Origin of the sequence: Asticcacaulis sp. (assembly GCF_047605585.1) — a bacterium.
Lineage (GTDB): Bacteria > Pseudomonadota > Alphaproteobacteria > Caulobacterales > Caulobacteraceae > Asticcacaulis.
Genome location: NZ_JASGFK010000001.1, coordinates 512,135 through 627,477 on the forward strand (window position 1 = coordinate 512,135; position 115,343 = coordinate 627,477).

Consider the following 115,343-nt stretch of genomic DNA (forward strand, 5'->3'; position numbering starts at 1 on the left):
GATTGAGGCGCACATGGATGGCGACGCGGCCAGTATCAGCCTCGGTCACCATATAGAGTTCGTCGGCACGGCCGTCGCCATCAAAATCGCCGCTGCGCGAGAGGTTCTGGTCGGCGCGGTTGAGGGTATTGAGGTCCGGCATCAGTGTCGCCGCGCCTGCCAGGGATGAGATCATGGCGCCGCCCGTCATCATCACAGCCAGCACGCTTCCCAGAATAACCGATCTCATACGCATTTCCGCACCTTGTCTTATATGGCCGATGGGACGGCTGTCCGTTTTCGGTACAGTTCCGTTCCTCTTGCGGGAGAGTCTCGCAAGGCCAATGCCAGACATGCCATGCGGATGCACGGCTGGCAATTATTTTTTGTTAACTATTTAGGTGATTGAAAGACCGGCAAAAACCCGTCTGCTTCGTCATTGTCAAAAGGCGCAGCGCTCAGGGGCTCGGCGGCGGCGGATAGCCAGAACGGATCAGGGACCCGGTCATCCGTACGTTTATCCGCATGCAGAAGGGCGACAAGGGCCTGCGGGCCGAGACTCAACAATACCATGGGAAGCGACTCCATCAATGAGATTGAGAATAGATCGCATTTTAATATTGGCAAGGGGAATATGAGTCACGTTTTGGTGTGGGCCGCGGGAAGGCGCTCCCCTCACCCGCCGGCCATTACCCGCCCGGATGAAGCCCCGGGGCTTCCTGGCCGGTACGGGCGACATATTCGCTGTAGCCGCCCTCATAGCGATGCACGCCTTCCGGCGTCAGTTCCAGCACGCGGTTCGACAGCGCCGCCAGGAAATGGCGGTCGTGCGAGACAAACAGCATGGTGCCCTCGAAATCGGCCAGGGCCGCCACCAGCATCTCCTTGGTGGTCATGTCGAGGTGGTTGGTCGGTTCGTCGAGCACCAGCAGGTTGGGCGGATCGAACAGCATCTTGGCCATGACCAGGCGCGCCTTTTCACCACCGGAAAGCACGCGGCAGGGCTTTTCGACGTCGTCGCCGGAGAAACCGAAACAGCCGGCCAGGGTACGCAGGGCGCCCTGCCCCGCCTGCGGGAATGAGCCATCCAGCGACTCGAAGATCGTTTCCTCACCATCGAGCAGATCCATCGAGTGCTGGGCGAAATAGCCCATCTTCACGCTGGCGCCAACGCTGACCGTGCCCTGGTCGGGTTTCGTATCGCCCGCCACAAGCTTGAGCAGGGTGGACTTGCCGGCGCCGTTGGCGCCGAGGATGCACCAGCGCTCCTTGCGCCGCACCAGGAAATCCAGCCCGGAATAGATCGACTGGCTGCCATAGCTTTTATGGACATTGCGCAGGTTCAGCACATCGTCACCCGAACGCGGCGGCGAGCGGAATTCGAACTGGATCGACTGGCGGCGGCGCGGCGCCTCGACCTTCTCGATCTTGTCGAGCTTCTTGACCCGGCTCTGCACCTGGGCGGCATGGCTGGCACGCGCCTTGAAACGCTCGATGAACTTGATTTCCTTCGCCAGCATGGCCTGCTGGCGCTCATACTGCGCCTGGCGCTGGGCCTCGGTGAGCGCGCGCTGCTGTTCGTAGAAATCGAGATCGCCCGAATAGGTAATGAGCGCGCCGCCGTCGATTTCCACCACCTTGCCGATGATGCGGTTCATGAAGGCGCGGTCGTGCGAGGTCATCAGCAGGGCGCCGTCGTAATTCTTGAGGAAGGCCTCCAGCCAGATCAGGCTTTCGAGATCGAGGTGGTTGGAGGGTTCATCGAGCAGCATGCCATCAGGGCGCATCAGCAGGATACGGGCCAGGGCCACGCGCATCTTCCAGCCGCCGGAGAGCAGGCCGACATCGCCATCCATACGTTCCTGGCTGAAGCTCAGGCCCGCCAACACCTCGCGCGCCCGGGCTTCCACGGAATAGCCGTCCAGCTCCTCGAAACGCGCCTGCACGTCGCCATAACGCTCGATGATGGCGTCAAACGCTTCCGCCTGATCCGGATCGGCCATGGCGGCTTCCAGTTCGGCCATTTCGGCGGCCAGCGCGCTGACGGGGCCCACGCCATCCATCACCGCCGCCACGGCGCTCTGGCCGGACATCTCGCCGACCTCCTGGCTGAAATAGCCGATCGTCAGGCCGGGATCGATGCCCACTAGTCCGTCATCCGGCTGTTCCTGGCCGGTGATCATGCGGAAAAGCGTCGTCTTGCCCGCGCCGTTCGGCCCGACCAGCCCGACCTTCTCCCCCTTCTGAATGGACATCGACGCATCGATGAACAGGATCTGGTGGCCATTCTGCTTGCTGATATTGTCTAGGCGGATCATGCGGGTCTTGAACTGACTGAATAAGGGAACGCGCCGCTCAGGCGGCATCCGGCAGGCTCTACAGGTCCGCAGGCCTCAAGGGAAGGGCGTATTTCGTGTAAAGCGCCTGGTATGAAGCCTATGGCTTCAGCTTGATCACCCCGATCACCGCCGGGCCGGGGGTATCGGATTTGGCGTTGCCGCGGTCGTCGAGGTTGCTCCACTGGCTGTCGGCGACAAAGACGAAGTCATCGCCATTGACCACGCCCTGGGTGGGCTGGGCCAGACTCTTGGGGGCGCGCAGCAGAATTTCAACCTGATCGACCTGGGTCCAGTCGGCGGACATATGCAGGCGCAGGATGCGGTTGGGCTTCAGGCCATTCTGCACGGCAATCAGATCATTGCCATAGCGGCTCAGCGAGGTAATGCCGAGCAGATTGCCTTCCGCTGGCGGCAGCAGCCGCGCCATGGCGCCGCTGGTCAGGTCGACGCGGTAAAGGCCAGAGGTGAAATCGGTCACCATCAGCACCGTGGCGTCGGCGTTTTCGGCCAGGCCTTGCGGGTTATCCATATAGCCTTCGGGAATCAGGGTCTCCAGCGTCTGGCCGTAATCGGTCAGGCGCAGCACCTCGCCATGCGCCGTATCGGTGACGTAGAGATCATCCTTACCCAGCAGCAGGTGGCCGAATTCGCGATCGGGCTTGGCCGGATCGGTTACCGCCGCCAGCACCTTGCCGTCCGCCGCACTGAAGGAGACGATCTTGGAAGCGATCGGCTTGGCCGGATCGTAGCCGGCGGTCAGGCGGCTGTGCACCGTGGCGGCATAGAGGGTGCCATCGCGCAGGCCCAGACCGTAGGCCGCGACTCCCGGCCGGAAATTGATGACATCGGTCGCGCCCTGGGGGGACAGTGCGATGACCTTGCCGTCATGAATGCTGGTCAGGTAAAGCTGCTGCTGGTCCGGCACAAAGGCCATGCCCTCGACGATATTGAAGCCGTTGAGCCCCGCCAGCCCCTCCATGCTGCCAATGGTCGTCTGGTTGAGCTGAAGCTGGTTTTCCAGATCCGAGTCCCAGATGGTGTTGAACTCGGTATTCTGGGTGAGATCGAGCACATTGCCGCGCTTCAGATAATCCAGCAGGGCCGCTTTCGCCTCGGTCTTGCGCCGCTCTTTCAGGAAGACCTGGGCGCGCAGCAGCGGAATGGACGGCGAATCCGGCAATATGGCCTGCGCCTTGGCGAAATCGTCCATGGCCGTGGCCGTGTCGCCCTTATCGAGCGCCGTCATGCCATCGCCACGAAGGCTGCGGAACTGGCCGAGATCGGACGCGGGATCGACCGTCTGGGCCTGAGCCGACGCGGTGAAGGAAAGGGCAAGGGCAGCGAGGATCAGGCGTTTCATTTGGCGGCGGCCACCTTGGGCGTATCTGTTTTCGTCATGTCGATAACCAGACTGATCGGCGCGGCGGTCGTCTGGCGCACGCTGCGCATGATGATGCGGCTCTCGACGCCGGACACCAGATCCGAGGCCAGCAGCTTGTCGCGCAGGAAGTCGTCATAGGCGTGCATGTCACGCGTCATGACCCGCAGCATGTAATCCTCGTGGCCGGTAACCGTCTGGCAGCTGACGACCTCCGGCCAGTTTTCCAGCCGCGCCTCGAAGGCCTCCAGATTGGCGCGCGACGGCAGGGAGAGCTTGACCGAGACATAGACCTCAAAGGCCAGGCCCAGCTTTTCGGCATCGAGCACGGTGACGCGCTTGCGGATGATGCCCAGGTCTTCCAGCCGCTTGATGCGCCGCCAGCAGGGCGACGGCGACAGGCCGACGCGCTCGGCCAGGTCTGCGACCGACAGAGACGCATCTTCCTGAATCAACTCCAGGATGCGAGCATCGAGTTCATCAATCAGATCGGACAAAATTTACCCCCAAAACGCGGCAATAACCGGGACTTGCCTAACCTTGAGCAAAATTATGGCAAATTTCTACCCTTAAAAGCGACAAAAGGCCTCAGACGAGACGATTTCCATGTTTTCCGGCAGCCAAATAACGAAAATGGTGGCATGGGGCTGCAATTCGGACGAAAACCTGTACCATAACAGCGGCTGCCTCTCGCGGATGACTCTTTGATGCGTGTACTGAATATCATGCTGGCCCAGGTGCGTGGCGGTGTCGAAACCATGTCCCTGCGTTATCATGAGGCCATGCGCGCGGCCGGCATCGAGGTCTTGAGTCTCGGCCACAGCGACGGGGTTCTGGCGCATCAGTTGCCGGCGGCGGAGTTCCGCCCGGTTAATGCCTTCATCAATCACGACCCCTTCGCCGCCTGGGCTCTTCGCCGCATCGCGCGCGACTTCCGGCCGGACATCGTACTGACCCATGGCAACCGCGCCACCGGCATCGCCCTCCTGCCCTTCCTGGGCACGGCGCGGAAGACGGTGCAGGTGGTGCACAATTTCCGCCACAAGGGTCAGCTCAGCCGCCTGCGCGCGGCGATCTGCGTCTCGGCTTCGGTGCATGACAGCGTGGCGGCGGCGCATCCGAAAATGCCGCTCTTTACCGTCGCCAATTTCGGCCCGCTGAATGTGCGCCCGGTCAAGCCGGCCCCCACCGACACGCCGGTGCTGGGCACACTCGGGCGCCTGCATGTCAACAAGGGGATCGATGTCATGGTGCGCGCCATGGCAATCCTGAAGGCGCAGGACGTGACGGCAAGGCTGAAGATCGCCGGCGACGGTCCGGAAATGCCGCACCTGACGCGGCTGATCATCGATGAGGGCGTCTCCGATCGCGTCACCTTCGCCGGCTGGATCGACGAGCCAACGGATTACCTGCACGGGCTCGACCTGTTCGTGCTGCCGTCACGCGTCGAACCGTTCGGGCTGGTGGTGGCCGAAAGCATGGCGGCGGGGGCACCGGTGGTGGCGACCGATATCGACGGCCCTCAGGAGATTTTGCAGCATGGCGCGCTGGGACAGCTGTGCGCGGCGGAAGACCCGCAGGCGCTGGCGGCCGCTATCCGCGCGGCGCTGGGTGACTGGTCCGCCACGCTGGACAAGGCCCGCGAGGCGCAAGCCTACGTCTTGTCACAGTTCAGCCTGGAAGCCGGCCAGACACGGCTCGTGGCGACGCTCAAACAAATTGCGGAAAATCATCTTCTTAAGTCTTGAACCCACCCCGCTTATTGGCTATAGGCCCTCCCTCCGGGAGCGTGAGCCATCCGCTCTCATACGGAAATGGCATGGTTGGGTAGCTCAGATGGTTAGAGCGGTGGATTCATAACCCACAGGTCGGCGGTTCGATCCCGCCTCCAACCACCACTTCTTCCTTATAGACAAAGACTGATTTCAGTTCCGGTGCAGCGCGTGGCGTAACCGGCGGTATTTGCGTGACTATTCTCGACCGGCAAACCAATCCACAAACCTGAGTCTCGACGCTGTACGGCCGACCAGGCATAAAAAACCGGCGTCTCTGCCGGGCCAGTTTAAGCTGTGCGTTTGCCTAGGCGCGTCATGTCCAGCCATATTGGGCGGCTTGATCTTCCCACCGCAGAGGCAAGTCCTCGACCTTGGTTAGATGGCGGACCATCAATCCATCCGGTTGTCGCCCCTGGATAATGTCTTCGACAATACACACGGATGTCGCCCCAACGGCCTTAAACGCCTACCAAGGGATAGTGGATACACTAGCTGCGGCAGTCAAATCTGATCCGGATGCCAAAGTGGACATAACAATGGGTGGAGAGACTAACACTTATTCAGCGAAGGATGCATTGTCGGTATTGGTAGGGGCAAAAGTCTCCATAATCGATCCTAAAAATGGAGACGAGTCCAATTTCCAAAGGGCTCGCGCTGACCCAGATGTAATGAGTTCAGGGCAAGGTGACATAGGCATCTTCTCTCGTGCAACGACCTCGACATTAGGAGGATTAACAGCGGATTCAGCGGCCAGGTATGGTATAAAAAATTTCGACAATTTATTTGGAGATAACCTTCGCACAACCTTTGTTCATAAAGCTTTCCATTTAATTGGAGATGGAAACCTTGGAAGGGTGGCTGGTTTCCCCAACAATCATAGTTCTCCGTATGATGACACCGCAAAAAGATTAAGAGACATAAGATGAAAACGTTACTGCTTTTGTTTGCATTAATATTATCATTAACTTCGAGCGCGTTCGCAGAAGGTAAGCGTTTTTATTATAAGGATTTTAGCGGTGAAGAGAGTCTTGTATTTGATTATCAAGATCATATTATGTTTAGATCTGATAAATATTTCTCTAATCCTGGAGTAGACTATATAGGAAGCGATCTAAATGATTGCAGTACCCTTGAATTTTTGTGTGTGTCGTTTTCAGGAATGACCATAGCCGTTCCATCGGATGGAAATATTCAAAATAATTGGTCATGTAATGATACGGCATTTACAGTGCTTTATGAGCGTATGATTGATATGCATGTGCAAAAATTTATAAAATCTGAGAACTCAAAAGGGATCGCGTTTTTTTCTTACTCGCAGGAATTCGGGATCGACTCTATCTCCATGTACTTCGATAAAACCTCCTACAAGGCGAAAACATTCTTTGCAGTGAACGGCTATGGCTTGCTATCGAATGAAGGTTTCTCGGGCCGCAAATGACCTAGTGTCGGATATGCGTTTAATAAAGGGCGGCCCCGAGGGCACAGGGTTATATGGGAGGTTCAGGTCCATCCGTACTGAGCCGCCTGATCCTCCCATGGTAGAGGCCTGTCCCCGACCCTGGTCAGGTGACTGACCAGCAAGCCATCCGGCTGCCTGCCCTGGATGTCACGTCACCGGAAAACATCCAACGCAACAGATAGCTATATAAAAATCATACAGGCGCTCCCCACAACTATACATCGCCTATATGCCGATGCGCCTAAGCCCCTGATACTGACAGGAGGTTTTCATGAGCATCATCTATGTTCTGGTCGGCGGGGTTTTCTTCGTCATCTGCAAGGCGTTCGTCGACTATTGCGACACGCTGAAAGGCGACGGCCAATGACCGCGCTCTATATCATCGCCGGTCTCGTGACCGCCGCCATAGCGGGCTATCTCGTCACCGCCCTGATCAAGCCCGAACTCTTTCCGTAAATCCGAGACACGCACATGTCCTATGCACTCACGGGCAATGGCTGGCTGCAGCTTGCCCTCTATCTCGTGGCGCTCGTCGCCCTGGCCTGGCCGCTGGGCCTCTATATGGCCAAAATTCTCACGGCCGAGCGCCTGTTCCTGGCGCCGGTCGAAAACGCTATTTATGGCGCCCTTGGCATCAAGCCGAACGAAGACATGGGCTGGAAGGCCTATGCCACAACGGTCATCGTCTTTTCCTTCGGCGGCTTCCTGCTGCTCTACCTGCTCCTGCTGTTCCAGAGCCATCTGGGGCTCAATCCGCAGGGCATGGCAGACCTGTCGCCCGATCTCGCCTTCAATACCTCCGTCAGCTTCATCACCAATACCAACTGGCAATCCTATGCCGGTGAAAGCACGCTGAGCTATGCCAGCCAGATGATCGGCCTGACCGTGCAGAACTTCCTGTCGGCCGCCGTCGGCATCGCCGTCATGGCGGCCCTGATCCGCGGACTGTCCAGGCAATCCGCGAAGGGCATCGGCAATTTCTGGGTCGATCTGGTCCGCAGCACGCTCTATGTCCTGCTGCCTCTGTCGCTGATCTGGGCGGTGCTGCTGGGCGCGCAGGGCGTAATCCAGACCCTGAACGGCTACGTCACCGGCCATACTCTGGAAGGCGCCAATCAGACCCTGGCCATGGGCCCGGTGGCTTCGCAGGAAGCCATCAAAATGCTCGGCACCAATGGCGGTGGCTTTTTCAACGCCAATTCTGCCCATCCGTTCGAGAACCCAACGCCGTTCAGCAACTTCCTCGAAGTCCTGGCCATCCTGCTGATCCCGGCGGCCTGCTGCTTCACCTTTGGCCGGATGATCGGCGATCGCCGTCAGGGTGTCGCCGTGTTGGCGGCCATGACTCTGGTTTTCGTGCCGCTGACGCTATTTTGCGTTTCGGCCGAACAGGGCGGCAATCCGCATTTCGCCGCTCTGGGTGTCGATCAACTGGCATCAGGCACGCAGGCTGGCGGGAACATGGAGGGCAAGGAAACGCGCTTCGGCATCGTCAATTCCGCTCTGTGGGCCACCGCCACCACAGCGGCTTCCAACGGCTCCGTCAACGCCATGCATGACAGCTTCACCCCGCTTGGCGGCGCAGTCCCCATGTTGCTGATGAAGTTCGGCGAGGTCATCTACGGCGGCGCCGGTTCCGGTCTTTATGGCATGCTGGTCTTCGTCATCATCACCGTATTTATCGCCGGCCTGATGGTGGGACGCACACCGGAATATCTTGGCAAGAAGATCCAGGCCTTCGAGATCAAGATGGCCTCCATCGCCATTCTTGCCCCATGCGCCTTCGTGCTGATCGGCACGGCGGTGGCGGTGCTCACGCCGTGGGGCCAGGCCGGGCTCTATAATCCCGGCGCGCAGGGCTTTTCCGAAGCGCTCTATGCCTTTACCTCAGCGGCCAACAACAATGGCTCGGCCTTTGCCGGTCTCTCTGCCAACACGCCCTTCTATAATACAGCCCTCGGCATCTGCATGCTGTTCGGACGCTTCTTCGTCCTGCTGCCGGTCCTGGCGATTGCCGGATCACTGGCCGCCAAGAAGGCCGTGCCCGCCTCCGCCGGCACCCTGCCCACCCATACCCCGCTGTTCATCGCGGTCCTGATCGGCGTCATTTTGCTGGTCGGCGTCCTGACCTACCTGCCGGCACTGGCGCTGGGTCCCATCGTTGAACATCTTTTAATGCGCTCATAGGCCGCGCAGGCTCGCCGCATCAGCGGCGGCGGGCCTCGCCCTTGCCATGGCGAAGCGCCATGGAGAAATGATCAAAGGCTAATCCCATGTCCTCTGTAGCTAAAAAATCCGGCCTGTTCGAAGGCGCCGACCTCGGCTCCGTGCTCGGGCAAACGATACAGCGCCTCAATCCGGCCTATCAGGTGCGCAATCCGGTGATGTTCGTCGTCTTTATCGGCTCGATCGTCACCACCCTGATCTTCGCTATCATGCTGGTGGCCCCCAAAAGCGTGATCGGCGGCGGCCAGCCCTTATGGTTCATCGGCCTGATTACCTTCTGGCTGTGGTTCACCCTGCTTTTCGCCAATTTCGCCGAGGCCATCGCCGAGGGCAAGGGCAAGGCGCAGGCCGACAGCCTTCGCTCCGCCCGCAAGGACGTATCGGCGAAGAAACTCGACAAGTCCGGCCAGGTCGCGATCGTTGCCGCCAATGCCCTGCGCAAGGGTGATCTGGTGCTGATCGAGGCCGGCGATGTCGTGCCCGCCGATGGCCAGGTCATCGAAGGGATTGCCTCGGTCGATGAAAGCGCCGTCACCGGCGAAAGCGCGCCTGTGATCCGGGAATCCGGCGGCGACCGCGATGCCGTCACCGGCGGCACGCGCGTCCTCTCAGACCAGATAAAGGTGCGCGTCACCTCCGATCCCGGCGAAAGCTTCCTCGACCGCATGATCGGCCTGGTGGAATCCGCCAAACGCCAGAAGACGCCCAACGAGATCGCCCTGTCGATCCTGCTGGCCGCCATGACCCTGATCTTCCTGCTCGCCTGCGCCACCCTCCTGCCGTTCTCGCTGTTTTCCGTGGCGCGCGCCGGATCGGGTTCGGTCATCACCATCGTGGTGCTGATCGCCTTGCTGGTCTGCCTGATCCCGACCACCATAGGCGGGCTTTTATCCGCCATCGGCATTTCGGGCATGCAGCGCCTGATCCGCGCCAATGTCATCGCCACTTCGGGCCGCGCGGTCGAGGCCGCCGGCGACGTTAATGTCCTGCTGCTCGACAAAACCGGCACCATCACTTTCGGTAATCGTCAGGCGGTCGAATTCTTCCCGGCACCGGGTGTCACCGCCCAGCAACTGGCCGAGGCCGCCGAACTGGCCTCCCTGGCTGACGAGACCCCCGAAGGTCGCTCGATCGTGACCCTGGCCCGCACGCAGTTCGGTTTGCCTGAGCGCACGGCAGATGACGTGGTGGCGACCTTCATCCCCTTCAGCGCCGAACAGCGCCTGTCCGGCATCGTCGTCAATGAGCGCCACATCATGAAGGGCGCCGGCGACGCCATTGCCGCGCTGGTCGCTCTGAAGGGGGGGGCGGTGGCGGCCGAAGTGACAGCACAGATCGACGATATCGCGCGCAAGGGCGGGACACCGCTGACCGTTGCCGAGGGTTCACAGGTGCTGGGCGTCGTCTACCTCAAGGACATCGTCAAGCCAGGCATCAAGGCCCGTCTGGCCGATCTGCGCAAGATGGGCATCAAGTCGGTAATGATCACCGGTGACAATCCGCTGACCGCCGCCGCCATTGCCTCGGAAGCCGGGGTCGACGACTTTGTGGCGCAGGCGACACCGGAGACCAAGCTGAAATACATCCGGCAGATGCAGGCCGGCGGCGAGATGGTCGCCATGGTCGGTGACGGCACCAACGATGCCCCGGCGCTGGCGCAATCCGACGTGGCCGTGGCCATGAATTCCGGTACTCAGGCGGCCAAGGAAGCCGGCAATATGGTCGATCTCGACTCAGACCCGACCAAGCTGATCGAGATCGTCGAGATCGGCAAGCAGCTCCTGATGACGCGCGGGGCGCTGACCACCTTCAGCATCTCCAACGACCTGGCCAAGTATTTCGCCATCATCCCGGCGGCCTTCGCCACCACCTATCCGGCGCTGGGCATGCTCAACATCATGCACCTGGCCTCGCCGCAGAGCGCCATACTGGCGGCGGTGATCTTCAATGCTTTGATCATCATCGCGCTCGTGCCTCTGGCCCTGAAGGGCGTCAAATACCGTGCGGCCAGGGCGCAGAGCCTGCTGACACGCAATGTGCTGATCTATGGCCTGGGCGGAGTCATCACCCCGTTTATCGGCATCAAGCTGATCGATATGGGACTGGCGGCGGTTGGGCTGGCTTAAATCAAGGAACGCGAACATGACCAATCTCTTCAAACAGGCGCAGGCCACTATTGTCAGCCTGCTCTTCTTTACCCTTCTGCTCGGCGGCCTCTATCCGGTGCTGACCCTGGCCATCGTCCAGACCGCCTTTCACGCCAGGGCCGAAGGCAGCCTGATCCATGACACCAAAGGCCAGGTCATCGGCTCCCGCCTGATCGGCCAGACTTTCAGCCAGCCGCAATATCTCTGGGGCCGGCTCTCGGCCACGGGGCCGGCGCCTTACAATGCGGGTGCGTCTTCCGGTTCCAATCTCGGCGTCAATAATCCGGCGCTGATGGACGCGGTGAAAGGTCGTATCGACGCCCTGAACAGCGCCAGACCTGTGCCGGTCGATCTGGTGACGGCTTCGGCTTCCGGCCTCGATCCGGAGATCAGTCCCGCCGCCGCGGCCTACCAGGTGCCGCGCATCGCCACCGCCCGCCATGTCGCTGAAGCCACCGTCACCGAAGCCATCGCCCGTTCGACCAAAGGCCGCACCTTCGGAATCCTCGGCGAACCCCGCGTCAATGTGCTAGAGGTCAATCTGCGACTGGATGGCCAACTGAAGTGAATACCCGACCCGACCCTGACAAGCTCCTGGCCCTCGTCACCGCTGACGAGGGCCAACAGGCGCGCGGTGCCTTGAAGATCTTCTTCGGGGCCTCGGCCGGCGTCGGCAAGACCTACACCATGCTCTCCGAGGCCCGGCGGCTGGCAGCGGAGGGCCGTGACGTGCTGATCGGCGTCATCGAGCACCATGGCCGCAGCGAGACCAAAGCCCTGACCGAAGGACTGAATGTCCTGCCTCTGCTGGAGATCGATCATCGCGGCGTCAAGGTGCGCGAATTCGATCTCGATGTGGCGCTGGCCCGCCGGCCGGCCCTGATCCTGATGGATGAGTTCGCCCACACCAACGCGCCCGGCTCGCGCCACCCCAAGCGCTGGCAGGATATCGAGGAACTGCTCGATAACGGCATCGACGTCTATACCACGCTTAATGTCCAGCATCTGGAAAGCGTCAACGATCAGGTGGCGCGCCTCACAGGGGTCTGGGTGAAGGAAACCGTGCCGGACAGCGTGTTCGATGAGGCCACCGATATCGCCCTGATCGATATCCCGTCCGACGAACTGCTGAAGCGCCTGGCCGATGGCAAGGTCTATGTCGCCGAAGGGGCCAACACCCGCGCCGCCGAGAATTTCTTCAAAAAAACCAATCTTGGGCATTTGCGCGAGCTGGCCCTGCGCCGCACCGCCGAGCGCGTCGATGCCCAGAACGACCAGTTGAGCGCCGCCCTGGGTCAGGGCGAGGCCGCCCTGTCGGAAAAAGTGCTGGTGCTGGTCGGCCCCGACAGTTTTTCCGCCCGCCTGATCCGCCATACCCGCCGCATGGCCGGCCGCGCCAAGGCCCCCTGGACGGCACTTTACCTGCAAACCGATCGCCACGAACTGCTCGACCAGAAGGCCCGGCTGCGCGTCGAGCACAATCTGCGCCTGGCGGAGCGCATGGGCGCACAGGTGGTGCGGCTGAACGGCACCCATGCCGCCACCGCCATCATCAGTTACGCCACCGCGAACGGCTTTACCCGCGTGGTGGTTGGCAACCGCAAGGCGCCGGTCTGGCGGCGCTGGGGCAAGTCCTTGTCGCAAAAGCTGATCGAGCGTGGCGATGGCCTGGAGATCACCACCCTCAGCGCCGATCATACGGCGAGCGAGCCGGCCGATCCCTCCCGTCCGCGCCTCACAGCCCCCCTGGTCGTGCCGTGGCTGGACTATCTCTATGCCGCCCTGATCGTCGCCGGCGTCACGGGACTCGGCTATCCCCTGCGCGGCATCACCGATCCGGACAACCTGGCCCTGTTGTACCTGACAGGGGTGGTCGTGGTCGCGGCGCGCTTCGGCATTGCCCCGGCCCTGCTGGCCTCGGTGCTCAGCATTCCCGCCTTCAATTTCTTCTTCACCGAGCCCTACTACACGTTCAACTTCTACGACGTTCACTACTACTTCACCTTCGGCTTCATGCTGGCGACCTCGGTTATCGTCGGCTCGCTGACGGCGCGTTTGTCGCTGCACGCCCGAATGGCGCGCAAGAGCGAACAGGAAACGCGCCTGCTTTATGACCTGACGCGTGGCCTCTCCTCGGTGCGTGGCTATGCCGCCATGGCCGAGGTGACCGCCCGCCATCTGGCGCCGGCGCTTAATGCCGAGGTGCGGCTGTGGGTGAGCGAGGACAAGACGCTCACCGCCTATCCCGAAAGCGAGATCGATATCCGCGAAACCGGTGCGGTGCAGTGGGTAACGGCCAATGCCCAGATCGCAGGCCGCGGCACCGATACCCTGCCTTCGGCGCGCGGCCTTTACCTGCCCCTGCTGGCGGAAAACCAGACCCTGGGCGTGCTGGGCCTGACGCCGCAGGATGACCGCGCGTTTACCGGCGCCGATATCCTCGTTTTCGAGACCATAGCCAGCCTGATCGCCAGCGCTTTGCAACGCGCCCAGCGCGCCGACGAGGCCGAGACATCGCGCATCGAAAGCGAGAACGAAAAGCTGCGCAATGTCCTGCTGGCCTCGCTGTCGCACGACCTGCGCACGCCGCTGACCGTGATGAACAACAGCGTCTCGACCCTGCTGAAACAGCGCAAGAAGCTGCCGCGTGAGGCGGTCGATGAACTGACCGGCCTGTGGGGCCAGATGCAGCGTTTGCAGAAGTTCGTCACCAACCTGCTCAAGATGGCGGCGATCACCTCGGGCCAGCTCAAGCTCAATTTCGAGCCCTACATGATCCAGGAAATCATCGGTGCGGCCATCGCTCGAGTCGAGCCACAGAAGGAAAACCGGCAGATCCGCACGCAGGTCAATGGCCGTATTCCCATGGTGACGATCGATGGCGCCCTGATCGAACAGGTGCTGCTGAACCTGCTGGAAAACGCCTTTACCCACACCGCGCCGAACGGCGTGATCATGATCTCGGTCGAGAACGACGCCGATCGCGTGCGCGTGCGGGTCTCCGATGACGGCGACGGCCTGAAAGCCGGCGAGGAGGACCAGATATTCGAGAAATTTCATACCCGCCAGGCGGAAAAATCAGACCGCAGCCACTCCGGCACCGGTCTGGGCCTGGCCATCTGCCGCGGCATCATCCAGGCCCATGGCGGCCTGATCTATGCCAAGAATAATCCCGCGGGCGGGGCCAGTTTCATCTTTACCCTGCCTGTGGCAAAGGATCAGTCATGACCGCTACGATCCTGATTATCGAAGACGAGACCGAAATCCGCCGCTTCCTGCGCGCCACCCTGAACGCCAACGGCTTTACGTCGCTGGAAGCCGAAACGGCGCAGGAAGGGCTGCAAAAGCTGATTGCGCAGCGGCCGGACGTCATCATCCTCGATCTTGGCCTGCCGGACAGGGATGGTCAGGACTTTATACGCGACGTCCGTGAATGGTCGCAGGTGCCGGTCATCGTCGTTTCCGCCCGCGAACAGGAAGCCGACAAGGTGCTGGCCCTGGAAAACGGCGCCGATGACTACCTGACCAAACCCTTCGCCGCCGGCGAGCTGCTGGCGCGCATCAAGGTGGCGCTGCGCCACGCCCGGCGGCTGGAAAACGGCGGCGGCCATACCTATGACTACGATGGTTTGAGTATCGATCTGTCCGCGCGGCGCGTGTCGCTCGATGGCGACGAGGTCCGCCTGACCCCGATCGAATACAAGCTGCTGAGCGTGCTGGCGAAGAATGCCGGCAAGGTGCTGACCCATGCCTATCTGCTGAAGGAGGTCTGGGGCCGCCACTCCACCGAGCAGAACCACTATCTGCGCATCCATACCCAGCATCTGCGCGAAAAGCTGAACGACGATCCGCTTTCCCCGCGCTTCATCATCACCGAACCCGGTATCGGCTATCGCATGAAGAGCGGATAAGGCATCCTAATCGCCCGTCACGGCCCGTAACGCCTCTTCGGCGCCGGTGTCCTTGAGCGATACGCCTGTCACCTGGCGGTGGTGCGCCTCGGTGAGCAGCCAGGCCAGTTTCCTGACCGCCTCGTCATAGCCAAGGCCATGGGGCGGCCGGATATTGGACAGGCAGTTCCGCTCGCTGTCGAGACGCCCGACGCGCGGTGCCCAGGTAATGTAGGCGCCCAGACTATCGTCCGCGCTCAGGCCCGGCCGCTCGCCGATCAGGATGACACAGAGCTGCGCCCCCAGGCACTCGGCGATCTCGTCGCCCAGGGCCACGCGTGACTCATGCGCGATAACCAGCGGCGCGATACGCCAGCCGCCGAGGTGCGCGATCAGGTCAAGCGCCACGGGTGCGCCGTGCCGCAGCACCGCCGTGGCCGACAAGCCGTCGGCAATGACAATGGCGAGATCGAAACCCTCGCCACGCCGGGCCAGCAGCGCCTCCCGGGAAGTCGGTTCGAGCCGGCGTCCCAGATCGGGCCGTTTGAGGAAGGTCGCCCGGTCGGACGCCTGGCTGCGTACACTGAGCGTATCCGGCGGCAAAAGCCCGAGAAGGTCCGCTTCCGGCAAGGGCCGGTGCACGGCGTCCCGCGCCCTCGCGTGCGCCATCTGGAAATCGAGCAAGGGCCGGGTCGGCAGGCCGGCGCCGCTCAGCCCCAGGTCCAGGCGCGCCGTCGTCGCGGCCCGCAGCCGGCGAACCAGATCGGGCGTGCGCCCGCCTCCGCTCATCGCAGCACTGGCAGGGCGAACCTGTCCACGGCTTGCGTAAGCCCGATGGGCCGGACCTGGCCCTGATCATCGAGCAGGCCGACCTCGGAGAGCCAGGCCTCGAACTCGGGCGCCGGCTTCAGGCCCAGCGCCTTGCGGATGTAGAGCGCATCCTGAAAACTGGTGGACTGGTAGTTGAGCATGATGTCATCGGCGCCCGGCACCCCCATGACAAAATTGACCCCGGCCATGCCCAGCAGGCTCAAGAGCACATCCATGTCGTCCTGGTCCGCCTCAGCATGGTTGGTGTAGCAGATGTCCGCCCCCATCGGCAGGCCCATCAGCTTGGCGCAGAAGTGATCCTCCAGTCCGGCGCGGATGATCTGCTTGCCATCGTAGAGATATTCCGGCCCGATGAACCCCACCACCGAATTGACGAGCAGCGGACTGAAGGCGCGCGCCACGGCATAGGCGCGGACCTCCATGGTCTGCTGATCCACGCCGTGATGCGCCTCCGCCGACAGGGCCGAGCCCTGCCCTGTTTCGAAATACATCAGGTCATGGCCGAGCGTGCCGCGATTGAGCGAAAGGGCGGCTTCCCAGCCTTCGCGCAGCAGCGACAGCGAGATGCCGAAGCCGGTATTGGCCGCCTCGCTGCCGGCGATGGACTGGAACAGGAGATCGAGCGGCGCTCCGGCTTCAATGGCCGCGATACTGTTGGTGACATGGGTCAGCACGCAGCCCTGGGTCGGTATGCCCCAGCCCAGGCGCAGGTCTTCGAGCAGGTGCAGAAGCTCGACCGCGCGGGGCACACTGTCGGTCGCCGGATTGATGCCGATGACCGCATCGCCGCTGCCCATCAGCAGGCCATCCAGGATCGAGGCCGCAATACCAAGCGGATCGTCCGTCGGGTGATTGGGCTGGAGCCGCGTGGACAACCGGCCACTGAGCCCCAGCGTGTTGCGAAAGCGCGTGATGACGCGAATCTTCTGTGCGACCGCGATCAGATCCTGATTGCGCATCAGCTTCGAGACGGCGGCAACCATTTCGGGCGTCAGACCGGGCGACAGCCGCGTCATCGTCGCCGGGTCTGCCTCATCGGATAGAAGCCAGTCGCGAAACCCGCCGACGGTCAGGTGGGAGACCGCGGCGAAGGCGGCGGCATCCAGAATCAGACGCGTGACCTCGTCCTGTTCATAGGGAATGACGGCCTCATCGAGAAACGCCCTGAGCGGCAGATCGGCCAGCACATGGCGGGCGGCCACGCGCGTGGCGGCGTCAGACGCCGCAATGCCCGCCAGTTCATCCCCGGACTTGGGGGAAGAAGCCGACGCCAGCAGCGTTTTCAGGTCGTCGAAGCAGTAGCGTGTTCCGAAGAGATCGATAGTCCCCATGACCGGCCCCTTTCCCGTTCACACCTGCCTGGAATAGCTATGCCTACACCTCATTCCGTTGCCGGGTAAAGGGAGGTATCCGCCATCTTCACCTCGCTGGCCCGCGATTGCGGCAGGGTTTTCAGGAAATAGGCGCCCGCACCGACCAGGATGACAAGGCCCAGGCCGGCAACCGTCCAGGTGCACATCATCAGGAAGGAGGCCCATTTCAGCGTCAGGCCGCCGAAGTTCTTGAACAGCAGCAGCGCCACCGAACCGAGATAACCGCTGGCATCGGCGACATAGATCAGGAAACCGGCCGTCCCGGCCAGACGGCTGGCGGCGATGAAGCGGTCGAACAGCAGGGCATTGAACGGCGTATAGGCCAGGTACAGCCCGCCACCGAGCAGGATCATCCACCACACCGGCCCCAGCATATGGGCCTGGAAGGCGAAGGTCGCGGCGCCCGCCAGCACCAGGCCGATACCGACCATGACGAGATTGGCGATGAAGGCAAGCCGGTTATCCCTGAACAGGCTGAGCAGGCACATGGCGGCCAGCACCACGATGCCGACCGGCAGTTCGGAGGCGGTGAATATCTCGGCATTGTCCCTGAAGCCGAGATCGGCCCAGACTTCGGTGGCGAAGTTGTCGCGGAAGTCGCGCAAGGCGGTCAGGCCGATATAGATGACGATCAGGGCGATCAGGCCGGGCGCATAGGCCGCGAAGGTCGCCTTGCGGGCGGCCTTGTTCATCGGCATGCGCACCACGCGGGCGGCCTCGTCTTCCGGCGACGGCGGCGGCAGCTGCGACAGGCCGAGCACGCAGATCAGAAGCAGGGGCGCGAAGATCAGGCCGGTAACGGCAGGCATCCAGAACTCGTTGGCGTAGTGCTCCAGCATGACCCACTTGCCGACCGACTTGACCACGCCCGACGAAACGATGAAGCTGGCGCACAGGATGGAGCCGAGGATTTCCGAGACGCGACGGCCTTCGAGAAAGCCGAACACCAGCCCCCAGATCAGGCCGAGCGACAGGCCGTTGAAGAACAGGCAGGCAATATTGTACGGCGCGGGCACGGCGGCGAAAGCCACCAGCATGAGCTCGGCAAAACCGATCAGCACCAGTATGGCCATAGCGCGATACCGGCCAGGCAGCTCGGATATGACCTTGACGCCGATAACCTTGGAGAGCGCGTAGCCAAAGACCTGGAAGATCACCAGCGCGATCTTGTAGTCGATGATGAAACCGGCCACGTCGGCGAAACTGGCGACCGCAAAGGGCTTGCGATAGGCGTACATGGCGAAATAGGCGCCAAAGGCCATCACCCCGCCATAGAGGGCGAAGACGATGGGCGGGGCCTTGGCGAGCCAGGCAGTGAAACCGGTCAGTCTGGCGTCGGCAGGCGGGGGAGCGTCGGTCTTACTCATCATGGGCCTCAGATACGGATTTCGGAAGGGCGAGTGCCGGGCAGGATGCCGGCGGCGATGCGGGCTTCGAGGTCCGGCAGCAGGGCCGCGATATCGGCGACACTGTTGACCACGTAATCGGCGCCGGCCGCGCTCAGGGCCTCGGCTGACGCGGTTACACGGGTTTTGCGATCCTCTGATGACAGGGCGGTGAATTCGGCGAGGTCGAGCCCGGTGCCATTGCCGCTGGCGGCCACGCCGATGGTCCATGTCCCGGCCTCGCGGCCTTCGCGGATGCCGACCGTGGCGTCATCGACCTTGACGCAGGCGCGGGCGGGCCAGACACCGAGCTCGACCATGGCCTTCCAGGTCATCAGCGGCGACGGGCGGCCTTCGGCGGTTTCACCGGCGCAGACCACGAGATCGGGGCTGTAGCCCTGCGCGGCGGCCGCCGGCAGGATGCCCGACATCATTTCGCGGCTGTAGCCGGTGCCGGAACCGATGCGCACACCTTGGGCCCGCAGGCTTTTCACCAGATCGGCAGCACCGGGAATCAGCACGGCGCATTCGGTGGCGGCGCGTTCCATCAGCGGGCCGATGGCGTCGAACAGGCGGTCGATATCGGCAGGACCAGAGTCGTGCCCCTTGACCGCGCGCCATTGCGACTGCATCGGCTCGCGGCCGAGGATGGCGGTGATATGGGCGCGCTTGGCCATGCCCATGTCGGCACGCGCTTCGGCCAGGCTCAGGTCGATGCCCTCAAGCGCAAAGACCGATTGCAGGGCGCGCACGGGCGCCAGGCTGCCGAAATCGACCATGGTGCCGGCCCAGTCGAAGATGAAGGCCTTGATGGGACAGGTCATGCATGATCTCCGAAGCTCTGGAAGGTGCGTTCGGCGATGCCGAAAGAAGTGGAAGCGCCCGCGCCGCAGGTGACGATAACGAGGCGGACATCGGGCAGGGGCTGATCGATCAGGAACAGCCGGTCGGGCGCCGTGGCATAGGTGCCGCTCCAGCGTTCGGTGACCTGTGGGGCCGCACCGAGCACGGCGCGGTATTCATCGAGGATCAGCCGGTCGACGGCCTCGGAGGTGAAGGGCTCCGGCGCATCGCCATAGTGATGGCTGTCACCGACGACCAGCGAGCCGTCGGCGCTCTGCACCACGATCAGGTGAACGCCATTGGCCAGCTGCGCCGCGTGTTCGGCCTCCAGACGTTTTTTCAGCGCAACGGCCTCGGGCAGGTCGGCATAGCCGAGATAGCGGATCAGGCTGAGATCGGACATGACCGCGCCGGGTAGTCGGAAACCGGGATCGGCCAGGCGCAGCATCTGCAACTGGCAGCGCGAAATAGCGTGGGCCTGGATACGGCCGGCGAACAGGCCGCTCAGATCGTCACCGGGGCAGACGACAATGCGCTCGGCGCGGACCTCGCCCATGGAGGTGTGCAGCCGGCCTGTCTCGATGCCGGTGACCGTGACACCGTAATGCAGATCGGCGCGCGTGCCGAGCCACTGACTGAGTTTGGGAATGGCGGTGCGCGACTCGACGCGGATATCCAGGGGCGAATGCAGGACAACGCGCTGACCATTAGCCAGGAAGGGGACGGCATCGCCCTTCAGCAGGCGGCAATCCGCGCCCATTTCGGTATAGAGAAAGGCCCGCAGCACCGCCTCGGATTCCGGGTAACGCGCGCTGACATAAAGGCCGCGGTGCTCGATGGCGATACCGGCGTCCTCGGCGGCATCGAGCCACAGATTGCGCGTCCGCCGGGCCAGGGCGTGGAAATCGCCACGCTGCTGGCCGGTGACGGTCACAAACCCGAAATTGCGGATCGAGGCGCCGGTGGCGCGGGCGTGGCGCTCGAACAGGGCGACCCGCAGACCGGCCTTAACGGCGGTCCAGGCATGGGCCAGACCGATGATCCCGCCCCCGACAATGGCAATATCGCAGGCGGGCACCATCAGACGACCATGGCGCCGATGCCGGGATCGGTGCGACTGGCGCGGCCGGTTTCGATATGGCCGGCATAACGGCGCAGCCACGAGTCATTGCCGACGACCGTGAGGGTCAGGTCGTACCAGTGATCGGAAGCGGCGAGATCGAGGCGCACGGTCTGCACGCCATTGGCCGGCAGGGTCAGGGTCTGGCTGGCCTGGCTGTAGCGCGGATCGCTGACAAGGCTGACTTCCACCGGAGCGGCGCCGGTATTCTGCAGGGCCAGGCTCAGTTCTCCTGCCCTGGCATTCTCGCTGACCACGACCATGACCGGATCCGGCATCAGTTTGTCGTCATCGCGCAGGCGTCCGGCGAAGTGACGATAGAAGCCGTTAGGCCCGTGAACAGCCAGATCGTAGACCTCGCGGTCCTTGTGGTTCCAGTGACCGGCCGCATAGGTCTGGCCGGCATCGAGCGTATAGCGCCACGGCCCCGCCAGATTGTAGGCCGCATAGTCGTGAATGGTGAAGACCGCCGCCTTGCTGCCCGTATTGCCGAGGTCGATCAGCAGGTCGCGCTTCACCTGGCGCACATTGGCATTGAGGGCGTAGGGCAAGGGCCGGGCCGGACGCTGTTGAGCCGACTGGCCGCCAGGCCCCTGCATCTGCGGTATCTTCAGCGAGGGCTGCGCGGCGGCATGAGCCAGGCGCGCCTTGTAGTCATCGGTCGAGGGCAGGTTCAGGCGCGACAGGTCGGCATTCGGGGTCTGGAAATCGAAGGCCGAGGTCAGGTCGCCGCTGACGGCGCGGCGCCAGTCGCTGATATTGGTTTCCTTCACGCCAAAGCGCCTTTCGAGGAACTTGAGGGTCGAGATGTGGTCGAAGACTTCGGAGCAGACATAGCCGCCACGGCTCCACGGCGAGACGACGATCGCCGGCACGCGGATGCCCAGGCCGAGAGGCTGGCGCCCTTTGGCCAGAGGGCTCGGATGCAGGTTGTAATCCTTGAACTCGCCGTCCGTATTCACGCCTGACCAGCCCTCCGTCTCATCGGCGGGGGGAGAAGGCGGCAGCATATGATCGAACAGACCGCCGGCCTCATCGTAATTGATGATGAAGACGGTCTTGGCGAAGACCTCGGGATGATCGGTCAGGGCCTCGATCATCTTGGCGCAGACATTTTCCCCATCGGCGGGCGTATAGCTCGGATGCTCGGACAGCGCCGCCGCCGTAACGACCCAGCTCACCTGCGGCAGCTTGCCCGAGGCGAGATCGGCGCGGAAGGCCTCGACCAGTTGCTGGCCATCCGAGCGCGTGCGGTCGGGTCCGGTCTTGTGCTCGGAGACCCAGGACCGGCCGCGCTTGTAGAGGTTGGACGCCTTGTCGCACGGGCGGAAGCTGGCGAAGCAATGCAGGATGTTGTCGCCGAAATTATCGTATTCCTGATAGACCTTCCAGCTGACCCCCGCCTTTTCCAGCCGCTCGGCATAGGTGGTCCAGGTATGGGGCTCCATCGGGCGATCCTCATCCATGTTCGCCGACGGCGTCTCGTCCTCGCCGTAATTGTCCATTCTGGGATCGCCGCCGACCTTGCCGCCGCCATTGCAGCCCGTCCACAGATGCAGGCGGTTGGGATAGGTCTGGGTAAGGGTCGAGCAGTGATAGGCGTCCAGTATGGTGAAATTGCTGGCGAGCGCATGATAATAGGGCAGGTCGGAGGCCCGGTAGTAGGTCATGCGGTTATGCAGTTGCCGCGAGACGCCCCACTGGTCGAAATGCCCGCCATTGACGATCACGACCGCCTGCTCGTGACCCTGGTCGCCGCCGCCGACGACATAGGCATTCTGCGATTTGGAGTCCGCCCAGTAGGGCATGACATAGCCATCCGGATGCTCATCGCTCGGCTGGCGCCAAGCGCTGTGGCCATTGCGCAGGCGTAAAGGGCGTGGATCGCCCTGCCCGCGCACGCCGGCAAAGGTGCCGAAATAATGATCGAAGGCGCGGTTTTCCTGCATGAAGATGACGACGTGCTCGACATCCATAATCGTGCCGGTCTTGTTGTTGGCCGGGGTCGCCATGGCCTTCTGCAGCGAGGCCAGGGTGGCTGTCCCCAGGCCGGCGGCCGCCATCTGCAGCCACTGGCGGCGATTGGCGCCGGAAGGAGGAGAAGACGTCCTGGTCATGCAAAGGCCCCGCGTTGGAAAATCAATTCTGGTATATACCAGAGAACAGAGACTGAGTTTTAATTTTTTATGACAATTGCGATTGCGACGATTTGTCGTTTGTCCTCGCCGAGTCAATTTGGTATATACCAGATAAATTGTCCTTGCCGAGAAAAAATTGATGTCCGCATTCGAACCTGCCCTGTCATCAGACACCGTCGCCCACATCCTGCATCTTTATGCCACACGCGGTGACGATCACTACGGAGAGGATGTCAGCCAGCGCGAACATGCCGAGCAGTGCGCCTATCATGCGCATATGGACGGTGCGGGTGACAATCTGATTATAGCGGCCCTGCTCCACGATATCGGCCACCTGCTGCACAAGTTCGGCGAGGACGCCGCCGACCGCGGCATCGACACCAAGCACGAACGTATCGGCTCGGGCTGGCTGGCGCGCCATCTGCCGCCGTCGGTCACCGAACCGATTGCCCTGCACGTATCAGCCAAGCGTTATCTGGCGACCGTCAATCCGGAATATCTGGAAGGGCTCAGCGCCGCCTCGCTGCAAAGCTTCATCCTGCAGGGCGGGATCATGGATGCGGAAGAAATCGCGGAATTCCAGGCGCATCCGGCACACCAGGCGGCACTTGACCTGCGTCGTTACGACGAAATGGGCAAGATAATCGGCGCCGACATGCCGACCTTTGCCAGCTATGAGCCGATGATTCGCGCATTGATGGTAACAGGGGCTAGGTAAGTCCCGGCGAGTCGCGTATGCAGGGAGGCTGCCTGCTTCCGAAAGCTTACTCATGACTGCCAAGAAATCACTCGACCGGCCCGGCTGGTGGATGGACCTGCCCGACAGCGCCGAAAGCCGGCACTATCTGGGGGTTCGCGACAGCATTGCCGCGCACATCCAGAGCGGTGACCTGGCTCCCAATGCCTGTCTGCCTTCCGAGCGCCAGCTTCAGACCGGCACCGGCGCGGCCCGCGGCACTGTGCGCGCGGCCCTGTTCCAGCTGGAGGCGGAAGGCCTGATCTATCGCAAGGAGCGCAGCGGCTGGTATGTCTCGCCGGCGCCGATCGTCTACGATCCGACACGCTGGGAAGGCTTCATGTCGTACGTCACGGCACAGAAGCGATCGCCGCGCACGGAACTGCTGAGTGCCCGCGAAGTGGCGGCCACGGCCGAGCAGGCGGTGGTTTTCGGCGTCAAGCCCGGCGCTATACTCTATGAACTGCGCCGCCGACGCCATATCGACGAGCGCGCTGTGCTGGTCGAGAGCATACTGGTCGATCCGCGCATGGCGCCGAAGCTGCTGGACCACGATCTCGAAGGCTCGCTGACCCAGGTGCTGCGTCATCAGTATAATATAGATGTGGCGCGCAACCGCATCGAAATGCAGCCCTGCGCCCTGACCCAGGAAGCCGCCCTCGCCCTGCGCGTCAAATCAGGCCTGCCGGGCCTGCTGGTCACCCGCATCAGCGAGGATGCCCAGGGCCGCGTGGTCGAATACGATCAGGAATACTGGCGTCATGATGCGCTGAAGATCAGCGTCGATATACACGTCCGCTGATAGTGCAGGCTATACTGGAAACCCGTTAGCCATTTAAAATTGCAGAGCGGATGCAAAACCACCCAAACGGGCGAAATGGCGGCATAATCCCATATTTGAGTGACATTTTTGTGTAGCTCTTTCAATATTTGAATAAAATTTGCGCAGTGCAATAAAACTGGTTTACTCCAGATTTATTTTGATACATCTCTTTATTGCTTCGTATTAACAATTATGGGCTGGGCGAAACCTGCTTTCGAAACTTCCGATGTGTGTCGGAGGACGCGAACCCTTGCGTCCGCCCGACAGGCGTCATGAGGCGGAAAGTTGGCGTCCGCACGGAGGGGGCTCCTGCCGTGCACCTGCGACAGGAAGCATCGCATTCCAGGCCTGTTGGACACGATTGGAGAATGACATGTTTTCCCAGCTCTCGCTGACTCCCCGGCGCTCCGCCGATTTCCGCAACCGCATCCTGATGGGTGTGGGCCTCAGCGCCCTGTGCGCCCTGGTCCCCGCCCTGGCTTTCGCCCAGGACACCACTCAAACCACAGCCGCCACCCCGGCGCCCGCGACAGATAGCCCGCAAGAGGTGGTTGTTACCGGCTACCGCAAGTCGCTGACCGCCGCGCGCAGCATCAAGAAGAACTCGGACATCCAGAAGGACGTGATCGTCGCCGAAGACATGGCGAAGTTCCCGGAACTGAACCTGGCTGAGTCCCTCCAGCGCCTGCCGGGCGTTCAGATCACCCGCGAAGCCGGCGAAGGCCGCCGCATCTCGCTGCGCGGTCTGGGCCCGGATTTCAGCCGCGTCCAGCTCAACGGCATGGAAGTGCTGGGCAATGTCGACTCCGCCCAGGACAGCCGCGGCCAGCGCACGCGCGACCGCGCTTTCGACTTCAACATCTTTGCTTCGGAACTGTTCTCGCGCGTGGAAGTCGAAAAGACCTACCAGGCCGCGCAGAACGAAGGCGGCATGGCCGGCACGGTCGGCCTGTTCACCGGCAAGCCGTTCGATTACGGCCCCGGCTCGAAGGCGGCCCTGGTAGGCAAGCTGGGCACCAACCAGTACACCAAGGATACGCAGTCGCGCATCGCCGGCCTCTACAGCTATAACTGGGACAACAAGTTCGGCGCGCTGTTCTCGATCGCCTACGCCAAGCGCGAAACAACCGAGCAAGGGCACAACACCTATAACTACTCCGAAATGAGTGCGGAGGATGCCCAGCAACTGGTCGCTGACGGCCTGGACATCTCCAATCTGAGCGCCGAAAAGCAGGCCCAGTTCCTGGCCGGCGGTCTCTATTTCGCCGACGGCAACCGCATCTCTTCGTGGAACGCCAAGATGGAGCGCCTCGGCATCACCGGCGCCCTGCAGTGGCAACCGACCGAAAACCTGCTGCTGACGCTCGATATGCTGCACGGCGAGGTCACCACCCATCGCGATGAATACCACCTCGCCACGCGTCCGATCGAAGGCCTGGGGTCTACCACCCTGAGCACGGCTGCCGGCAGCGCCTGGCCGACGTCTTTCCAGTCATCGGCCGTACTCAATGACTTCGAGGCCGATGACAGCGGATATGTCACCTACACCGATGTCAGCAATGTCACCATGGGCAGCGAGCATCGCCGCGAACTGAACGAAAACCGCTTCAACCAGATCGCGCTGAGCCTGAAGTGGAACCTTTCCGACCGCCTGCTGGTCGACGGCCATATCGGCTACGAGAAGTCGACCTACGAGACGCCCTACGACGACAAGATCTATATGCGCGCCCAGGGCAACCTGATCGCCGATTACGGCAGCGACGGCCAGTCCGCCTCGTTCTCTTATCCGGACTGGGACCCGACCGATGCCTCTACCTATGCCCTGGACAACGTCTATTATCGCGCCTTCCACAATTCGTCGGAACTGAAGGAAGCCGTGCTGAACGCCAAGTACAAGGCGAACGACGCCTGGACCCTGCGCGCTGGCGTGGCTTACCACAAGTTCACCCAGGACGGTGCTAATTACTTCTATGACGGCGGCGTCAACGGCACGACGCAAGAAATGCGCGGCGACAGCGTCGAGGGTGTCAGCTCCGTTTTCAGCAACGAATTCGGTTCATGGCTGGTCGGCGATTACGACAAAATCTTCGCCAAGTATGATGAATACCATCGCCTCGAAGCCAAGGCCGATGGCACGGGCGGCACGATCCAGGATATCGAAAACGTCTACACGACCTCGGAAGAGACCGTTTCCGGTTACGTTCAGGGCGACTGGGACAGCCAGGTTTTCGGCAAGCGCTTCCGCGGCAATCTCGGTCTGCGCGCCTACGACACCAAGACCACCAGCACTGGCTGGATTCAGGGTGACTCTTACGCCTATCTCGGCACCACGGACGTGAAGGGCCACTATTCAGGTGTGCTGCCGACCCTGAACACGGTCCTGGAAATAACGCCGGACCTGCTGGTGCGTTTCTCCGCTACGCAGAACCTGAACCGTCCGGGCCTGAGCTCGATGGCGGCTGAAGGCACCGCAACCGAGGATGAAGACACCGGCGAAATCTCGGTCTATCGTGGTAACCCTGACCTGAAGCCTTACAAGGACAACACCCTGGACCTCGCGGTCGAGTACTATTTCGGCAAGGTGGGTCTGCTTTCGGCGGGCGTGTTCCAGAAGGACATCACCAACTTCATCACTACGGAAACCCTGTATGATGTGCCCTTCAGCGAGACCGGGGTGCCGGCGAGCACGATCGATGGCGCCACAGCCGACACGATCGTCCACGAGTTCTCGACGCCGGTCAATATCGCCGGCCATACCAAGCTGAACGGCATGGAACTGGCGGCGCAAAGCCAGCTGTCCTTCCTGCCGGCGCCCTTCGACAACTTCGGCGTGGTTGCCAACTACACCTATGTCGATGCGCCCTCGATCACCGGTATTTCGAAGAACAGCTATAACGCCACGTTGTACTATGAGACCCCGAAATGGGGCGCCCGTGCCTCCATGAGCCATCGCAGCAAATGGTTCAGCTCGTACAGCGACGACGTCATGAGCGCCGGTACGCAAGGCTATCAGGCCTCCACCTATGTGGATGCCGCGGCCTTCTATAACCTCAGTCCAAAGCTCCAGATCACCCTGGATGCGATCAACCTGACCAACCAAAAGGACACGCAATTCTGGGGTCAGAATGAATACCTCTATAATCAGAACCAGAGCGGCACGACCTACATGGTTGGGCTCAGCTACAAGTTCTGATAACGATACCTGAAAGACCGGGCGCTCCCCTCTCCGCCGAGGCGGGAGCGCCTATCCCTTAGAAGATCATGATCGTTTCCCACCACCACCGCTTCATCTTCGCCGCAGTGCCCAAGACCGGTACCCATGCCGTGCGCCAGGCCTTGCGCGAGCACCTGGACGATGCGGATGTCGAGCAGGTGGGCCTGTTCGTCAACAAGCGTTTCCCGTGGGCGGACCTGGCGGCGATCCAGCATGGACATCTGTCACTGTCGCAGATACGTCCCTATCTCGGTGACGAGGCCTTCAACCGCTATTTCAAGTTCGCTTTCGTACGCAATCCCTTCGACCGCTTCGTTTCCTACTGCGCCTTTGTGCTGCGCGGCGGTGATGACTTCCAGAAGTGGCCGCGCGAGGCGATGTACCATTTCCTGTTCCGCGATCCGCCGGAACGCCACATCCTCTTCCAGCCGCAGGCATCCCTGCTGACCGACACGGATGGCCGGACCCTGCTGACCGACCGCATCGGCCGCGTCGAGGAGATGCAGGGTTCATATGACGCGATCTGCGCGCAGATCGGCATTGCCTCCCGCCCGCTCGACCGCGTCAATGGCAGCCAGCGCGGCGACTATCGCCAATATTACGACCAGGCCCTGATCAATGGCATAAGCGCGCGCTACGCCCAGGACCTGGAGCTGTTCGGCTACAGTTTTGAAGGCCTGAAATGACCCCTCTCCCGCTCACCGCCAATCCGCGCAAGACTTCGGGTGTCCGGCACCTGGGGGCGGTCGAAATCACCGCGCTGCTGGCAGCCGTGCGGGCGATACCCGAGGCGGTCTGGGCGGCCGAAAACGCCACCAAACCCAACCGGTTTGGCGTGCTGGACGAGACGCGACATATCGTTTTCCGTTTTGCCGACAGTCCGCGTGACTGGCGCTATTCGCATGACCGCCCTGCCTGGCCGCAATGGCGGGCATTGCTGGAACCGGTGCTTGCCCACGCCGTTGGTGACTATGGCTATGCGCGCGGCGTCTTTCCGCGCGTAATGCTGGCGCGGATGCCGCCGGGTACGTCGATCCTGCCGCATATCGATGACCAGCCGGCGGCGAAATGGCCGCACAAGATTCACATACCGCTCACCACCAATCCTCACGTGGTCTGCTTCTTCGGCAATGAAGACCGTCACTTCCCGGTCGGCGAGGCGATCGAGGTAAATAATCTCGGCCCGCACTGGGTGTGTAATAATGGCGAAACCGACCGCATCCACCTGATCTTCGAATATTATGACGCCGACCAGCCGGACCCGGCCTGGCTGGCGCCATTGCTGGCCGGTGCCCCGCGATGAACGCCTCCGCCCCGCTCCAGGACCGCGACGCCTTGTTGCAGGTCGCCATAAGGCTAAGGGAAGGGCAGCATGTCCGCGAAGCGCTGGCGGCGCTCTCGAATCTGGACGCGCATTATCCTGGTTACAGCCGTCTTCATCAGGAACGCGGCCACTGCCACATCCTGCTGGGCGACGGGCCATCGGCCGTGAGTGCGCTTGAGACGGCGGTACGCCTCAATCCGACCTTGCCCGCAAGCTGGGGCATGCTGGAGCAGCTCTATCTCAGGCGGGGTGACACGGCACAGGCGGCCACGGCCGCCAGGCATCTGGCGGCGCTGAAGCAGCTGCCACCGGAAGTGGTGATGGCCAACAGCCTTTACGTCGATGGCGCTCTGGGGCCGGCAGAAGACATCATTCGTCACTATCTGCGCAAGGATGGCGACAATGTCGGCGCCCTGCGTTTACTGGCGCGCCTCCGTGACGCGCGCGGCGCGCCGGCCGAGGCCGAGGCCCTGCTGGAATCGGTGCTCGCCCAGGCGCCAGATTATCACGAGGCCCGCCTCGACTATGCAGTGCTTCTTCTGCAGCAGCAAAAACACCTGCCGGCGCGGCAGCAGGCCGAGCATCTGCTGGCCTACGATCCGGACAACCGCGAGTATCTCAAACAATATGGCGCGGCCTGTATCGGCCTGGGCGATTACGAACCGCTGATCGATCTGTACGAAAAGCTGCTGCATGCGCCGGGGCTACCCGACGCCGAAGCCGCCGACCTGCGTCTGTGGCGGGCCGCCGCCCTGAAGATCACCGGCCGGCAGGCCGAAGCCATTGCCGATTATCGCGCCTCGGTCAGCGTCCAGCCCGATCAGGGCGTGGCCTGGTTCGGCCTGGCCAACCTCAAGACCTGGCGCTTCACAGACGAAGACATCGCGCGCATGACAGCGGCGGCGGTCCAACCCGACCTGCCGGACATGGACCGCGTCTATCTCAACTTCGCCCTGGGCAAGGCGCTGGAGGACCGCGCCGATTACCCGGCCTCATGGACCTTTTACAGCCAGGGCAATGCGCTGCGGAACCAGACCTCGCGCTACCGCCCGGAGATTGCCGAGGCCTGCGCCGGCCGGCTGAAGTCGGTCTTCACATCCGAATTTTTCGCCGAACGCACCGGCTGGGGCGTGGACGATCCGGCGCCGATCTTCGTCCTCGGCCTGCCACGCTCCGGCTCGACCCTGATCGAGCAGATACTGGCTTCGCATTCCCAGGTCGAGGGCACGCAGGAGCTGACCGTCATCGGCCGCTATGTCAGTGAGTTGTGCGGCCAGGACCCGGATTGCGGCCTGCCGCTCAACCCGGACATCCTGCGGCAACTGACCGCCGATGACGCCCGCCGGCTGGGCGAGCGCTTCCTGACCGATACCCGCACCTATCGCCGTCTCGGGCGGCCGTTCTTCATCGACAAGATGCCGAACAATTTCTGGCATATCGGCCTGATCCGGCTGATCCTGCCGCAAGCAACACTCATCGACGTGCGGCGCGAACCCATGGCCAGCGGTTTCAGCAATTTCAAGCAGCTGTTCGGGACCATCAACCAGGAATTCAGCTACGATCTCGAACACCTCGCGCGCCACTACCGCACCTATCTCGACCTGATGCGCCACTGGGACACGGTCCTGACGGGCCGCCTGCTGAGGGTGCATTATGAAGATGTGGTCGATGACCTCGAAGGCCATGTGCGGCGCCTGCTGACACATTGCGGCCTGCCGTTCGAGCCGGCCTGCCTGACGTTTCACGAGACAAAACGCAGTGTACGCACGCCCAGTTCCGAACAGGTGCGCCAGCCGATCAACCGCGAGGGACTGGCGCAATGGCAGAACTATGCGCCCTGGCTTGCCCCCTTGCGCCACGCGCTGGGCGATGCCCTGACGACCTACCGGGACTGAAGATGAAGCTGTCGCAACCCTTTTTCCAGCTCCCGGTCCTGTTCGATGTCGCGCGCCTGCAGGCCGAGGTCGCGGCCTTGCCGGGCGGGGCCTGGGTGTCACACCCGGACGGCGTGCCAGGCAACAGCGCGACCCGGCTGATCAGCGCCGGCGGCGCGGAGACCGATTCCGTCCATGGCCAGATGCGGCCGACCAACTGGCTGGAAACCATGCCCTATCTGCGCCAGGTCCTGGCCGGCTTCGGCGTGGTTTGGAGCCGGTCGCGGCTGATGCGTCTGGCGCCCGGCGCCGACGTGCCCGAACATGCCGATATCAACTACCACTGGCATACGCGTGTACGGGTGCATATTCCGGTTTTCACGACGCCTGATGTGCGCTTTCACTGCGATGGCCAGTCCGTTCACATGGCTGCAGGCGAGGCCTGGATTTTCGACAACTGGCGCCGCCATCATGTGGAGAACCGCGCCGATGCCGATCGTATCCATCTGGTGGCCGACACGACTGGCACGGCCGGTTTCTGGCAGTTCGCCACCGGCCCGACGCCGCCGCGCGATCAGTGGCGGACCATGCCGTATAATCCGGCCGGCAATCCCCGTTTGTTGACCGAGACAAACCAGCAGTCGCCGGTCATGCCCGCCGCCGAAGTGCAGTGGCTGATCGACGATCTGCGCACGGAACTGACAGTCACTACGAACAGCGAAGACGCCCGGATGCGCGCCGTCCGTTTCGCCAGACTGCTGGAAAGCTTTGTGCAGGACTGGCGCCAACTGTGCGCCCTGCACGGCACGGCTGGACACGGCCGGGCGGAATTTCTGCGCCTGGTCGAGGCCGTACAGTCCGCCGCCCGGTCGTTCGGCGACGGGCTTGTCATGCGCACCAACCAGGCCAGTGCCTGCCTGGTGCTGGAAAAGCGCGTCCTGCAGCATCTGGTCGCGCCGGAACAACCAACGGATAACGCATAAGGACCGATCATGAACCGCCTTCATCCGACACCCAATCGTCGCAAGGTCATTGCCGGCGCTTCGGCCCTGGTAGCGGCGGCGGCGATCAACGATGCCTATGCCGGTGCGGCGCCCGCGCGATCCCTGCTGATCGTGGGCGACTGGGGCCGCGACACCGCCCCGCATCAGCGCGAGGTCGCCAGCCAGATGGACCGGGCGGCGGCGGAGCGCGCCTGCGTGGGCGTCATCTCGGTCGGCGACAACTTCTATGAAGACGGCATCCAATCGGTCGACGATCCGAAATGGCGCACCTCGTTCGAGGAGATCTATACCGGCGCCAGCCTCCGCCCCCTGCCCTGGTATGTCGCCCTGGGCAATCATGACTATGGAGGCGCACCACAGGCCCAGGTGGATTACACCAGGCGCAGCGATCGCTGGCACATGCCGTCGCGCTTCTTCAAGGTATCCGGTGCAGAAATGGGATTGCCGGAGATCGACCTCTTCGTCATCGACACCAATCCGCTGATCGACCATTACGCCGAGGGCGACGATCCTCAGGCCATTAATGTCCGCAGCCAGGACAGTCAGGCGCAACTGGCCTGGCTCGACCGGGAACTCGCGGCCTCCACAGCGAAATATAAGCTCGTCGCCGGGCATCATACCATCTTTTCGGGCGGCAGCCTGCATGGCGATACGCCCGACATGATCGCCAAGGTGCTGCCGCTCCTGAAGCGCCATGGCGTCACGGCCTATATCAACGGCCACGACCACGATCTGCAGCACATCGCCCGTGACGACCTGCATTTTGTCTGCTCGGGCGCGGGTTCGGAATCGCGGCCCGTCGCTGCCATCGAAGGGACGCGGTTCTGTCTGGCACGCGCCGGTTTCGCCATACTGTCCGTTGGCGCGGATGGTCTGGACGTGGAGTACCGCGACTACGCCGGGGCAACATTGTATCGATCCGCGCTGGCGGTCGCCTGACGGCCCCTGTCGGGCTCAGGCTTTCAGACCGAAGCGCGGCAGACATGCGCCGAGGCGGTGCCGGACAGCCTCTGTTGAGGCACCAGCGAAACGCTGCTCAGGTCCGCGCCATCCCTCGGCAGGCGAATGATCATCTTGTTGGCCGGGTGCGACCAGCGCGACGCGTCCACGTCAAAACGATCCACCTTGCCGTCCGCATAGGTCAGCGACAGATGATAGAGCCGCGGGTCCGGCGAGGTCAGGTCGACCACGACATTGACGTTCCCGCCTATCCGCGTCGCATCGGCCTTTGCGACGGTCATGACGGTTGTCTGGCCCAGCTTTATGGCGGCAGGCTGTCCCTTCAGCAGGGCGGCGTTTCCGCAGTCGCCATCGGCCGCCCCCAGGATCATCGGAAACTTATCGACCTCTTCGAGGTTATGATACTGCATTTCCCAGATCAGGTATTTGGGCTTGGCCTGGGCATAGTCCCCCGACAGCATCCACGACAGTATGGCCGACGAAAAGCCGCCGCCGCCGATGGCGTAGTTCGCCACATCGGCATGCAGGGCCTGCTCCAGGAAGCCGCTGAAATTACCGATCAGGACCGTCGAGAAACTGGTGCCGACCAGCGCGATATCGACACTCTTGTCGCTCAGCAGGCCGCCAGAATCCTCCGACAGGGCGGAGGTAACGAAGTTACGGTGCAGGATGGGCTTGTAGGCCACCTTGCAGATGCGCGAAGCTTCCTGCCGGAAGGAGTCGAGCTGCGGCGTGCCGGCGGCATTGCGCGTCGTTTTGAAATCGGTGCGCGACACTACCGAGTAGGCCGGCTGGCGCATCATGTCACGCTGGACGGCGACGGCGGTGACAAAGGCACCGAAGGGCGCCCAGTGGATATCTGCCGGCAGGTAGAAATCCTTCGACTCGCCGTCGAGATAGACGCCAGGGTCCTTCATGGTGGCCATCACGTCCGGCACGATCAGGCCCGCATCGCGCAGGCGCTGCAACGAGGTCTGGTAGCTGGCGAGCGCCACATCGGGCGAATACCCCTTCGCCTCCGGGGCAGAGGGATCGATAAAATCGCGCATCAGGACGCTGCGTGGCGGCGCCAGCACCAGGACCAGCCGGGTATTGGATTTCGCCAGCTGCTTTTTCAGCGCGACGAAATTGGCGACCAGCGCCCCGGAGACGGGAGACCGCGCCTTGAAATCGACCTTGCCGCGAAACATCCAGTCACCCCGGCCGCGTACCAGCGGGAACAGGCTTTCGTCGGAATAGTTGCCCGAGACCGCCAGCTTCGCGCAGTCCCATGCGGGTTGAGTGGTCGGCGACATTGTCTGTAGCGGCGAGAGGCGCGTCGTCGGCAGGGCGGGCGTGGCAGCGGTCAAGGCCCACAGGCCGGCCATCAGCCCATGGCTTAAGCGCCGCAGCGGGAGAAACGGTTTTCTCATGTGACAACCTCCAGGGGCGTGGCGCGCCTGGGCAGGCAGGCGGCGATGAGGGCGGCCAGGCTGTAGACGAACAGCAGCAGAAGGAGTGAGACGAACTGCATGGGCTGGGCGCTGACACGATCGAGCATCAGTTCGAACCACAGGACCAGAACGGCCAGGGAGAGCAGCACCAGCATGCCTGTCACCCGGTAGGACCTGAGCAGCGTGGCCCAGCCGCCGAACAGGATCGCCACCAGCATCAGGTAGAGCCCGAAGCCGAGCCAGCCATTGTAATCGGCCAGACGCTTGCCGACGCGATCCACCGACCGTGCAATAACGGCATCGGCATTCTGGGTCAGGAAGACTGCGCCATCGGTGAACTGGGCAACGACATATTGCAGGGCCGCCACGCCGCCCAGATGGCGGTTCAGCACATTGGCAAAGGCCAGGAGCAGGGTCACCACACAGGCAGCGATGACAAAGGCCAGCGCGTTCTCGCCCAGCTCACGCCATTTCAATCCGCGCACCGACAGACCAAAGGTCAGGGACAGCAGAACCGACAGGGTCAGGGCGGACTCATGCGCCATCAGGGCGGACAAAGCGCCGAGCGCGGCCGATATGGCAGGTAATACCCAGGCCACCCGCCGGGGCGTCAACAGGGCGGCGGCGACCGACAATGGCCACAACCAGGCGGCCAGCCCAAGGGTCAGGGTCAGGGCGGCGAACCCGGCGGCGACAAGGCTGGCCGCTGTCATCAGCGCGACCGCCGCCGGGGTCATCTGCCGATGTCGGTGAAGCAGGAAAACTGTTCCGGCCCAGATCAGCAGGACGACCAGCGGCTGCACGATCAGCCAGGCCTGCATCGGCGCAATGACCAGGGCCAGCCGTGACGTGGCGCGCAGCAGGACGGGATTATCGCCCAGGGGACGGCTGCCGACATTCTGGGGCGCGCTGCCATAGCTCAGGTCGCGCACCACCTGGCAGGTGCCCAGCACGCCATCGGCATCCTTGGGCACCTGGGGCGCGAACAGGTAGCGGTCGAATTTCTGGTCCTTCAGCACCAGCGTGCCGGCAATCTCGCAATCCGGCCTGAAGCGGCCGAGCTTTTCCCAGGCGCGATGGGCGGCCTCATCGGCCAGCAGGGTACCGCTGGCAAAGGCGGCCTTCAGCCGGGGCGCCGGATTGACGAAGCTGGCGCCCGCCAGGATGACGAGGCTGATGGCCAGCAGGCCGATCGCCACCAGCGGGCTGAGGACCAGGGGGTGACGCCAGGTGGGGGTGGAGTGCGCGGTCATGAGGTGGCCTTTATGGCTGTAACGGCAATTATGGCGGGCGGGGGCAGACTCTGCTCCGGCATCTGCGGCTTCGCCGGCATCGCCTTGGGCGGCACGGGTTTCGGCGCTGGCATCAGTTGGTTGAGCATGGCGGCGGCCGGCTTGAACTTGCGGTCTTTCGACTTCTGGAAATAGGCGATAGCCTCGCCGCGGTTCGCCGACCCGCCGCGGCCTTCGAGCAGGTACATGCCGAACCAGTATTCCGCTTCCGGATCTCCGGCCTCGGCGCCTTTTTGCAGCCAGACGCGCGCATCGGGCAGGGACTTGGGCACGCCCTCCCCGGTCTCGTAGCAATAGGACAGCAGGATCATGGCTTCCGTACTGCCCAGGCCGGCGGCGCGGCGATAGAGACTGGCGGCCTGGACCGGATTCTGGGCCACGCCGAAGCCGGTGGCGAAACTGCGCGCCATTTCCACCGTGCCTGACAGGTTGCCGGCCTGATCGGCCTGCTGGAAGAAGGTGAAGGCGCGCGCCGGATCGATGCCCACCCCGGCGCCGCTGGCATAGGCGCGGCCGAGATCGACATAGGCGTCGGTTTCGCCGCGCAGTGCCGCCTCGCGCAGCCAGCGGACGGCATTCTGCGGCGCGTCCGGCTCCTGCAGGGTGAAGTAAAGCGCGCCCAGCTTACGCATGGCATGGGCATCGCCCTGCCTTACCGCCGCTTCCAGGAAGGCCTTGGCCCTCAGCCGGTCCTGGGCCACCACCTCGCCCGTGGCATAGGCATCGGCCATGATCAGGGACAGGCTGGTCGAACTGGCGCCCGCCTCCAGCGCGCCGGAGGCCCAGTGGAAGGCTTCGCCCTCATTGCGCGCCACGATGTCATCGCCCTGACTGTAGCGCTTCGCCAGTTCGGCGCGCGCCCCGCTGCGGCCGCTGTTCGCAGCCTGCACCAGATAGGTCACGGCCAGGGGGCGGTCCGGCGTCACACCGTGCTGGCCCTTGTTGTAGAGATTATAGAGCAGCCAGGCCGCCCCGTCGTTTCCGGACCTGGCAGAAAGTGTCAGCAGATTGAGCGCCTCGGGATCGGCCGGTGCGGTCGGCGACTGGCGATCGAGCAGGGTGTCCGCCAGTTCATACTGGGCCGGCGCAAAGCCGGTGGCGGCGGCCTTGCGGAAATAGAATTCCGCCTTTGCCCGGTCCACCGGTGTGCCGCGCCCCAGTTTGAAATCGCGACCGAGTTCGGTGAAGGCGCCGGGGGTACGGCTCTGGGCGGCGGCCTCCATGGCCAGCTTGTGCGCCTGGATGACCGAGGCGGGGGTGCCTTGCTGGCGCAGCAGGTCGATCTGCCGCAAACGGGCAGAATTGCTGTTGAGGGCCACGGCCCGGCTGTACCACTGGCTGGCGGCCTTGAGATTGCCGGCCACCCCGCGTCCGTCACGATAGGCGTCGCCCACCTTGACCATGGCCTCCACATCGCCCTCCTTCGTTTCGCGCAAAAGGTTGGTGAACCGGCGGGAACGGATGTCCTGGATCAGGTATTCGCTCTTGGCGGGCAGGGTCCGGTTTTCCAGCAGGGCCAGCAGTTCGTCCGAGGCCCGCGCATTGCTTTCCGAGGACTTGACCAGCCGTCGCAGGATATCGAGCTTGTCGGCATCCGGCCGTTTCGTCAGCTGTTCGGCCAGGATCAGATTGGCGCGCTTGTTGCCGTTCAGGGCCGCCGCCTGGATATTCACGCCCGCTTCATCCGGCGAACGCGCCAGATCCGGGTGGGCCGTCAACAGCTCGGCCAGGGCCAGCCGGGCCCGATCGCCATAGACAGGATCGCCCGTGACCGCCCGCAGCATCTGCGCGGCCCGGACGCCGGCCTGACCATCCGGTGACAGCTCCGGCGCCTTGACCAGCAGACGCGCCTGGTAATAGTCGGCCGCCGCCTTATGGAGCGGGCGCAGGGCCTGCAGCTGCGACCAGGCGGCCGTCCAGCGGCTTTGCTGCGCGGCCTGGTTGGACACGGCCACCACCGCCTGGATACGTGCCTGCGGGCGCTGCTGCCAGGCCAGCAGGCCGGCACCGCCCGCCACCACGGCGCCGGTGAGGGCCAGGGAAAAGGGAAGCCAGCGGGATCGAACGAGCCTGACCATGATGCCTATTCCTCTTCCTCTGCGGTATCAATGTCGGGCGTATCGCCGGTTTCCTGGTCCACGTCGGCCACGCCGGTACACATGGCGGCCGCCTTGCCGGAAGCCGCCGGCAAGGCCTCGACCAGACCGCTCATGAAACCATTGGCGGTAAAGCGGCAGACCTTCGCTGTGGCGATCACCGGACAGGACGAACGGACCACGACGCCGTCATCCTGCAGGCGGCGCACCTCACGGCCCAGCGGTTCGAGATCGCCCTGCAGGATCTTGCGGTTGGAGCCGATGAACTGGTTGCCCTTCAGCGCCAGGGCGCCGAAGCCATTGGCGGTGATGCCCGCGCCATTGTGCTTGTCGATGCTGTTTTCGATGATAGAGACCGAAACGAACTTGGCGTAGGGATCCTTCTTGACGTCACGCGTCGGGAAGCCCGGCACCTCCTTGGGATCGCCGATATAGACATTGATCCCGGCGCGGTCGGCGGTCTTCAGCTGGTTGCGGAACAGGCCGATATCGGTGCTGTTGCGCACCTTGATACCATCGCCGTGATTGCCGATGGCGGTGTTGGCGGCCATGATGTTGCACGGACTTTCATAGACGGCCAGGCCTTCCTGGCCATTGCCCCACACCCGATTGGCATAGACGACATTGCCGGCGGAGATGCGGTCGAGCATGACCCCGGTGCCATGGTTGCCGAAGACGATATTGCCGACGATCCACGAGTCGTCGACCTCGCGCGAGCCGATGATGCCGTGCTTTTTCTGGGCGCCATAGCTGGTATTGTAGGCGATCAGCAGGCGCTGCGAATAGTCGTGCGGGTCGACGCCATAGATGACGTTATTGCGGTACTCGTTGCCGATCAGGGCCACATCGTTGGCCGCATTGGTGAAGAAGCCGAAATACTGGTTCTCGAAGGTGTTCTCCACCACCGTCCCGGTCGGCCGGTTCAGGGCGCCGGGCCGGGCGCGCTGCACCAGGATCGGTCCCTGCGAATAGGAGAAGCCATAGCCCTTGGCGCCGCTGAAGCCGAGGTGATGGAAATGGGAGCCATCGGCATTCATCTCCGAACCGCCCCACGAGATGATGAAGGGGCGGAACTTTTCCCGCGTGGCGAAGTCCAGTTCCGAATAGGTCTTGTTGGCGCTGTCCCAGCCGGCAATCGTCACGTCATGGAACCACAGCTTGCCGGCATTGACGATGAAGACGCCGGCATCGGCATTCATCAGCAGTTCCGAGGCATCCGTGCCGGAAACGACCAGGCTGGCCTTCGGCCCCACCAGCAGGGGCACGTTCAGGGTGTAGCGCGATCCCTTGCGCACCAGCATCTCGCCATGTCCGATCTCCGCGAGCTGGCGCGACAGGCTTTCCAGAGTCATGACGCCGGATTCGATGTGGATATAACGCGGATAGCGCGTGCCCTGCGCCTGCACCGGGAACACCTTTTCACCGATCGAGCGGAAGGTGTTGTTCACCTGCGAAACGAACTTGGTGTTGTAATAGCTGTAGGCCATCGGGATGACATAGACATGGCCTTCCGTCGGCAGCGGAATCTTGGCGCTGACCATCTCGCGGGTATAGCTTTTCAGCCGCGGTGGCGCCGGGACCGCCGCGCCAGCCTTGTCGCTGCCCAGTTCGTAATAGTTGACCCCCTGCCCGGTCAGGATCAGGTCACGGGTGAGGTCGGCCTTGCGCGGGGTGCGCGCCTGTCTGTCCAGTACCTTGTAGGTATCCAGCGCCCCGGCACTGGTCTCGGCCAGGGCGTGCATGACGCCCACCCGCGCCTTGTAATCGGGAATGGCCGTGGCGTATTGCGCGGCGGATTCGTAATCGCCGTTCGCCGCATATTGCTCGACCGCGCTTTGCAGGCTCTTGGCCATGAGCTTGTCATTGATCGCCCAGGCCAGGACGCCATCGAGCCGGGCGCTATCCTGCGCCCTGGCCCAGGCGGCGGCCAGCTGCGGCAGGGCGCGCATATAGGCATCGCTGTCGGTCGACATGGCGTCGGGCACGAAGGCCTCGGCCTTTTCCGGCTCGCTTAGCGAGGCATAGGCGTAGACAAGCGCGGCCGAAATGGCCTGCGTGTCGTCAATCACTTTGGACTCGCCCTTCAGGCGCAGCATCCGGTCGATGAGGGCCAGGGCCGGCGCGCGGTCCTGCTCGCGGACATAGCGTTCGGCGGCCAGGGCGAATACCCAGGCCTGGGTGGCCGGGGCCTTCTGGGTGCTGCCCAGCTGTTCGATATTGCGCGCCACCCTTTTGGTGATCCCCGCCTTTGCGGCCAGGCTCTGCGCCTGCAGCACGATGGCGTCGCCCCGGGCACCGGTGCTCTTCAGCGTATCGATCGACTTGTCGGCCAGATTCCAGTCGCCCGAGCCGAGCGCCTTTGCGGCCAGGGCCTTGAGCACGCCGATCCGGTCCGCATCGTCGGATACGCGCCGGGCATAGGTCAGGGCCTTTGGATAGTCGCCCAGGCGGGTGAAGACGCGCGCCAGATTGGTGTTGATCCGCGACTTGGCGGGCCGTGACATGAAGACCGAGGTCAACCCCGTCACCTCGGTCACGGCCTGCTCGGCGGACTGTTGCAGGTGTGAATCGGCATACTGGGCGGCGACTTCCGACAGGACCTGGGCCTTCTGCTCGCGATCCGGCAGGGCCTCCGCCAGCCGGGCGGCAATCGATATCCGGCTTTCCTGCGCATTGCCCATGGCGAGGGTGAAGATCGCCTCATTCCGTACCCTGGCATCGGAAATCCCGAAGGCGGCCTTCTCGACCGCATCCCTCTGTTCATTCTGCATCGCATCGTTGACAATGGCGAGCAGGACGGAATCGCGCTGCGGCGTGCCGGGCCGCGCGGCCACCGCCACGGTCGCCGCAGCAGCCAGATTTCCGTTCACCCGCAGGGTCTCGGCCATATCGACCAGGGCGGGGCTCTGCTGGTCGAGCTGCGGTCGGGTGGTGCCGCGATAGGCCGCCAGTTCCGGCACCGGCAGGTCGCCCGCCTGCAGTTCGAAACCGGCCATGCGGCTGTAAAGTTCAGTTTTACGCGACAGGTCGGCAATCGAACTGGCCCATAGCCAGGCCTGGGAGCGCCCTTTCAGCGTGCGGGCGAGATTGATCGTCATATCGGCCACCAGCGGATCGCGCTGGGCCGGCGGCAGGGTATCAAGCTTCACATAGCCCGCGGTCAGGGTATCGGCGCTGGCCCCATTGTCGCCGATCTCGATCTGGCGGCGCGCAATCGCCACCAGGCGGTTGGCCTCGGCAATGACATCGGGATAGCGCTCCGCCGTGTAGCGGGCGGTGGTCAGGATGCGGCTGCGTTCCTCCGGCGGCAGGTCGGGCGCCTGGCTGCGCGCGATCAGCAGCTGCGTGTAGGCATCGAGCAGCTTTGAAAAGGCCGGGGTGGTTTCGATGGCCGGGTCGCGCAGGCTGGCCTGATCGTAGAGCGCCATGGCCGTGCGCAGCTGGGCCTCATGCTGGGTGAAATCGGTCATCTTCGCCGACTCCGCCACCAGCCTGTCGGCGCGGGTCACCTCCGTCAGCGTTGCGCCCGTTTTCGGGGTGGTCCCGGCGGGAAGGGTGCAGGCGGCCACCCCCCCGGCAAGGGCGGTGACGAAGAGGAGACGGGACCAGCAGCGCCGGCCAAGAACGGTATGCAACTGTTTCACTTGGGTGCCGCGCTCCCCTCGGGTTTTGTCAGGTTCATCCACACGTATCTTTCCGGAATTTCCCAGATGACCCATTCGGGCCGGGCCTCATCCAGGGTGCCGCCCGTCAGCAGTTTCTGCATCGGCAGGAACGGCCCCTCGCCCTTTTCGGCGGCATTGACCAGGCCAACGCCGAGGTCCTGCTCCAGGTCATTGGCAAATCCCCAGCGCTCGTCGGCGCTGTAGCTGGTGCCGACGAGCAGGGCCGGCGTGGCGGCATCGCCCAGCAGACCGCCCTCGTCATCGCCGGAATCCGAACGCGTGAACACGGGCTCAGCCAGACGGTCGGGCGCGGGGCCTATCTTTTCGAACCAGGGCCCGAGCGGAATGAAGTTGAGCAGGTCGCCCGCCATGGCCTTCGGCGCCTGAGTGGAGACCTGCAGGCGGTCCGCTTCCGGCGGTGTCGAGAAGCCGCCATGGGCGCGGACCGCCTGCGCGATAGCGCCGGCGGCGGCCTGCGCCCCGGCCGGTGTCCAGTGCGTGTCGGTGTGGAAATAGGCGGGTTCATGGCTTTTCACGGCCAGCAGGGTCGGGCGCAGGTCGACCACCGGCACGCCGGCGCGGCCAAGACCAAGGATCAGATCGTCATAGACGGGATGCAGGGAGTCTGGCCAGGCATAGCGGCCGGTTGCCTCGCCGTAGATGCGCGCCTTGGCCGGGACTATGACCACAAGCAGGTGGATGCCGCGGCTTTCCAAGGCCTGACGGGCATCGGCGGCCTGACGGATCGTGGCCGTCACGCCGGAGGAAAGCCGTGGCGCATCGTACTCTTCCCTGGAGAACAACCAGCCATCGCGGCCCGGCAGCACACCGTCGCGCCCCTCACGGAACAGGCCATAGGAAAAGGCCGTCCAGGCATTGATGGCCCCGTCGCGAATGGCCAGTTGCTTGTCGAAGGCGGCGGTGAACTGGCTGGCCCATTTGCCGTCGGCCAAAACCTGAGCGTCCGCCTTCGGCGTCTCATGGCCGCGCACGGCCGGGTTGGCATAGCCGAGAGCCGCCAGGCCCAGGCCGATCACTCCTCCCCATATGGCTGTCCATTTGTCGGTCATGGCGTCAGAACTGGAAATAGAGGAAAGGGGAGAAGGTGGAGGCGCTCAGCCGCGTCAGGCTGATGACGAGGAGCACGGTCAGGAGCAGCAGCTCGACGGAGGAACCGCGCGCCGGGACAAACCCCTGGCCCGTCCAGGCCTGGCGCACGCCCAGCCCGACCACGGCCAGCCCAAGTGCCAGGAAGACGAGGCTGATATAGCTGACCTGCCAGGCCGTATCGCTGGCCGGCCACAGGCCGTGGAACCCCGCCATGCCGGCATACATGCGCAGGGCCGACTGGACATCGACGGAACGAAACATCACCCAGCCGACCAGCACGATCAGCATGGTGAAAGGCCAGGCCACGAAGCGGAAAGCGCTGGTTGCCGGATGCGCACCCGCCTTTGCGTAACGCTCGATGGCCATGACGCTGCCGTGCAGGCCGCCCCACAGCACAAAGGTCCAGTTGGCGCCGTGCCAGAAGCCGCCGATCAGCATGGTCAGGATCAGGTTGCGGTAGGTTTTGAACTCGCCCTTGCGATTGCCGCCGAGCGGAATGTAGAGATAGTCGCGCAGCCAGGTGGACAGCGAGATATGCCAGCGGCGCCAGAATTCGGTGATGCTGCGCGAGGCATAGGGGTTGTCGAAATTCTCGATGAACCGGAAACCCATCATCCAGGCCAGGCCGATGGCCATGCTGGAATAGCCCATGAAATCGAAGAACAGCTGGATGCTGTAGGCGATGGCGCCGATCCAGGCCTCGTACATCGACGGGTGCGGCGTGCTGAAGGCCTGATCGGCGATGGGCGCCACGGAATCGGCCAGTATGATCTTGGTGGCCAGGCCGTAGACGAACCGCCGCACGCCCTCGGCGAACTTCTCGACGCTGTGGGTGCGGTTGATGAACTGGTCCTTGAGGTCCTTGTACCTCAGCACCGGCCCGGCGATCAGCTGCGGGAAGATGGCCTTGAACGCCGCCAGATCGATCAGGCTGGTGGTCGCCGCGACATCGCGACGCCACACATCGACCAGATAGCTGACCGCCTGAAAGGTGAAGAAGGAGATGCCGATGGGCAGGATGATCTTCGAGACGATCGGGTCCTGATGGCCGAGTTGCTGCGCCACCAGGTTCCAGTTGGCGACGAAGAAGTTCATGTACTTGAAGTACAGCAGGGTCAGGAGATCGACCCCCACGCCGATGGCCAGTGCCCAGTTGCGCCGCCCCTGGCCGGACGCCCGGTCGATGACGATGGCAACGCCATAGTTCCACAGGGTGACGGCGATCAGCAGCAGCAGGAAATCGACCCGCCACCAGGCGTAGAAGATATAGCTGCCGATGACGATCAGCGCGTTCCTGAACCGTCCCGGCGTGAGGTAATAGACCGCCATGAAGACAGGGAGAAACAGGTAGATGAAGATATTGGAAGAGAATACCACCGAACCCCTCTCTGATGCCGGTTGACGTTCAGTTCAGGGTCAGCGGCCGGTCACGCTGCGGACCCACAGCACCTTCAGGCGACCACCCGCCTCCAGGGCGATCGACGAATAGGCATTGCCGCGTTCGATCGTCTGGGGGGCGACCGTGCCGACGGCGGCCGCGCCGTCGAAGACCGCAAAGCCGGTGGTCGCCGAATTGACGCTGCGCGAGCCGACCCGTCCGGACGGCGTGGTCGCCACCACCACCGCCTTGCCGTCTGCGGTCTTGAGCGAGAGGTTCGGCCGGCCGGTCAGGTTATAGAAGGTGATCAGTCCCTTCACCTTGCTGTCGAGCTTGGGGTCGTCGATCAGATTAAAGGCCGGTTGAGCCTGCGAGCCGCCGACCACCAGGGTGTAGAAGTGACCGTCCATCAGGGTCAGGGGCTTGGCCACCGCCCCCACCTTCAGGACGGTCTGACCCGAAGGGATGACCTTGTAGGCGCTGGCCGTGCCGGCGGCGACGCTGTATTTCGCCGCGCCGATCGTGCCCGCCACGGCGTGGCCATCGCCGGGCGCCGCCACCATGCGGATAAAGACGGAATTGGGCGGGGGCGCCGCGGCATAGAGGCCGGAATCGGTGCCGGCCCGGGCAGCGCCGGAAAGAGATGTCGCCGAGAGGGCAATCAGCGCCGTGGCCAGGAAGTGTTTTGCAGTCAGCAGTTTCATAGTCGTCTCCTTGAAGGTCTTGCCCGCCACCATTCCCCTTGATCTCGATCCGGCCGCAGCTCAGCCGCGTTTTGATTTGTTGTCCGGAGGGTCGTCGTCATCGTGCTGGCCGGCGAACAGCAGGGTCAGGTTGCCGCCCAGGCCGCTGGCCGACAGGGGGCGGATCTTTTTCATCCGCGAACTCCAGCGGCTTCGCCCCGGAAACCGCGACTCGTAGATTTCGAGCCAGGCGATATCGACCGGATCGAAAGTGGTGTTATTGGCGCCCAGCCGCTCCTGCTCGATCCCCGCCAGACGCGCGATGCGGTCCGGGTCGTCGATCTGCGACAGGGTAAAATCGACCAGGCGATGCAGGGCGTCCTCATTCATGGCGTAGAGATCGTCATTGCCATTGCAGGCGGCAGCCTCGGCGATCATCACCAGCGGCCCCAGGGCGTAGGCATGATAAGACAGCGCCTTCTGGCCACGCTTCAGTTCGAGCGGCAGCACGCCCTCGTCCGTGACCTGTTCAAGACCTATACGCGCGGCATCCACGCCCCAGTCGAAATCATCGGAGCGATTGCCGGCGATGCCGGACGCCAGAACAGCCAACCCGGCCCAGTAGCGGTGATTATTGCGCGAGCTTTGCGAATTGAGACCGCTGTAATAGGCCCGTGTATCGCTCGTGCAAGAGCGGATCCAGTCATCGCAGCGGTCGAAATCCGCGTCCTTCAGCGCGTTCTGCACCTGCAGCAGCGCCAGCGCCGCCGGATTGAGCGCCGACAGCCGGCTGAAATAGGCCGTCTCGCTGCTGGCGTCCTTAAGGGCACCGGCGTCGGCCCACCTGCCGATCAGGCCGCTGACCTGGGCGGCCGCCTCAAGGTCCTTTCCCCCCGAGCTGACAAAGCGGTTGGCCGACTTGACCACGGCCTTTGAAAAGGTGCGCAAGGGAGCCACTGCCTCATCGTAGGCGGCGGACAGTTCCGGATCGACAATCGAGCGGGTCGGATCATCCCGTCGGTAGCGCGACTCGTTGCTGAGCGCCTTTATCGGCTCGACCGCCGGCACCGATTTCGCCTTGCCGGCCTTCTTGTCGGGAAATGGTACGGCAAAAGGCGGATGCAGGGTGGTTTCCGCCGAGCAGGAGGCGCCCGTCAGCGGGAAGGCCGCGATTGCCCCCAGACCCGCCAGCAGGCGGCGCCGGTCCATTGTCAGTCCGGTGAGGAAGCTGCCTGTGCCCATCAGAACCGCCGTGTCACTGACAGGTTGATCTGGTTGTCGCTGCGGTTATAGGACAGCGAGCTGTCTTCGAGCTCCAGGTGAACGTATTCGAGGCCGATCTCCATATTCTGGGCATTGAGCCAGGATATGCCGCCGCCCAGCCGCGTGCGCGTGGTGGAGCGGTGGCCCGGATTGCCGAAATCGTCCAGTGAGACCGCGTCATAGCGCGCCCTGCGGATCGAACCGTTGACATTGGCATTGACCACCCAGTTCTTCAGGGTCTTCACCTTCCAGTCATAGGCCGCATTGAGACTGAGGGCTGTCTGGCGCAGCGACTCATCCTCAGTGTTGTCGCGGAACACGATCAGGCCGCCGCTCACGCCATAGCGGCCGGAAGGGCCTGATTGCAGGGAGGCGGTCTGGCGCCAGCTGTCGCGCCCGACGCGCGTGTCATCGAGCCGTTCGACCTCGTAATGCCCGATCAGACGACGCGAACCTATGAAACGGGTATAGGTAAGATAGGCCCCGCCGCCCTGGCTCAGATAGTCGCCACCGCGATAGACCCGGTTATACATCAGGCCGGTTTCCAGCTTGGCCGCCTGTGACGGCAGGTAGAAGACGCCGCCGATGTTTGAGGAGATCTTCGCCCGGTCCAGCGGATTCAGCGACCACTGATCGACGACATTGACGCCCACCTCGGCGGTGAAATAGTTGTATGAGCCCGACAGGCGATGACGGTATTCGATATCGCCCTCGAAGGTGGTCGCGCCATCGGCGAACTTCTGGTTCGAGGGATAGGGCACGGTGCCATCTTCGCCGGGGATGGCCGAAACCACGGCCGGGGCATTGTCGTCATATTGCATCCCCACGCCACCCGATACCAGGAAGGTCTGGACCGGGGTGGCTTCCGCCAGGGTGGCAGATGCATCCTGGGCATTGCTTGCCAGGGCAAACGTGGCCGGCGCGGCCAGAACCGCGTCGATATCCGCCTTGGCGGCGCTGAAGCCGAAGCGCTTACGCTGGATGGAAGCCCGGCGCAGCTGGGCGCGCTGATGCCATTCCGGCGACAGGCCGGGATTGGTGACCATGCCGTCATAAATGGCGAGCGCCTTTTGCGGATGGGAAGCGGCTATCTCCTTCTCGGCCAGGCGCATCTGTTCATTGGCCATGGCGTCCATCTGGCGGTCGTCGATGCGCTTGGCGATGCGCGCCCGACGGTCGACCAGATTGGGATCGCTGCCATCGAGACTGATGCCCTGAACGACCGCGCGGGCCTCATCGAAGCGCCCCTGCAGGGACAGGTGATCGGCCAGGTTCAGCCGTCCGCCGACCACCACCGGCGGCGAGGCATTGCCGTACTGGGTCAGGGCCGCATTATCGGCGGCGACGGCGCCGGCGAAATCCCCTGTATCGACCTTCTGGTCCGCGGCATCGAAGGCGGCGCGGGCGGCGACATCGACCCGCTTCTGCGCCAGACTGGCGTCGAAACCGGCAGCCGCGGTGGCGAGATCGGGATCGGCGGAGCGATCGACCTGGGCGAGCCAGGTCTGGGCGTCATCGAGCTGGCCCTTCTTCAGATTGATGGCGGCCAGCTTGAGCTTGACGCGTTCCGAATAGGCCTGCGGCACCGGGCAGGGCTGGTCGAGCAGCGGCCGGAAACTGGCTTCGGAAGTGTCGAGGTCGCCGTTCTTGAAATAGGTGTCCGCCTGGTCGTATTTCGCCCGGGCTTCATTGATCCCACGGCGATAGGCGATATCGCTCAGCATGTAGCGCGCCTGATCGCGGACCCTGGGGTCCTTAGACGTCTGCGCCTTGAGCACGAAGGCCTCGGCATCGTCGAGCCGGTCTTGCTGCACCCGGACGCGGGCCAGCTTCAGATAGGCCCGGTGCGCCGTGTCGTTCTTGTCGCGCGGCACGGTGACGAGCTTTTGCAGCAGGCTTTCCGCCACATCGTAATGGCCGGCGTCATAGGCCTGGTCCACCTGGTACATGCGCCGCGCCATCGGCGACATCTTGCCGGGCACCCGTTTCCTGACCTGGCCGTCCGTTGGCGGCTGCGGCCGCGCCGGGCAGACCTCGGCCGCATGGGCCGCACTGCCCGTCACGATGATCGCGCCCGCCAGAACACCGGACAGGGTGGCCAGAAAGCTGCTGTTTCTCAGCCGCCTGGCAAACCGGCTCTTGCGGCGGCTGTTCATGCTGGAAGTCATGACACGCACCACCTAGTTGAAGACCCGCAGCGTGCTGATGCGCACCGAGGCCGGCTGCCCCACCATCGACGCCGGCAGTTTCGAGTCGAACTTGACCCGGACCACGGCCGACAATTGCACCAGCCCTTCGGAGACCTTGGCATAGGCGTTGGTCTCGCCGAAGGTCGGCAGGATCACGCGCTCGACGCGGCCCGAATAATAGCGGTTGCCGACATAGATATCGGCGACGATACGATCGCCCGGACGGATCTTGCGCGCCGATTCCAGCGGCACGATGAATTCCGCCCCCATGCGGCCGGTGAGCGGCACGAGCTGGACAATGGGCGAGCCGCGCGAGATGAAGGCGCCCGGCGCGGCCAGGGCCTCGCCCATCACGCAGTCGCACATGCCGACCATGTTGGCCACAGTGCCATCTATGCCCTCGACGCTGCCGACCGTCTGGTTGGGCAGGACACGCTGGCCGGACTTGACGTCGACCGAGAGGACCGTGCCGGTCTTAGGCGCGCGCACCATCTGGGCATCGGGGCTGGCCAGCACGCCATCGGCCCGCACGATGAAGGCCCGGGCATAAGCGCTGTAACCGATATAGCCGACCAGGCCGAGGCCGATGGCCCACAGCACGCACAGCAGGGCGATGCGCTGAAGGGTCGGGCCGATCTTGCTGCCGCCGGCGCTGTCCTTCGACTGCAGGCGCGCACCGGTAAAGTTCTCCCGCTTGACTATGGCCAGCACGTCACCCGCCGTCACCACCTCGCCCGACAACTGCGCCCCGATCAGGTATTGCAGCAGGGCCAGGCTTTCCGGTTCCAGGTCGCTGAAGGCGAAGCCCACCGAATGGCTGGCGGCGTGGTTTTGTCGCACCTCGCCCTGCAGGTCGAGCTCGAACCCGAAGCCATCGAAGCGGAACAGCAGCTTCAGAGGCACGATCTGCCCGACCGCGGGCATGACGTCGAACGGGCCTGCCCGCAATCCGGCGACGGACCAGTCGGTCGCCGTATAGGTCCGGTCGCCGATGCGCACGGTGATCGGGACGCGCAGCCGGATGTGCTGCCTTTGCGACGAAGCCTCATGGACGATTTTAAGCGACATGCAACAGTCCTCACAGCATGGGTAAATTGACGAAGGGGCGGATAATGCCGATGTAGGTCGCCACGCAGGCAATGAACAAAAGTATGGCGGTGGCGTGCATGGCGAAGGAGGTCATGTTGATGACCCGCCGGCTGAAGGCGCTCATGTCACGTGAGGCCGTCGTGCTTTGTCGCGTCCACTTTTGCTTGTCGAGGCGGAAGAAGATGTAGGTTTTGACGAGCGATCCGTAGATCTGGTTGAAGAAGAGGAGGAAGGGGAAGGTCCAGCTGACCTGCTTGCGGGCCGTCAGCAGGGCCAGGGTCTGGATGAAGCGCGTGACGGCGATCCAGTAGACGTAGACCACCAGCGCCATCGGCCCGTAATAGAGGGTCAGCAGCACCGCGGCCGTGGGCCCTATGGTGGCGGTCCACATGCTCATCCGCTGGTCCAGGACGGTCCACCAGACGAACAGGCCGATCTTTTGCGGACCGAGCGCCAGGGCCCGGCCATTGGTGCGCAGCATATTGCCGAACCAGCGCACCATCAGCATGGTGGCGGCGCGCAGGAAATTGCCATCGGGCGGCGATTCCACCGTGCTGACGGTGACATCGGGGATGTAGGCCATCTTGCCGCCGTTCTTCAGGATCCAGTACCACGTGCTCTTGTCGTCGCCGGTCAGGAACTGGAAGCGACCCAGCCGCCAGTGATCGATGCTGTCGGCTTCGAGCTGCCGGATGAAGGTCGGGTCCGTGGCGACCTCGGCCCGGAAGGCCGACATGCGCCCGGTCAGGGTGAGGACGCGCTTTGACAGTCCCATGGAGCACATCAGTATCTGTCTCTGGGCGAAGCGCATATTGTACCAGTCATGGAACACGCGGGCGCCGCGGACTTCGCAGACCTCGTCGGTCGTGAAGGCGCTGATCTCCGGCATGACCTTGAAGAAAGGCAGGCTGCGCTTGAGGCAGTGAGGTTCGAGCACGGTATCTCCATCGATGACGACGACGACCGATCCCGGAGGAGGCAGCATCATCTGTATGGTGCGCAGGCCTTGCGCCAGGGCGTCGCGCTTGCCTGTTCCGCCGATGCGGATGAAGGCCAGCTTGACATGCGGCGGCGGAGCCAGGGCGATGAACAGCTGCTTGATCAGGCGCTGATCGGCCATCTCCACGAGGGACACCACCAGGGTGATCGGGATTTGTGTCCGCGCGGCTTCCTCGATCGCTGCCCGGTAGACATCGATCGTCGTTTCGGCATCGATGCGGAAGCTGGTCAGCAGGAGGTAGGCGTGGCTGGGCAGGCCAGCCGCGCCCAGGTCATCCGCCTGCCGCCGCAGGCGGGGGAAGACCCATTTCCTGTAGATCAGTGATCGGACGAAGTGCGTCGCCGCCCAGGTGTATCGCCAGGAGGCGATGAAACCGAGCGCGAGCAGGAAGTGCGTTGACTGCTCATTGAACAGTTCGGCCGGCATGGCCAGGCTTACGGCAAGCAAAAGAACGGCGTAGCCAAGCAGACCACTCATGGCATCTTCCTCGCGTCAGGGGGCTGTTACCAGCACAGGCCCGCATAATCGACATCGTTGCTGCGGACCTCCTTCGAGACGCGGACGAAATCGACGACAAGCTGGTCTTCGCGCTTCCTGACGATGGCCTCGCCAAACCGGAGATCGCTGTTGCCAACCACGAGTATGTCGGCAAATTCGCTGGCCTCGTCGATGGAACCGACCATCAGGTCGGCCAGGTGCGGCAGATGGGCCTGGACATAGCTGAGATTGGCGCCCATCAGGGAGGAGTAGCGCACGTTTTCATCGAAGATCTTGATCTTGTAGCCCTTGCCGTGCAGGCGTTCGGCGATCTCGACGAGCGGCGATTCCCGCAGGTCGTCCGTCCCCGCCTTGAAGCTCAGGCCCAGCATGGCGATATTCTTGCGGCCGGTGGCGGCGATCATGTGGAAGGCGCGGTCGATCTGGATCTGGTTCGACTCGGCGACCGCATCGAGCAGCGGCGTGGTGACCTCCAGCGAACGCGCCCGGTAGCGCAGGGCACGCAGGTCCTTCGGCAGGCAGGACCCTCCGAACGCCATGCCGGGCTTCATATAGACAGGCGAAATGTTCAGCCGGCGGTCGGCGCAGACAGCCTCCATAATCTTGTGGCCGTCGATCCCCGCCGCCTTGGCGATATTGCCGATCTCGTTGGCAAAGGAAATCTTGGTCGCGTGCCAGCAGTTATTGGCGTACTTGATCGCTTCCGCCGTCCGGATATCGACGATGAATTCCGGCGAGGTCAGGCGGTGATTGATCTGGCGCAGGGTGAACAGAGTGGCGTCGTCCTCGACGCCCATGATGACCACGGCGGGATCTTCGTAATCGGCAATCGCCGTCGCCTCACGCAGGAATTCAGGATAGTAGGCCAGACCGAAATCGATCCCCGCCTTCTTGCCGCTGGCCCGTTCCAGGATCGGAATGACCGTCTGGTCCATGGAGCCCGGCAGCATGGTCGAGCGCATGACGATGGAGTGGTATTCTTCCTTGTGACGGATGGCCTGGCCAATGTCCTCGGCGACAGCGGCCACATAGGACAGGTCCAGATTGCCGCTTCTCAGGCTGGGCGTACCCACGCAGATGAAGGAGATGTCGGTATTCTGGATGGCATAGTCGGCATCTGTGCCGGCAGTCAGCAGGCCCTCGTGCACGGCCTCGGCCAGCAATTCGGGCAATCCGGGTTCAACAATAGGGGAAATGCCCTTCCCCAGGGCCGCCGCCTTCTGCGGGCTGATATCAACCGCATGGACGGCGAACCCGTCCTTGCAAATACATGCGGCCGTAACCGCACCAACATATCCGATACCAAAAACACTCACTCGAGGCTTCGCGGCAGTACACATTTTCAGATCCTCACAATGGATTATTGACTACAAGGGTCTACCCTCATTTCCGCCGGATAACATCGATACTGATCCCAAGCTTATGTCAGATATTTTTCGCGCTGCAACACGCTCAACAGGGTAAAAATCGCATTAACCAGTCACGTTTCCGTTATGATTTCGTGTGGTATGATTTTACATAATCGGATGAAAATTTTTCCGCAGCCTCAACCTCATTGATCCTTTACATTTCAGAGAAAAATTCAGATTCTCGATAAAAATGACGCAAGACCAGGTGCATGCCGCATAAAATATGAGTTGTTTTTACGCACTACGGTAAATAAGTATTATTTTACCGATTTATAGCCACATAAATAAGCAATGTGGAAAAGCTTTGTTTTTATAAATTATTGAGAAAAATAGTATTTTTTTATTATTTGCCGCAATTGTGCCTCAAATTTAAAATCAAAAAATGTATTTTTTACTCGCACACGCCCAAAAATCTCTCGACTAGGGTATAATTTGTGCAGCGCAACATAAATGCGCGGCGATATTTCTGGAAAATAAAAAGTATTATTTTACCACATTACCCCACCTGCCATCGTGGCTGGCAAAGGTCAGGTTAGACCGATAGATGTCATATTCCTGCTGCGCAGATCAAAGCGCCAGCTTCAGGACACGGTCGTCCCGAAGAGGAAGGTCAGGTCACCTCCGAGACGCTGAGCCACCATCGGCCGGTAGCGATTGAGCCACTTTTTAAGCTCAGGCGCCTGGAAGCGCGCATAGTAGGGCTCCATCCACGCCAGCTGCGTGTCTTTCAGCGTGCCGCTGAGATCCTGCTTCGTGCCCGCCAGGTCAGCGAATATATCCGGATCGTCCAGTCCGGCCACAACCTTGGTGGCGAGCCGTTTGATTCCCCCGCCGCCCGCCTCATAGGCATCGAGCCGGCCGTTGGCGATGAGCGCCTCGGCATGCAGCACCAGCGGCCCCAGCGAGAAATTATGATAATGCAGGGCCTTCCCTCGCCGCGCCATTTCCAGCGGCAGGGTGCCCTCCGGCGTGACCGCATTACAGGCCCGGTCAAAGCCATCCGATGCCCAGGCGAAAGCTTCCTGGTCGTTCAGGACGATGGCCGTGGCGCAGACCGCCCAGTTCGCCCAATAGCGGTGGTTATTCGAGCGACTGTCCTTTGAGGCATTGGTCTCGAAATTGGCGATGACGAGCGTGTTCAGCCGCGCCAGCCAGTTGACGATGGTCTCATTGGCCTGCGACGACAGATAGGGATCGGTCCGGATCTTCAGATAGGTGGTCGACAGGCTGGCCAGCGCCCAAGCCTGGACCATCCGCCCCTGTTCGGTGACCCCCTGCTCCAGCGCCTGGGCCTCGGCCCAGCTTTCCAGCCAGTTAGACGCGCACATGGCGATCTCGGTCGCCCGCGGCCGTGACTTCATATAACGGTCGGAAATCCGGGCCAGGGGATTGTAAAAGTCACTGACCGCCTCGAGCTTGTCCTGATAGGCCGCCTCCAGTTTCGGATCGACGACCGAGGAATGGGTGCCCGAGGCATATTTCGACTCGTGATCCAGGATCGTGACCGGCGGCGGCGGCATCTCGCAGTCCAGATCGTCCTCAGGCGCGCCGATGCTGGCGCGGCGGCCATCCACATCGTAAGGCGACTTCAACCCGTCAAAGGTCCGTGACGGCACTGCGGAATCATAGGATGAGCCGCCCGCCCACGCGCGCGCCGCCGGCACGATGGCCGGAAACACAAAGCCTACAAGATGAAAAAGCAATCGGCGACTGTAGTGCGACATAAGGGCACTCCGCATGGCTGCAGGCAGATTATGTTGTACTGCAAAACAGATCGCATCAAACAAAAACGTTTCAAATGAGGCCAAACTGTGCGTTCACAAAGATGTGGCCGGCATAGATTCATACCGTCAGCCCGATTAAAGAGACCGACCCTCCGCAGGGGCATAGGGTACAGGAGCATAGGGTCATTTGCCGGCTCGAGCGGCTGGTACGCCCGTGGCAGGCATGCCGCAGAATCTTAGTCACAAAGACGTGCGATTTTTGCGAAGGCTTTGCAATTCAACTGACGCACTTGACGCCTATATGTCAGTGACCAACCTCACGGGCATACTTCCATGCAGCCAGAAAACGCCTTGCAAACCGAACGTCTCCGCGTCCTGATCGTCGATGACGACGCCGCCTGCGCTACCGGACTGGCGGAAGCCGTCGAAGACCTTGGCGCCCTGGCGCGCATTTGCATCCGGGGCAAGGACGCCATGGCGGCGGCCCGCGACTTCAGCCCGGAAATGATCCTGCTCGACCTGGACATGCCGGGCCTGAGCGGATTCGATATCGCCAGCACTATTCGGGCCATGACGTCGATGCACGCCACCAAGCTGATTGCGATCTCAGGCCATAACGATGCCGAAGCCCGCCGCGATACCGCCCGCGCCGGCTTCGATCTCCATCTCGCCAAACCGGTCCGGCTGGCCGTGCTGGAAGACATCGTGGACCTGACGCGCACCATACTGGGTTATGCCGCGCCCCCACCTTCCCTCGCCTCGGCGCGATAAACAGGCCCTATACCTTTCGCGCCAGGAAGACACCGACGACCATGGCGGCGATGCCCAGGGCGCGCTGCACAGTGATGGGGGAGCGCACGGCGCCCAGCAGGCCGAAGTGATCGATGGCCGCGGCCGCCGCGAGCTGTCCGAGCAGAACCAGCATCACCGCATTACCGACACCGATACGCGGCCCAGCCCAGGTGATTGACAGAGCATAGAAGGCGACGAAGAGGCCGCCTGTGAAATACTGCGGCGGGATGCCGGCAAAGGGCTTTTGCGGCCAACCGGTGAAGGTCAGGACGATGGCGCTGATCGTGGCGGCCAGGCAGAACAGGATCAGCGAGGCGGCGGCCGGGCTGGCCAGACGGGCCCCGAGCCCGCCATTCAGTGCCGCCATGATCGGAATGCCGATACCGGCAAAGAACATCAGGACACCGAAACCGAGAACTGTGGAAGAGGTCGACATGGCTTATCCTTTCAAGGAAACGGACCTTTGAAGGCCGGACCGCCGGTGCACGGCGGTCCGTATGACAGGGTTAAAGACCGCCCGGCAGGGGCGCCTGCGGATTGACCAGACCGGCCTGGCGCAGATCACGCCAGAAATCGGCGGGCACGACCTCATCGAGGGCGGCGCGGTCTTCGGCGATGCGGCCGGGACGGCTGGCGCCGGGAATGACGGCGGCCACCGCCGGATTGGCGAGCGAGAACTGCAGGCCCGCCGCCTTCATGCTGATGCCGTGGCGGTCGGCGATTGCCTTGATGCGCGCCACCTTGTCGAGGATGGCGGGCGTCGCCGGGGCGTATTCGAAATTCGGCCCGCCAACGAGCGCACCTGAACTGTAAGGCCCGCCGACAATGATCCCTAGCCCGCGCTCGGCCACCTGCGGCATGACGCGCTGCAGCGCCCGGTCATGATCGAGCAGGGTGTAGCGGCCGGCCAGCAGGAAGGCATCCGGACGGGGCTCGCTGAGCTCCAGCAACAGCTCGATCGGCTCGACCTTGTTGACCCCCAGGCCCCAGGCTTTGATGACCCCTTCATCGCGCAGGCGGTCGAGTACCCTGAAGGCGCCATTGCGCGCTTCCTCGAACTTTTCCAGCCAGCGATCACCCCAGAAATCCTGAGCCAGGTCGTGAACGAAAGCGATTTCGATATGGTCGGTCTTCAGCCGCTTCAGACTGTCCTCGATAGAGCGAAGGGTAGCATCGGCGGTATAGTCGTTGACGATCTTGTTGGCGCGGCCGTACTGGAATACACCGGCCTTTTCACCCTGCGCGCGGGCACTGACATCCTCCACTTCGTCGAGGATCACCCGGCCGACCTTGGTCGAGATCACATACTGATCGCGCGGCTTGTCCTTCAGAATCTCGCCCATGCGGATTTCCGCCAGGCCGGCGCCATAGAAGGGAGCGTTGTCGTAATAGCGGATGCCGTCATTCCAGGCGGCGTCCACGGTCGCCAGGGCCTCAGCTTCCGGAATGTCACGGAACATATTGCCGAGCGGGGCAGCGCCAAAGCCGAGCTTGCCCGGCAGGATATCTTTGATGGCCATGGGAATATCTCCTTGAATTTTAGGCAGTTAAGCGACCTGGACGGGATCGAGGACGAAGGCGGTACGTTCGGCCAGATCGTTGATCCGTGACAGGTAGGCCTGGAAATGGGGCGTCTGCCGGTGCGCGGCAACCGCATCGCTGTCGATATAGAGTTCATCGAGGGCAAAACGCGTGGGGTCCGTCCGGTCCTGCCACAGGTCATAGCGCAGATTGCCAGGCTCGGCACGCGACGGGCCGGTCATGCCAGATAGCAGGGCATGCAAGACTTCGGCCTGGCCTGGGCGGGCGGTGAGAATGGCCATGATTTTCACGGGATTGGACATGGAAATGTTCCTTATTCTGAATTCTGAAGAGCGCCGGCGGATGCCCGGTGGCATCCGCCGGAAATGAAGGTCACACCAGGACCGGTGCGCGGTTGAGAGCGGCGACGAAACGGGCCGCCAGCGGGTGATCGGAGCGCGGATTCTGGCCCGTGATCAGTTCGCGGTCCTCGATCACATTGGGCTCGAAATCAACCGAGGTGGTGATCACCTTGCCACCCGCCGTTTCCAGCGCATCGACCATGTTGAAGTAAAGCTTAGCGTGCAGGATATAATCCTCAACGACCTTTTCCTCCGTGTTGGAGAAGACGGTCATCCGGTAACCGGCATACGGCCAACCGCGGGCCCATTCCGCCGCCTTTGCCGGATCGCCGGCGATCAGGGCCGCACGGAACTCACGTGCGTGCGGCATCGCCGAGACCACGGCGATCGGGCCGTGACACAACAGGGCGGTCGGCTTTTCGAACCTGTGGAAATGGCGCAGGATCTCGCCCAGGTCCGGATCCTGCATCAGGTCAACGACCGGCGCCTGGCCGCCCGGCACGAAGACGCCGGCATAGGCGTCGAGACCTTCCGCGATGACCGAGCGCAGGGTGCGGACGGTGTTCATTGCCGGATGGCTGGCGTAGAAGAGACGTGCCCGTTCATGGGCCGCGACATCGCCGCCGAAATGTTCGGGGGCATCCGAAACTGGATCGATATGCGGCTTGGTACCGTCAGGCGTCGCCAGCACGATATCGTAGCCGGCTTCAAGAATGGCCATGGCGGGCACGACCGTCTCATTGAGATACTGGCCAGTAGCGCCGGTGCCGCCGCCCTGAACCTCGATGCGGGTGGCGTTGGAACCGATCAGAAGTACTTTACCCTTGCTCATCTTAACCTCCGTTTGCTGATCAGGGAATGATGTCCCTTATGGACAGGCTGATCATGCCTCGCCGCGTTATATTCCGGAAATTTATTGTCTTTATTTTAGATATTCATATGGCATTATATCTGAATGCGATACGACCTGAACCTGCTGCCGGTATTTGTCGCGCTCATGGAAGAGCGCAATGTAACGCGGGCCGCCGAACGCCTGGGCATCACCCAGCCGGCGCTGTCCAACACCCTCAATCGCCTGCGCGAAACCCTGCAGGACCCGCTGTTCATCCGCGAGAGATATGGGGTGAAGCCAACCGACAAGGCGCTGGAGATCGCGCCGGTTATCGCGGCGGCGCTGGCGCAGATCGACGATGTCATACTGGGGCAGCAGGGGTTCGATCCCGCCAAAGCGGACCGTTTGTTCGTCGTGGCGCCCAATTCCTATGTCGAATTCGTGCTCATGCCGGCCGTGGTGGCGCGCCTGCGGCAGCGCGCACCGGGCATCCGCCTGCGTCTCGTGCCCTATGGCAATGACATTGCCGATACCGGCGTGGTCTCCGGCACCACGGCCCTGGTGCTGGGACGGTTTGTCGATCCGCCGGATAATCTGGTGGTTCAGCACCTGATGGACGAGGGCCTGGAGTGCGTCGTCCGGGCCGGACACCCGGAAATCCATGACAGCCTGTCACGCGAGCAGTACGAGCGCCTGAAGCATGTGAACGTGCTGCCGCCCGGCCGACTGCGCGCCGGTCTCTTTCAGGCATTGGAGCGGCAGGGCTTGAAGCGCGAGGTGGCGGTTTCGGTGACGCATTTCCTGGCGGTGCCGGAAATGATCGCCGTTACGGATTACTGCGCCACTCTGCCGCGTCTGATCTGCCGCCACCTGGCGCATGACCACCGCCTGAAAACCGTCACCTCACCCGCCGATCTCGGCACCTTTCCGGTGGAAATGGCCTGGCACGTGCGCTACCGCCACGATCCCGCGCACCGTTGGCTGCGATCGCTGATCGCCGATGTGGCGCGCGAACTGTCTGTTTAATCTGCGACGTAGGTCAGGGTGGCGATATGCAGCAGGCTGTCGACCTTCTGGCCGCCGACCGTGACATCGGCGGGCGTTTCGTTTTCCGCGATCAGGATGTATTCGCCCTTGCTGCGCGCCGGCACGGTGATGCGGCCTTCGCCATCCGTCGCCACCTGCCGGGTCCACTTGTCAGGATCGACCAGTTTCACCGTCTTGTTGGCCACCGGCTGACCCTGGAATTTCAGTACAAAGGTATCACTGTTGGCCGCGACCGGCACGAATTCGTAGCCCTCGCCGCCCGTCGTTTCCGAACGGCCGTAGCGCGCATGGTAGACAGCGGCCTGGGACTTGCCGTCATCGGTCTTCCAGGGTTCCCACACCGTATTGTGCTGCCAGCGCACATCGCCGTTTGCGGCGACAGTCGTGGTCTGGTGATCGGACTGGAGCTGGTAGCTGACGGACTGCGACTTGCCACTCACCAGCAGCTGACCGCCTGTCAGGCGCGGCGCGGCTTCCGGATCGGGCTTGCCATCGGGATCACCGAGATAGACGTGCAGGGTGGTGGCGTCACGCTCGAGCCAGACCTCGTGAGCCTGGGCGGAGACAGTAGTGGCGGCCAGACATATGGCGCCGAGAACAATGGTCCTGAACATGGTGGAATTCCTCTGTTGTCTGCCGCGCATTAATATCGGGCGAAAAGCCCGGCGCCATTACACTGTTACGCCAGACGTATCGGCAGAAAAGTTGCGAGTCAATCGCAAAAACAGAGCGTAAACATAAAAATCAACTTATAATTCATAAGCTTATCTGGCCACGCAACCACATTCCTCATATCATGAGGGGCAGTTATTCGCTGTCGGCTGCCATTTTCGTTTGATCTTTCCGGCTCGTCAGAAAACCAATCCGGTCCGTCCAGAACTTGCTGTAGGCCTCATCGAAGTGATCCGACATGGCCTTGGTGGCCGCCGCGGGATCGCCGGCCGTAACCGCCTCGACAATGGCCTCGTGCAGGCGCTGAACGGTTTCCAGCTCGGGATTGTTCGAACGCCTTTCCATGCCTTCCAGCATCGAGGCTTCGAAAACCTGGCGGAAGGCTTCGATCAGCAGGACATAGAGCGGGTTGCCGGCGGCCTCGGCCAGCGCCAGGTGAAACTGAAGGTCCAGCGCGGAATATTGCGGGCCCGAATGCAGGGCCTCGGCCATCGCCCTGACGATCCCCTGCAGCCTGGTGACATCATCCGCGCTGCGTCGCGAGGCGGCTAGCGCCACCATGCCGATCTCCAGGCTGCGGCGCATTTCCAGTACATTACGCGTATCGGCCTGCCCGATAAGCACGGCATTTTCGATGATCTGGCCAATCATTTCACCATCAAGGCGGGTGATGATAGCGCGTTTACCCACGGCCATCTCGATCAGTCCCGTACCGGCCAGGGCCCGCATGGCCTCGCGCACGACCGGGCGGCTGACACCCAGCACTTCGCTCAGCTTTGTTTCGCTCGGCAGCTTGGCCCCGGGCCGCAGGTTCTGTTTCGCGACATAGTCGCGGATATAGACAATGGTCCGCTCCACCAGGCCCGGGGCTGATGGTTTCGCCGCCGTCTTCGTCTCTTCGATTGTCTCTGCGCCTTTGAGCACTCTGCCTCTCCCTGCGTCGCGGGGCCCGCCCCGTGCCGCGATCGCTTAACCTACACCGGCGCAAACTTCGGTGTCCACAGATAGTGCGCACACAAGGCCGTCGAAATGTCTTGCTTATCTCGCCAAAGGCCGATAAAGCTGTATTACAGGTTTTGTTTTCGAATTGAAAAAGCCAAACGAACAGGCCGCTGAAGCGGCCGGGGCATTCAGGCGAAAGCGAGGTTCATCAGGGATGGGGAGTGCCGTGTTTGCCGGTGGCTCGCAAAATGTGTCGACGGCCGGGCGGTACAGGTGGATCGTCTGCGGACTGCTGTTCCTGTCGACCTCCCTCTGTTATCTCGACCGGCAGATCTTCGGTCTCCTCAAGCCCCTGCTCGTCACCGACCTCGCCTGGACGGAAACCAACTATGGCGATGTGGTCGCCGTCTTCGCACTGATGTACGCAATCGGCTACCTGATGGCCGGTCGCGCGGTCGATCATCTGGGCACACGGCGCGGGTTGTCCCTGGCCGTGGCGGGCTGGAGCCTGGCGGCGGCGGCGCATGGCCTCGCGAGCTCGGTCTTCAGTTTCAAACTGGCGCGCGGCGCGCTTGGCCTGATGGAAGGCGGCAATTTCCCGGCCTCTATCAAGACCATACGGGAATGGTTTCCGGTGCATGAGCGCGCCCTGGCGACCGGCCTGTTCAATGCCGGCAGCAATGTCGGGGCGATCATCACTCCATTGGCTCTACCGTTTGTCGTCGCGGCCTTCGGCTGGCGCATGGCTTTCCTGATGGCGGGCCTGCTGGGGCTGGTGTGGCTTGTCGCCTGGTTTGTCTTCTACGAAGCGCCGGAAAGGCAGCGGCGTCTGTCCGATGCGGAGCGCGCCTATATCCAGGCGGAAGCGACCACCTCCGGATCAGAAGTCAGGCAGTCCTGGGCCTCACTCCTGCGCCAGCGCGGCACCTGGGCCTTTGTCGTCGGCATGCTGATGACCGGACCGGTATGGTGGTTTTACCTCAACTGGGTGCCGGGCTATCTGCACAGCCGCTTCGACGTCGACATGATGCAGTCGATCCTGCCCATCGTCACCATCTACCTGACGGCGGATGCCGGCAGCATTATCGGCGGCTGGCTGTCCTCCCGCCTCGTTTCTTCCGGTCTGGCGCCGGTCAGGGCACGCGTCACAGCCATCCTTATCATGTCCCTCTGCACCCTGCCTGTCGGGCTGATCTCTCATATGCCAGGCATCTGGCCGGCGGTCGGCGTCATCGCCCTGGCGGCGGCGGGGCACCAGGGCGTTTCGGCGAACCTCTATACCCTGGTCTCAGACACGATGCCGGCCGCCTCGGTGAGCTCCGTGGTCGGTATCGGCGGCTTCGCGGCAGGGATCGCCGGCATGTTCACCGCCCTGGCGATCGGCCGTCTCCTCGACGCCACCCACGGCAATTACCTCGTCCTCTTCATCGGCGCGGCGGCGGCCTATCCGCTGGCCGGCGTGCTGATGGGACTGATCCTCAAGAACCGGCGCGTCCGGTCACCAGCTGCAACGGAGTAAGCATGTCCGATATCGCGCTTTTCGATCTCTTTCGCAACGAGCTCTATACCCCGGTGGTGGGGGATATACTGGACGGGCTCGGGCTAACGCACCAGTTTCTGCCGCAACCCATTCAACCCATGCGCACCGATATGAAACTGATCGGCCGTGCCATGCCGGTGCTGATGATCGATGTTTATGGCGTGCAGGAAAAACCTTTCGGTCTGCTGACCGAAGCGCTCGACCAGCTTGAGCCGGGGGAAATCTATCTGGCCAGCGGCGGCGAGATGCGCTGCGCTTACTGGGGGGAGCTTCTGACCGCAACGGCGCGGGCACGCGGCGCCGCGGGCGCGGTGATCAACGGCTTTCACCGCGACACGCCCGCCGTTCTGGAACAGGGCTGGCCCGTCTTCAGTCGCGGGCGTTTCGCCCAGGATTCGGCGGTACGCACCCAGGTGGCCGATTATCGCTGTGTCATAGAGGTCGGGCCGGTCACGATCCATCCTGGCGATCTCGTCTTCGGTGACATGGACGGCGTCGTCGTGATCCCGGCCACGCGCGAAGCCGAGGTGGTCGAGAAATCACTGGAAAAGGCGCGGGGCGAAAAGCGCGTCCGCCGCGATATCGAGGCAGGTCTGTCGAGCACGGCCGCCTTCGCCAAGTACGGCATCCTGTAATGGAAAAGGAGACCTTCATGACGGCCAATCCATTCGCCGATGCTTTCAGCCTGGCCGGTGAGGTCGCCCTGGTGACCGGTGGCGGCAGCGGTCTGGGACTGGCCATCGCCCGGTGCCTGCATCAGGCAGGGGCGAAGGTCGTTCTGGTCGGGCGTCGCACCGACCTTGTGGAAGCGGCGGCCGAAACCCTGGGAGACGGCGCCTATGGCGAGGCGGCGGACATCACCGCCTTCGGAGAGATGCCCGCCCTGCTCGAGCGGGTGCGCGAGCGCGCCGGCCCCGTCTCGATCCTGGTCAACAATGCCGGCATCCATCTGAAGAAGATGGCCGTCGATACCACGGTCGAGGAATTCGGGCGGGTGATGGATACCCATGTCCTGGCAGCGCATAATCTCTCACGGCTGGTGTTGCCGGATATGTGTGCGGCGGGGCGCGGCAATATCCTGTTCACCGCCTCGATGACGTCCTTTATCGGCATTCCGCAGGTGATCGCCTATTCGGCCGCCAAATCGGCCTATCTCGGCATGGTGCGGGCCCTGTCATCCGAGGTGGCAGGCGAAGGCGTGCGCGTCAACGCCATCGCGCCGGGCTGGATCGACTCGCCCATGCTGCAAGGCGCCCTGGCCGGCGATCCGGCACGCGCCGGCAAGATATTGTCGCGCACGCCGATGAACCGCTTCGGCGCCCCGGAAGATATCGGCTGGGCCGCCGTCTATCTCTGCTCACCTGCCGCCCGATTTGTCACCGGGGCCGTCCTGCCTGTCGACGGCGGCGCCGCTCAAGGATTCTGACTCGAACCATGACCACGATCTCCGCTCCCCTGTCGCTCCACAAGGACCGCCTGCTGCCTGCCGACCCGGCCACGCGCCACATCGCGCGCGACCTCTACGAATCCGTGCGCGACCTGCCGATCATCAGCCCGCACGGACACACCGATCCCTCCTGGTTCGCCGATGACACGCCCTTCGCCGATCCGGCGGCCCTGTTCATCATCCCGGACCATTATATTTTCCGCATGCTCTATAGTCAGGGCGTACCGCTGGAAGACCTGGGCGTGCCTCGCATAGACGGCGGGCCGGTCGAGACCGATCCGCGCAGGATCTGGCATCTGTTCGCGCAGAACCAGCACCTGCTGCGCGGTACGCCGAGCCGCATGTGGCTCGACCATGCGTTCCACGAGATACTGGGGGTTCGCGAACGCCTGTGCGCCGACAATGCCGACCGCATCTACGATCACATAGCCGAGCGTCTCAAGAGCCCCGAGTATCGACCGCGCGCCCTTTATGAGCGCTTCAACATCGAGGTGCTGGCCACGACTGAAGGTGCGCTCGACGACCTGCGCCATCATCGCAAGATCGCCGCCAGCGGCTGGGAAGGACGGGTGATCACCGCTTTCCGTCCTGACGGCGTGACGGACCCGGATGCACCCGGCTTCCGCGATGACATCACCGAGCTGGGCCGCCTGACAGGTCAGGACACCACTAGCTGGCGGGGCTATCTGGCGGCGCTGGCCGACCGCCGGCGCTATTTCATCGAATATGGCGGCTGTACCTCGACCGATCACGGTCACCCCACGGCGCATACGCAGGATCTGAGCGAAACCGACGCCGAAGCTCTGTTCGCCCGCGTTCTGAATGGTTCAACACCGCAGGAAGCCGAGTGTTTCCGCGGCCAGATGCTGACCGAAATGGCGCGGATGAGCCTGAAGGATGGGCTGGTCATGCAGATACATCCCGGCGCGCGGCGCGGACAGAACCCCTATATCCAACGCACCTTCGGCGAGGCCAAGGGCGATGACTTCCCGGCGCCGACCGACTTCGTTCACGATCTGAAACCGCTGCTCAACCGCTTCGGTAACGACCGCGACCTGACGATCATTCTGTTCACCCTGGACGAGACGACCTATGCACGCGAGATCGCGCCTCTGGCCGGGCATTACCCTGCGCTGCGCATTGGTCCGGCCTGGTGGTTCCACGACAGCCCCGAAGGCATCATGCGCTTCCGCGAGCAGACGACGGAGACGGGCGGTTTCTACAATACGGTCGGCTTCAACGACGACACCCGCGCCTTTTTCTCGGTGCCGGCCCGTCACGATCTCTGCCGCCGGGTGGACAGCGCCTATCTCGCACGCCTGGTTGCCGAACACCGCCTCGACCTGGATGAGGCTTTCAGGGTAGCCGCCGATCTCAGCTACCATCTCGCCAAAGCCGCCTATCGCCTCTGAACGGAAATCAGTCATGTACGTGGAAAGTTTCGAAACCTGGACATGCAAACGTCCGAAAGGTCTGTTCGATGAAAGTCGCGAAGGCGCGGCCCCTATGCCCTGGGATTATGTGGTCGGCAAGATCACCACCTCGGACGGCATCGAGGGCATAGCCACCTTCTGGGCGGCGCGTTCAGGCGCCGTCACCGAGGCCTATCTCGCCGACATCGTGGCACCAGTCATCCTGGGCCGCAGCATCCATGACCGCGAACGCATCTGGCAGGATTTCTGGAATATCGATCGCCATGGAGCCTTCTTCCCCGTCTTCCTGCCCGGCCCGATTGACGTGGCCCTGTGGGACGCGGCGGCGCGCACTGCCGGCCTGCCCCTGCACAGCTATATCGGCAGCTGCCGGACCCATATGCCGGTCTATGCCAGCAGCCTGTGGCTGCCGGCCGTCGGTGACTATGTGCGCGAAGCCCTGCACTATAAGGCAAAGGGTTTCTGGGCCTACAAGGTCCACCCCTGCGGCCCCAGCGGGCTCGACATGGAAATCCACGCCGCCGTGCGCGAAGCCGTCGGGCCGGATATCGTGCTGATGAGCGATCCGGTCGCCGAATACACTCTGGCCGAGGCGATCAAGGTGGCGCGTCATCTGGAAGTGCTGGATTATCACTGGTTCGAGGAACCTTTCCGGGATTACGAGCTGGACAAGTACGCGCAGCTCAGCGCCGCCGTCGATATCGCCATTGTCGGCACGGAGACGACACGTGGCGGACCGTGGGGTGTGGCGCAGGCCATCAAGGCCAATGCCGTCGATGCCGTGCGCGCCGACGTGTCATGGAAGGGCGGCATCACCGGCACGCTCAAGGTCTGCCATCTCGCCGAAGCCCATGGCATGAACTGCGAACTGCACACCACGACCATGGGGCCGATGGATATCGCCAACCTCCATGTCGCCTGCGCGGTGCGCAATTCCGAATATTTCGAAATGTTCGTGCCGGAAGATACCTTCCAGATTCCGATGAAGCAAAGCCTGCACGACTTCATCGATGGCAATGGCGATATCCATGTGCCGCCCGGTCCCGGCCTCGGCATCGATATCGACTGGGATCTGGTCGATAATGCCTGCGTTTCACACCGCGTCTTCCGGCGCAAGGCCTGATCCTACTCCTGCCTGATCCTATTCCTGAAAGAACAGCCATGAACTCCACGCCCAAACTCACTCGCCGCATGATGGCCCTCGGCACAGTGGCCAGCCTGGCCGGTGCGCCGTCGCTGGTTCGCGCGGCGTCCCTGCGCGGCTTTTACGAGGTGCGCGATTTCGGTGCACGCGGCGATGGCAAGACGATCGATTCCGGCGCCATCAACAAGGCCATTGAGGCCGCGGCGCGAGGCGGCGGAGGCACGGTGGTGGTCTCGCCAGGCGACTACAAGTGTTTTTCAATCCGGCTGAAGGACAATATCACCCTCATGCTGTCGGCCGGCGCCACTATCATCGCCGCCAATCCGGATGTCGACGGCGCGCACTACGACCTGCCGGAGGGCGTGTTCGAGGAGCAACTGGCCTCGCACGCGCAGAGCCATTATCGCAACAGCCTGATCTACGGCATCGGCCTCAGCAATATCGCTATTATCGGGACGGGACGCATTCACGGGCTCGGGCTGGACCGCGAAAATCCCGAGCCGCGATGGCATGGTATTCCCGGCTGGGTGTCGCCGAAGGACCAGGGCCTCGATCCCCAGACGGCGCGGCTGAAAGACCCTGAGGAACGCCGCTACGAAGGCCGTGCCGGCAAGAGTATTGGCCTCAAGGAATGCCACAATGTGGTGCTGCGCGACTTCTCCATCCTGCAGGGCGGGCACTTCAGCGTCTACGCCCTGGGCTGCAGCAACATGACCATCGACGGGCTGATGATCGACACTGATCGCGATGGCATCGATATCGACTGCTGCCGCGATGTGCGTGTCAGCAACTGCATCGTCAATGCCCCAAAGGATGACGCCATCGTTCTGAAATCCAGCGGCGCGCTGAATCGCAGCGTCATTTGCGAAGAGGTGAGCGTCGTCAACTGCAAGACCAGCGGCTACCTGCTGGGCACCCTGCTGGACGGCACCTATGTGAAATCGCCGTATCTATCGCCGGACAAGGTGGGGGTTATCGGGCGGATCAAGCTCGGCACCGACTCGGTCGGCGGTTTCCGCAACATACTGATCTCCGACTGCATCTGTGAAAATTCACGCGGTCTGCAGCTCGGCGCCATCGATGGCGGCATATTGGAGGATGTAACCTTCTCCAACATCTCGCTGCGCGATCCGGTCAACCATCCGTTCTTCCTGCGCCTGTCGGTGCGTAATCGCGCCCCAGTTGGCGCCGGGGTTTCCCAGGTCCGGCGCGTCCGGTTCTCGGACATCACTGTTTCCGGTGCTCTCGGGGCTTTTCCCTGCGGTATCGTGGGCGTCGAGGACGGCATCATCGAGGACGTCAGCCTAGACAATGTCCATGTCGTCAATTCAGGCGGCGGCACAGCGGAAGACGCGGCGCGGATTCCACCGGAAAGGCGCAATTCGAGTCTGGAGCCCAGCTTCATGGGGGTATTCCCGGCGCACGGACTTTACGTCCGTCATGCGCGCAACCTCACGATACGCAATTCGTCCTTCGAGGTTACGGCGCCGGATGCCCGCCCGGCACTTTACTTCGACGATGTGTCGGGCGCCACGGTCAGTGGTCTGTCGGCCCCCAATCCCGGCCAGGCGGTTAAATCCGTCAATAGCCGCGATATCATTGTCAGCTGAGCGTCTCTATCGCCTCGCAGATGCCCCCAGGCACAGTGACAAAACAGTAACACACGGCTCGGATCACAAAAAACCTGTAATACAGCTATTGTCGATTTTGCCCAAATCCTGTATTACAGGTTAATCCGCATAAGTCTGCGGACAAGATAAAAAACAATGCCCGGTTTGCGACCGGACAGGGATCAGAAACAACCGTGGAAGACTGTGGCCGGAGACGCGATATATGCGCGCTCCTGACCGATAGTCCGTATCTGAAACTCATCCGATCGCAATCTCACGACCTAATTCCATCCAGACCGATATCCGGGCGTCCTGCCTGGCAGCCTGCACACGTCTGTTTCAGAGCCATAAACTGGCCATCCAGGGAGAGAAATAATGCGTTCAAGACAAAGAGTCATCATCCACCAAAGTGCCTCGGCACTGGCGATTGCCCTCGTCGCCTGCAGCACCGGCGGGGTAGCCGCGCAGACAGCGCCAGCTTCGGATCAAACCCCGCCTCAGCCACAGGCCACTCCGTCATCCGACGAGCAGGTGGTCGTCGTCACCAGCTTTCGCCGGTCGCTGACCAGTGCGCTGGCGGTGAAACGCCGGGAGACCGGTATTGTCGACTCGATTACCGCCGAGGACATCGGCAAGTTTCCCGATTCGAACCTGGCGGAATCGATGCAGCGTGTGCCCGGGGTCGCTATAACGCGCGGCGATGGCGGCGAGGGCAAGACCATCTCTGTTCGCGGACTGGGCGCACAGTTCACGCGGGTTCTGCTGAACGGCATGGAAGGCGCCAGCTCGACCGGCTCGTCGGATATCCGGTCCGGTTACGTATCTTCGCGCTCCTTCGACTTCAGCGCCTTTCCCTCAGAACTGTTCAGTTCCCTGAAGGTCCGCAAGACCAGCGAAGCCGATGTGGAAGAAGGCTCGCTCGGCGCAACCGTGGAGCTTGAGACGCCGCGACCACTGTCTTACAGCAAGGACTTCACGGCCGCGGTCAGTGCCGAAACCACCTATGACGACCTGCGTAAAAAATACAGCCCCCGCTTTTCAGCCGTGGCCGCCGGGAAATTCCTCGGCAACCGGCTGGGCCTTGCCGGTTCGGTGGCCTGGACCGAGCGCCACACCCGCGAGGAAGGCTGGTCGGCGATCGATATTCTCCAGGGCAGCGTGAACCATTTCTGTTCACCGGAGGGGTATACGCCCCAAAGTCCGGCCACCAGCGCCACCAACGGCAGCGATGCGGAGAACTGCTCCACTGGCAATCCGCGCCTGCCCAATACGACCGAGAACGTCGACAACTATACCCTGGTCGACAGCGCCAATACCTATGTGCCGCGCACGCCGCGACTGATCCGCTCGGACCAGGACTACACCCGTCTGGGCGCCACGGTCACCCTGCAGTACCGGCCGAGCGAACACACCGACATCTCGCTGGATGCACTCTATTCGCGCTATGATGTGGAACGTCAGGACAGCTCGCTTTCCGCGCTTTCCTTCTCGCGTTCCGCTTCCCAGCACGGCAGCGCGGAAACCTCGGTGGTGGATGCCGAGGCCTCTTCGGACGGCACCCTCGTCTATGGCCTGTTCAACGGCGTGGACCTTGTCTCCGACCTGACGCGCAGCAAATATTCGACGACGTTCAGCCAGCTCAATCTCAAGATCCGGCAGGACTGGGGCAAGCTCACGCTCAATACCTATCTGGGGGCGTCGCGGACCGTATATGACAAGCCTATGCGTACGCAGATTTCCATGTACGCCAACAATGTCGACGGTTTCTCCTTCGACTTCCGCAACAATGACCGCTTCCCGACACTGAACTGGGGCATGGATGTCAGTAATCCGGACAACTATGTCTTTGGCCCGAATTCGGCTGACAACACGGTCAATGGTGTGCTTGCCATGCAGGTGGGCCGCGACACCACCGACAATACGAACGGCGAGATTCACGCGGCCTATCAGCTGACGGACTGGTTGAAGCTGAAGGCCGGCCTGCAATACCGCGAAGCAAACTACGACTCGGTCAGCGCCTCGCGTGTGACGCAGAACCTGGCACCGTCCCTGCCCGCGGGCACCACAATGGCCGACCTGACCAGCGTTCTGACCGGGTTCGGCAGCTCATTACCGGTGAACACCATCTCCGGCTGGGCCGCGCCGGATTACGACAAGTTTGACTCGGTTTTCGGTTTCTCAAGCCAGACCGGTGACTATGCCCTGGCCGCCGCAACCGAAGCGACCCTGGACGAAAAGGTCAATGGCGCCTATGCGCAGGCCGATTTCGATACCAGCGCATTACCAGTGCATATCCGGGGCAATATCGGCACGCGTTATGTGCATACCGATCAGAGCGGGACAGGCACCTATTCGGGCACGCCGCTCGCCCTGACCCGCAGTTATGACGACTGGCTGCCTTCCGCCACTATCGCCGCTGACCTGAAGCCCAACCTGATCCTGCGCTTCGCGGCGGCCAAGGTCATGTCACGTCCCGAACTGTCCGATCTGCTGCCGGGAACCGTATCGATCGCCCTCAATACCCGCACGGTCTCCAGCGGCAATTTCATGCTCGACCCGATCCGTGCCAAGACAGCAGACCTGTCGCTTGAATATTACTTCGGCAAGCGCGGGCTACTGGCGGGCGGTCTGTTCTACAAGGATATCGACACCTACATCCAGACCCTTCAGCGAAACATTCCCTTCAGCGAAACCGGCCTGCCGCTGAGCCTGCTCGAGGGGTCAAGCAATGACGCGGACACGATTTTCACGGTCTCTAACAAGACCAATACGCCGGGCGGCACCCTGAAGGGTTTCGAGCTCAATTACCAGCAGGGCTTCGACTTCCTGCCGGGCTTCTGGAAAAACACCGGCATAGTCGCTGCCTATACCTATACCGAATCGAACATCGCCTACTGTACAGATGCGGCCTGCTCCACGACGATCACGGCCGCCCTGGTGAACCTCTCGAAGAATACGCTCAACACGACGATCTACTATGAGGATGACAAACTGAGCATGCGTCTGAGCGGGTCTTACCGCGACAAGTTCCTGCTCAAGGTCCCGTCCGGCCGGGCCGGGAGCGATGTCCAGGGCAATATCGCCAGCTTCTATCTCGATGCGAGTGCGTCCTACCAGGTCACGCCAAACCTGCAACTGCGGCTGGAAGCACAGAACCTGACGAACCAGGAACTCGGCTATTATGAGGATTCCGTACGCCAGGATTCGCTCTACAGCTCATACAGCGGTCGCAAGATCACAGTCGGATTCGGATACAAGTTCTGATCCGGGGCGGACTATTTTCAGGTGGGAGGTCAGCGCCATATGGGGCTAACCTCCTGCCTTTATTCCCGATATAAATTCTGCGAACGACACCAACTACACGGCCATGACCGGACGCATCCTTGCCGGGCAATTGGCTTTCAGGAAGTCATCATGGCTCATCAGGCCATCGACCCGCTTCTTCACGCCGGCGCGGATGCGCGACAGCCGCAGCTTGAGTTCATCCTCGGAAATCACATCGGCGACCGGGTGATAATCTTCCGGATGCAGCCCCTGGCCGAGAAGCACAGCGAACCAGCTGACCTCCTTGAAAATTTCATATTCCTGCACCATGCATTGCCCCTGCGTCCGGAAAACCTCAAGGCGCGCCGCCAGGCTGTCGGGGATGTCCATGTACTTGCAGTACTTCCAGAAGGGCGTGTCTTCGCGTTCGGTGGTTTTATAGTGTGCGATCAGGAAGTCGCGCACATTGACGTATTCAGCCAGCATTTCGCGGTTGAACTGGTCGATGACGGCTTGATTGAAGCCGCGTTTCGGGAACAGGGCCAGAAGCTTGGCGATGCCGGCCTGGCCAAGATGGATGGAGGTCGATTCCAGCGGCTCAAGGAATCCGGCAGCCAGGCCGATCGACACCACATTCCGGTTCCACATCTGCCTGCGGTGGCCGCCGACAAATTTCAGGATTGCCGGCTCGGCCAGGGCGGCGCCGGCAATGCGCGATATGAACTTTTCACGCGCCTCATCCTCGCTCAGATAGGCATCGCAGAAAACATACCCACCGCCAATGCGGGTCTGCAGTGGGATACGCCACTCCCAGCCAGCCTCCCGGGCCGTGGCACGCGTGTAGGGGGTGATCGGGCCTTCCGGATTGGCGTAAGGCACGGCCACAGCGCGATTGCACGGCAGCCACTTCGACCAGTCCTCGTAACCGCTGTGCAGTGCCTGCTCGATCAGCAGCCCACGGAAGCCCGAACAGTCGATGAACAGGTCGCCACCGACCACCTGGCCGCTTTCGAGCTGGACAGAGGTCACGTAACCGGATGCGGCGTCCTGATTGACCTTGACGATCTTGCCCTCCTGCCGGACCAGACCGCGCTTCTCGGCATGACGACGCAGGAAATTGGCGTAGAGCGTGGCGTCGAACTGATAGGCGTAGTTTACCCGCGGCAGGGCGTTGGTGTCCGTCGCCCTGGGGCGATCGAACCGGTTCTGCATGGCGGCCATGCTCTCGGAATTATAGACCGTATAGTCACGCGTACCGCCAAGGGTGACGTCGCGCTGCCAGAAATGCATGAAATTAATGCCATCCATGTCGACGCCATAGAGGCCGAACGGATGGAAATACTCGACGCCGACATTGCGCCAGTTGACGAAATGGATGCCCAGCTTGATCGTGCCGTTGGTTTCGCTCATGAACTCGTCTTCGCCGACGCCAAGCACCCGATTAAACAGCGCCATCTGCGGGATCGAAGCCTCGCCGACACCGACCGTGCCAATATCCTTGGATTCGATCAGGGTGATGTCGTAGTTCTGGGTGCCCAGAACCTTGGTCAGGGCCGCCGCCGTCATCCAGCCGGCGCTGCCGCCGCCGACAATGACCACTTTTCTGATTTTGGGCTTATTGCTCATGTGATGTCCCGCTACCTGTCATTTGCCGTCTCATGGTAAGGGGATATAGCCGTGCCCACGGGCTGGAGCGGTGCTCCGGCAGCCGTTGGCATGTTCCGTTCCGATGATGACCGCGCTTCCTCAACCGATGTTTCCCGGTTTATCAACAGCCAGATGTAGCGGCCGGCCGGTGAAATAGCAAGCCCCATTCCTTGCGGCACCTGCCTTATAACTCATTATTATAATTGAAATTTTTTAGAACATTTAAATATCAAAATGTGGATACGTTGCTACATTTAATAATGAGCCATGTTTCCATGTAGCAACATTATCTTGCCTATTGACGGCTATAAGAACACCGGTCAAACAGATAAAAAAAGTTTACGAGGAGGGGGCGTGACCAGTCAGATACCACGCAGAATCGTCATATTGGGCGGGGGCACCGCGGGCTGGATGCTGGCCGCATCGCTGACACGGGCCTTCAAACCGCAATACGCCACGGTCCGCCTGATTGAATCGGGCGACATCAGCATTGTTGGCGTGGGTGAATCCACCCTGCCCCAGGTGCGGGACTTCAATGAATTCCTCGGCCTCGATGAGGCTGAGTTCATGCGCGAGACCAATGCGACCTTCAAGCTGGCGATCGAATTCCGTGACTGGGCCCGCGAGGGCGATTGCTACTTCCACCCGTTTGGCGTCCATGGCCACGCCATCCAGGGCATCCCCTTCCTGCACTGCTGGCTGCGCGCGAAGGCGCACGGGCATCACTTCAATATCGATGATTTTTCCTATCCCAGCGTTGCCAGCCGCGAGCAGAAGTTCGAATTCCCCTCAAAGGATATGTCCTCCATCCGCTCGACCTACTCCTATGCCTACCATTTTGACGCCTACCTCTATGCGGCCTACCTGCGCAGATGGTCAGAAAAGCGTGGCCTGAAGCGCACGGAAGGCACGGTGGTTGATGTCAACCTGCGCGCCGAGGACGGCTTTATCCAGTCACTGACCCTCGCTTCCGGCGAGGTGATCGAGGGCGACCTGTTCATCGACTGCTCGGGCTTCCGCGGCGTCCTGATCAACCAGGCCCTGAAGATGGAGTGGGAAGACTGGCAGACCTGGCTACCCTGTGACCGGGCCTGGGCCCTGTCCAACGACCTTGACGCGGATTCCACGGCCACAACGCGCTGCACGGCGCGCGAGGCGGGCTGGCAGTGGCGCATCCCGCTGCAGAAACGTATCGGTGCCGGCTATGTCTTTTCCAGCCGTTTTACCACGGAAGAACGGGCGCGCGAGGTGCTGCTCGGCAATCTCGATGGTCCGGCGCAGGGCGAACCGCGCCTGATCCGCTTCCAGTCCGGGCGCCGCAAGAAATCGTGGCACAAGAACTGTATCGCGCTCGGCCTGGCCAGCGGCTTCCTGGAACCCCTGGAATCGACCAGCATCTACATGTCGCAAATCGCGGTCAACTTCCTGATGAGCCTGTTTCCGGGCCAGCCGATCAATCCCGTTCTGGCGGAAGAATATAACCGCCTGGTCGATATCGAATATACGCGCGTCCGCGACTTCCTGATCCTGCACTACCATGCTTCCGGTAACCGGGATGGCGAACTGTGGCGGCATGTACAGACGATGCAGCTGCCGGATTCCCTGCTGGACAAGCTGGAAATCTTCAAGCGCCGCGGACACATCCATCGTTACCGCGACGGCCTGTTCTCCCCGGCCAGCTGGACGGCCATCTATACGGGGCAAAGGATTTCCCCCGGTGGATACGATCCCCAGGCCGACAATATCGATTTCGACAACATGCTCAAAACGATGATGGAATTACGCGAGCGTATCGCCGCCAATGTCGCCACCATGCCAAATCACGCCGAATTCGTGCGCGGCTATTGTGCCGCACCGGCTTCCGGCGCGCCCCACGGATCCGTTCATGTCTGACACCGAAAACGCCTCCCCAGACAACATGTCCCGCCCCGGTCGTCTCCGCAGGATCGTCATCGTCGGCCGTGACGAGGCTCTGTGGCTGACCGCCAGTACGCTCAGCGCCGCGCTTTCCCGCACCGGATTTGAGATCACCGCCGTTGAGCTGCCCTCACTGGTCAGGCCCGTCGATGTTGTTTCCACCTTGCCGAACCACGCCTCGTTCCATAGCCGCCTGGGCCTCAAGGAGGCGCCGCTGATGGCGGTCACGCACGGCACCTACAGCCTGGGGCAGCGCTTCGCCAACTTCGCCAAGACCCGCCCTCCCTTTATGCACAGTTATGGCTCCTGCGGCGCCCCCATCAATCTTGTGCCCTTTCATCATTACTGGGTCAGGGCACGCGATCAGGGCCTCAGGGCGGAATTCGAAGACTTCTCGCTCAATGCCGCCGCCGCCCGTCAGGGGCGCTTTTTCCGGCCGGAAGAAAACAAGGAGAAGCATAACGAATGCGGTTATGCCTATCACCTGAGCGCCGGCGCCTATTGCCAGCTTCTGAAGCAGGTCGCCCTTAGCCGCGGGATCGGCCATCTGCAGGCCACTGGCCTGGATGCCGTGTCACGCGACCCGGAAAACGGCCACATCACGGCCGTAAGCCTGTCGAACGGGCAGACGGCCAGTGGTGATTTCTTCATCGATGCCACGGGCGCGGAAAGCCTGCTGCTTGGCCAGGCCCTGGGAACACGTTTTGAGTCGTGGCAACAGTGGTTTCCTTGCGACCGCCTCCTGACCGCCAGTGCGCCTCCCTTCTCACCACTGCCGAGCTTCAGCCAGGTGTCCGCCTTCCGTTCGGGCTGGGTGGGACAATTCCCGCTGCGCAACCGCACGGCCATACGCCAGGTCTACAGCAGTGTCGAAATGGACGAGGAGGAAGCACTGCAGAGTGCCGCCGTCGTCACCTCCATGCCTATGGGCGCGGCATCCATCCTGAAACCCTATACCGCTGGCCGGCGCGAGGTCGCGTGGTCAGGTAACTGCGTCGGGATAGGCGAGGCGGCGGCCGTATTCGATCCGATCGATAATGTGGACGTGCAGGCTATCCTGATGGGACTGGCGCATCTGACCTCGATGATACCGCTCGATCGCGACATGGCGGCGGAGTGCAAGGAATATAACCTCAACATCATTTCCAGCTTCGAACGTACGCGCGATTACCAGATATGCCATTACAAGCTGAACAAGCGCTATGATGAGCCGCTGTGGGACCATTGCCGCGACATGGCCCTGCCCGATCTTCTGCATCACAAGATCAAACTTTTCGAGGCCCGCGGTCACCTGGTCGAATATAACGACGAGACCTTCATCGATCACGACTGGCACTCGATCTTCCTGGGCCACGGACTGATCCCGCAGGCATACGATCCCAAGGTCGATCAGACCCCGGAAAGCGAGATTATTCCACGCTTCCAGAACATACTGGGAGGCATCAAGAAACAGATCATGTGGATGCGGCCCATGGAAGCCTACTTCCAGAAGTAGCCACACTGGACGCGAAGATGGCGACCACGGCGCAACGCTCGCCGGCCTGCCTGCAAAGCACCGCCAGCAGAAACCCCCGGTCTGAGGTCCGGGGACTTCCACTGAGAGTGGGCACCGGCACATGAAAAGCCGGGTACCGGTATCAGTCTGAGCGGTCTTGCTGTAAAAATGCGATGTGGTTGCCAGGGTTCGGCCTGGTCACAATTTCAGTGATCGCGGTCAGATGCCGTCACCCTGATCGAGAAAGGCCCTCAGAAGCCTGTTGCTTTCCATTTCACGCGGCGCGGCCTGAGTTATGATCGTGACCAGCCGCGAAACCTGGGCGGCGATTTCCGGCACCGCCGTCACTTCCCATGCGGCGGGCCGTGTCAGGTTGCCGATGGCGAACAGGCTGTTCGAGGCTGTTCCGTTTGCATTGATAACCCTGACATCGTCAGTTTCCAATCCCAACCCCAATTCATCGGGACGGATAAGTCCCTGGCGGCGCAGGTCCGCGAATAATGGCGTGCCGACAGTCGCAAAATCTGTGCGCGGGCCGGTACAGTTGATGACGCGTGCCACACTGATAGTGCCTGTCTCTCGCCGCCCCCTGATCGCATAGACGATACTCAGCCGCTTGTCCTGAATGGCAAATCGATTGAGGCGACCGCTCAATAGCACGACTTGCCCACGCTCGACCAAACTTTGGAAAGCCTGCGCGATGCGCGGCGCCAGCCGATGGCGATGCACATCCCAGAATGACCGCGCATGACGCAGGAACCGACTGCGTTCCTTCCGCGTCCACGCCGCCCAGACCTGGGCGACCTGTGGTCTGGCCGCATCCAGTACCCGCTGCCACGGCACGCCTTGCGCCACTGCGGCGCGCGCTTCCTGCCGCAGCCGCTTCATGATTTCCAGCGGTGACCGGCCGGCACTGGCTTCCAGGAAAGACGGCCAGGCGCCACCCACCTCGTGCGGCAAAGGCAATACGCCCCTTCGCGACAGCACGAAGATGGGGCCGGCATGCCCCTGCTCCGCCAGGGCCAGAGCCATATCGACCATGGTCAGTCCGGTGCCGATCAGCAACACCGGCGCCTGAGGGGCCAGATTCTGCAGCGCCTCAGGACCCCACGGGTCCGGCACAAATCCCGGCGCATCAGCCAGGCAGGCGCCATTTTCATCGCGCACATCTGGCGCCCTGGGCGGCGGATTACCCGTGGCCAGGACCACTTTTTCTGCCTTGAGGTGCCGGCCATCCGCCAGTTTGACTTCATGGCCCGCTGCCGTTTTGCTCAGGCCGCTCACCTCACCGCGCATGCGCTGCACATGGCCCGCCTCGACCGCGGCCGCGACCTGCGCCTGCATGTAGCGGCCGAACAGCACGCGCGGCACGAAGGCCAGCGCCAGTTCCCCCGCCTCGGCAACAGCTTCGGCCGTTTCGGTCGGAAAGGTTTCAAGCCAATCGACAAAGCCGAGCGTCAGCCCGACATCCATACGGCCGGCCGGCACATTCAGCACATGGTTCCGGGCGCTGTCGCCATAGGCCAGCCCACCGCCCGAATGAGCGCGCTGTTCGATCAGTATGGGCCGGATACCTGACATAGCCAGTTTCAAAGCCAGCAGACTACCGGCGAAGCCACCACCGATAATGACTGTGTGGCTTTCCGAATAAGCGACCGTATCCGCCGGCATCAGGCAATCATCCGGCAAGATGTTGGATTGGCAACAGAAATAAGACAGGGCATGGCGCGCCTTCGATTGAACCTCGCGCAACCCTACATCAAGATTTAATTCCTACCAAATATATTTTATTTATAGAACCAACCTACCCCTGGCGAAGCGGATGTCGATGTCCTTCCGGGTGAGCCAGGGTCGAGTCTTCCAGAATACGCGCCATGGCATCACGGGCCGCCAGAAGGATGGTTCGCAACTGGCAATCATCGGGCGTCGGACAATCCTCGCAACGCGCATAGGCGGTGCGGCTGGCGCAGGTGGTCAGCGCTAAAGGGCCATCGATCAGGCGGATCAGGTCGGCGATGGAAATCATGTCAGCCGGCCGGCTCAGGCGGTAGCCGCCGGAGCGGCCTCGCCGCGATTCCAGAAAGCCTTCGCGGCGCAGTTCAAGCAATATGCCCTCAAGGAAATGCAGGGGCGCCTTGATGCGCTCGGCCAGTTCCGTTGCCTGCAAGGTCTGCGCCGGATTGAGCCTGGCCAGTTCCTGCATGGCCCGAATGGCATATTTCGCCCGTTGTGAAAGCATTCCTGCGTTATTTCCTGTAGAGACATAGGTCTGGAAAGACTGGCATGTCAGGTCAATATATTCCCTACGTATACAGAAGGGGATAAGGAAAGAATATCCGAATTTATTCCAGAAAACAGGCCAGAAGACAGGCCAGAAAATAGGCAAGTCCCTTGAAACTTAGCCAATCAGGTCTCGCCACCGTTTGATGCGCCGCAAAAGGCGATGCCGGTTAAATTCTGGCTTTTGCGAATAAAACCGCCCCCCTGCGACTCACTCCCACACACAGAAACAACCCTGGCGTTAGCGGAAATGGATCAGGAAGCCGTCAAGACTCACATGGCAAGGTAGGCGCTTCAGAGGTTCCCATGGCGGAGAGGGTGGGATTCGAACCCACGGTAGGCTTGCACCTACGCCGCATTTCGAGTGCGGTACATTCGACCACTCTGCCACCTCTCCGTAAGGGGGAACTGCGCCAGGAACTTTGTAAAAACAAAACCTTATGGCGGTTTCTGCTGGACCGTTTGCACGACCAGGGTCGATCAGAGGGCGTGTCTCTACTGAAAGCGAACGGAAACCGCAAGCCCTTTTACAATCTTTATGGAATTTTTATAACGCGTTCCGGGGGTGCTATAGCTTTTTAACGGTCAGGTTTGACCTATATGGTCCATTGTACGGCTTCAATCCGATAAGCGTGTCTTTCTGGTGTCAGTTCTCGCCAAAGAGGCTAAAGAAGCACACAAATTTAACTAAAGTTGCATTTGGGTGCTATGCAAAACGGGTTCGTAAAGTTATGAAGCGACGTACTAAGGTTTCAGTCGAGATGATCGGCTGTTCGTTGGATGGCCATGAGAGGGCAATAACATGAAACACATTCTGCTGGCAGGCGCTGCACTCGCCGCCATGGCGGTAGCGGGTTCCGCTTCCGCCGAACAGGCAACCGGCTGGTACGGGGCACTTGACCTCGGCTACAACTGGATGTCTGATTACAAGGCACGTTCGCAAGGCGCCATGCCGGACGGCGGTGCTTATGTCTATGACATTTCCACGGACGACAACTGGACCGGCTTCGCCCGTCTCGGTTATCGCTACAGCCCGAACTGGCGCGTGGAATTCGAAGGCGGCTATCGCCCGGGCGACATCAACTCGGCCGTCGGCTTCCCCCGTGATTACGGCTCGGGCTCGACCATCGATACCGCGCTCTGCACCACCGGCGTGATTCGCGCCGCGGGCGATGCCTGCGGTTCGCCGAAGGGTTCGTTCGAACAAACCACCGTTATGGTCAACCTGTACTATGACTTCCTGCCGGAATCGCAGTTCCATCCGTTCGTCGGCGCCGGCTTCGGTCTCGACAGCGTGAAGGCCAAGCTGCTCGGCCAGCTGTCCACCAGCCCGGGCGGTGTCGTTTCCGACCTGAGCATGGAAGGCAAGGACACGGTTGCGGCCTATCAACTGCTGGCCGGTGTGGCCTGGGCGCTCTCGGATCGCCTGAGCCTCGACGTCACCTATCGTTATCTCGACGCTGGCAAGGCGAAGTTCAACGCCGGTATCGAGCCGAACGGTGGCTGGGAAGATCCCGAAACCTTCACTGGCAAGTTCGGCGATCAAAGCCTGACGGTTGGTCTGCGCTGGGCCTTCGGTTCGCCGCCCCCGCCTCCCCCGCCTCCCCCGCCGCCGCCTCCCCCGCCGCCGCCGGTTGAAGCACCTCCGCCTCCTCCGCCGCCGCCGGTCGCGCCTACCTATGAAGCCCGCCAGTTCATCGTCTACTTCGAGTTCGACAAGTCGGACCTGACGGCTGACGCTCAATCGGTTGTCTCGGCTGCCGCTGACTACGCCAAGGCCGGTAACGCCGCCCGCATCGTTGTTGTTGGTCACACGGATACCTCCGGTTCGGCCGCCTACAACATCAAGCTGTCGGAACGCCGCGCCAAGACCGTTGCTGATGCCCTCGCCGGCCTCGGCGTTGACGGCTCCAAGCTGGCTGTCGACTGGAAGGGTGAATCGGCTCCGGCTGTCGCCACCGGCGACGGCGTGAAGGAACCGCTGAACCGTCGCTCGACCATCGACATCACGTTCTAATAGAACGCGACATCAGTCGAAACATTTGAGCCCGGCCTGAGCAATCAGGCCGGGCTTTTTTGGCTGCCAACTTAGCAAAACAAAGTTCTGTGGCATTAAGGCCGCAACTTGTTACCTTTGTGACAACCGTCACAAAAGCTTCTTCTTTTTCGCAAAAAAAGGCGACATAAAGGCCCTTAAAGACGGGGCAGCAATAAATCCTCGCGATGGTTAGCAGGGGGCGCTTAGCGGCACATGATCCGCTTAAACGCTAAGGGAGCTGCACCCAGGCGATGACACTTGCCTTTGTTCTTTAACCTGGAGAGGGATACTCCAATGAAATTCACGAAATCTGTTATTCTGGCTGGCACCGCGCTGACCAGCCTGCTCGCGGCCAATGTAGCCCTGGCGCAATCGACGGCTACCCAAGAAGTTGAAGTCGTTGTCGTCAAAGGCGCCAAGAAAGGCCTCGGCCCGATCAACCGCGAAACCGGCACCAAGACCAAGACGGCCATTGATCAAAGCTACATTGGCGCTCAAACCGCCGGTCAGACGATCGCCGAAACCCTGAACCTGGCTCCCGGTTACAACTTCACCAACAACGACCCCTACGGTTCGTCCGGCGGTAACGTCCGCCTGCGCGGCCTTGACGGTTCGCGCGTGTCGCTGACCATGGACGGTGTTCAGCTCAATGACGCCGGCAACTACGCCGTCTACACCAACCAGCAGCTCGATCCGGAACTGATCCAGTCGGCCACCATCACCACCGGCGCCACCGACGTCGACTCGATGACAGCCTCTGCTTCCGGCGGTACGATTAGCTACACTACCCGCAAGCCTTCGGACAAGTTCGGCGTCGAGGCGACGCTTTCCATGGGCAGCTTCAATTACACCCGTCAGTTCCTGCTGCTGAATACGGGCGCTTTCGGTCCGTTCGGTACTCAGGCCTGGTTTGCCTTCTCGAACCAAAACTACGACACGTTTACGATCGAAAACCCCGACAACGGCAAGCTGAAGAAGCAACAGTACAACTTCAACATCTATCAGCCGCTGGCCAATGGCAGCTATTTCGGTCTGCGTGGCAACTACAACGAAAACCGCAACCGCTTCATCTTCGGTCAGTCGCTGACCAGCTTCGCAAACAACGGCGAATACTACAACAGCGCCGGCGCCGCCAACATCAACCCATCGAACACCGGCAACATCCGCGGTTATTCAAAGTGGGTGATCAACGACCACTTCTACTTTACGGTTGACCCGACCTATCAGTATGTCATGGCCAATGGCGGCGGCACGGGCGGCATCAACGAAGTCACCGGCAAGATGTCGGTTTCCGGCCGCAGCTACTTCTACTCCGAACTGGCCGGCGTCGATATCAACCACGACGGCGACGCGACCGACACCAGCGTCAGCATCTACAACCCGAACACCACGGTCACCAACCGCTACTCGATCACCTCGACCGGCGTCTATACCTTCAACCGTGGCGACGTTATCCGCTTCGGCGCCTCGTTCGACCGTGGCCGGACCCGCCAGTCCGGCGAAAGCACCCTGCTGAACGCCGACGGCACCGTGATCGATCCGTTCGGCGGCCGTGAAGACGAAAGCCTGCGCATTATCGGTTCGGACGGTTCGACCCACGAGCGCCGCTACCGCTTCTCGCTGGCCAATGTCGACACCTTCTTCGTCGAGTATCGCGGCAGCTTCCTGGAAGACAAGCTGTTCGTCTCGCTGGGCGTCAAGCAGCAGAAGATGGAACGCGACCTGAACCAGTACTGCTACTCGCCGGATGACGGTTCCGGGTCCTACGCGCCATTCTGCACCACAACAACCCCGACAGTCGACAACGGCGACGGCACGGTCAGCTTCGGCTATACCTACTACACGTCCAATGGCGTGGCGCACACCAACTTCATCAAGCCGTACCACACCAATGTCGACTTCTCCAAAACCCTGCCCAGCCTGGGCCTGACCTACAAGATCGCCGACGGCAACCAGATCTACGTCAACTACTCGGAAGCCATGTCGGCCCCGCGTACCGACAACTACTACGGCGTCATCTACCAAGACGGCGCGGTCAAGCCGGCCAACCCGCTGCCGGAAACCAACAAGACGGTTGAACTCGGTTACCGCTTCACTTCGCCAACCTTCACCGCCACGGCGGATGTCTGGGCTCAAAAGTATGAAAACCGCATCGTGTCTTCTTATGACGCTGATTCGGACAGCTACTTCGACCGTAACGTCGGCAGCGTGGACCTGAAGGGCTTCGAAGCTTCGGCCGCCTGGGCTCCGACCTCCAAGCTGGCACTGTTCGGTGGTCTGACCTATACCGATACCGAAATCCTGGATAACTATACCTCCAGCGCCACCGCAGTAGTGAACACCAAGGGCAAGGCCTTGCCGGAAGTGCCGGACTGGATGACCACTGCCGGCCTCACCTACAAGCCCTTCAGCGACTGGACGTTCAACCTGAACGGCAAGTATGTCGGAAAGCGTTACGCCACCGACCTCAACGACCTGGAAGTACCATCCTACACAGTGTGGAACGGTTCGGTCCGCTGGGATCTGCCGTCCCTGCCGCTGGTCAAGACCGGCACCTACTTCCAGCTCAACGTGATCAACATCACCAACGAGTACTACTATGGTTCGATCAGCACGACTACCAATGCAGTCGCGACCTCGACCTTGAGCGCTAGTGCCCCGACCTTCAACGTTGGTGCGCCGCGCACCGTCATGATGTCGCTGCACACCAAGTTCTAATTTTTGCCCAATTATTAGAAAATGAGAAACGGCCCTCCTCGCGGGGGCCGTTTTTTTGCAGGGCCAATAGTCAAGCCGGCAAGGCCTGTGCTAATAGGCCGGTAGCCGGCGCCGCAGCGGAATGGTTACCGCAGAGGCCAAACGGCAGGGATATCAGAATGACACGAATTGTTCCGGCGGAATGGGAAACGCACAAGGCGATGTGGCTGGGCTTTCCCAGCCATGAAAACCTGTGGCAGGAAGATCTGATACCGGCCCAGGCCGAAGTAGCGGCCCTGGTGCGCGCCCTGTGCGAACTGGGCGATGAGCACGTCAAGCTGATGGTCATGGGCGCCGATGCCCGTGCCGCGGCCGAGGAACTGCTGGGTGATCTGGAAAAGCTCCAAATCGTCGATGGCCAGTTCGGCGATATCTGGTTCCGCGATACCGGCCCGATCTATGTCAGCGACGATGCCGATGACGACGATCTGCACCAGGCCCTGCCGGTCAGCTTCCAGAACAATGGCTGGGGCGGCAAGTATCACCTCAATCACGATGATGAGGTCGCGCTGCAGATCAGCACTGCCGATGGATTCCCGCAGGAACTGCAGGACTTCATTCTCGAAGGCGGCGCGCTCGATCATGATGGCCACGGCACAGCCATCACCACGCGGCAATGCCTGCTCAATCCGAACCGCAATCCCGGCTGGACGCAATCGCTCGCCGAACAGGCCCTGTTCCAGTCCCTGGGCATACGCAAGGTCATCTGGCTGGAAGACGGCCTGCTAAACGATCATACCGATGGTCACGTCGATAACCTGGCGCGCTTCGTGGCGCCCGGCGTGGTGGCCTGCCCGGTGGCTTTCGGCCGCGAAGACCCCAATGCCGATGTTTATGACGCCACGGCGAAGCTGCTCTCCGGACAGACCGATTCCCGCGGCCAGCCGTTACAAGTGGTGCGCATTCCGTCCCCCGGCGAAGTGCTCGATGAGGATGGCGAAATCGTTCCCGCTTCCCATATGAACTTCCTGATCGCCAATGACTGCGTGGTGGTGCCGATCTACAAGGACCGCCCCGGCGAACTGGCGGTGGAGGCTCTGCAAAGCCTCTTCCCCGAGCGCCAGGTGCTGGGCTTGTCATCGCGCGCCATCCTGACCGGTGGCGGCAGCTTTCACTGCATCAGTCAACAGGTGCCGCTTATCAAGGCATAGCCTTGATAAGCTTTCTTTTTAGCTCAAGCGCCGCTTGGCTTTACGCGCAAACGTGCGCGGCGGCCGGTTGGCCTTGCCAAAATTCAACAAATGAATTTTGGAGGTTTTAACCTTATACCTCCCCGCTTGTCGGGGAGGGGCACCGCGCCGAAGGCGTGGTGGTGGGGTATCTTCCTTCCCCTTGGAGTGCCGAATGACCCGTACCGTTTCTGTCGCCGCCATCCAGACCTCATACGGTCCCGATCTGGCTGCCAATATCGCCAAAACCGAGGCCTTCGTGCGCGAAGCCGCCGCAAAGGGCGCCCAGGTCATCCTGCCGTCTGAGCTGTTCCAGGGCGAATATTTCTGCGTCAGCCAGGAAGAGCGCTGGTTCGCCACTGCCTTTCCGTGGCGCGAGCATCCGTGCGTGCTGGCCATGCAGAAGCTGGCAGCAGAACTCGATGTCGTTATCCCGACCTCGATCTACGAGAAGGAAGGTCCGCACTACTTCAACTCGCTGGTCATGATCGATGCCGGCGGCGAACTGATGGGCGTCTACCGCAAGAGCCATATCCCCGATGGCCCCGGCTATCAGGAAAAGTACTATTTCCGCCCCGGAGATACCGGCTTCAAGGTGTGGAACACGAAATACGCCAGGGTCGGCGTCGGCATCTGCTGGGACCAGTGGTATCCGGAAGCCGCCCGCGCCATGGCCCTGCTGGGCGCGGAAATCCTGATGTATCCCACAGCTATCGGCTCCGAACCACATGACGCCGAACTGGATACCGCCGCGCCGTGGCAGCGCGTCATGCAGGGCCATGCCGTCGCCAATGTCATGCCGGTGATCGCCTCAAACCGCATCGGCACCGAAAGCCTGATCTCACCGCAGAACGGCGCTGGCCAAACCTTCTATGGTCACAGCTTCATCGCCAATCAGCGCGGTGACAAGGTGGCCGAGTTCGGCGCGAAGGAGGAAGGTGTGCTGGTCGCTTCCTTCGACCTCGATTACCTCAATACGCACCGGGCCGCCTGGGGCTTCTTCCGTGATCGCCGCACCGATCTCTATGCCGCCCTGGCCAACCCGCGCCCGGCGTAGCGTGAAAACGCTAGGCTAAGCCGTGTTCGCATGGCAAACTTATGGAAATCGTCCGAAGTCTGCCCAAATGCGTACCTCACTTCCCGAAACCCGCAGCTATATCAGTCCGAAGCGCGAAGCGGCCGCGGCCGCCAAGCGCCAGGCCGTGATCGCGGCCGCCGACCGGCTGCTCAGCAGTGGCCCCGCCATGATGTCCATGGAGGCCGTCGCCCGGGCGGCCGGCGTGACGCGCCTGACGGTCTACAAACAGTTTGGTTCGCGACGCGGCCTGCTGGAGGCGGTCTTCGATGCCAATGCCGAACGCGGTGGCGCCACCCGGTTGCGCGAACTGGCGCAATTGCCCGATCCGCGTGAGGCGCTGTTTGCCTGTATCGATCTGTTGTGCACCTTCTGGGGCAGTCATCCAGGCTTCACCAAGCTGAACGAGGCCGCCTTCATCGATCCGGAATTCGCCGAGGCCATTCGCGAGCGCAATGCCCGCCGCCATCAGCTCTTTACCCGCCTGCTGGCGCGTATGGCCGGAGACGAACAGGCGCGCCAGGACGCCGCCGACTTGATCTTCAGCCTGGTCAGCGTGCCGACCTTCCGTATCCTGATCGCCGATCGTCAGTCATCCGATGTCGCCACCCTGCTGAAATCCGCCGCCGCCGCCATACTGGACGCGCATAAACTGGGCTGAAGCCTAGCTGCCACCGAACCAGTTATAGCCGAGGTTTTCCCAGTAACCGCCGGGATAGACATTGGTGACGAAGATCTCAACGATGTGTTTGGGGTTCTTGTAGCCGAGCTTGGTGGGCATGCGCAGCTTCATCGGAAAGCCGTACTTCGCCGGCAAACGCTTGCCATCAAAGGTGAAAGCCAGCAGGGTCTGGCTGTGCAGGGCGGTCGGCATGTCGATCGAGGTGAAATAACCATCGGCACATTTGAACCCGACATATCTGCAGGTGATATCCGCCCCCACCCGTTTCAGGAAATCGGAAAACACCACCCCGCCCCAGCGGCCGATGGCACTCCAGCCCTCGACGCAGATATGGCGGGTAATCTGCTCGGTATAGGGCAACGCATAGAGCGCCGGCAGGTCCCAGGGCCGGCGATCGGCGATCTTGCCGGAGAGCGCCAGCCGGAAACTGCCGGGATCGACCATCGGCGCCTTGTCGACGCTGTAAAAACCATTGAAGGGAAAGGGCTGTTTGATATCCGCCTCGGTATAGGTCGGTGCCAGGGTGTCAGGATTGAAGATCAGCCCCTGCGCGCCATCGTTGAAGCGCGAAATGGCCTTCAATATCTCCTTCACCGAACCATAGCGATCGAGCGCGATACCGGTGGCCAGCGACAGCCCGCCGAGCGTCAGGACATTGCCGAGCAGGCGCCGCTTCGCCGGATCGCTCAACAGCCCATTGGCTTCCTTCAGTATGGCCTCCTTGTCGGTCTTGATCTCCGGGTCCATCAGCGCCCCCACAGCATGGCCTTGATGGTCTTCGGCACCATCAGGGCCATGACCACATGTACGGCGATAAAGGCCACGATCCCCGCCATGGCGTAGAAATGGATATAGCGCGCCATCTCGTAACCACCGAGCCGGTCACGCAGCCAGCCGAACTGTACCGATTTCCACAGGACGAGGCCCGAGGCGATCAGCACCAGCAGATCGGCCATGGCGAAGAGGTAGGCCAGCTTCTGGATAGTGTTGTATTGGCGGATATCGGCATGGCTGAGGCGGCCGGTCAGGAAGGCACCGATATCGCGCCACAGGCCGGCCGGGGTCAGGGGCCGGAATTGCCGGAAGCGCCAGGTGGCGAGGAACAGGACGAGATACAGGATCGCGCTGGCGAACAGCACCCAGATGGCGGCGAAGTGCCACTGGATGGCCCCGCCCAGCCAGCCGCCCAGCGTCCATTTCGACGGGAACAGGGCCTCATTGCTGAAGGGCAGATAGAGATGCATGAAGCGCGTGGCATTATAGATGCGCCAGCCACTCAGGATCAGGATCACCACCGCCGCGGCATTGGCCCAGTGGATCAGACGCAGCCATAACGGATGGATACTGGTGCGGTCTTCTGCCAATGCCTGTCTCCCGTTCAGGGCAACCTAGCACATATACGTCTGAGCGCCAAAAGCGGTTACAGAAGCGGTTACAGCACCGCCACCATCTTGCCGACCGCCTTGCCGCTTTCGAGGATTTCGTGCGCCTGGCGGACATTATCCGCGGTCAGGCCGTCGAAGGTCCGGTTCAGGGTGGTGCGCACCCGTCCGGCATCGATCAGGGCCGCCACCTCGGTCAGGATCTGACCCTGGGTTTCCGGGCGATGGTTGAACATCGACTTGGTGAACATGAATTCCCAGGCGATCTTCAGCGCCTTGCGCTTCAGCGGATTGATATCGAAGCCCTTGGGATCGTCGATCAGACCGAAGGTGCCGAAGGGCGCCATGATATCGCTCAACTGATCGAGATAGAGGTGGCTGTGTGTGGTCGAGAACACATACTGGAACGGCCCGAAACCCGCGTCCTTCAGCGGTGCGTTGCGGTCGAGTATGCCATCGGCGCCCAGCGCCTTCAGCCAGCCAGCCGATTCCGGGCGGCCAGAGGTCGAATAGACGCGGCCTTTCGTCAGGGCTTTGGCGAACTGAATGGCCAGCGACCCAACCCCACCGGCGCCGCCGATGACCAGCAGGTCGAAAACCTTATCTTTCGGCAGATCGAACTGCTCGAACAGCATTTCCCAGGCGGTCAGGGCCGTGAGCGGCACGGCGGCGGCCTCCGCAAAACTTAAGGACGCCGGCTTTTTCGCCACCAGGCGATGATCGATGGTCTGGCGCTCGGCGTAGGATCCATCGCGCGTCAGGTCGCCGGCATAGTAGACCGCATCGCCGATCTCGAAGCCGCTCACCGCCGCCCCCTTGCCGATGACCACGCCCGAAGCATCCCAGCCGAGTATAACCGGCCTGCCCTCGGCACCGCTGCGGCTGGTGCGTATCTTGGTATCTACCGGATTGAAGCCGGCAGCCTTAATCTCAACCAGCAGATCACCCTCACGCAAAACCGGCTCCGACGCATTGACTTCCGCAAGGGCAAAGGCGGTAATCGGATGGGCGCTTTCATAGGCCAGGGCTTTCATGCGGGAATTCCTTTTCTCGTGACTGGCTGTGCCGCCGATTGCGTCCTATGTAGGATGCGCCGTCAAGGGATACCATATGGCCGGACCTGATATTCGCCGCTTCAAGATGATCAACTGGTATCCGCCGATGATCGGCGCCGGCATCCGCGTGATCGGCGCGTCGGACGATTTCACCGAGATCACGGTCGAGATGAAGCTGCGCTGGTGGAACCGCAATATTGTCGGCACCCAGTTCGGCGGCTCTCTCTACATGATGTGTGATCCGTTCTTTATGGCCATACTGATGGCCGGCCTGGGCAAGGATTACATCGTCTGGGACAAGGCGGCGGCCATCCAGTTCGTCAAGCCGGGCCGCAAGACGGTGCGCGCGATCTTCCACATACCGCCGGAAGAGATCGCGCGCATAAGACAGGTGGCCGATACCAGCGGCAAGTGCGAGCCGGAATTCGAAGTCGATGTCGTCGATACGGATGGCCTGGTGGTGGCGCACGTCCACAAGACGCTGTATGTCCGCCGCAAGGATTTCAGGCGTTCGGAAACTTCTTAGAATACGCCGTAGATGAAACGGTAGGGCGTCGCCTGGCAGTAGGAGCGATAGCTCTCGTCCTTGGAAAGCACCTGCTCTTCACGCAAGGCGCGCAGAACCTGCATGATGCTGATGGTCACCAGGATCAGGAAGTTGACCATGACAAAATGGTCGAGCAGGAAGGCAATATCCATGGCGAAATAGCCGACATAGATGGGATGGCGCAGGAACTTGTAGGCGCCCTTGATCTTGACGGTCCGGTTGGCCGCCAGAATGCCGAAGGACCGGCCCAAAGAGACTTTAGCGAAGATGGTCCACAGACCGCCGAAAATCGCCAGGCCGAAGGTCAGGAATTTAGGGGCAATCGCCTGGTTTTCCGGCGCCTGGATGAACAGCGGCACCAGGAAACTGGCAGCAATCGCCAGCGCCATGTAGAACGCGTTATGATCCTGAATGAACGGGCGGCGCGCCAGAATGAAGACGATCAGCGACACGGCTTCCGAAATCAGCAGCAGTAGCGTGGTGAGGTTCGTCGGGTCGTGAAGATAGGCCTCGCCTATCCGCACCATGAAGATAGCCATGACAAGGCCCGCCACACACCGGAAGGCCACGTCGAATAGATAGGGCCCCAAATTCTCTGTGGAATTTTTCACTCTGGTCGAACTCCGAACGCATACATGCACAAAAAGGCGGTAGGGCTCAGTTTCTCAGACCAAGGTAAATTTTTAAAAAAGACCTGAAAATAAATCCGTCCGGGTCAGGGCGTATCAGGGCAGCTTCATGCCGCGCATCACCGCCGGGCGACGTCCGACCTCGGCCAGCCAGTTTACGATGAACGGCCGCGCCTGAATCAGCGGTTCGACGTGATCGGGCACGCGGCTGCGGTATTGCTGAATCCACGGATAGATAGCGATATCGGCAATCGAATATTCATCACCGCCGACATGCTGTGACAAGCTGAGACGCTTTTCCAGCACATTGAACAGGCGTTCCACCTCGGCGGCATAGCGATTGACGCCGGTGGGGGTCTGGCCCTTGTCCGAGACCACGAACCAGCCCAACTGCCCCATCATCGGGCCAAGTCCCCCCATCTGCCACATCAGCCACTGAATAACGGTGTGGCGCTCATGCGGCAGGGTGGGCAGGAAGCGGCCATATTTTTCCGCCAGATAGATCAGGATGGCGCCGCTTTCGAACAGGCTCAAAGGTCCACCCTCAGCCGCATCATCGACAATGGCCGGTATCTTGTTGTTCGGCGAGATGGCCAGGAATTCCGGCCTGAACTGCTCATCCTTGCCGATATTGACTGGGTGAATCTGGTACGGAATGCCCAGTTCCTCCAGCATGATGGTGGCCTTGCGGCCGTTAGGCGTGCCCCAGGCATAGAGGTGAATCATGCGACCGGCTCCTGATATCTGTTGCTGCCTAACATAGGCCCGCAATGCCGGTATGCAACACCCTACGATCCGGCGATGCGCTCATATATCCGGAAACTGTCGCACTGGCCGCTGACCTGCCCGGCGAGGGAATAGTGCTGGCGGACTTCAATCAGGGCCTGGTCGTAACGGGCCGCGCTTTCATCGAGCGCCCGCAGGTCCGGATTGGCGACAATGATGAAGCGCGGACGCGCGGCCAGGTTTTCACCCAGCGCATCGGCAGACGGAGTATGAAAAGCCGTCATGAAATGCGTGGAATGGAAATAGCGCGTCGGCGGCTGGGCGCCGGTTTCCAGATAGATGTTGTAGCCGCGGTTCAGAACCAGGACACGGTCCTGCGGCTGCAGCCCGATCGCCTGAAGCTGGCGCGCCACGGCCTGGGTGCCCTGATAGTCCGTCAGGTGCGCCTTCGGATTGAACAGGGTATCGCGCTCGATCGCCACCGGCAGGACAATGGCTGCACAGGCTATGATCGGCCAGACCCATGTCTTGCGCGCGTCGGGGATATCGAGGCCGTGCGCGATGGTGATAGCCGCCAGGACCAGCAGGGGCGGTACAAAGCTTAGCATGTAATAGCTGCACAGGGCGCGGCCCGCCACCACCTCGATCAGCGCAGCCAGCAACCACAGGCCGGCCGCGCTCATCACCGCATCGGGTACCAGCCCCTTGAAGCGTCCACGCCGCAGGACCGCCAGCAAGGCCCCGGCCCACAGCACGATCAGCGATACGGACAGAAACAACCCATTCAGCGCCGCGCCGAACGGCGTCAGATAGAAACTGTATTTCTCGCCATAACCGGCGACCACATCCGAGCTGGTGCGCGCCATGGCAAGCCGGATCACGGAATCGAACATGTCCTGGAAATGACCTGTGACGAGGAAGTAAAGATCGAAGCCCAGAGCTGGCAGGGCCGCGCCCAGGGCAAATATCGTCCCCACAACCGGCCAGCGGCGCGGTGGCATGTAAATCAGCAGCAGACCGCAGATCGCCACCGCCTCGAACAGGGCCGTCTGCTTGATCATGCCGGCTCCACCTACCCAGAGACCCGCCAGGAAAATGGCGGACAGGGCTGGCCTTGCCTCGCGCTGGCAGCGCACCGCGCTCAAGGCCGCTTCAAAGGCCATAATGAAGAAAGGCAGCTGGATCAGCATATTGACGGCGCTGACGCCCGACAGGGTCAGGCTGTAAACCGGATAAAGTCCGGCCGCCCACAGGGCCGACATCTGTGACACATGGCGGTTCATCAGCCGGTAAAGCGTAAAGGCACCCAGGGCCGTGAAGACCGTCTCCAGCCCCTTGATCATCGCCAGGGAGTGACCGAACACGGCCTCGACCAGGGCGAAGATGGCAAAAAGACCCGGCGGCTTGATATCGAAACTGGCGGTATAGGGCACGAAGCCATGCAGCCAGCGCGCGCCGACCACGGCATAGAAGAATTCATCCTCATCCGACTGGCCGGCAAAGGGCAGCCGCACCACGCAGGTCCAGGCCAGCAGGAACACAAACGGCAGGCAGGCTCGAACGCCTGCGGGCAGGCGCCAGGCCGGAAGGTATTTCGACAGGGGCAAGGCGGGCGCAGCGATCATGACCGGCAAAATGGCACAGACGCCTTAAAGCCCGGTTATCAGGCCGGCTTGGTGACCATCAACCAGAAGATAGCCACTACCGCCGGGAAAGCCAGCGAGCCCAGCGTGATCCACCAGACATTCAGGTTCCAGTAGGCCTGTGGCAGGGGCATATCGTTCGCCACCGCCTCGGCGGCCAGGCGTTTCATGCGGATCTGCATCCAAACCACCGGCAGCCAGCAGGCGCCGGCGAACACGTAAAGCAACAACGCCGCCGCCAGCCAGTGGCTTTCGAAAGGTACGCCGGTCAGGTGCATCAGCATCAGGCCGCTCAGGGGCTGGAAGATGACCGCCGGCGTGGTGAAACACCAATCCGCCACCACGACCGTGCGCGTGGCGAAGGCGATAGCGCGAACGTCCTTGCTCAAATTGGCCATCAGCATGAAGAAGGCGGTGCCGACACCGGTGCCGAACAGCACGGTCGATGACAGGATATGCAGCCATTTGACGCAGAGATAGAGCATGGCGGAGACGCCTCTTCATGTTAGCGTGTACCGAAAGGTAGACCATGACCGCCGCAGGCACCACGCCAATCTTTGCCGATATCCTTGCCGATCAGTGGGACATATTGCCGCCGGCGTTGAAGGCCCATTATGCCAACCGGCCGTACTCGCGGGATCGCGTTACGGTGACAGGCCGGCTGACCATTCGCATGGGGCCTTTGCTGCGGCTGGCTTCGCCGTTGCTGAAGGCGCTGAACATGCTGACGCCCTGGCCCGGCGCCGATGTGCCCTGCACCGTCACCTTTCTGAGCGAACCGAATAGCCGCGCCTTCATCTTCGAGCGCCGGTTCGACTTTCCCGGCCACGGCCCTTACGTTTTCCGTTCGAAGATGATCCCGCAAGGGCCGCATGAGGTCATCGAATATATGGCCGGCGGTATCGGCTGGCGCTGCGGGTATGTTTTTGAAAACGGCCAGGTGCGGCTGCAGCACCGCGGCTATGTCTGGCGGTTTTTCGGCGTGCCCCTGCCGATGTCGTGGCCCGGCCAGATCCTGCTTGGGCGGGGGAATGCGTTTGAAGAGGCCACCGGCGATGACCGCTTCCGGATGCGCATGACGCTCGGCGGCGGGGTGTTCGGCCGTCTGACCGCTTACAGCTATGAAGGCGAATTCACGGTAAAGGAGATCGCCTGTGGCCAATGATATCCTGATCCTGGGCGGCTATGGCAATTTCGGCAAACGCATCGCCCGTGCCCTGTCGCGTCACGGCCTGCCCCTGGTTATCGCCGGCCGGCATTTGGCAAAGGCCGAAGCCCTGTGCCGCGAGTTGCCGGGGGCCCGGCCATTGCAACTGGATATTCATCAGGGCCTGGTGGAGGTGCTGGCGAGGGAAAAGCCTTCGGTGGTGGTCCATACCTCAGGCCCGTTCCAGAACAGCGATTATGACGTGGCGCGCGCCTGCATCGCCGCCGGCGTGGCCTATGTCGATCTGGCCGATGGCCGTGACTTTGTCCGTGAATTCAGCCAGCTCGACAACGAGGCGAAGGCGGCGGGCGTCACGGTGATCAGCGGCGCCAGCACAGTGCCCGGCCTGACCTCGGCGGTAATCACGCATCTGCAACCGGCCTTCAGCCGACTGGACCGGCTCGATTTCGGCATTTCGCCGGGCCAGAAGGCCGAGCGTGGACTGGCCACCACGCAAGGGATATTGAGCTATGTCGGCCGGCCTTTACGCCCCTTCGCCGGGCATCCGCGCGCGTTCGGCTGGCAGGATATCCGCCGCCAGACCTATCCGGTCATGGGAAAGCGCTGGCTGGCCAATTGCGATGTGCCCGACCTCGACCTGCTGCCGCCGATCTATGGCCTGCGCGATATCCGTTTCGGCGCCGGGCTGGAACTGGGCCTGCTGCATCTGGGCCTGTGGGGCCTGTCGTGGCTGGTATGGGCGGGGCTTCCCCTTCATCTGCCCGCGCTGGCCCGACCGTTGCTGGCCGCCAGTGACGCCTTCAATCCCTTCGGCAGCGATATCGGCGGGATGCACGTCGTCTTAAGCGGCACGGGGACGGATGGCGCGCCCCTGACCCGATCGTGGTTTATCGTGGCCAAGTCGGGTGACGGACCGCAAATCCCCTGCGTGCCGGCCATCCTGTTGGCGAAGCGACTGCATGAAAAAGACCCCGCGCTCTCGCACGGGGCCTTGCCTTGTGTCGGTCTGGTCAGGCTCGAAGATTACCTGGAAGAACTCAGGCGCTTCGATATCGAGACCTTTACATCTTAACCACCGAGGAAATCAGCCTTACCAAGCGGCGCGCCGGAATGGCGCAGGATGGCGTAGGCGGTGGTGACGTGGAAGAACAGGTTCGGCAGAACGAAGCCGGTTAGGTAATCCAGCCCCTTGAATTCAAGCGTACGCTGCGGGAACTTCATCACGATATCGCGCGTTTCAGCGCCTTCGAAGCCCTTGGCATCGACCGACTTGACGAAGTCGATCGTCTTTTGCAGGCGCGCGTGCAGATCGGCGAAGGTCGCTTCCTCATCGGCCCAGGACGGATTTTCAACGCCGCCGAGGCGGGCCGCGGCGCCCTTGGCCGTATCGCTGGTAATCTGGATCTGCTTGACGAAAGGCAGCATATCGAGCGCCAGGCGCGCATTCAGGACGGTGGCGTCCTTGATGTTCTTTTCCGCCGCCCAGGCCTCGGCCTTGGCGAGGATGGCCTTCAGGTTGGTGAGTGCGTTGAGCATCACCGGCACGCTGGCCTTGTACATATCGATCTTTGCTGCCTCAGACATTATATTCCTCTTGGTTTGTCAGGTAGGAGCCCCGCATATGGGGTCAGTTGGCCGGCTTGGAAGGCCTGTTCTGCGCAATATATTCGAGTTCGCCCTGAGCCGTCTGGTCACCGGGGGCCAGCTTTAGTGACTCCTTGTACGCCGCCTCGGCCTCATCCCAGCGACCGAGTTCGACCAGCACATAGCCGCGCTTGCGCAGGGCGCCGGCCATCAGCTCATCGGGCAAATCGTCATTGCGCGCCAGATAGGCATCGAGTTGCGCCAGGGCTTCCGGACTGCGCTTCAGGGCCGCCAGGGTCAGGGTGTCCTCCAGGATCACAGCATGATCGTCGGGATCGTTGCGCAAACCTTTGGCATAAGCCTCATGCGCCGCATCATAGTCCTTGTTCTCGAAATCGATCCAGCCGGCCTCGAAGGCCAACAGGGCATAGGGCAGGGCCTCGCGCTGTTCGACCTTCGTCGCGCCCAGGTCCTTTTCATGGCCGGAGAGCAGTGCCGACAGGGTCAGCATGTCGCTCATCTGGTCGCTGTAAACGATGATCGTATCGCCGCAGCGTTCCGGCAAAGAGGGACTATCCGGCGCATGGGCCAATGCCGCCTTCAGGTTCGGCAGGCGTTCGTTGAGCCGCGCGATATCGTGGGTCTGCATGATATCCAGCGTCGTCATGGCCAGGTCGTGATCGGCCTTTTCTTGCGCCGCGTCGTGCGTTCGGCAATCGACGATCTGCACATTGGCTGGTACTTTCGCCACAACCGGCAGGGCGGAGAGGAAGGCCGCAGCCGCCGCCGCGAAAGCTATGACGCGTGATGAAATCATGATTATTTTCCCTCGTGTGGCGCGCCGAACTGACCACACTTTTTATTCCGGTGCAATCACGGCTTCTTGTCATCCCAAACGGTCATTCTGCCGTATAAGGGTCAAAAATTTCACTTGATTGCGAACTAACCCTTGAAAACATAAACAGTAACAACTATTGTTACGTTTCGATTTTATTTCTTTCACCAAAGAGACGTTCCATGACCAAACTTGCTCTGAAATCCGTTTTCTCCGCCTCGGCTTTCGCCTTCGCCCTGCTGTCCGTTTCTGCACCGGCCTTTGCCGCCGACAAATACACGCTGGATGATGGCCACACCTCGGTCACCTTCCAGTGGACCCACTTCGGCTTCTCGCATCCCTCCGGCAAGTTCATGAATGCCGTAGGTTCGGTAACGCTCGATGACGCTACCCCGGCCAACAGCTCGGTTGAGGTTTCCTTCGCCATCGACGGCATCAATACCGGCGTCGCCAAGCTCGACGAGCACCTGAAGAGCGACCAGTTCTTCGACGCCGCCAAGTTCCCGACCGCCACCTTCAAGAGCACCAAGGTCGCCCAGACCAGCGCCACCACCGCTGACGTGACCGGCGACCTGACCATCCACGGCGTCACCAAGCCGGTGACCCTGAAGGTCACGCTCAACAAGAAGGACGTTCACCCGATGATGAAGAAGGTCGACGCCGGCTTCACCGCCACCGGCACGATCAACCGTTCGGACTTCGGCATCGGCGCCTATGTGCCGATGGTGAGCGACCAGATCGATCTCTACATCGAAGCGGAAGCCATCGCTCAATAAGACTTGAAAAGGGGTTCGAATGTTCAGGATCGCCGCCCTCGGCCTGGTTTTCGGCTTCATGGCCCTGCCGGCCATGGCGGCGGAGACCCTGAGCTTCGAACCCACCCATACCTCGGTCATCTTCCAGTATGAGCACTTCGGCCTGTCGCATCCCTCCGGCAAGATCATGGGCGCCAGCGGCACGCTTGTGCTCGACCGTGATGATCCGGCGAAAAGCACGGTCGATATCACGCTCGACCTGAAGACCCTAACGACCGCCCTGCCCGATTTCGACGCCCTGCTGAAGGGCGAGAAATACTTCGATGTCGCGCAGTACCCGACCGCGACCTTCAAGAGCACGAAGGTGGAACCGACCGGCGAGAATACGGCCAATGTCACCGGCGACCTGACCATCCATGGCGTCACTCAGAGCGAAGTCCTGGCCGTCACCTTCAACAAAAAAGCCTTCAATCCGGCGGTTTTCAAAACCGGCTATGGTTTTTCCGCCACCGCGCATCTGAGCCGCAAGGCCTTCGGGCTCGGCAATTACGAGCCGATCGTCGGCGACGATATCGACCTCATTATAGACGCTGAAGTATATTAGTTATGACCACGAACAGAACCCCGACCGTCTATATCCCCCATGGCGGCGGCCCGTGCTTTTTCATGGACTGGAACCCCGCCGGCATGTGGGACGAGATGGGCGCTTACCTGAAGCGCCTGCCCGCCGATGTCGGGGAAAAACCCAAGGCCCTGCTGATCGTTTCGGCGCACTGGGAAACGCCGGAATTCACCGTCATGACCAAGCCGGCGCCGGGCATGTTCTTCGATTATTACGGCTTCCCGCCGCATACCTACGAGCTGAACTATCCGGCCCGCGGCTCCGAAGCCGTGGCCGCGCGGGTGCAGGCCCTGGCCGCCGAGGCCGGCCTCACCGTGGTGGCCGATGAGGAACGCGATTTCGACCACGGGGTCTTTATTCCCATGCTGATGGCCTGGCCGGAAGCGGAGATACCCACCCTGCAACTGTCATTGAAAAAAGGCCTGAGCCCGCAGGAACATATCGCACTGGGCAAGGCCCTGGCGCCCTTGCGTGACGAAGGCGTGCTGATCATCGGCTCCGGGATGAGCTTCCATTCGATCCCGCGCCTGATGGGGCGGGGTTCGGGCAGCGGCCCGGCCTCCCATGCCTTCGATGACTGGCTGACCCGCACGGCGACCGGTGACATCAATGGCCTGACGCAATGGGCCGGTGCACCCGGCGCCCATGAATGCCATCCGCGCGAGGAACATCTGATCCCGCTGATGGTGGTGGCCGGTGCCGGCGATGGCGACAGCGGCCGACGCACCTATCATGAAGACAGTCTCGGTAATACAGGCATCGCCATCAGCGCGTTTCAGTTCGGCTGATCCAAATAAAAAGCCCCTCCGCCAATCAAAGCGAAGGGGCTTTTCAAATAGATGCTGTCTTTGGCTTACAGCCCGTCGAACAGCGCCGTCGAGAGGTAGCGCTCGGCGAAGGACGGGATGATCGCCACGATCGTCTTGCCGGCATATTCGTCCTTCGCGGCCAGACGGAAAGCGACTTCGAGCGCGGCGCCCGAGGAGATGCCGACCGGCAGGCCTTCGACCTGAGCCGATTTGCGCGCCATGGCGAAGGCGGCATCATTTGAGACGGTTTCCACACCATCGATGATGCCGCGATCGAGGATACCCGGCACGAAGCCGGCGCCGATGCCCTGGATCTTGTGCGGACCGGGCTCACCGCCCGACAGGATGGGCGAGGCTTCCGGCTCGATGGCGATCATCTTCACCGAGGCCTTCTTCTTTTTCAGGGTGTGGCCGATGCCGCTGATCGAACCGCCGGTGCCGACGCCCGAAACCACCACGTCGACCGCGCCATCGGTATCGTTCCAGATTTCCTCGGCGGTCGACACTTCGTGAACGAAGGGATTGGCTTCATTTTCGAACTGCTGCGGGATGACCGCGTTCGGCGTTTCGGCCAGCAGTTCCTGGGCGCGGTTGACAGCGCCGCGCATACCCTTTTCCGCTGGGGTCAGTTCCAGCTTGGCACCGAGCAGCAGCAGCATCTTGCGGCGTTCGATCGACATCGATTCCGGCATGCACAGGATGATCTTGTAACCCTTGGCGGCGGCCACGAAGGCCAGCGCGATACCGGTATTGCCGGAAGTCGGCTCGATGATGGTGCCGCCCGGCTTCAGCTTGCCGGCCGCTTCCAGCGCCTCGATCATCGAGATGCCGATACGGTCCTTGACCGAGGCCATCGGGTTGAAGAATTCGAGCTTGGCCAGGACAGTGGCCTTGGCGCCGTATTCCGCCGACAGGCGCGGCAGACGGACGAGCGGCGTATCGCCCATGGTATCGAGAATCGAATCAAAGATCTTGCCGCGGCCCTTACGGGCGAGTTTGGATTGAGCGTCGGCCATGAGGGGCTCCAGTCTATTGTCTTTGTGGCGGGTTGTGATGTACGAAAACCGTTAGATTGTATGGATTTGCGGGTTGCGGTCCCTGCGCCCGTGCGCTTCGTAAACCGCTCGTTAAGCTTTATGAAAACATCTTAGCGCTTCCCGCCTTCAAGTTTAAGGCAAATCACCTCACACTTCGGTTCAGCCAACCTAAACTGACCAGCAGGACTTCAAGATGAGCATGGACGATCTGTCAACACCGAACCTGACTCGCGCCGAAAACACACCGGCTGCGCATGTGGATAGCGGCTCCTCTTCTGCCGAAACACCTGCCGTTGAAGCGCCCGCCGCCGAAACCCTCGACATGAGCCCGCACGACCTGGCGACGCAACTGGTCGGCAAACTGTGCCACGACTTCATCTCGCCCGCCGGCGCCATCATGTCCGGCCTCGATCTGCTGGAAGATCCGTCCGCCCAGGATATGAAGCAGGAGGCGCTGAACCTGATCGCCGCCTCGGCCAAGAAGATGGTGACCCTGGTCCATTTCGCTCGCGTCGCCTTCGGTGCCGCCAGCAGCTCGGAAGCCTTCAGCGGCGCCCAGCTTGAGAAAATCCTTGGTGACGTCTTCTCAACCATGCGCGCCGAACTGGTTTTTGCCATTCCGGGCGATACGCTTTTCCAGAAGCCGGCCGCCCGCGCCCTGCTCAATCTCGGCCTGCTGGCCGGCAATTCCCTGCCCACCGGCGGCAAGGCAACGCTGACAGTTGAAAGCACGGATGACGGCCTGACCCTTACCGCCGATGCGGCCGGTCCGCGCGCCCGCCTCAAGGCCGAAGCCGTCGAAGGCCTCAAGGGCCTGCCGCTGGGCGATGGCCTGAATGGCCAGTGGATTCAGCCGCACTGGCTGTGGTCGACGGTACAGGAAGCCCGCGGCACGCTCGATTTCACGGTCGAGCCCGATCATCTGGTGCTGACGGTCAAGCTGCCGGCGTAAGCAGTCTGGCGGGCTAGTTGCTGCCCACTAAAACCACGCCGACCAGTATGGCGACATAGTGCAGCACGGCGCCGGTCAGGACATGGCCGTGCCAGATGGCGCGGCGGAACTTCAGGTTTTTCATGGCATAGAAGATGGTCCCGACGCTGTAGGCTACGCCGCCCAGCGCCAGCAGGATCATGGCCGGCAGCGGCACTTCATGCACCAGCGGCTTGATGGCGATCACCACCAGCCAGCCGAGGATCAGGTAAAGCGCGATCCAGAAACCTTTTCCCAGCCCCGGCAGCAGCAGCTTGGCCAGTATGCCGAAACCGGCCAGAGACCAGACACCCACGCTCATCCACAGGGCCCAGCCGCCTTTCAGCGCCTGGGTGGTGAAGGGGGTATAGCTAGCGGCGATCATCAGGAAGATGCCGGCATGATCGAGCCGGCGTAAAAAAGGCTGCCAGCGCGGAACGGCGAAATTATAGGCCGTGGAAAAGGCCAGCATGGCGATCATGCCGATGGCATAGATGGTGATGGCCGCCACCTTGCCGAGCAGGCCATGATTGACCGCTAACCCCAAGGCCACACCGCCGCCGAACAGGGCGAAGGTCAGGGCCACGATATGCACGATCAGGTCGGCATGCCGTGCCCATTTCGTGGGATAGTGCGCCAGCTTTTCTGTCAATTGCTCTATGGTCATGGGTCTATTTTAAATCCGCCGGGGCGCACTTCCCAATCACGATTTTGCGTTTGCGAAGAACACCATTATTTACGCTTACGTAAACGGCAAAATATGGCGAAAGTAAAGGTCACTATCCATCAAGACAGATTACGGGTTCTTACGCTACGAAGGACAGGCGCTTGTTTCCGTAACCGCCGTGGTTATATATCGCGCCAGACGCTTCCCCCGCCCCGAAAGCATACCCATGTCCGCTTCCAAACCCCTCACGCCCGGCCTGGTGGCGCTGTTCGCCCTGGCCTGTGGCGTTGTTGTCGGCAATCTTTACTATGGCCAACCGATCATTGCCCTGATCGCGCCGGCCGTGGGGCTATCGAACGAGACCGCCTCTCTGATCGTTTCCCTGACCCAGATCGGCTATGGTCTGGGCCTGCTGTTCATCGTGCCGCTGGCCGATCGCACCGAGAACCGCCGCCTGACCCTGATCCTGCTGGCGGCGTCTTTCATAAGCCTGCTGATGGCGGGCCTGGCCACCAACGGCATATTGTTCCTGATTGTGTCATTGCTGATCGGGCTGGCCACTGTGGCAGTGCAGGTGCTGATCCCGTTGGCGGCGCACATGGCCACTGACGAAAATCGCGGCCGGGTGGTCGGCAATATCATGGGCGGACTGGTGCTCGGCATCCTGCTGTCGCGGCCGCTGTCGAGCCTGATCGCCGATCATTTCGGCTGGCGCGCTGTCTATTACACCGCCGCTGCCTTCATGGTGCTGATGAGCGGTCTGCTGGCTATAACCCTGCCAAGCCGTCAGCCAGAGCAGAAGACCACCTATGTCCGGCTGATCCATTCCCTGACCGTGCTGTGGCGGGCCCATCCGGCGCTTCGTCTGCGCACCCTCTTCCAGGCCTGCATGTTCTGCGCCTTCTCGCTGTTCTGGACCGTGGCGCCCCTCGAACTGGCCAGCCGGTTCCACCTGACGCAAAGCCAGATCGCCCTGTTCGCCCTGGTCGGCGCCACCGGCGCCCTGGCGGCCCCTTTAAGTGGCCGGCTGGCCGATGCCGGGCATACGGTGAAGGCCACTTTCGGCGCCCTGGCGGTGGGCGCAATCGCCATGCTGATTACCCTTCTGCCGGCCATGCGCGGCGTGATCGTGCTGGCTCTGCTGGGCGTAGTGCTCGATTTCTGCGTCCAGATGAACATGGTGCAGGGGCAGCGCGCCATCTATGCGCTCGATCCTTTGAGCCGGGGGCGCGTCAACGGCATCTATATGGCGGGCATATTTACCGGCGGGGCCATCGGCTCGGCAGTCGCCAGCACGCTCTATGAAACCGGCGGCTGGGAATATGTGGCCCTGGCCGGCGGCCTCGCGCCGCTGCTGGCGCTGGGCGTTTTTGTGCTGAATTACCGCCGCGCCTAGACCACCTCGTCCGGCGCTAACGCGCAAGGATGCGCGCCGTCGCTCATTTCGATCTGGATGGTGGCGTGGATTATGCCGTGATGGTGTTCCAGTTCCTCGGCCAGGTCATGCAGGAAGGCGTCGCCCGGATGGCCACCCGGCATGGTCAGGTGCGCAGTCAGGGCCACCTCGGTCGTGCTCATGCCCCAGATATGCAGATCATGCACATCGGTGACGCCTGGCTGGCTGGCGAGAAACGCCTTGACCTTGCCAAAGTCGATATGCGGCGGCACGCCTTGCAGGCTGAGGCGCACGGAATCCCGCAACAGGCCCCAGGTGCCCCAGACAATCACGGCGGAGACGACGATACTGAACAGCGGATCGAGCCACGCCCAGCCGGTCAGCATCAGCACCAGACCGGCCACCACCACCGCGGCCGACACCACCGCATCCGCCGCCAGATGGGCGAAGGCGGCCTTGATATTGAGGTCCGATTGCCCTTGCGCGAACAGCCAGGCGGTAAAGCCGTTGACCAGGATGCCGGCCCCGGCCACCCACATCACCAGATCGCCCTGCACCGCTTCATGCGACGAAAAGCGCTGCACCGCTTCCCAGACAATGCCGCCGATCGCGACCATCAGCAGGATAGCATTGAACAGGGCCGCCATGATCGAGGCGCCGCGAAAGCCATAGGTATAACCGGCAACCGGTTTCTTCTTCGCCAGCCACCATGCCACCCAGGCCAGGATCAGCGAAATCACATCGCTGAAATTATGACCGGCGTCCGCCAGCAGAGCCAGCGAATTGGCTTTCAGGCCATAGATGACCTCGGCGATGATAAAGGCGGCATTGAGCGACGCCGCCCACAGGAAGCGCGCGCCGAAATCAGTTGGGGCGTGGTGATGGCCATGGCCGCCATGCGAATGACCATGATCATGACCGTGACTATGATCATCAGGCGTATGGGTGTGATGGTCATGGGGCATGACAGACCTCGCGGAAAGGGAAAGGCCGAGCTTAGGCCGAGACCTGTGGCAAAACCAGAGGACTTCAAAAATAAATATCGAAATCAACATGTTAGAATATTATAACATCACATTTGACGGACTTTTCCGGCTATGCGATGTCTGCGGGTTCAGGAGACAGGGAAATCGACATGTTCCAGACCACACGCCGCGCCACCCTTTTCAGCCTTGCCCTGATGGCGGCCCTGCCCGCCCTGCCGGCAATGGCGAAGGATGCCGCACCGAAATGGATTCCCACCTGGTACGCGTCGCCAGAGCCTTCCGGTGTCGACGTGAAGATCGCCGACAAGACCCTGCGCCAGATCGTGCGGATCAGTGCCGGCGGCAGTTCGGTGCGGTTGCGCCTCTCCAATGCCTATGGCGCGGCGCCGCTCAAGCTGGAGGACATCCGCGTGGCGAAGCGCCTGACCGGCAGCCGTATCGATCCGGCCAGCGACAACGCCGTCACCTTCAACGGCCGCGCCACTGTCACCATCGCGCCCGGCGCCTATGTGCTCAGCGATCCCTTGCCCCTTAAAGTGGCCGCCGACAGCGATCTGGCAATCAGCCTCTATGTGCCTGAGGCCCCGCTCGCCACAGTCCATGATATCCAGCGTGGGGTGTTTTATGTCGCCGATGGCCGCACCAGCCGCGCCGCTGAATTGCCCGAAGCAAAAACCGATATAGGTATCGGCAACGCCTTCCCCTGGCTGGCCGAGGTGGAGGTTTCCGGCTCACCGGCGAAAGCCGCCCTGATCACTTTCGGCGACTCGATCACCGATGGCTACGGCATCACGCCGGATCAGGGGCGCACCTGGCCGGAACTTTTGAGCCGCCGCCTGCATGAAGCGAATATCCCGCTCAGCGTCGTCAATGCGGGCCTGAGCGGCAATCGCCTGCTGCATCACGGCGCCTGGGCGCGTTTCGGTGAGGGCGGGCTGTCGCGCTTCGATCGCGACGTGCTGGCCCAGCCGAATGCCAGCGCCGTGATCGTGCTGATCGGCATTAACGACCTGGGTCATGCGCAAGGACCGGGCTCGGAGGGGTATGTCTCCGCCGATGACCTGATCGACGGCCTGAGCCAGACGGCGGCGCGCGCCCACGAGCGCGGCCTGAAGATCTACGCCGCCACCATGACGCCTTTCCGCGACACGGTGTTCGAGAACTATTTCTCCGAGGACAAGGAAAAATCACGCCAGGCGATCAATGCCTGGATACGGCAACAAACCGTCTTCGACGGCGTGATCGATTTCGAAAAGGCGGTCGAAGACCCGGCCAGGCCCGGCCATCTGCGCACCGAATATGATGTCGGCGACCACCTGCACCCTAACGATGCCGGCGTAGCGGCCATGGCGGCGGTCATTCCATTGGGTCTGTTCAAATGAACTGGAAAGATCGCCGCATACTGGACCTGCTGGGGATCGACCTGCCGATCATCCAGGCGCCCATGGCCGGGGCCAATGGGGCGGAAATGGCGATCGCGGTCAGCCGGGCAGGCGGTCTGGGCTCGTTGCCCTGCGCGCAGCTATCGCCGGCGCAGGCAGGCGATGCCGCGCAGCAAATCCGCGAGGCGACCGACGCGCCCTTCAACCTGAACTTCTTTTGCCATGCCGCGCCGAATCCGGACGATCCAGCGGTGAAGGCGCAACTGGAGGCCTGGCGGCAGCATCTGGCGCCCTATTATGCCGAGGCTGGCTTACCGGCCGATACGCCAGCGCCGCTGTCGGCCCGCGCGCCGTTCGACGACGCCTATTGCCGAGTGGTCGAGGCTATCCGCCCCGCCGTGGTCAGCTTCCATTTCGGCTTGCCAACGCCGGACCTGCTGGCGCGCGTGAAAGCGACGGGCGCGAAAATCCTCTCTTCCGCCACCACGGTCGCCGAGGCGCTCTGGCTGGCGGCGTGCGGCGTGGATGCGGTCATCGCCATGGGCGCGGAAGCGGGCGGCCACCGGGCCTCATTTTTGCAAATGGACATGTCGCGCCAGGTCGGCACCTTCGCCCTGGTGCCCCAGATCGTGGATGCCGTGTCCGTGCCGGTGATCGCCGCGGGTGGCATTTCTGATAGCCGGGGTGTGGCGGCGGCTCTCATGCTCGGTGCGGCAGCGGTCCAGGTCGGCACAGCCTATCTGCTGACGACCGAGGCAACGATCAGCGACGCCCATCGCGCAGCGCTTCTGGCCGCCCGCGATGACAGCACCCAGATCACCAATATCTTTACTGGCCGCCCGGCGCGTGGGATCGCGAACCGTGCCATGGCAGAGCTTGGGCCCTTATCGGATATGGCGCCGTCTTTCCCATTGGCTGGCGGGGCACTCACCCCGCTTAAAAACAGCGCATCGCTTGATGGGGCAAAAGGCTTCAGCAACCTGTGGGCCGGTCAGGCGGCGGCCCTGGCCAGACTCACGGACGCAGCCACGCTCACCACGACCTTGGCGGCCGCCCTGCCGCATCGCTAAGCTATTCAACCATTGGAGCGTAGTCGTGCGCCCCGGTATCTGTTACCATACTGCAATAAAATCATCTGATCCGGGGACAAGTGATGTTGAGACGCTTTGGTAGCCTGAAGGCGCTGTGCATGGCATCCTTGTGCGCCAGCCTGCTGATGATCAGTGGCTGTGGCGGATCAGGCGGGAGCAGCAGCTCGGGTGGATCAGGCAGCGGTTCATCATCTGCGTCTTCGTCCAGTTCGTCGTCATCGTCGTCGTCATCGTCGTCATCCGCCTCTTCATCTATCTCAGGATCCCTGCCGGCTGACCAGCTGACACAGGTAGATAATTTCGGTGACAACCAGGGCCAGCTGACCATGTATGCCTATGTTCCCGCAGGTCTGACAGCCAATCGCCCCCTGGTTCTGATCCTGCCGGGCTGCGGCGGTGTGGCGGTTGATTATGACGATGAAACCGGCTGGACAAAATGGGCGGATTCAATGGGTTTCAGCCTGGTGATTGCCGAAACCACGACCCAGTACAATAACTGCTTCAACTTCTATGTGCCGGCAGATCAGGAACGCGGGTCCGGTGAACCAGCCACCCTGATCGCGATGATCGACTGGATGAAAACGCATTATGCCGTTGATTCCAGCCGCGTGTTCGTCACCGGCTTTTCCGGCGGCGCGGCCATGACCAATGTCATGCTGGCGACCTATCCTGATGTCTTTGCGGCCGGCGCCCCCATTGCCGGCATACCCTACAAGTGCGCCACATCGCTCGATGAGGTCGAGGGCTGTTTTAATGGCGCTACCGTTTCAGCACAGACTCTGGGCGATCGCGTGCGCGCTGCCTATTCGGGATATACCGGCAGTTGGCCGCGCGTTTCCATCTGGCACGGAACAGCGGACGACATCATCAATTTCAGCAATGAAGACCAGGAGATGCAGCAGTGGACCAATGTTCACGGCCAGGATCAGACACCCGAGACCAGTGATACGGTCGCCGGTTATCCGCACAAAATCTACGGCGCAAACCTGGTGGAAACCTATGTCCTTACCAATCTGGAGCACTATATCCCCGTAGCACCAGGCAGCGGGGCGGAACAGTGCGGTGGCGGCGGATCGACGGCAGATGCCGGTATCTGCTCGTCACTTTACATCGCACGCTGGTTCGGTCTGGATAAGTAGAACGCCGGCCTTAAGCGGCCATGCGATGCCAGACCTCATGATCGACCTTGCGGGCATCCAGCATGCCGGCGGTCTGCTGTTCGAACATCATACCCATGGCCATTTCGTTCAGCGACTTGAAGCTGGCATCGACGTTTTCCGGGCGATTGCCCATGGCGAAGAACTGGGCAGCATTGACGCGCGGCATCTTCAGGTGCAGCAGGTAGCACAGGCGGCGGGCGCGTTCCGGATTATGGCGGTGCGCCTGGGCGTCTTCGGCGAACATTTCCTTACCCAACTGCGAGATGTAATCCACGCTGAGCGCAGAAAAGCGCTCCGCGTCGAGAGGATGCATCATGTGCGCGGCATCGATATCGAGGATAAGGTCATTCAGCAGAAAATACAAAAACGCTACCTGTACGTAAGTTGTGGTGAGGGACCACACTAGCGCAGAGGTTTTGTTATTCCGTTGAAAGACAGGGTAAACCCGCGATTCATCATATTGCGCTTCAGATGTCGACCGGCTCGGTCAGGAAGTGCCGGCCTTCCGCATCCTCGATCTCGACCACCCAGATATCGGGATCGTATTTAACCTGACGAGCGATCCAGGCATCTAGATCGGCCTCGTCCTTCGTCTCAATGGGCCGCATCCACAGGGTGTCCTCGCCTTTCTGGGCCTCGCGCAGCACATAGGTTTCGCGCGTCCTGAGGTTCAGCACCTTGACCAGCACCGCGCCATAGGCCTTGTCGCCCCGCCGGGCGATGAAGGCGAAACTGCCCGCCTGTTCGACCCGCCGCAACAGCGCACTGACCCAGAGATCGCTTGAAAGTAACATTTGGCTAACCCTGATTGGAAACGCCATCTAAAGCACGATGGCTTATAAGGGGTACGAAGATATTCCTCAAAGCCCTCGTTCAAAGTTTCGGCCAACCGTTTATGCGCCTCCGTTCATTTGTCAAATCGCTTGCCCTTGCCACAGCCGCCCTGGCCGCCTGTATCACGGCGCCCCTGCTGGCCCGGACGGCGGATGACTATACCCTGCCGGTGGTCAAGCGCTACTTCCTGCTGCAGGCCGATGCGCGCTGCCACCTGCTCGATACCGCGACCGGACAGGCCCTGAAGGCTGGCTACCTGCAGGCGCGCAACGACGCCCTGCGCGCCGGCCTGACCATGGATTACCTGGCGCCCTGGCTGGAAAGGGCGCGCACAGCAGCCTACCAGACAGACTGCGCCGCACCGGCCCTGACGGCGGAGGTCCATACGGCCGAAGGCGGCTTCAACCGCTTCATCGCCGTACCGCATCTCGACCTGCCTTCCGGCCGCACCGAGTGGCTGGCCAACCGCGCCTATGGCGACGATCAGGTCTGGCGGCTGGTGCAATACCAGAATACGGATCAAGCCGACATGGCCTTCGGCCTCTATGGTGGCCTGCACCAGAACAGCTTCAGCCTGATGGCACATTTCAAGGACGGCACGCGGCCCTACAGCGCGCGCCTTTTGGTGCGCAATACCGATATCGTCACCACCGGCACGATCAATCGCGCGCCCTATGGCCTGAGCGACCGCCTGCCCGTGGGCTTTACGGACTATAGTTCGCTGAGCTTCATGGCCAGCGGCAAGAGCGATGTCACCGCCGACCTGCGCCCGGCGGTCAAGACCAACCTGGCCGGCTTTACCCTGACCGGGCAGTATGCCGGTACGCAAGGCCCGGAAGAGGCCCTGCGCTTCGATTTTCCCAGCCGCGCCTGGCTGGCCATCGCCAAACTCGATCCACGCGAGGATATCGTGGTCGAGTTCTCGACCGAGGACGGCCCACGCTATGCCCGCTTCGAGGTCGGCGATTTCGTCACCGGCCTAAGCTATGTCGCCCTGCCGGCGCCCTACACACACAATCAGATCAACCGCCAGGGCTGAGCGTTCGATTTCGATTGACTCATTCATAGTCAAGTGGCTATACGTCAATTCATAGCCAAATGGATATGAATTGACACCGCCGCATGACATCCTGTTCCGCACCCTGGCCGACCCGACACGCCGGGCGATCTTCGAACGGCTGTGCCGCGAGGGCGAGACCACGGTCGGCGCTCTGACCGAACAGGCGGGCGTCTCCCAGCCGGTGGTTTCCAAACACCTGTCCCTGCTGAAAGACGCCGGACTGGTGCGCGGGCGCATTGATGGCCGCCAGACTCATTACAGTGCGCAGATCATGGCGCTTTCTCCGCTGATGGACTGGACCAGCCAGATGGCCGGTTTCTGGGAAAACCGCTTCGATCATCTCGAAAGCCTGCTGAACCGGATGGACCAATGACCGAGGAAACGGACAAACCGCGCCTGTTGTCGGGCGGCAACCCGCAGATCGCCAAGGGCGACGGTGACGCACCCGTTCAGGCCTATATCGCCGCCATGCCGGGCTGGAAAAACGCGATCGGCCAGCGGCTGGATGCGCTGATCACCGAAACGGTTCCCGGCGTCAGGAAGGCGGTCAAGTGGAACTCGCCCTTCTATGGCATGGAGGACAAGGTCTGGTTCCTCGGCATCCATTGCTACACCAGGTACATCAAGCTCGCCTTCTTCAACGGCGCCCATCTCGTCCCCCTGCCGCCGGGCGCCTCAAAACAGAAGGAAGTGCGCTATCTCGATATACGCGAAGACGATGCCATCGACGAGGCGCAACTAACCGACTGGATCAGGCAGGCCAGCCGGCTGCCTGGTCAGCGTATGTAAGGAAACCTCATGAAGAAGCCCCTGAAACCCACCGAAGGCATTCCGGCCGCGCAGCTGATCGACGAGAACATCGCCGAATATCCCGACTGGCGTGGCGAAACCCTCACCCGTCTGCGCGCTCTCATCAAGGAAGCCGATCCGGACGTGGTCGAGGAATGGAAATGGAATATCCCGGTCTGGTCACATGACGGCATCCTCTGCACAGGCGAGACCTACAAGGCCGCGGTCAAGACCACCTTTGCCAAGGGCGCCTCTGTGCCCGATCCCGAAGGCCTGTTCAATTCGAGCCTGGAAGGCGCCACCCGCCGCGCCATTGATTTCCGCGAAGGGGAGGCGATTAACGAGGCCGCTTTCAAGGCCCTGATCCGTGCGACCGTTGAGCTGAATACAAAGTCGAAAGCCGTCAAACCAAAGAAGGGCAAGTCCTGATGTCCGAGACCGAAACCCGCGCCGTCGTCACCGAACGCGAATTCCCGCACCCGGTGGACAAGCTGTGGCGCGCCCTCACCCAGCCACACCTGATCACGGAATGGCTGATGGCCAACGACTTCCAGCCGAAAATCGGGCATAAATTCCATCTGCGCGGCGAATGGGGTGGCGTACTGGACTGCGAGGTCCTGGCCCTGGAGCCCGGCCGGACGCTGGCCTACAGCTGGGACTTCGTCAACGACAACCCGGCCTATGACCTGCGCAGCGTGGTCACTTTCACCCTGACGCCCACCGATACCGGCACCCACCTGCGCGTCGAACAGGCCGGCTTCCGCCCCGACCAGAAACAAGCCTTCGGCGGCGCCCTGCACGGCTGGCAGGGCTTCCTCGGCAAGCTGGAAAATGTGTTGGCTGAGCGGGCCTAACTCTTCGGCGGGCGGATCACGAAATCGCTGAACCGGCTTAAGGAATCCGGCGTGTGGCTGATATCCTCCAGCGGATTATGCGGTTGCAGGGCCGCCCGTGCGAAAGCTTCCAGCGACTGGACTACGCCGGGTATCGCGCTGCCATGCTCCGGCTGGACCGGCACCGGCATCGGCAATTCCGGCTGCTCGTCCGCCTGCACCACCGGCAGGGAAACCGTGACCGTCGTGCCTTCGCCAAGCGTGCTGGCCAGGGTCATGGTGCCGCCCAGCAGCTGTGCCATGGCCCGGACGATCGACAGGCCAAGTCCGGTGCCCATCGCCTTCTGTTCCGCCGGACCCGATTGCTCGTAAGGCTGGCCGATCCGGCTCAGGTCCTCGGCCGAAATACCGATGCCGGTATCGGTAATGATGATGTCGACGCCATCCTCGCGCGGGTCCAGGGCCAGGCGCACATCGCCGCCCGGCGGCGTGAACTTGACGGCATTGGACAGCAGGTTGAGGCAGATCTGCTTGATGGCGCGCTTGTCAGCCGTGACCGTTACCGGCGTCTGCGGCATGTCGCTGAGGATGTCGATATTCTTTTCGTGCGCCTGGCCGCGGATCAGGCGCAGCGCCGCCGAAACCGGTTCGCGCATGTCAAAGCCTTCCAGGGCCAGCTCGTACCTCTGGGCCTCGATCTTCGACATGTCGAGTACGTCATTGATCATGTCGAGCACGTGCTGGCCGGATTCCCAGATCAACTGGGCATATTCGGCATATTTCGGCGGCATCTCGCCGAACATCTGCAGGCGCATGATGTCAGAGAAACCGATGACGGCATTGAGCGGGGTGCGCAATTCGTGGCTCATGCTGGCGAGGAACTGGGTCTTGCCGGCATTGAGGCTTTCGGCCTCGGCGCGCGCGGCTTCCAGCGAGGTCTCGTGGGCGTGGGAGAGGGAGGCATCGTGCATGACACCGTAGATGCGGCCGTCATTGCCCTTGCGCAGCGAAAGAAGCACATAATGATCCATGCCGGCATGCGGCGTGAAGCCGACGTCGGCGCGGCCATCCAGGGCCGCGGTCTCGACAGCCGCCTTGACCGCCAGCCGGTCCGGCACATGGGCCGTCGCCGCCAGGCCGAACTGCAGCATGGCCTTCATATCGAGCCCCGCCGGCGTCTCGCCATAGGCCGCCACCACACGGCCGTCGCCATCGAGGCAGATCAGCAGGCCCGGCTGTTCGGTCAGCAGCTTCAGCAGGCGGTCGCGGACCTCTTCCGCCTCGTTGGCGCGTTCCGAGCGGGTACGCAGGGCCGGCAGGACTGCCAGCCCCAGGCCGGCAACGATGGAGACATTGGCGATCACCGACAGCCAGAAACCTTCCTGCTCATCCGGCACCCGGACGCCATGCCAGACGCTGATCATGATGTTGAACAGGGTAATGCCGAAGGCCAGCGAGGCCCCGAGCGTGACCAGGGTGCGCTGGTTGAGCACCATGGCCGCCAGCAGCGGCAGGGCGCACCAGACGGCCAGAGGGCCGGAAATGCCGCCGGTCAGCCCTACAGCGAACAGGGCCGCCACCGCCCACACCCACATCAGGGCCTGACGCATGAACTGGCTGTCACGGCTGAGCAGGATGACGCAGGCGGCACCCGGAAGGGTGATCATCACCAGGGCGGCAATGACGAAGGGCGAGGCCGGCAGAAGCAGCAGGCCCAGCAGGCCGAACAGGCAGTAACCGGCCCAGCACAGATGCCAGACCACAACCCCCAGCCTTACGCCGGGCAGGCGCAATCCGGGGATGCCTGTGGCAACATCCGCAGTTTCATCCTGTAGGTAGGCCTTGAGCGACACGCCGATGGGTTTCCTTCACGCGGGGCAATGATCCCGCCTATATAATAAACATCTGAATTTTAGCCAGAATTAAGCTACTGCCCAAGCCTCTCCCTTGCCGGGGGAAGAATCGGTGGCGAAACACCGCAAAACCGGCTCTTTTTAACCATGACACGGAACGGGGTAACCGATGCTTAATACCCCCCGGCCTAGATTCAGGTTTTATGCCGCGCACCCGCTCCTGCCCGGCCTTCAGGGTGATCCATGTCCTTACCACAGCCGGCCGAAGCGCCGAACTGGACTCTTGACGCCGCCCGCGAGGCGGATAAGGACGCCGCCAAGCGCGCCTTCCTGCGCATGGTCAGCCATGAGCTGCGCACACCGCTCAACAGCATTATCGGCTTTTCCGACATCCTGACTCACGAGCTCTACGGACCGCTCGGCTCGGCGCAATATGTCGAATATGCCGGCATTATCCGTGACAGTGGCCGCAAGTTACTGAACCTGTTCAATAATGTGCTGGATATCGTGCGCCTCGAAGATGGCCAGGGCCTGACGCCGATGAACGAGCCCGTCCTGCCCCTGATCGAGGAGGTGCTGACCAAGGTACGCCCCCTGGCGACGGCGCGGGGCGTCACCCTCTACAACCGCCTGCTGGATGAACACCTGCATGCCTGGCTCGATCCGCGCGGCCTGACCACCTGCCTCGATCACCTGTTGCGCAATGCCATCGACTTCACGCCGGAAGGCGAAACGATCGAGATCAATGCCCGGCTGGGTCATAATCATGTTTCGGTCAGCGTCTTCAACCGCGGCAATGCCCCGGACCAGGACGAGATCGAGCGGCTGATGAAACCCTTCGAGCAGGGCGAAAATGCCGAAAACCGTACACACGAAGGCGCGGGCCTGGGCTGGGCCGTGGTCAGGGTCAATATCGAAGCCATGGGCGGCAGCTTCAGTGTGGTCTCACGCAAGGGCGAGGCCCTGAAGGCGATCCTGCGACTAAAGGCAGGTTAACCGCCTATCAGTTCTGCATATCCAGCGAATAACCCGCCGAACGCACCGTCCGGATCGGATCGAACTGGTCGCCGTGGTTCAGCGCCTTGCGCAGGCGGCCGACATGGACATCCACCGTGCGGGCTTCGACATAAACGTCATTGCCCCAGACGGCATCCAGCAGTTGCTCGCGCGAAAAGACGCGGCGCGGATACTGCATCAGGTAGTCGAGCAGTTTATATTCCGTCGGCCCCAGGTGGATATCGCGGCCGGCGCGCTGAACGCGGTGCGACAGGCGATCGACCGAGATTTCACCAAACTCGACGCGGTCTTCAGACAGCGCCGGGCGGATACGGCGCAGCACGGCGCGAATACGCGCCATCAGCTCGACCATCGAGAACGGCTTTACTACATAGTCATCGGCGCCGGTATCGAGGCCACGGATACGGTCGGTCTCTTCCGAGCGCGCCGTCAGCATAACGATCGGCAGGTTGCGGGTAGAGCTCTGCTGGCGCAGCCGGCGGCAGACCTCGATGCCCGAGACCTTTGGCATCATCCAGTCGCAGACCAGCAGGTCCGGCAGGCGTTCCTTCACCATCACGAGGGCTTCATCGCCATCGGTGGCGACCCCGACATCATAACCTTCCTTCTCCAGATTATAGCTGAGCAGGGTGCTGAGGGCGTCTTCGTCTTCGGCGATAATGATATAGGGCTTCATACGTGTTCCGGGTTACTGGTCCAGATTGCTGGCCTTGGGGCGGCTCTCGACATAGTCTTCGCCGGTCAGTTCGAAATTGATGTGCTCGGCCATGTTGGTGGCATAGTCGCCGATGCGCTCCAGGTTCTTCGCCATGAAGAGCAGGTGCGTACAGGCCGAGATGGTGCGCGGATCGCCCATCATGTAGGTGAGCAGTTCACGGAAGAGCGCATTGTAGTGCTCGTCGACCTCAGTGTCGGACGACCAGACGCTTTGGGCCAGGTCGACCTTGCCGGACTTGTAGGCGTCCAGCACGTCACGCAGGCGCGAGGAAACCAGCTTGCCCATGCGCTCGATCGAGCGGGTCAGCGGCGTCATCGGCTCGGCTTCGGAAATGACGATCGAGCGCTTGGCGATGTTCTTGGCCAGGTCGCCGGTGCGCTCCAGCGCGGTGGCCAGCTTCATGGCGGCCACCGTCTTGCGCAGGTCATCGGCCATCGGCTGGCGCAGGGCGATCAGACGGATGCACTTGCGCTCGACATCCTTTTCCAGTTCGTCCAGCTTGTGGTCGCGGGCCACAACGCTCTGGGCCAGGGCGACGTCGCGGCGCGCCACGGCTTCGACCGCTTCCGCCACCTGCGCTTCGGCCAGGCCGCCCATGAGCACCACTTCAGCGGACAACTGATCCAGTTCGTCGCCATAGGTCTTGACGATGTGGGTATTCATCTTGAACGACACCTTGTTGAATTCCTTATTCCTGATGGCTGACGCAATACGCCCTGTCACCGGAACTATAGCCCCAATAGGCGTATTTTGTGACAGTTTTATAATGAAAGACCCAAAAAGGGGGTTAATGCTTAAAGCCTGTCCGTTTCAGGCCTTTCGCGCCCTAGCCGGCGTCCTTGAGAGCAGAGGCATTATCCGTCACCAGGCGCGGCGCTTCGACCGGTCCAAAGGCACGGGTCTGCGGGAAATAGGCACTGAAGGCGGTGAAGGTCTGCGGCTGCGCCGGCGGCAGGCTGGCCACATTACCCTCACGTTCGAGGATATCGTCTTCCTTCGCCGAAACCGGCCCCTGGCTTTCGACCACCAGCCCGCCACGGTGGCGGTTGATGATATGCTTGACAATGGCCAGCCCCAGACCGGTGCCTAGCTTGTCACCGCTTTTCTGACCTTCGACGCGGTAGAAGCGTTCGGCCAGGCGCGGCAGGAATTCCCTTTTGATTCCAGGCCCTTCGTCCCTGACCGTAATCCGCGCATAATGCTCATGCACATTGCGGTCCGGGCGCAGCAGGATCAGCTTGGCCGCCTGGGTATCGCTGAGTGTCAGAGCCTGCGGCAGGGTGACATCGAAGCAGACCGTGATGCTGACTTCCGAACCCGGCGGCGCATATTTCAGGGCGTTATCGGTGAGATTCTGTACCACCTGCAGGAGCTGGTCGCGGTCACTGATGATCGGGAAAAGCCCCGGCCGCGGCGCGTCGATGCGCAGACGCACGCCCTTCTGCTGGGCCAGCACGCTCAAGCTGTCAGTGACATCGCGCACCGCCAGGGCGAGGTCGGCTTCGCCCGAAGGCGGCACATGCTCGCTCATTTCGATGCGGGAGAGAGACAGCAGATCGGCGATCAGCCGGCCCATGCGATCGGCCTGGGCGCCCATGATTGTCAAAAATCTGTCACGCGCCTGTTCATCGTCACGCGCGGGCCCGCGCAGGGTTTCGATAAAGCCGGTGATCGAGGCTAGGGGCGTGCGTAGTTCATGCGAGGCATTGGCCAGGAAATCGGCGCGCATCCGCTCCATGCGGCGGGCATCGGTTTCATCGCGGATCACCAGCAAGGCGAGACGCTGGCCATTGCTGGCATGTTCCATCGGCAGGGGCGAGGAAAAGGCGCGCCAGAACTGATCGCGCGCGCCGCCGCTGGTTTCGAAATCCACCGAGCCGGTAATGCCGCCGAACAGGGCTTCGTCGACATTTTCCAGCACTTCCGGCACGCGGATGGCGCCCACCAGCGGACCGCCATCGGGGCGCAGGTGGAAAATAGTCTGGGCGGCGGCATTGGCGAAGATGACGCGGCGCGCGGCGATATCATCCGGCTCATGACCGGAGACAATCATCACCGGATCGGGAACGGCGCGCAGCACTTCCTGAAAGCTCGGTCCCTGGGGCTGGACCTTGATCTGCTTTTCCGGCGCTTTCAGCGCACGGATCTTTTCCTCCGCATCCCCCAGCAGGGAGAGATAGCGGATGGCCGTATAGCCGATCACCACCAGCGCCACGATAATGGTCAGCGGGTGGAACGGCGGCAGGAACGCCATGGCGACCAGGATCGCGCACCCGATCAGGGTGCCGACCGGAATGAACTTCCAGACGCTTCGACGCTTTTCCATTTATGGCCCGAACCTCGCAATGCGCTTATTATGACGGAAAGAACGTCGTGTTTATAGCGATTTGACGACAGTTTGGTGACTTCGCCGTAAACGGACGATTAATCGGCCTTCTGACGAGTTTCGTATAAATTATGGCCGGGTCTGGCCGTCGCCACG

102 protein-coding genes and 2 tRNA genes (2 of these 104 running past the window's edge) are annotated in these 115,343 nt (G+C 62.0%); 52 read left to right on the forward strand and 52 right to left on the reverse strand.

Annotation, left to right across the window (positions count from 1 at the left end; genetic code table 11):
* The 4 genes from QM647_RS02450 to QM647_RS02465 all read right to left on the reverse strand — a co-directional run.
* Positions 1–235, reverse strand: the beginning of a protein-coding gene (locus QM647_RS02450; RefSeq protein ID WP_414993881.1) for a hypothetical protein. The gene continues 290 nt to the left of window position 1, outside the view; the window shows 235 of its 525 coding nt (coding positions 1–235); the start codon lies at positions 233–235; its stop codon lies off the left edge, out of view.
* 433 nt (positions 236–668) lie between these two features.
* A complete protein-coding gene (locus tag QM647_RS02455) occupies positions 669–2,297 on the reverse strand; it encodes an ABC-F family ATP-binding cassette domain-containing protein (protein WP_414993882.1) in 1,629 nt (542 codons plus the stop codon).
* Between the two features lie 118 nt (positions 2,298–2,415).
* Complete coding sequence (locus QM647_RS02460; RefSeq protein WP_414993883.1) at positions 2,416–3,678, reverse strand: hypothetical protein; 1,263 nt, start codon at positions 3,676–3,678, stop codon at positions 2,416–2,418.
* Positions 3,675–4,193: an Lrp/AsnC family transcriptional regulator gene (locus QM647_RS02465; protein WP_414993884.1), complete on the reverse strand. Its 519-nt coding sequence runs from the start codon at positions 4,191–4,193 to the stop codon at positions 3,675–3,677. The genes QM647_RS02460 and QM647_RS02465 overlap by 4 nt, the downstream gene beginning before the upstream one ends.
* A gap of 210 nt (positions 4,194–4,403) precedes the next feature.
* Here QM647_RS02465 and QM647_RS02470 point away from each other — a divergent pair, with 210 nt between their 5' ends.
* The 10 genes from QM647_RS02470 to QM647_RS02515 all read left to right on the forward strand — a co-directional run bounded on the left by QM647_RS02470 (position 4,404) and on the right by QM647_RS02515 (position 15,214).
* Positions 4,404–5,444, forward strand: coding sequence for a glycosyltransferase (locus tag QM647_RS02470; RefSeq protein ID WP_414993885.1), 1,041 nt, complete (start codon positions 4,404–4,406; stop codon positions 5,442–5,444).
* Between the two features lie 73 nt (positions 5,445–5,517).
* Positions 5,518–5,594, forward strand: a tRNA-Met gene (locus QM647_RS02475).
* Between the two features lie 356 nt (positions 5,595–5,950).
* Positions 5,951–6,397 carry a hypothetical protein gene (locus tag QM647_RS02480; RefSeq protein ID WP_414993886.1) on the forward strand — a complete coding sequence of 149 codons (447 nt, stop codon included), beginning with the start codon at positions 5,951–5,953 and terminating at the stop codon, positions 6,395–6,397.
* Positions 6,394–6,909 (forward strand): hypothetical protein, encoded by a 516-nt coding sequence (locus tag QM647_RS02485; protein WP_414993887.1) that lies wholly within the window; start codon positions 6,394–6,396, stop codon positions 6,907–6,909. The genes QM647_RS02480 and QM647_RS02485 overlap by 4 nt, the downstream gene beginning before the upstream one ends.
* Before the next feature lie 384 nt (positions 6,910–7,293).
* Positions 7,294–7,386 carry a potassium-transporting ATPase subunit F gene (locus tag QM647_RS02490; protein WP_414993888.1) on the forward strand — a complete coding sequence of 31 codons (93 nt, stop codon included), beginning with the start codon at positions 7,294–7,296 and terminating at the stop codon, positions 7,384–7,386.
* Between the two features lie 15 nt (positions 7,387–7,401).
* Positions 7,402–9,117, forward strand: coding sequence for a potassium-transporting ATPase subunit KdpA (kdpA, locus tag QM647_RS02495; RefSeq protein ID WP_414993889.1), 1,716 nt, complete (start codon positions 7,402–7,404; stop codon positions 9,115–9,117).
* Positions 9,118–9,203: 86 nt separating this feature from the next.
* A complete protein-coding gene (gene kdpB / locus QM647_RS02500; RefSeq protein WP_414993890.1) occupies positions 9,204–11,282 on the forward strand; it encodes a potassium-transporting ATPase subunit KdpB in 2,079 nt (692 codons plus the stop codon).
* Positions 11,283–11,298: 16 nt separating this feature from the next.
* Positions 11,299–11,871 carry a potassium-transporting ATPase subunit KdpC gene (gene kdpC / locus QM647_RS02505; protein ID WP_414993891.1) on the forward strand — a complete coding sequence of 191 codons (573 nt, stop codon included), beginning with the start codon at positions 11,299–11,301 and terminating at the stop codon, positions 11,869–11,871.
* On the forward strand, positions 11,868–14,531 hold the full coding sequence (locus tag QM647_RS02510) for a DUF4118 domain-containing protein (protein ID WP_414993892.1): 2,664 nt from the start codon (positions 11,868–11,870) through the stop codon (positions 14,529–14,531). The genes kdpC and QM647_RS02510 overlap by 4 nt, the downstream gene beginning before the upstream one ends.
* On the forward strand, positions 14,528–15,214 hold the full coding sequence (locus QM647_RS02515; protein WP_414993893.1) for a response regulator: 687 nt from the start codon (positions 14,528–14,530) through the stop codon (positions 15,212–15,214). The genes QM647_RS02510 and QM647_RS02515 overlap by 4 nt, the downstream gene beginning before the upstream one ends.
* A gap of 6 nt (positions 15,215–15,220) precedes the next feature.
* On the opposite strand, the gene eutC is transcribed toward QM647_RS02515, so the two are convergent.
* From eutC to QM647_RS02545, 6 genes are read right to left on the reverse strand one after another with little or no spacing between them, the layout of a single operon-like run.
* On the reverse strand, positions 15,221–15,982 hold the full coding sequence (eutC, locus tag QM647_RS02520) for an ethanolamine ammonia-lyase subunit EutC (RefSeq protein WP_414993894.1): 762 nt from the start codon (positions 15,980–15,982) through the stop codon (positions 15,221–15,223).
* Entirely contained in the window at positions 15,979–17,355 is a 1,377-nt protein-coding gene (locus QM647_RS02525; protein ID WP_414993895.1) for an ethanolamine ammonia-lyase subunit EutB, read from the reverse strand. The genes eutC and QM647_RS02525 overlap by 4 nt, the downstream gene beginning before the upstream one ends.
* A gap of 50 nt (positions 17,356–17,405) precedes the next feature.
* Positions 17,406–18,764: a DUF5690 family protein gene (locus QM647_RS02530; RefSeq protein WP_414993896.1), complete on the reverse strand. Its 1,359-nt coding sequence runs from the start codon at positions 18,762–18,764 to the stop codon at positions 17,406–17,408.
* 8 nt (positions 18,765–18,772) lie between these two features.
* A complete protein-coding gene (gene phnX, locus QM647_RS02535; RefSeq protein WP_414993897.1) occupies positions 18,773–19,606 on the reverse strand; it encodes a phosphonoacetaldehyde hydrolase in 834 nt (277 codons plus the stop codon).
* Positions 19,603–20,706 carry a TIGR03364 family FAD-dependent oxidoreductase gene (locus QM647_RS02540; protein ID WP_414993898.1) on the reverse strand — a complete coding sequence of 368 codons (1,104 nt, stop codon included), beginning with the start codon at positions 20,704–20,706 and terminating at the stop codon, positions 19,603–19,605. Before QM647_RS02540 ends, phnX begins: the two co-directional genes overlap by 4 nt.
* Positions 20,706–22,862, reverse strand: a complete 2,157-nt coding sequence (locus QM647_RS02545) for a phosphocholine-specific phospholipase C (protein ID WP_414993899.1) — start codon at positions 22,860–22,862, stop codon at positions 20,706–20,708. The genes QM647_RS02540 and QM647_RS02545 overlap by 1 nt, the downstream gene beginning before the upstream one ends.
* A gap of 160 nt (positions 22,863–23,022) precedes the next feature.
* Between QM647_RS02545 and QM647_RS02550 the strand changes: the two genes are divergently transcribed.
* The 8 genes from QM647_RS02550 (at position 23,023) to QM647_RS02585 (ending at position 32,797) form a co-directional block, all read left to right on the forward strand.
* Positions 23,023–23,601, forward strand: a complete 579-nt coding sequence (locus tag QM647_RS02550) for an HD domain-containing protein (RefSeq protein WP_414993900.1) — start codon at positions 23,023–23,025, stop codon at positions 23,599–23,601.
* A 52-nt stretch (positions 23,602–23,653) separates the two neighbouring features.
* The gene (locus QM647_RS02555) at positions 23,654–24,421 is read left to right on the forward strand and encodes a UTRA domain-containing protein (protein ID WP_414993901.1); all 768 of its coding nucleotides are present in this window, start codon (positions 23,654–23,656) and stop codon (positions 24,419–24,421) included.
* Between the two features lie 394 nt (positions 24,422–24,815).
* Positions 24,816–27,635: a TonB-dependent receptor gene (locus QM647_RS02560; protein ID WP_414993902.1), complete on the forward strand. Its 2,820-nt coding sequence runs from the start codon at positions 24,816–24,818 to the stop codon at positions 27,633–27,635.
* Positions 27,636–27,703: 68 nt separating this feature from the next.
* The gene (locus QM647_RS02565; protein WP_414993903.1) at positions 27,704–28,342 is read left to right on the forward strand and encodes a sulfotransferase family 2 domain-containing protein; all 639 of its coding nucleotides are present in this window, start codon (positions 27,704–27,706) and stop codon (positions 28,340–28,342) included.
* Complete coding sequence (locus tag QM647_RS02570) at positions 28,339–28,959, forward strand: aspartyl/asparaginyl beta-hydroxylase domain-containing protein (protein ID WP_414993904.1); 621 nt, start codon at positions 28,339–28,341, stop codon at positions 28,957–28,959. The genes QM647_RS02565 and QM647_RS02570 overlap by 4 nt, the downstream gene beginning before the upstream one ends.
* Entirely contained in the window at positions 28,956–30,875 is a 1,920-nt protein-coding gene (locus QM647_RS02575; RefSeq protein ID WP_414993905.1) for a sulfotransferase, read from the forward strand. Before QM647_RS02570 ends, QM647_RS02575 begins: the two co-directional genes overlap by 4 nt.
* Before the next feature lie 2 nt (positions 30,876–30,877).
* Positions 30,878–31,837, forward strand: a complete 960-nt coding sequence (locus QM647_RS02580) for an aspartyl/asparaginyl beta-hydroxylase domain-containing protein (RefSeq protein WP_414993906.1) — start codon at positions 30,878–30,880, stop codon at positions 31,835–31,837.
* Between the two features lie 9 nt (positions 31,838–31,846).
* Positions 31,847–32,797 carry a purple acid phosphatase family protein gene (locus tag QM647_RS02585; protein WP_414993907.1) on the forward strand — a complete coding sequence of 317 codons (951 nt, stop codon included), beginning with the start codon at positions 31,847–31,849 and terminating at the stop codon, positions 32,795–32,797.
* A gap of 23 nt (positions 32,798–32,820) precedes the next feature.
* Here QM647_RS02585 and QM647_RS02590 read toward each other — a convergent pair whose 3' ends face one another.
* The 13 genes from QM647_RS02590 to QM647_RS02650 all read right to left on the reverse strand — a co-directional run bounded on the left by QM647_RS02590 (position 32,821) and on the right by QM647_RS02650 (position 53,647).
* Entirely contained in the window at positions 32,821–34,230 is a 1,410-nt protein-coding gene (locus QM647_RS02590) for an alginate O-acetyltransferase AlgX-related protein (RefSeq protein ID WP_414993908.1), read from the reverse strand.
* The gene (locus QM647_RS02595; protein WP_414993909.1) at positions 34,227–35,504 is read right to left on the reverse strand and encodes a hypothetical protein; all 1,278 of its coding nucleotides are present in this window, start codon (positions 35,502–35,504) and stop codon (positions 34,227–34,229) included. The genes QM647_RS02590 and QM647_RS02595 overlap by 4 nt, the downstream gene beginning before the upstream one ends.
* Positions 35,501–37,621: a tetratricopeptide repeat protein gene (locus QM647_RS02600; RefSeq protein WP_414993910.1), complete on the reverse strand. Its 2,121-nt coding sequence runs from the start codon at positions 37,619–37,621 to the stop codon at positions 35,501–35,503. Before QM647_RS02600 ends, QM647_RS02595 begins: the two co-directional genes overlap by 4 nt.
* 5 nt (positions 37,622–37,626) lie before the next feature.
* Positions 37,627–41,283 carry a right-handed parallel beta-helix repeat-containing protein gene (locus QM647_RS02605; protein ID WP_414993911.1) on the reverse strand — a complete coding sequence of 1,219 codons (3,657 nt, stop codon included), beginning with the start codon at positions 41,281–41,283 and terminating at the stop codon, positions 37,627–37,629.
* Positions 41,280–42,374 carry an alginate O-acetyltransferase AlgX-related protein gene (locus QM647_RS02610; RefSeq protein WP_414993912.1) on the reverse strand — a complete coding sequence of 365 codons (1,095 nt, stop codon included), beginning with the start codon at positions 42,372–42,374 and terminating at the stop codon, positions 41,280–41,282. Before QM647_RS02610 ends, QM647_RS02605 begins: the two co-directional genes overlap by 4 nt.
* A 4-nt stretch (positions 42,375–42,378) precedes the next feature.
* Complete coding sequence (locus QM647_RS02615; protein WP_414993913.1) at positions 42,379–43,791, reverse strand: MBOAT family O-acyltransferase; 1,413 nt, start codon at positions 43,789–43,791, stop codon at positions 42,379–42,381.
* 39 nt (positions 43,792–43,830) lie between these two features.
* Positions 43,831–44,496: an alginate O-acetyltransferase AlgF gene (locus QM647_RS02620; protein ID WP_414993914.1), complete on the reverse strand. Its 666-nt coding sequence runs from the start codon at positions 44,494–44,496 to the stop codon at positions 43,831–43,833.
* Between the two features lie 60 nt (positions 44,497–44,556).
* Positions 44,557–45,717 carry an alginate lyase family protein gene (locus QM647_RS02625; RefSeq protein ID WP_414993915.1) on the reverse strand — a complete coding sequence of 387 codons (1,161 nt, stop codon included), beginning with the start codon at positions 45,715–45,717 and terminating at the stop codon, positions 44,557–44,559.
* Entirely contained in the window at positions 45,717–47,906 is a 2,190-nt protein-coding gene (locus QM647_RS02630; protein WP_414993916.1) for a tetratricopeptide repeat protein, read from the reverse strand. The genes QM647_RS02625 and QM647_RS02630 overlap by 1 nt, the downstream gene beginning before the upstream one ends.
* 12 nt (positions 47,907–47,918) lie before the next feature.
* On the reverse strand, positions 47,919–48,995 hold the full coding sequence (locus tag QM647_RS02635) for a hypothetical protein (RefSeq protein ID WP_414993917.1): 1,077 nt from the start codon (positions 48,993–48,995) through the stop codon (positions 47,919–47,921).
* 10 nt (positions 48,996–49,005) lie between these two features.
* Positions 49,006–50,493 carry a glycosyltransferase gene (locus tag QM647_RS02640; protein WP_414993918.1) on the reverse strand — a complete coding sequence of 496 codons (1,488 nt, stop codon included), beginning with the start codon at positions 50,491–50,493 and terminating at the stop codon, positions 49,006–49,008.
* A gap of 26 nt (positions 50,494–50,519) precedes the next feature.
* Entirely contained in the window at positions 50,520–51,854 is a 1,335-nt protein-coding gene (locus QM647_RS02645) for a UDP-glucose dehydrogenase family protein (RefSeq protein ID WP_414993919.1), read from the reverse strand.
* A 650-nt stretch (positions 51,855–52,504) separates the two neighbouring features.
* Entirely contained in the window at positions 52,505–53,647 is a 1,143-nt protein-coding gene (locus QM647_RS02650) for an alginate lyase family protein (protein WP_414993920.1), read from the reverse strand.
* Positions 53,648–53,980: 333 nt separating this feature from the next.
* Between QM647_RS02650 and QM647_RS02655 the strand changes: the two genes are divergently transcribed.
* The gene (locus tag QM647_RS02655) at positions 53,981–54,418 is read left to right on the forward strand and encodes a response regulator (protein WP_414993921.1); all 438 of its coding nucleotides are present in this window, start codon (positions 53,981–53,983) and stop codon (positions 54,416–54,418) included.
* 7 nt (positions 54,419–54,425) lie between these two features.
* Here QM647_RS02655 and QM647_RS02660 read toward each other — a convergent pair whose 3' ends face one another.
* The 4 genes from QM647_RS02660 to QM647_RS02675 form a co-directional block, all read right to left on the reverse strand.
* Positions 54,426–54,875 carry a DMT family transporter gene (locus QM647_RS02660; protein WP_414993922.1) on the reverse strand — a complete coding sequence of 150 codons (450 nt, stop codon included), beginning with the start codon at positions 54,873–54,875 and terminating at the stop codon, positions 54,426–54,428.
* A gap of 70 nt (positions 54,876–54,945) precedes the next feature.
* Positions 54,946–55,959, reverse strand: a complete 1,014-nt coding sequence (locus QM647_RS02665) for an aldo/keto reductase (RefSeq protein WP_414993923.1) — start codon at positions 55,957–55,959, stop codon at positions 54,946–54,948.
* Between the two features lie 27 nt (positions 55,960–55,986).
* Positions 55,987–56,283: a putative quinol monooxygenase gene (locus QM647_RS02670; protein ID WP_414993924.1), complete on the reverse strand. Its 297-nt coding sequence runs from the start codon at positions 56,281–56,283 to the stop codon at positions 55,987–55,989.
* Between the two features lie 70 nt (positions 56,284–56,353).
* Entirely contained in the window at positions 56,354–57,154 is an 801-nt protein-coding gene (locus QM647_RS02675; protein ID WP_414993925.1) for a DJ-1/PfpI family protein, read from the reverse strand.
* A gap of 123 nt (positions 57,155–57,277) precedes the next feature.
* Between QM647_RS02675 and QM647_RS02680 the strand changes: the two genes are divergently transcribed.
* A complete protein-coding gene (locus QM647_RS02680) occupies positions 57,278–58,180 on the forward strand; it encodes a LysR substrate-binding domain-containing protein (protein ID WP_414993926.1) in 903 nt (300 codons plus the stop codon).
* Here the strand turns inward: QM647_RS02680 and QM647_RS02685 are convergent.
* Both QM647_RS02685 and QM647_RS02690 read right to left on the reverse strand, forming a co-directional pair.
* Complete coding sequence (locus tag QM647_RS02685) at positions 58,177–58,815, reverse strand: hypothetical protein (protein ID WP_414993927.1); 639 nt, start codon at positions 58,813–58,815, stop codon at positions 58,177–58,179. The two genes, QM647_RS02680 and QM647_RS02685, sit on opposite strands and share 4 nt — an antisense overlap.
* A gap of 193 nt (positions 58,816–59,008) precedes the next feature.
* On the reverse strand, positions 59,009–59,797 hold the full coding sequence (locus QM647_RS02690; protein WP_414993928.1) for a FadR/GntR family transcriptional regulator: 789 nt from the start codon (positions 59,795–59,797) through the stop codon (positions 59,009–59,011).
* A 232-nt stretch (positions 59,798–60,029) separates the two neighbouring features.
* On the opposite strand from QM647_RS02690, the gene QM647_RS02695 reads away from it, so the two are divergent.
* The 7 genes from QM647_RS02695 (at position 60,030) to QM647_RS02725 (ending at position 70,253) form a co-directional block, all read left to right on the forward strand.
* Entirely contained in the window at positions 60,030–61,334 is a 1,305-nt protein-coding gene (locus QM647_RS02695) for an MFS transporter (RefSeq protein WP_414993929.1), read from the forward strand.
* A gap of 2 nt (positions 61,335–61,336) precedes the next feature.
* Complete coding sequence (locus QM647_RS02700; protein WP_414993930.1) at positions 61,337–61,990, forward strand: RraA family protein; 654 nt, start codon at positions 61,337–61,339, stop codon at positions 61,988–61,990.
* A gap of 17 nt (positions 61,991–62,007) precedes the next feature.
* Positions 62,008–62,781: an SDR family NAD(P)-dependent oxidoreductase gene (locus tag QM647_RS02705; protein WP_414993931.1), complete on the forward strand. Its 774-nt coding sequence runs from the start codon at positions 62,008–62,010 to the stop codon at positions 62,779–62,781.
* 17 nt (positions 62,782–62,798) lie between these two features.
* Entirely contained in the window at positions 62,799–64,214 is a 1,416-nt protein-coding gene (gene uxaC / locus QM647_RS02710) for a glucuronate isomerase (RefSeq protein ID WP_414994556.1), read from the forward strand.
* A gap of 13 nt (positions 64,215–64,227) precedes the next feature.
* On the forward strand, positions 64,228–65,358 hold the full coding sequence (locus tag QM647_RS02715) for an enolase C-terminal domain-like protein (protein ID WP_414993932.1): 1,131 nt from the start codon (positions 64,228–64,230) through the stop codon (positions 65,356–65,358).
* Between the two features lie 38 nt (positions 65,359–65,396).
* Positions 65,397–66,989: a glycoside hydrolase family 28 protein gene (locus tag QM647_RS02720; protein ID WP_414993933.1), complete on the forward strand. Its 1,593-nt coding sequence runs from the start codon at positions 65,397–65,399 to the stop codon at positions 66,987–66,989.
* A gap of 375 nt (positions 66,990–67,364) precedes the next feature.
* Positions 67,365–70,253 (forward strand): TonB-dependent receptor, encoded by a 2,889-nt coding sequence (locus QM647_RS02725; RefSeq protein ID WP_414993934.1) that lies wholly within the window; start codon positions 67,365–67,367, stop codon positions 70,251–70,253.
* 93 nt (positions 70,254–70,346) lie between these two features.
* Here QM647_RS02725 and QM647_RS02730 read toward each other — a convergent pair whose 3' ends face one another.
* Positions 70,347–71,879 (reverse strand): tryptophan halogenase family protein, encoded by a 1,533-nt coding sequence (locus QM647_RS02730; protein ID WP_414993935.1) that lies wholly within the window; start codon positions 71,877–71,879, stop codon positions 70,347–70,349.
* Positions 71,880–72,254: 375 nt separating this feature from the next.
* Between QM647_RS02730 and QM647_RS02735 the strand changes: the two genes are divergently transcribed.
* Both QM647_RS02735 and QM647_RS02740 read left to right on the forward strand, forming a co-directional pair.
* On the forward strand, positions 72,255–73,793 hold the full coding sequence (locus tag QM647_RS02735) for a tryptophan halogenase family protein (protein WP_414993936.1): 1,539 nt from the start codon (positions 72,255–72,257) through the stop codon (positions 73,791–73,793).
* Positions 73,786–75,312, forward strand: a complete 1,527-nt coding sequence (locus tag QM647_RS02740; protein WP_414993937.1) for a tryptophan halogenase family protein — start codon at positions 73,786–73,788, stop codon at positions 75,310–75,312. Before QM647_RS02735 ends, QM647_RS02740 begins: the two co-directional genes overlap by 8 nt.
* Before the next feature lie 219 nt (positions 75,313–75,531).
* On the opposite strand, the gene QM647_RS02745 is transcribed toward QM647_RS02740, so the two are convergent.
* The 3 genes from QM647_RS02745 to QM647_RS02755 form a co-directional block, all read right to left on the reverse strand.
* A complete protein-coding gene (locus QM647_RS02745) occupies positions 75,532–76,983 on the reverse strand; it encodes an FAD/NAD(P)-binding protein (protein WP_414993938.1) in 1,452 nt (483 codons plus the stop codon).
* A 133-nt stretch (positions 76,984–77,116) separates the two neighbouring features.
* Positions 77,117–77,551 carry an RrF2 family transcriptional regulator gene (locus tag QM647_RS02750; protein ID WP_414993939.1) on the reverse strand — a complete coding sequence of 145 codons (435 nt, stop codon included), beginning with the start codon at positions 77,549–77,551 and terminating at the stop codon, positions 77,117–77,119.
* A gap of 348 nt (positions 77,552–77,899) precedes the next feature.
* Positions 77,900–77,989: transfer RNA gene (locus QM647_RS02755), tRNA-Ser, on the reverse strand.
* Between the two features lie 405 nt (positions 77,990–78,394).
* Here QM647_RS02755 and QM647_RS02760 point away from each other — a divergent pair.
* The 5 genes from QM647_RS02760 to QM647_RS02780 all read left to right on the forward strand — a co-directional run bounded on the left by QM647_RS02760 (position 78,395) and on the right by QM647_RS02780 (position 85,292).
* Positions 78,395–79,609, forward strand: a complete 1,215-nt coding sequence (locus tag QM647_RS02760) for an OmpA family protein (RefSeq protein ID WP_414993940.1) — start codon at positions 78,395–78,397, stop codon at positions 79,607–79,609.
* A gap of 315 nt (positions 79,610–79,924) precedes the next feature.
* The gene (locus QM647_RS02765; RefSeq protein WP_414993941.1) at positions 79,925–82,348 is read left to right on the forward strand and encodes a TonB-dependent receptor; all 2,424 of its coding nucleotides are present in this window, start codon (positions 79,925–79,927) and stop codon (positions 82,346–82,348) included.
* A 158-nt stretch (positions 82,349–82,506) separates the two neighbouring features.
* A complete protein-coding gene (locus QM647_RS02770; protein WP_414993942.1) occupies positions 82,507–83,538 on the forward strand; it encodes an agmatine deiminase family protein in 1,032 nt (343 codons plus the stop codon).
* Between the two features lie 193 nt (positions 83,539–83,731).
* On the forward strand, positions 83,732–84,613 hold the full coding sequence (gene aguB / locus QM647_RS02775) for an N-carbamoylputrescine amidase (RefSeq protein ID WP_414993943.1): 882 nt from the start codon (positions 83,732–83,734) through the stop codon (positions 84,611–84,613).
* A gap of 67 nt (positions 84,614–84,680) precedes the next feature.
* On the forward strand, positions 84,681–85,292 hold the full coding sequence (locus QM647_RS02780) for a TetR/AcrR family transcriptional regulator (protein WP_414993944.1): 612 nt from the start codon (positions 84,681–84,683) through the stop codon (positions 85,290–85,292).
* 3 nt (positions 85,293–85,295) lie between these two features.
* On the opposite strand, the gene QM647_RS02785 is transcribed toward QM647_RS02780, so the two are convergent.
* From QM647_RS02785 to QM647_RS02795, 3 genes are all read right to left on the reverse strand, one after another.
* Positions 85,296–86,060 (reverse strand): molybdopterin-dependent oxidoreductase, encoded by a 765-nt coding sequence (locus tag QM647_RS02785; protein ID WP_414993945.1) that lies wholly within the window; start codon positions 86,058–86,060, stop codon positions 85,296–85,298.
* Positions 86,060–86,677 carry a cytochrome b/b6 domain-containing protein gene (locus QM647_RS02790; protein WP_414993946.1) on the reverse strand — a complete coding sequence of 206 codons (618 nt, stop codon included), beginning with the start codon at positions 86,675–86,677 and terminating at the stop codon, positions 86,060–86,062. Before QM647_RS02790 ends, QM647_RS02785 begins: the two co-directional genes overlap by 1 nt.
* 68 nt (positions 86,678–86,745) lie before the next feature.
* Positions 86,746–87,729 (reverse strand): zinc-binding alcohol dehydrogenase family protein, encoded by a 984-nt coding sequence (locus tag QM647_RS02795; protein WP_414993947.1) that lies wholly within the window; start codon positions 87,727–87,729, stop codon positions 86,746–86,748.
* 76 nt (positions 87,730–87,805) lie between these two features.
* Here QM647_RS02795 and QM647_RS02800 point away from each other — a divergent pair, with 76 nt between their 5' ends.
* Positions 87,806–88,276, forward strand: a complete 471-nt coding sequence (locus tag QM647_RS02800; RefSeq protein ID WP_414993948.1) for a DUF4442 domain-containing protein — start codon at positions 87,806–87,808, stop codon at positions 88,274–88,276.
* On the opposite strand, the gene QM647_RS02805 is transcribed toward QM647_RS02800, so the two are convergent.
* The 4 genes from QM647_RS02805 to QM647_RS02820 all read right to left on the reverse strand — a co-directional run bounded on the left by QM647_RS02805 (position 88,273) and on the right by QM647_RS02820 (position 91,780).
* Entirely contained in the window at positions 88,273–88,836 is a 564-nt protein-coding gene (locus QM647_RS02805) for a methyltransferase family protein (protein WP_414993949.1), read from the reverse strand. The genes QM647_RS02800 and QM647_RS02805 overlap by 4 nt on opposite strands.
* 186 nt (positions 88,837–89,022) lie before the next feature.
* Positions 89,023–89,652, reverse strand: coding sequence for a glutathione S-transferase N-terminal domain-containing protein (locus QM647_RS02810; protein ID WP_414993950.1), 630 nt, complete (start codon positions 89,650–89,652; stop codon positions 89,023–89,025).
* Between the two features lie 62 nt (positions 89,653–89,714).
* Positions 89,715–91,277 carry an ArnT family glycosyltransferase gene (locus tag QM647_RS02815; RefSeq protein WP_414993951.1) on the reverse strand — a complete coding sequence of 521 codons (1,563 nt, stop codon included), beginning with the start codon at positions 91,275–91,277 and terminating at the stop codon, positions 89,715–89,717.
* 38 nt (positions 91,278–91,315) lie between these two features.
* Positions 91,316–91,780: a DUF2269 family protein gene (locus tag QM647_RS02820; protein WP_414993952.1), complete on the reverse strand. Its 465-nt coding sequence runs from the start codon at positions 91,778–91,780 to the stop codon at positions 91,316–91,318.
* Between the two features lie 44 nt (positions 91,781–91,824).
* Here QM647_RS02820 and QM647_RS02825 point away from each other — a divergent pair, with 44 nt between their 5' ends.
* Together QM647_RS02825 and QM647_RS02830 are read left to right on the forward strand one after the other, a co-directional pair.
* Entirely contained in the window at positions 91,825–92,460 is a 636-nt protein-coding gene (locus tag QM647_RS02825; protein ID WP_414993953.1) for a DUF4166 domain-containing protein, read from the forward strand.
* On the forward strand, positions 92,450–93,535 hold the full coding sequence (locus QM647_RS02830) for a saccharopine dehydrogenase NADP-binding domain-containing protein (RefSeq protein WP_414993954.1): 1,086 nt from the start codon (positions 92,450–92,452) through the stop codon (positions 93,533–93,535). The genes QM647_RS02825 and QM647_RS02830 overlap by 11 nt, the downstream gene beginning before the upstream one ends.
* Here QM647_RS02830 and QM647_RS02835 read toward each other — a convergent pair.
* Together QM647_RS02835 and QM647_RS02840 are read right to left on the reverse strand one after the other, a co-directional pair.
* Positions 93,532–94,047, reverse strand: coding sequence for a DUF1993 domain-containing protein (locus tag QM647_RS02835; protein WP_414993955.1), 516 nt, complete (start codon positions 94,045–94,047; stop codon positions 93,532–93,534). The genes QM647_RS02830 and QM647_RS02835 overlap by 4 nt on opposite strands.
* A 43-nt stretch (positions 94,048–94,090) precedes the next feature.
* Positions 94,091–94,864, reverse strand: coding sequence for a tetratricopeptide repeat protein (locus tag QM647_RS02840; RefSeq protein WP_414993956.1), 774 nt, complete (start codon positions 94,862–94,864; stop codon positions 94,091–94,093).
* 200 nt (positions 94,865–95,064) lie between these two features.
* Here QM647_RS02840 and QM647_RS02845 point away from each other — a divergent pair, with 200 nt between their 5' ends.
* The 3 genes from QM647_RS02845 to QM647_RS02855 are packed head-to-tail and all read left to right on the forward strand — an operon-like array spanning position 95,065 to position 97,047.
* The gene (locus tag QM647_RS02845; protein WP_414993957.1) at positions 95,065–95,658 is read left to right on the forward strand and encodes a YceI family protein; all 594 of its coding nucleotides are present in this window, start codon (positions 95,065–95,067) and stop codon (positions 95,656–95,658) included.
* Positions 95,659–95,677: 19 nt separating this feature from the next.
* Entirely contained in the window at positions 95,678–96,241 is a 564-nt protein-coding gene (locus tag QM647_RS02850; RefSeq protein WP_414993958.1) for a YceI family protein, read from the forward strand.
* Between the two features lie 2 nt (positions 96,242–96,243).
* Positions 96,244–97,047: a DODA-type extradiol aromatic ring-opening family dioxygenase gene (locus QM647_RS02855; protein ID WP_414993959.1), complete on the forward strand. Its 804-nt coding sequence runs from the start codon at positions 96,244–96,246 to the stop codon at positions 97,045–97,047.
* 65 nt (positions 97,048–97,112) lie between these two features.
* Here QM647_RS02855 and cysK read toward each other — a convergent pair whose 3' ends face one another.
* A complete protein-coding gene (gene cysK / locus QM647_RS02860) occupies positions 97,113–98,084 on the reverse strand; it encodes a cysteine synthase A (protein ID WP_414993960.1) in 972 nt (323 codons plus the stop codon).
* Between the two features lie 214 nt (positions 98,085–98,298).
* Here cysK and chpT point away from each other — a divergent pair, with 214 nt between their 5' ends.
* Positions 98,299–99,057, forward strand: a complete 759-nt coding sequence (chpT, locus tag QM647_RS02865) for a histidine phosphotransferase ChpT (protein WP_414993961.1) — start codon at positions 98,299–98,301, stop codon at positions 99,055–99,057.
* A gap of 13 nt (positions 99,058–99,070) precedes the next feature.
* Here chpT and trhA read toward each other — a convergent pair whose 3' ends face one another.
* A complete protein-coding gene (trhA, locus tag QM647_RS02870; protein WP_414993962.1) occupies positions 99,071–99,742 on the reverse strand; it encodes a PAQR family membrane homeostasis protein TrhA in 672 nt (223 codons plus the stop codon).
* A 226-nt stretch (positions 99,743–99,968) separates the two neighbouring features.
* Between trhA and QM647_RS02875 the strand changes: the two genes are divergently transcribed.
* On the forward strand, positions 99,969–101,138 hold the full coding sequence (locus QM647_RS02875) for an MFS transporter (RefSeq protein WP_414993963.1): 1,170 nt from the start codon (positions 99,969–99,971) through the stop codon (positions 101,136–101,138).
* On the opposite strand, the gene QM647_RS02880 is transcribed toward QM647_RS02875, so the two are convergent.
* Positions 101,135–102,103 carry a cation diffusion facilitator family transporter gene (locus tag QM647_RS02880; RefSeq protein WP_414993964.1) on the reverse strand — a complete coding sequence of 323 codons (969 nt, stop codon included), beginning with the start codon at positions 102,101–102,103 and terminating at the stop codon, positions 101,135–101,137. The genes QM647_RS02875 and QM647_RS02880 overlap by 4 nt on opposite strands.
* 170 nt (positions 102,104–102,273) lie before the next feature.
* Here QM647_RS02880 and QM647_RS02885 point away from each other — a divergent pair, with 170 nt between their 5' ends.
* The 4 genes from QM647_RS02885 (at position 102,274) to QM647_RS02900 (ending at position 105,736) form a co-directional block, all read left to right on the forward strand.
* Positions 102,274–103,506 (forward strand): SGNH/GDSL hydrolase family protein, encoded by a 1,233-nt coding sequence (locus QM647_RS02885; protein ID WP_414993965.1) that lies wholly within the window; start codon positions 102,274–102,276, stop codon positions 103,504–103,506.
* On the forward strand, positions 103,503–104,576 hold the full coding sequence (locus QM647_RS02890; RefSeq protein WP_414993966.1) for an NAD(P)H-dependent flavin oxidoreductase: 1,074 nt from the start codon (positions 103,503–103,505) through the stop codon (positions 104,574–104,576). Before QM647_RS02885 ends, QM647_RS02890 begins: the two co-directional genes overlap by 4 nt.
* A 130-nt stretch (positions 104,577–104,706) precedes the next feature.
* Complete coding sequence (locus tag QM647_RS02895; protein ID WP_414993967.1) at positions 104,707–104,874, forward strand: hypothetical protein; 168 nt, start codon at positions 104,707–104,709, stop codon at positions 104,872–104,874.
* 49 nt (positions 104,875–104,923) lie between these two features.
* Positions 104,924–105,736, forward strand: coding sequence for a PHB depolymerase family esterase (locus QM647_RS02900; RefSeq protein WP_414993968.1), 813 nt, complete (start codon positions 104,924–104,926; stop codon positions 105,734–105,736).
* Positions 105,737–105,746: 10 nt separating this feature from the next.
* Here the strand turns inward: QM647_RS02900 and QM647_RS02905 are convergent, their stop codons facing one another.
* Entirely contained in the window at positions 105,747–106,121 is a 375-nt protein-coding gene (locus QM647_RS02905; protein WP_414993969.1) for a hypothetical protein, read from the reverse strand.
* Between the two features lie 103 nt (positions 106,122–106,224).
* Positions 106,225–106,551: a DUF1491 family protein gene (locus QM647_RS02910; protein ID WP_414993970.1), complete on the reverse strand. Its 327-nt coding sequence runs from the start codon at positions 106,549–106,551 to the stop codon at positions 106,225–106,227.
* Positions 106,552–106,652: 101 nt separating this feature from the next.
* On the opposite strand from QM647_RS02910, the gene QM647_RS02915 reads away from it, so the two are divergent.
* The 5 genes from QM647_RS02915 (at position 106,653) to QM647_RS02935 (ending at position 109,294) form a co-directional block, all read left to right on the forward strand.
* Entirely contained in the window at positions 106,653–107,630 is a 978-nt protein-coding gene (locus tag QM647_RS02915; RefSeq protein ID WP_414993971.1) for a hypothetical protein, read from the forward strand.
* A 70-nt stretch (positions 107,631–107,700) separates the two neighbouring features.
* Complete coding sequence (locus QM647_RS02920; RefSeq protein WP_414993972.1) at positions 107,701–108,024, forward strand: ArsR/SmtB family transcription factor; 324 nt, start codon at positions 107,701–107,703, stop codon at positions 108,022–108,024.
* Positions 108,021–108,440 (forward strand): DUF1801 domain-containing protein, encoded by a 420-nt coding sequence (locus tag QM647_RS02925; protein WP_414993973.1) that lies wholly within the window; start codon positions 108,021–108,023, stop codon positions 108,438–108,440. Before QM647_RS02920 ends, QM647_RS02925 begins: the two co-directional genes overlap by 4 nt.
* Before the next feature lie 9 nt (positions 108,441–108,449).
* Positions 108,450–108,869, forward strand: coding sequence for a DUF1801 domain-containing protein (locus QM647_RS02930; RefSeq protein ID WP_414993974.1), 420 nt, complete (start codon positions 108,450–108,452; stop codon positions 108,867–108,869).
* Positions 108,869–109,294: an SRPBCC family protein gene (locus QM647_RS02935; RefSeq protein WP_414993975.1), complete on the forward strand. Its 426-nt coding sequence runs from the start codon at positions 108,869–108,871 to the stop codon at positions 109,292–109,294. The genes QM647_RS02930 and QM647_RS02935 overlap by 1 nt, the downstream gene beginning before the upstream one ends.
* On the opposite strand, the gene QM647_RS02940 is transcribed toward QM647_RS02935, so the two are convergent.
* Positions 109,291–111,126: a sensor histidine kinase gene (locus tag QM647_RS02940; RefSeq protein WP_414993976.1), complete on the reverse strand. Its 1,836-nt coding sequence runs from the start codon at positions 111,124–111,126 to the stop codon at positions 109,291–109,293. The two genes, QM647_RS02935 and QM647_RS02940, sit on opposite strands and share 4 nt — an antisense overlap.
* Positions 111,127–111,369: 243 nt before the next feature.
* Between QM647_RS02940 and QM647_RS02945 the strand changes: the two genes are divergently transcribed.
* A complete protein-coding gene (locus tag QM647_RS02945; RefSeq protein WP_414993977.1) occupies positions 111,370–112,122 on the forward strand; it encodes a sensor histidine kinase in 753 nt (250 codons plus the stop codon).
* A 7-nt stretch (positions 112,123–112,129) separates the two neighbouring features.
* Here QM647_RS02945 and phoB read toward each other — a convergent pair whose 3' ends face one another.
* The 4 genes from phoB to QM647_RS02965 all read right to left on the reverse strand — a co-directional run.
* Positions 112,130–112,819, reverse strand: a complete 690-nt coding sequence (phoB, locus tag QM647_RS02950) for a phosphate regulon transcriptional regulator PhoB (protein WP_414993978.1) — start codon at positions 112,817–112,819, stop codon at positions 112,130–112,132.
* Between the two features lie 12 nt (positions 112,820–112,831).
* A complete protein-coding gene (gene phoU / locus QM647_RS02955; protein ID WP_414993979.1) occupies positions 112,832–113,524 on the reverse strand; it encodes a phosphate signaling complex protein PhoU in 693 nt (230 codons plus the stop codon).
* A 163-nt stretch (positions 113,525–113,687) separates the two neighbouring features.
* Positions 113,688–115,187 (reverse strand): sensor histidine kinase, encoded by a 1,500-nt coding sequence (locus tag QM647_RS02960; RefSeq protein WP_414993980.1) that lies wholly within the window; start codon positions 115,185–115,187, stop codon positions 113,688–113,690.
* 129 nt (positions 115,188–115,316) lie between these two features.
* A protein-coding gene (locus QM647_RS02965) for a glutamate-5-semialdehyde dehydrogenase (protein WP_414993981.1) crosses the window boundary here: on the reverse strand, positions 115,317–115,343 show its 3' end. It continues 1,248 nt past the right edge of the window; 27 of the gene's 1,275 nt are visible here — the last part of the coding sequence; the start codon falls outside the window, past its right edge; the stop codon is at positions 115,317–115,319.

What these genes read in the sequence shown, in the direction of transcription:
- QM647_RS02455 (WP_414993882.1), bottom strand. Translation starts at nt 2,297, where the DNA reads ATGATCCGCCTAGACAATATCAGCAAGCAGAATGGCCACCAGATCCTG.
- QM647_RS02460 (WP_414993883.1), bottom strand. Translation starts at nt 3,678, where the DNA reads ATGAAACGCCTGATCCTCGCTGCCCTTGCCCTTTCCTTCACCGCGTCG.
- QM647_RS02470 (WP_414993885.1), top strand. Translation starts at nt 4,404, where the DNA reads ATGCGTGTACTGAATATCATGCTGGCCCAGGTGCGTGGCGGTGTCGAA.
- QM647_RS02485 (WP_414993887.1), top strand. Translation starts at nt 6,394, where the DNA reads ATGAAAACGTTACTGCTTTTGTTTGCATTAATATTATCATTAACTTCG.
- QM647_RS02490 (WP_414993888.1), top strand. Translation starts at nt 7,294, where the DNA reads ATGACCGCGCTCTATATCATCGCCGGTCTCGTGACCGCCGCCATAGCG.
- kdpA (WP_414993889.1), top strand. Translation starts at nt 7,402, where the DNA reads ATGTCCTATGCACTCACGGGCAATGGCTGGCTGCAGCTTGCCCTCTAT.
- kdpB (WP_414993890.1), top strand. Translation starts at nt 9,204, where the DNA reads ATGTCCTCTGTAGCTAAAAAATCCGGCCTGTTCGAAGGCGCCGACCTC.
- kdpC (WP_414993891.1), top strand. Translation starts at nt 11,299, where the DNA reads ATGACCAATCTCTTCAAACAGGCGCAGGCCACTATTGTCAGCCTGCTC.
- QM647_RS02515 (WP_414993893.1), top strand. Translation starts at nt 14,528, where the DNA reads ATGACCGCTACGATCCTGATTATCGAAGACGAGACCGAAATCCGCCGC.
- eutC (WP_414993894.1), bottom strand. Translation starts at nt 15,982, where the DNA reads ATGAGCGGAGGCGGGCGCACGCCCGATCTGGTTCGCCGGCTGCGGGCC.
- QM647_RS02525 (WP_414993895.1), bottom strand. Translation starts at nt 17,355, where the DNA reads ATGGGGACTATCGATCTCTTCGGAACACGCTACTGCTTCGACGACCTG.
- QM647_RS02530 (WP_414993896.1), bottom strand. Translation starts at nt 18,764, where the DNA reads ATGAGTAAGACCGACGCTCCCCCGCCTGCCGACGCCAGACTGACCGGT.
- phnX (WP_414993897.1), bottom strand. Translation starts at nt 19,606, where the DNA reads ATGACCTGTCCCATCAAGGCCTTCATCTTCGACTGGGCCGGCACCATG.
- QM647_RS02540 (WP_414993898.1), bottom strand. Translation starts at nt 20,706, where the DNA reads ATGGTGCCCGCCTGCGATATTGCCATTGTCGGGGGCGGGATCATCGGT.
- QM647_RS02545 (WP_414993899.1), bottom strand. Translation starts at nt 22,862, where the DNA reads ATGACCAGGACGTCTTCTCCTCCTTCCGGCGCCAATCGCCGCCAGTGG.
- QM647_RS02550 (WP_414993900.1), top strand. Translation starts at nt 23,023, where the DNA reads ATGTCCGCATTCGAACCTGCCCTGTCATCAGACACCGTCGCCCACATC.
- QM647_RS02555 (WP_414993901.1), top strand. Translation starts at nt 23,654, where the DNA reads ATGACTGCCAAGAAATCACTCGACCGGCCCGGCTGGTGGATGGACCTG.
- QM647_RS02560 (WP_414993902.1), top strand. Translation starts at nt 24,816, where the DNA reads ATGTTTTCCCAGCTCTCGCTGACTCCCCGGCGCTCCGCCGATTTCCGC.
- QM647_RS02565 (WP_414993903.1), top strand. Translation starts at nt 27,704, where the DNA reads ATGATCGTTTCCCACCACCACCGCTTCATCTTCGCCGCAGTGCCCAAG.
- QM647_RS02570 (WP_414993904.1), top strand. Translation starts at nt 28,339, where the DNA reads ATGACCCCTCTCCCGCTCACCGCCAATCCGCGCAAGACTTCGGGTGTC.
- QM647_RS02575 (WP_414993905.1), top strand. Translation starts at nt 28,956, where the DNA reads ATGAACGCCTCCGCCCCGCTCCAGGACCGCGACGCCTTGTTGCAGGTC.
- QM647_RS02580 (WP_414993906.1), top strand. Translation starts at nt 30,878, where the DNA reads ATGAAGCTGTCGCAACCCTTTTTCCAGCTCCCGGTCCTGTTCGATGTC.
- QM647_RS02585 (WP_414993907.1), top strand. Translation starts at nt 31,847, where the DNA reads ATGAACCGCCTTCATCCGACACCCAATCGTCGCAAGGTCATTGCCGGC.
- QM647_RS02590 (WP_414993908.1), bottom strand. Translation starts at nt 34,230, where the DNA reads ATGAGAAAACCGTTTCTCCCGCTGCGGCGCTTAAGCCATGGGCTGATG.
- QM647_RS02595 (WP_414993909.1), bottom strand. Translation starts at nt 35,504, where the DNA reads ATGACCGCGCACTCCACCCCCACCTGGCGTCACCCCCTGGTCCTCAGC.
- QM647_RS02600 (WP_414993910.1), bottom strand. Translation starts at nt 37,621, where the DNA reads ATGGTCAGGCTCGTTCGATCCCGCTGGCTTCCCTTTTCCCTGGCCCTC.
- QM647_RS02610 (WP_414993912.1), bottom strand. Translation starts at nt 42,374, where the DNA reads ATGACCGACAAATGGACAGCCATATGGGGAGGAGTGATCGGCCTGGGC.
- QM647_RS02620 (WP_414993914.1), bottom strand. Translation starts at nt 44,496, where the DNA reads ATGAAACTGCTGACTGCAAAACACTTCCTGGCCACGGCGCTGATTGCC.
- QM647_RS02625 (WP_414993915.1), bottom strand. Translation starts at nt 45,717, where the DNA reads ATGGGCACAGGCAGCTTCCTCACCGGACTGACAATGGACCGGCGCCGC.
- QM647_RS02630 (WP_414993916.1), bottom strand. Translation starts at nt 47,906, where the DNA reads ATGACTTCCAGCATGAACAGCCGCCGCAAGAGCCGGTTTGCCAGGCGG.
- QM647_RS02635 (WP_414993917.1), bottom strand. Translation starts at nt 48,995, where the DNA reads ATGTCGCTTAAAATCGTCCATGAGGCTTCGTCGCAAAGGCAGCACATC.
- QM647_RS02640 (WP_414993918.1), bottom strand. Translation starts at nt 50,493, where the DNA reads ATGAGTGGTCTGCTTGGCTACGCCGTTCTTTTGCTTGCCGTAAGCCTG.
- QM647_RS02645 (WP_414993919.1), bottom strand. Translation starts at nt 51,854, where the DNA reads ATGTGTACTGCCGCGAAGCCTCGAGTGAGTGTTTTTGGTATCGGATAT.
- QM647_RS02650 (WP_414993920.1), bottom strand. Translation starts at nt 53,647, where the DNA reads ATGTCGCACTACAGTCGCCGATTGCTTTTTCATCTTGTAGGCTTTGTG.
- QM647_RS02655 (WP_414993921.1), top strand. Translation starts at nt 53,981, where the DNA reads ATGCAGCCAGAAAACGCCTTGCAAACCGAACGTCTCCGCGTCCTGATC.
- QM647_RS02660 (WP_414993922.1), bottom strand. Translation starts at nt 54,875, where the DNA reads ATGTCGACCTCTTCCACAGTTCTCGGTTTCGGTGTCCTGATGTTCTTT.
- QM647_RS02665 (WP_414993923.1), bottom strand. Translation starts at nt 55,959, where the DNA reads ATGGCCATCAAAGATATCCTGCCGGGCAAGCTCGGCTTTGGCGCTGCC.
- QM647_RS02670 (WP_414993924.1), bottom strand. Translation starts at nt 56,283, where the DNA reads ATGTCCAATCCCGTGAAAATCATGGCCATTCTCACCGCCCGCCCAGGC.
- QM647_RS02675 (WP_414993925.1), bottom strand. Translation starts at nt 57,154, where the DNA reads ATGAGCAAGGGTAAAGTACTTCTGATCGGTTCCAACGCCACCCGCATC.
- QM647_RS02680 (WP_414993926.1), top strand. Translation starts at nt 57,278, where the DNA reads ATGCGATACGACCTGAACCTGCTGCCGGTATTTGTCGCGCTCATGGAA.
- QM647_RS02685 (WP_414993927.1), bottom strand. Translation starts at nt 58,815, where the DNA reads ATGTTCAGGACCATTGTTCTCGGCGCCATATGTCTGGCCGCCACTACT.
- QM647_RS02695 (WP_414993929.1), top strand. Translation starts at nt 60,030, where the DNA reads ATGGGGAGTGCCGTGTTTGCCGGTGGCTCGCAAAATGTGTCGACGGCC.
- QM647_RS02700 (WP_414993930.1), top strand. Translation starts at nt 61,337, where the DNA reads ATGTCCGATATCGCGCTTTTCGATCTCTTTCGCAACGAGCTCTATACC.
- QM647_RS02705 (WP_414993931.1), top strand. Translation starts at nt 62,008, where the DNA reads ATGACGGCCAATCCATTCGCCGATGCTTTCAGCCTGGCCGGTGAGGTC.
- QM647_RS02715 (WP_414993932.1), top strand. Translation starts at nt 64,228, where the DNA reads ATGTACGTGGAAAGTTTCGAAACCTGGACATGCAAACGTCCGAAAGGT.
- QM647_RS02720 (WP_414993933.1), top strand. Translation starts at nt 65,397, where the DNA reads ATGAACTCCACGCCCAAACTCACTCGCCGCATGATGGCCCTCGGCACA.
- QM647_RS02725 (WP_414993934.1), top strand. Translation starts at nt 67,365, where the DNA reads ATGCGTTCAAGACAAAGAGTCATCATCCACCAAAGTGCCTCGGCACTG.
- QM647_RS02730 (WP_414993935.1), bottom strand. Translation starts at nt 71,879, where the DNA reads ATGAGCAATAAGCCCAAAATCAGAAAAGTGGTCATTGTCGGCGGCGGC.
- QM647_RS02740 (WP_414993937.1), top strand. Translation starts at nt 73,786, where the DNA reads ATGTCTGACACCGAAAACGCCTCCCCAGACAACATGTCCCGCCCCGGT.
- QM647_RS02745 (WP_414993938.1), bottom strand. Translation starts at nt 76,983, where the DNA reads ATGCCGGCGGATACGGTCGCTTATTCGGAAAGCCACACAGTCATTATC.
- QM647_RS02750 (WP_414993939.1), bottom strand. Translation starts at nt 77,551, where the DNA reads ATGCTTTCACAACGGGCGAAATATGCCATTCGGGCCATGCAGGAACTG.
- QM647_RS02760 (WP_414993940.1), top strand. Translation starts at nt 78,395, where the DNA reads ATGAAACACATTCTGCTGGCAGGCGCTGCACTCGCCGCCATGGCGGTA.
- QM647_RS02765 (WP_414993941.1), top strand. Translation starts at nt 79,925, where the DNA reads ATGAAATTCACGAAATCTGTTATTCTGGCTGGCACCGCGCTGACCAGC.
- QM647_RS02770 (WP_414993942.1), top strand. Translation starts at nt 82,507, where the DNA reads ATGACACGAATTGTTCCGGCGGAATGGGAAACGCACAAGGCGATGTGG.
- aguB (WP_414993943.1), top strand. Translation starts at nt 83,732, where the DNA reads ATGACCCGTACCGTTTCTGTCGCCGCCATCCAGACCTCATACGGTCCC.
- QM647_RS02780 (WP_414993944.1), top strand. Translation starts at nt 84,681, where the DNA reads ATGCGTACCTCACTTCCCGAAACCCGCAGCTATATCAGTCCGAAGCGC.
- QM647_RS02785 (WP_414993945.1), bottom strand. Translation starts at nt 86,060, where the DNA reads ATGGACCCGGAGATCAAGACCGACAAGGAGGCCATACTGAAGGAAGCC.
- QM647_RS02795 (WP_414993947.1), bottom strand. Translation starts at nt 87,729, where the DNA reads ATGAAAGCCCTGGCCTATGAAAGCGCCCATCCGATTACCGCCTTTGCC.
- QM647_RS02800 (WP_414993948.1), top strand. Translation starts at nt 87,806, where the DNA reads ATGGCCGGACCTGATATTCGCCGCTTCAAGATGATCAACTGGTATCCG.
- QM647_RS02805 (WP_414993949.1), bottom strand. Translation starts at nt 88,836, where the DNA reads ATGGCTATCTTCATGGTGCGGATAGGCGAGGCCTATCTTCACGACCCG.
- QM647_RS02810 (WP_414993950.1), bottom strand. Translation starts at nt 89,652, where the DNA reads ATGATTCACCTCTATGCCTGGGGCACGCCTAACGGCCGCAAGGCCACC.
- QM647_RS02815 (WP_414993951.1), bottom strand. Translation starts at nt 91,277, where the DNA reads ATGATCGCTGCGCCCGCCTTGCCCCTGTCGAAATACCTTCCGGCCTGG.
- QM647_RS02820 (WP_414993952.1), bottom strand. Translation starts at nt 91,780, where the DNA reads ATGCTCTATCTCTGCGTCAAATGGCTGCATATCCTGTCATCGACCGTG.
- QM647_RS02825 (WP_414993953.1), top strand. Translation starts at nt 91,825, where the DNA reads ATGACCGCCGCAGGCACCACGCCAATCTTTGCCGATATCCTTGCCGAT.
- QM647_RS02835 (WP_414993955.1), bottom strand. Translation starts at nt 94,047, where the DNA reads ATGTCTGAGGCAGCAAAGATCGATATGTACAAGGCCAGCGTGCCGGTG.
- QM647_RS02840 (WP_414993956.1), bottom strand. Translation starts at nt 94,864, where the DNA reads ATGATTTCATCACGCGTCATAGCTTTCGCGGCGGCGGCTGCGGCCTTC.
- QM647_RS02845 (WP_414993957.1), top strand. Translation starts at nt 95,065, where the DNA reads ATGACCAAACTTGCTCTGAAATCCGTTTTCTCCGCCTCGGCTTTCGCC.
- QM647_RS02850 (WP_414993958.1), top strand. Translation starts at nt 95,678, where the DNA reads ATGTTCAGGATCGCCGCCCTCGGCCTGGTTTTCGGCTTCATGGCCCTG.
- QM647_RS02855 (WP_414993959.1), top strand. Translation starts at nt 96,244, where the DNA reads ATGACCACGAACAGAACCCCGACCGTCTATATCCCCCATGGCGGCGGC.
- cysK (WP_414993960.1), bottom strand. Translation starts at nt 98,084, where the DNA reads ATGGCCGACGCTCAATCCAAACTCGCCCGTAAGGGCCGCGGCAAGATC.
- chpT (WP_414993961.1), top strand. Translation starts at nt 98,299, where the DNA reads ATGAGCATGGACGATCTGTCAACACCGAACCTGACTCGCGCCGAAAAC.
- trhA (WP_414993962.1), bottom strand. Translation starts at nt 99,742, where the DNA reads ATGACCATAGAGCAATTGACAGAAAAGCTGGCGCACTATCCCACGAAA.
- QM647_RS02875 (WP_414993963.1), top strand. Translation starts at nt 99,969, where the DNA reads ATGTCCGCTTCCAAACCCCTCACGCCCGGCCTGGTGGCGCTGTTCGCC.
- QM647_RS02880 (WP_414993964.1), bottom strand. Translation starts at nt 102,103, where the DNA reads ATGCCCCATGACCATCACACCCATACGCCTGATGATCATAGTCACGGT.
- QM647_RS02885 (WP_414993965.1), top strand. Translation starts at nt 102,274, where the DNA reads ATGTTCCAGACCACACGCCGCGCCACCCTTTTCAGCCTTGCCCTGATG.
- QM647_RS02890 (WP_414993966.1), top strand. Translation starts at nt 103,503, where the DNA reads ATGAACTGGAAAGATCGCCGCATACTGGACCTGCTGGGGATCGACCTG.
- QM647_RS02900 (WP_414993968.1), top strand. Translation starts at nt 104,924, where the DNA reads ATGTATGCCTATGTTCCCGCAGGTCTGACAGCCAATCGCCCCCTGGTT.
- QM647_RS02910 (WP_414993970.1), bottom strand. Translation starts at nt 106,551, where the DNA reads ATGTTACTTTCAAGCGATCTCTGGGTCAGTGCGCTGTTGCGGCGGGTC.
- QM647_RS02915 (WP_414993971.1), top strand. Translation starts at nt 106,653, where the DNA reads ATGCGCCTCCGTTCATTTGTCAAATCGCTTGCCCTTGCCACAGCCGCC.
- QM647_RS02925 (WP_414993973.1), top strand. Translation starts at nt 108,021, where the DNA reads ATGACCGAGGAAACGGACAAACCGCGCCTGTTGTCGGGCGGCAACCCG.
- QM647_RS02930 (WP_414993974.1), top strand. Translation starts at nt 108,450, where the DNA reads ATGAAGAAGCCCCTGAAACCCACCGAAGGCATTCCGGCCGCGCAGCTG.
- QM647_RS02935 (WP_414993975.1), top strand. Translation starts at nt 108,869, where the DNA reads ATGTCCGAGACCGAAACCCGCGCCGTCGTCACCGAACGCGAATTCCCG.
- QM647_RS02945 (WP_414993977.1), top strand. Translation starts at nt 111,370, where the DNA reads ATGTCCTTACCACAGCCGGCCGAAGCGCCGAACTGGACTCTTGACGCC.
- phoB (WP_414993978.1), bottom strand. Translation starts at nt 112,819, where the DNA reads ATGAAGCCCTATATCATTATCGCCGAAGACGAAGACGCCCTCAGCACC.
- phoU (WP_414993979.1), bottom strand. Translation starts at nt 113,524, where the DNA reads ATGAATACCCACATCGTCAAGACCTATGGCGACGAACTGGATCAGTTG.
- QM647_RS02960 (WP_414993980.1), bottom strand. Translation starts at nt 115,187, where the DNA reads ATGGAAAAGCGTCGAAGCGTCTGGAAGTTCATTCCGGTCGGCACCCTG.